This window comes from Campylobacter sp. IFREMER_LSEM_CL908 (assembly GCF_025771545.1).
GTDB lineage: Bacteria > Campylobacterota > Campylobacteria > Campylobacterales > Campylobacteraceae > Campylobacter_D > Campylobacter_D lari_D.
The window spans coordinates 1-90,969 of record NZ_JAKMQK010000006.1; the positions used below are offsets into that span (position 1 = coordinate 1).

General features: G+C 28.9%; 93 protein-coding genes and 5 tRNA genes. 50 read left to right on the top strand and 48 right to left on the bottom strand.

Annotated elements, in window-relative coordinates:
* Positions 1 to 277, top strand: a 277-nt coding sequence (locus tag L8U04_RS03225) for a hypothetical protein (RefSeq protein ID WP_263709416.1), incomplete at its 5' end; no start/stop codon positions are given.
* Here L8U04_RS03225 and lolA read toward each other — a convergent pair.
* Positions 278 to 784, bottom strand: a complete 507-nt coding sequence (gene lolA, locus L8U04_RS03230) for a LolA-like outer membrane lipoprotein chaperone (protein WP_133319336.1) — start codon at positions 782 to 784, stop codon at positions 278 to 280.
* A gap of 119 nt (positions 785 to 903) precedes the next feature.
* Between lolA and secA the strand changes: the two genes are divergently transcribed.
* The 7 genes from secA to L8U04_RS03265 all read left to right on the top strand — a co-directional run bounded on the left by secA (position 904) and on the right by L8U04_RS03265 (position 8,424).
* Positions 904 to 3,495: a preprotein translocase subunit SecA gene (secA, locus tag L8U04_RS03235; protein WP_263672780.1), complete on the top strand. Its 2,592-nt coding sequence runs from the start codon at positions 904 to 906 to the stop codon at positions 3,493 to 3,495.
* 8 nt (positions 3,496 to 3,503) lie between these two features.
* Positions 3,504 to 4,793, top strand: a complete 1,290-nt coding sequence (locus tag L8U04_RS03240) for a sigma-54-dependent transcriptional regulator (protein WP_263660563.1) — start codon at positions 3,504 to 3,506, stop codon at positions 4,791 to 4,793.
* Between the two features lie 9 nt (positions 4,794 to 4,802).
* Positions 4,803 to 5,822 (top strand): aspartate-semialdehyde dehydrogenase, encoded by a 1,020-nt coding sequence (locus L8U04_RS03245; protein WP_263660564.1) that lies wholly within the window; start codon positions 4,803 to 4,805, stop codon positions 5,820 to 5,822.
* An 11-nt stretch (positions 5,823 to 5,833) separates the two neighbouring features.
* Entirely contained in the window at positions 5,834 to 6,340 is a 507-nt protein-coding gene (locus L8U04_RS03250) for a YqhA family protein (RefSeq protein ID WP_087699510.1), read from the top strand.
* Positions 6,341 to 6,354: 14 nt separating this feature from the next.
* A complete protein-coding gene (gene hemE, locus L8U04_RS03255; RefSeq protein ID WP_263660565.1) occupies positions 6,355 to 7,377 on the top strand; it encodes a uroporphyrinogen decarboxylase in 1,023 nt (340 codons plus the stop codon).
* Complete coding sequence (locus tag L8U04_RS03260) at positions 7,374 to 8,282, top strand: radical SAM protein (protein ID WP_263709418.1); 909 nt, start codon at positions 7,374 to 7,376, stop codon at positions 8,280 to 8,282. The genes hemE and L8U04_RS03260 overlap by 4 nt, the downstream gene beginning before the upstream one ends.
* A gap of 67 nt (positions 8,283 to 8,349) precedes the next feature.
* Positions 8,350 to 8,424: transfer RNA gene (locus tag L8U04_RS03265), tRNA-Asn, on the top strand.
* Positions 8,425 to 8,526: 102 nt separating this feature from the next.
* Here the strand turns inward: L8U04_RS03265 and L8U04_RS03270 are convergent.
* The 5 genes from L8U04_RS03270 to der are packed head-to-tail and all read right to left on the bottom strand — an operon-like array spanning position 8,527 to position 15,007.
* The gene (locus tag L8U04_RS03270) at positions 8,527 to 10,929 is read right to left on the bottom strand and encodes a tetratricopeptide repeat protein (protein WP_263709419.1); all 2,403 of its coding nucleotides are present in this window, start codon (positions 10,927 to 10,929) and stop codon (positions 8,527 to 8,529) included.
* Between the two features lie 8 nt (positions 10,930 to 10,937).
* Complete coding sequence (gene serS / locus L8U04_RS03275; RefSeq protein ID WP_263709420.1) at positions 10,938 to 12,173, bottom strand: serine--tRNA ligase; 1,236 nt, start codon at positions 12,171 to 12,173, stop codon at positions 10,938 to 10,940.
* Positions 12,174 to 12,184: 11 nt separating this feature from the next.
* The gene (gene trpS / locus L8U04_RS03280; RefSeq protein ID WP_263662350.1) at positions 12,185 to 13,144 is read right to left on the bottom strand and encodes a tryptophan--tRNA ligase; all 960 of its coding nucleotides are present in this window, start codon (positions 13,142 to 13,144) and stop codon (positions 12,185 to 12,187) included.
* Positions 13,141 to 13,638: a shikimate kinase gene (locus tag L8U04_RS03285; RefSeq protein ID WP_263662351.1), complete on the bottom strand. Its 498-nt coding sequence runs from the start codon at positions 13,636 to 13,638 to the stop codon at positions 13,141 to 13,143. The genes trpS and L8U04_RS03285 overlap by 4 nt, the downstream gene beginning before the upstream one ends.
* Positions 13,622 to 15,007, bottom strand: coding sequence for a ribosome biogenesis GTPase Der (gene der / locus L8U04_RS03290; RefSeq protein ID WP_263709423.1), 1,386 nt, complete (start codon positions 15,005 to 15,007; stop codon positions 13,622 to 13,624). The genes L8U04_RS03285 and der overlap by 17 nt, the downstream gene beginning before the upstream one ends.
* Positions 15,008 to 15,106: 99 nt before the next feature.
* Between der and L8U04_RS03295 the strand changes: the two genes are divergently transcribed.
* The 6 genes from L8U04_RS03295 to pyrF are packed head-to-tail and all read left to right on the top strand — an operon-like array spanning position 15,107 to position 19,775.
* Complete coding sequence (locus tag L8U04_RS03295) at positions 15,107 to 16,039, top strand: DMT family transporter (RefSeq protein WP_263709424.1); 933 nt, start codon at positions 15,107 to 15,109, stop codon at positions 16,037 to 16,039.
* A complete protein-coding gene (locus L8U04_RS03300) occupies positions 16,029 to 17,390 on the top strand; it encodes a uracil-xanthine permease family protein (protein ID WP_220566729.1) in 1,362 nt (453 codons plus the stop codon). Before L8U04_RS03295 ends, L8U04_RS03300 begins: the two co-directional genes overlap by 11 nt.
* An 18-nt stretch (positions 17,391 to 17,408) precedes the next feature.
* Positions 17,409 to 18,212, top strand: coding sequence for a 3-deoxy-8-phosphooctulonate synthase (kdsA, locus tag L8U04_RS03305; protein WP_263659332.1), 804 nt, complete (start codon positions 17,409 to 17,411; stop codon positions 18,210 to 18,212).
* Positions 18,213 to 18,224: 12 nt separating this feature from the next.
* Positions 18,225 to 18,695 carry a 6,7-dimethyl-8-ribityllumazine synthase gene (ribE, locus tag L8U04_RS03310; protein ID WP_012661257.1) on the top strand — a complete coding sequence of 157 codons (471 nt, stop codon included), beginning with the start codon at positions 18,225 to 18,227 and terminating at the stop codon, positions 18,693 to 18,695.
* A gap of 1 nt (position 18,696) precedes the next feature.
* A complete protein-coding gene (gene nusB / locus L8U04_RS03315; protein ID WP_263659333.1) occupies positions 18,697 to 19,095 on the top strand; it encodes a transcription antitermination factor NusB in 399 nt (132 codons plus the stop codon).
* A complete protein-coding gene (gene pyrF / locus L8U04_RS03320; RefSeq protein WP_263709425.1) occupies positions 19,092 to 19,775 on the top strand; it encodes an orotidine-5'-phosphate decarboxylase in 684 nt (227 codons plus the stop codon). The genes nusB and pyrF overlap by 4 nt, the downstream gene beginning before the upstream one ends.
* 10 nt (positions 19,776 to 19,785) lie before the next feature.
* Here the strand turns inward: pyrF and L8U04_RS03325 are convergent, their stop codons facing one another.
* Genes L8U04_RS03325 through rpmH form a run of 11 tightly spaced genes read right to left on the bottom strand, consistent with a single transcriptional unit; the run spans position 19,786 to position 30,844 of the window.
* Positions 19,786 to 20,199, bottom strand: coding sequence for an META domain-containing protein (locus L8U04_RS03325; RefSeq protein ID WP_133319320.1), 414 nt, complete (start codon positions 20,197 to 20,199; stop codon positions 19,786 to 19,788).
* A 17-nt stretch (positions 20,200 to 20,216) separates the two neighbouring features.
* The gene (locus L8U04_RS03330) at positions 20,217 to 21,809 is read right to left on the bottom strand and encodes a methyl-accepting chemotaxis protein (protein WP_263709427.1); all 1,593 of its coding nucleotides are present in this window, start codon (positions 21,807 to 21,809) and stop codon (positions 20,217 to 20,219) included.
* A gap of 15 nt (positions 21,810 to 21,824) precedes the next feature.
* Positions 21,825 to 23,357, bottom strand: a complete 1,533-nt coding sequence (gene purH / locus L8U04_RS03335) for a bifunctional phosphoribosylaminoimidazolecarboxamide formyltransferase/IMP cyclohydrolase (protein ID WP_263709429.1) — start codon at positions 23,355 to 23,357, stop codon at positions 21,825 to 21,827.
* The gene (locus L8U04_RS03340; RefSeq protein WP_133319317.1) at positions 23,357 to 24,124 is read right to left on the bottom strand and encodes a DnaJ domain-containing protein; all 768 of its coding nucleotides are present in this window, start codon (positions 24,122 to 24,124) and stop codon (positions 23,357 to 23,359) included. Before L8U04_RS03340 ends, purH begins: the two co-directional genes overlap by 1 nt.
* Before the next feature lie 2 nt (positions 24,125 to 24,126).
* Entirely contained in the window at positions 24,127 to 26,304 is a 2,178-nt protein-coding gene (gene purL / locus L8U04_RS03345; RefSeq protein WP_263709430.1) for a phosphoribosylformylglycinamidine synthase subunit PurL, read from the bottom strand.
* A 13-nt stretch (positions 26,305 to 26,317) separates the two neighbouring features.
* Positions 26,318 to 27,646 carry a tRNA uridine-5-carboxymethylaminomethyl(34) synthesis GTPase MnmE gene (gene mnmE, locus L8U04_RS03350; RefSeq protein ID WP_263709431.1) on the bottom strand — a complete coding sequence of 443 codons (1,329 nt, stop codon included), beginning with the start codon at positions 27,644 to 27,646 and terminating at the stop codon, positions 26,318 to 26,320.
* Positions 27,643 to 28,488 carry a Jag N-terminal domain-containing protein gene (locus tag L8U04_RS03355; RefSeq protein WP_263709432.1) on the bottom strand — a complete coding sequence of 282 codons (846 nt, stop codon included), beginning with the start codon at positions 28,486 to 28,488 and terminating at the stop codon, positions 27,643 to 27,645. Before L8U04_RS03355 ends, mnmE begins: the two co-directional genes overlap by 4 nt.
* Complete coding sequence (yidC, locus tag L8U04_RS03360) at positions 28,472 to 30,052, bottom strand: membrane protein insertase YidC (protein WP_263709433.1); 1,581 nt, start codon at positions 30,050 to 30,052, stop codon at positions 28,472 to 28,474. The genes L8U04_RS03355 and yidC overlap by 17 nt, the downstream gene beginning before the upstream one ends.
* Positions 30,016 to 30,399, bottom strand: coding sequence for a membrane protein insertion efficiency factor YidD (yidD, locus tag L8U04_RS03365; RefSeq protein ID WP_039664776.1), 384 nt, complete (start codon positions 30,397 to 30,399; stop codon positions 30,016 to 30,018). The genes yidC and yidD overlap by 37 nt, the downstream gene beginning before the upstream one ends.
* Positions 30,387 to 30,713, bottom strand: a complete 327-nt coding sequence (gene rnpA, locus L8U04_RS03370; protein WP_082018444.1) for a ribonuclease P protein component — start codon at positions 30,711 to 30,713, stop codon at positions 30,387 to 30,389. The genes yidD and rnpA overlap by 13 nt, the downstream gene beginning before the upstream one ends.
* Positions 30,710 to 30,844: a 50S ribosomal protein L34 gene (rpmH, locus tag L8U04_RS03375; protein ID WP_012661270.1), complete on the bottom strand. Its 135-nt coding sequence runs from the start codon at positions 30,842 to 30,844 to the stop codon at positions 30,710 to 30,712. Before rpmH ends, rnpA begins: the two co-directional genes overlap by 4 nt.
* 142 nt (positions 30,845 to 30,986) lie before the next feature.
* Here rpmH and L8U04_RS03380 point away from each other — a divergent pair, with 142 nt between their 5' ends.
* Genes L8U04_RS03380 through L8U04_RS03390 form a run of 3 tightly spaced genes read left to right on the top strand, consistent with a single transcriptional unit; the run spans position 30,987 to position 33,285 of the window.
* Positions 30,987 to 31,460, top strand: a complete 474-nt coding sequence (locus tag L8U04_RS03380; RefSeq protein WP_263660624.1) for a GNAT family N-acetyltransferase — start codon at positions 30,987 to 30,989, stop codon at positions 31,458 to 31,460.
* Complete coding sequence (locus L8U04_RS03385; RefSeq protein ID WP_263709434.1) at positions 31,460 to 32,071, top strand: uracil-DNA glycosylase family protein; 612 nt, start codon at positions 31,460 to 31,462, stop codon at positions 32,069 to 32,071. The genes L8U04_RS03380 and L8U04_RS03385 overlap by 1 nt, the downstream gene beginning before the upstream one ends.
* Complete coding sequence (locus tag L8U04_RS03390) at positions 32,068 to 33,285, top strand: hypothetical protein (RefSeq protein WP_263709435.1); 1,218 nt, start codon at positions 32,068 to 32,070, stop codon at positions 33,283 to 33,285. Before L8U04_RS03385 ends, L8U04_RS03390 begins: the two co-directional genes overlap by 4 nt.
* Here the strand turns inward: L8U04_RS03390 and L8U04_RS03395 are convergent.
* Positions 33,263 to 33,643 carry a YbgC/FadM family acyl-CoA thioesterase gene (locus L8U04_RS03395; protein WP_087699453.1) on the bottom strand — a complete coding sequence of 127 codons (381 nt, stop codon included), beginning with the start codon at positions 33,641 to 33,643 and terminating at the stop codon, positions 33,263 to 33,265. The two genes, L8U04_RS03390 and L8U04_RS03395, sit on opposite strands and share 23 nt — an antisense overlap.
* Positions 33,644 to 33,812: 169 nt before the next feature.
* Between L8U04_RS03395 and L8U04_RS03400 the strand changes: the two genes are divergently transcribed.
* From L8U04_RS03400 to L8U04_RS03415, 4 genes are all read left to right on the top strand, one after another.
* The gene (locus L8U04_RS03400) at positions 33,813 to 34,463 is read left to right on the top strand and encodes a thiol:disulfide interchange protein DsbA/DsbL (protein ID WP_133319309.1); all 651 of its coding nucleotides are present in this window, start codon (positions 33,813 to 33,815) and stop codon (positions 34,461 to 34,463) included.
* A 196-nt stretch (positions 34,464 to 34,659) separates the two neighbouring features.
* Positions 34,660 to 35,322, top strand: a complete 663-nt coding sequence (locus L8U04_RS03405; protein WP_263709436.1) for a thiol:disulfide interchange protein DsbA/DsbL — start codon at positions 34,660 to 34,662, stop codon at positions 35,320 to 35,322.
* A gap of 13 nt (positions 35,323 to 35,335) precedes the next feature.
* Entirely contained in the window at positions 35,336 to 36,073 is a 738-nt protein-coding gene (dsbI, locus tag L8U04_RS03410) for a protein-disulfide oxidoreductase DsbI (protein WP_263709437.1), read from the top strand.
* Between the two features lie 21 nt (positions 36,074 to 36,094).
* On the top strand, positions 36,095 to 37,951 hold the full coding sequence (locus tag L8U04_RS03415; RefSeq protein WP_263709439.1) for an aryl-sulfate sulfotransferase: 1,857 nt from the start codon (positions 36,095 to 36,097) through the stop codon (positions 37,949 to 37,951).
* Between the two features lie 33 nt (positions 37,952 to 37,984).
* Here L8U04_RS03415 and L8U04_RS03420 read toward each other — a convergent pair whose 3' ends face one another.
* Positions 37,985 to 39,379: an anaerobic C4-dicarboxylate transporter gene (locus L8U04_RS03420; protein WP_133319306.1), complete on the bottom strand. Its 1,395-nt coding sequence runs from the start codon at positions 39,377 to 39,379 to the stop codon at positions 37,985 to 37,987.
* A gap of 134 nt (positions 39,380 to 39,513) precedes the next feature.
* Entirely contained in the window at positions 39,514 to 40,782 is a 1,269-nt protein-coding gene (locus L8U04_RS03425) for a M20/M25/M40 family metallo-hydrolase (protein WP_263709440.1), read from the bottom strand.
* Between the two features lie 53 nt (positions 40,783 to 40,835).
* On the opposite strand from L8U04_RS03425, the gene L8U04_RS03430 reads away from it, so the two are divergent.
* Both L8U04_RS03430 and L8U04_RS03435 read left to right on the top strand, forming a co-directional pair.
* Positions 40,836 to 41,360, top strand: a complete 525-nt coding sequence (locus tag L8U04_RS03430) for a thermonuclease family protein (protein WP_263659348.1) — start codon at positions 40,836 to 40,838, stop codon at positions 41,358 to 41,360.
* Between the two features lie 8 nt (positions 41,361 to 41,368).
* The gene (locus L8U04_RS03435) at positions 41,369 to 41,554 is read left to right on the top strand and encodes a hypothetical protein (protein ID WP_263659349.1); all 186 of its coding nucleotides are present in this window, start codon (positions 41,369 to 41,371) and stop codon (positions 41,552 to 41,554) included.
* On the opposite strand, the gene L8U04_RS03440 is transcribed toward L8U04_RS03435, so the two are convergent.
* From L8U04_RS03440 to abc-f, 7 genes are read right to left on the bottom strand one after another with little or no spacing between them, the layout of a single operon-like run.
* Entirely contained in the window at positions 41,534 to 42,097 is a 564-nt protein-coding gene (locus L8U04_RS03440; RefSeq protein WP_318529802.1) for a hypothetical protein, read from the bottom strand. The genes L8U04_RS03435 and L8U04_RS03440 overlap by 21 nt on opposite strands.
* A gap of 2 nt (positions 42,098 to 42,099) precedes the next feature.
* Positions 42,100 to 42,975 (bottom strand): tRNA 5-methoxyuridine(34)/uridine 5-oxyacetic acid(34) synthase CmoB, encoded by an 876-nt coding sequence (cmoB, locus tag L8U04_RS03445; protein ID WP_263664740.1) that lies wholly within the window; start codon positions 42,973 to 42,975, stop codon positions 42,100 to 42,102.
* A gap of 38 nt (positions 42,976 to 43,013) precedes the next feature.
* Positions 43,014 to 43,763 (bottom strand): flagellin, encoded by a 750-nt coding sequence (locus tag L8U04_RS03450; RefSeq protein WP_263709442.1) that lies wholly within the window; start codon positions 43,761 to 43,763, stop codon positions 43,014 to 43,016.
* Between the two features lie 33 nt (positions 43,764 to 43,796).
* The gene (locus tag L8U04_RS03455) at positions 43,797 to 44,264 is read right to left on the bottom strand and encodes a DUF4149 domain-containing protein (protein ID WP_263662163.1); all 468 of its coding nucleotides are present in this window, start codon (positions 44,262 to 44,264) and stop codon (positions 43,797 to 43,799) included.
* A gap of 30 nt (positions 44,265 to 44,294) precedes the next feature.
* Entirely contained in the window at positions 44,295 to 45,095 is an 801-nt protein-coding gene (locus L8U04_RS03460) for a HemK/PrmC family methyltransferase (RefSeq protein ID WP_263664770.1), read from the bottom strand.
* Positions 45,095 to 46,282 carry a M48 family metallopeptidase gene (locus L8U04_RS03465; protein ID WP_263709444.1) on the bottom strand — a complete coding sequence of 396 codons (1,188 nt, stop codon included), beginning with the start codon at positions 46,280 to 46,282 and terminating at the stop codon, positions 45,095 to 45,097. Before L8U04_RS03465 ends, L8U04_RS03460 begins: the two co-directional genes overlap by 1 nt.
* Positions 46,283 to 46,335: 53 nt before the next feature.
* Complete coding sequence (gene abc-f / locus L8U04_RS03470) at positions 46,336 to 48,273, bottom strand: ribosomal protection-like ABC-F family protein (protein ID WP_263709445.1); 1,938 nt, start codon at positions 48,271 to 48,273, stop codon at positions 46,336 to 46,338.
* Positions 48,274 to 48,343: 70 nt separating this feature from the next.
* On the opposite strand from abc-f, the gene L8U04_RS03475 reads away from it, so the two are divergent.
* Positions 48,344 to 49,474, top strand: coding sequence for a metallophosphoesterase (locus tag L8U04_RS03475; protein ID WP_263709446.1), 1,131 nt, complete (start codon positions 48,344 to 48,346; stop codon positions 49,472 to 49,474).
* On the top strand, positions 49,475 to 50,284 hold the full coding sequence (locus L8U04_RS03480) for a phosphatidylserine decarboxylase (protein ID WP_263709448.1): 810 nt from the start codon (positions 49,475 to 49,477) through the stop codon (positions 50,282 to 50,284).
* Here the strand turns inward: L8U04_RS03480 and L8U04_RS03485 are convergent.
* From L8U04_RS03485 to L8U04_RS03515, 7 genes are read right to left on the bottom strand one after another with little or no spacing between them, the layout of a single operon-like run.
* Positions 50,259 to 50,549: a FlhB-like flagellar biosynthesis protein gene (locus L8U04_RS03485; protein WP_133319292.1), complete on the bottom strand. Its 291-nt coding sequence runs from the start codon at positions 50,547 to 50,549 to the stop codon at positions 50,259 to 50,261. The two genes, L8U04_RS03480 and L8U04_RS03485, sit on opposite strands and share 26 nt — an antisense overlap.
* 2 nt (positions 50,550 to 50,551) lie before the next feature.
* Positions 50,552 to 52,561 carry a flagellar hook-length control protein FliK gene (locus tag L8U04_RS03490; RefSeq protein WP_263709449.1) on the bottom strand — a complete coding sequence of 670 codons (2,010 nt, stop codon included), beginning with the start codon at positions 52,559 to 52,561 and terminating at the stop codon, positions 50,552 to 50,554.
* A complete protein-coding gene (locus L8U04_RS03495) occupies positions 52,551 to 53,747 on the bottom strand; it encodes an MFS transporter (RefSeq protein WP_133319290.1) in 1,197 nt (398 codons plus the stop codon). The genes L8U04_RS03490 and L8U04_RS03495 overlap by 11 nt, the downstream gene beginning before the upstream one ends.
* Complete coding sequence (locus L8U04_RS03500; protein ID WP_263709450.1) at positions 53,741 to 54,226, bottom strand: hypothetical protein; 486 nt, start codon at positions 54,224 to 54,226, stop codon at positions 53,741 to 53,743. The genes L8U04_RS03495 and L8U04_RS03500 overlap by 7 nt, the downstream gene beginning before the upstream one ends.
* Complete coding sequence (locus L8U04_RS03505; protein ID WP_039641170.1) at positions 54,210 to 54,488, bottom strand: AtpZ/AtpI family protein; 279 nt, start codon at positions 54,486 to 54,488, stop codon at positions 54,210 to 54,212. Before L8U04_RS03505 ends, L8U04_RS03500 begins: the two co-directional genes overlap by 17 nt.
* On the bottom strand, positions 54,485 to 55,762 hold the full coding sequence (gene hemL, locus L8U04_RS03510) for a glutamate-1-semialdehyde 2,1-aminomutase (protein WP_263709451.1): 1,278 nt from the start codon (positions 55,760 to 55,762) through the stop codon (positions 54,485 to 54,487). The genes L8U04_RS03505 and hemL overlap by 4 nt, the downstream gene beginning before the upstream one ends.
* Positions 55,759 to 56,103, bottom strand: coding sequence for a c-type cytochrome (locus L8U04_RS03515; RefSeq protein ID WP_263666734.1), 345 nt, complete (start codon positions 56,101 to 56,103; stop codon positions 55,759 to 55,761). Before L8U04_RS03515 ends, hemL begins: the two co-directional genes overlap by 4 nt.
* Before the next feature lie 81 nt (positions 56,104 to 56,184).
* On the opposite strand from L8U04_RS03515, the gene folD reads away from it, so the two are divergent.
* The 5 genes from folD (at position 56,185) to L8U04_RS03540 (ending at position 61,170) form a co-directional block, all read left to right on the top strand.
* Positions 56,185 to 57,033, top strand: coding sequence for a bifunctional methylenetetrahydrofolate dehydrogenase/methenyltetrahydrofolate cyclohydrolase FolD (folD, locus tag L8U04_RS03520; protein WP_133319286.1), 849 nt, complete (start codon positions 56,185 to 56,187; stop codon positions 57,031 to 57,033).
* Positions 57,030 to 57,878 (top strand): signal peptidase I, encoded by an 849-nt coding sequence (gene lepB, locus L8U04_RS03525; protein ID WP_220566758.1) that lies wholly within the window; start codon positions 57,030 to 57,032, stop codon positions 57,876 to 57,878. The genes folD and lepB overlap by 4 nt, the downstream gene beginning before the upstream one ends.
* A 162-nt stretch (positions 57,879 to 58,040) precedes the next feature.
* Positions 58,041 to 59,207 carry a pyridoxal phosphate-dependent aminotransferase gene (locus tag L8U04_RS03530; RefSeq protein WP_263709452.1) on the top strand — a complete coding sequence of 389 codons (1,167 nt, stop codon included), beginning with the start codon at positions 58,041 to 58,043 and terminating at the stop codon, positions 59,205 to 59,207.
* An 89-nt stretch (positions 59,208 to 59,296) separates the two neighbouring features.
* On the top strand, positions 59,297 to 60,418 hold the full coding sequence (gene tgt, locus L8U04_RS03535) for a tRNA guanosine(34) transglycosylase Tgt (RefSeq protein WP_263670150.1): 1,122 nt from the start codon (positions 59,297 to 59,299) through the stop codon (positions 60,416 to 60,418).
* A complete protein-coding gene (locus L8U04_RS03540) occupies positions 60,412 to 61,170 on the top strand; it encodes a CorA family divalent cation transporter (RefSeq protein WP_263709453.1) in 759 nt (252 codons plus the stop codon). The genes tgt and L8U04_RS03540 overlap by 7 nt, the downstream gene beginning before the upstream one ends.
* Before the next feature lies 1 nt (position 61,171).
* Here the strand turns inward: L8U04_RS03540 and L8U04_RS03545 are convergent.
* A tRNA-Arg gene (locus L8U04_RS03545) sits at positions 61,172 to 61,248 on the bottom strand.
* Positions 61,249 to 61,367: 119 nt separating this feature from the next.
* On the opposite strand from L8U04_RS03545, the gene L8U04_RS03550 reads away from it, so the two are divergent.
* The 6 genes from L8U04_RS03550 (at position 61,368) to L8U04_RS03575 (ending at position 66,793) form a co-directional block, all read left to right on the top strand.
* Positions 61,368 to 62,810 carry an acetyl-CoA carboxylase subunit A gene (locus tag L8U04_RS03550; RefSeq protein WP_220566761.1) on the top strand — a complete coding sequence of 481 codons (1,443 nt, stop codon included), beginning with the start codon at positions 61,368 to 61,370 and terminating at the stop codon, positions 62,808 to 62,810.
* Positions 62,807 to 63,067, top strand: a complete 261-nt coding sequence (locus tag L8U04_RS03555; protein ID WP_263661557.1) for a hypothetical protein — start codon at positions 62,807 to 62,809, stop codon at positions 63,065 to 63,067. The genes L8U04_RS03550 and L8U04_RS03555 overlap by 4 nt, the downstream gene beginning before the upstream one ends.
* Positions 63,067 to 63,786 (top strand): arginyltransferase, encoded by a 720-nt coding sequence (locus L8U04_RS03560; RefSeq protein ID WP_133319279.1) that lies wholly within the window; start codon positions 63,067 to 63,069, stop codon positions 63,784 to 63,786. Before L8U04_RS03555 ends, L8U04_RS03560 begins: the two co-directional genes overlap by 1 nt.
* Before the next feature lie 18 nt (positions 63,787 to 63,804).
* On the top strand, positions 63,805 to 64,611 hold the full coding sequence (locus L8U04_RS03565) for an adenylosuccinate lyase (protein ID WP_133319278.1): 807 nt from the start codon (positions 63,805 to 63,807) through the stop codon (positions 64,609 to 64,611).
* A 69-nt stretch (positions 64,612 to 64,680) separates the two neighbouring features.
* On the top strand, positions 64,681 to 65,844 hold the full coding sequence (gene ftsW, locus L8U04_RS03570; protein WP_220566762.1) for a putative lipid II flippase FtsW: 1,164 nt from the start codon (positions 64,681 to 64,683) through the stop codon (positions 65,842 to 65,844).
* A gap of 190 nt (positions 65,845 to 66,034) precedes the next feature.
* Complete coding sequence (locus L8U04_RS03575; protein ID WP_220566763.1) at positions 66,035 to 66,793, top strand: basic amino acid ABC transporter substrate-binding protein; 759 nt, start codon at positions 66,035 to 66,037, stop codon at positions 66,791 to 66,793.
* On the opposite strand, the gene L8U04_RS03580 is transcribed toward L8U04_RS03575, so the two are convergent.
* The gene (locus L8U04_RS03580; protein WP_263709456.1) at positions 66,794 to 68,059 is read right to left on the bottom strand and encodes an aminotransferase class V-fold PLP-dependent enzyme; all 1,266 of its coding nucleotides are present in this window, start codon (positions 68,057 to 68,059) and stop codon (positions 66,794 to 66,796) included. It lies immediately after the preceding gene.
* Positions 68,060 to 68,117: 58 nt separating this feature from the next.
* On the opposite strand from L8U04_RS03580, the gene L8U04_RS03585 reads away from it, so the two are divergent.
* The 4 genes from L8U04_RS03585 to L8U04_RS03600 all read left to right on the top strand — a co-directional run bounded on the left by L8U04_RS03585 (position 68,118) and on the right by L8U04_RS03600 (position 70,589).
* A complete protein-coding gene (locus tag L8U04_RS03585; RefSeq protein ID WP_263660601.1) occupies positions 68,118 to 68,969 on the top strand; it encodes a DUF234 domain-containing protein in 852 nt (283 codons plus the stop codon).
* 2 nt (positions 68,970 to 68,971) lie between these two features.
* Positions 68,972 to 69,988: a sensor histidine kinase gene (locus L8U04_RS03590; protein WP_263709457.1), complete on the top strand. Its 1,017-nt coding sequence runs from the start codon at positions 68,972 to 68,974 to the stop codon at positions 69,986 to 69,988.
* A 42-nt stretch (positions 69,989 to 70,030) separates the two neighbouring features.
* A tRNA-Arg gene (locus tag L8U04_RS03595) sits at positions 70,031 to 70,107 on the top strand.
* A 14-nt stretch (positions 70,108 to 70,121) separates the two neighbouring features.
* Positions 70,122 to 70,589, top strand: coding sequence for a tRNA (cytidine(34)-2'-O)-methyltransferase (locus tag L8U04_RS03600; protein WP_257928077.1), 468 nt, complete (start codon positions 70,122 to 70,124; stop codon positions 70,587 to 70,589).
* Here the strand turns inward: L8U04_RS03600 and L8U04_RS03605 are convergent.
* Complete coding sequence (locus L8U04_RS03605) at positions 70,586 to 71,314, bottom strand: amino acid ABC transporter ATP-binding protein (protein ID WP_263661710.1); 729 nt, start codon at positions 71,312 to 71,314, stop codon at positions 70,586 to 70,588. The two genes, L8U04_RS03600 and L8U04_RS03605, sit on opposite strands and share 4 nt — an antisense overlap.
* Entirely contained in the window at positions 71,307 to 72,059 is a 753-nt protein-coding gene (locus L8U04_RS03610; protein WP_133319270.1) for an amino acid ABC transporter permease, read from the bottom strand. Before L8U04_RS03610 ends, L8U04_RS03605 begins: the two co-directional genes overlap by 8 nt.
* Before the next feature lie 223 nt (positions 72,060 to 72,282).
* Between L8U04_RS03610 and L8U04_RS03615 the strand changes: the two genes are divergently transcribed.
* Genes L8U04_RS03615 through L8U04_RS03635 form a run of 5 tightly spaced genes read left to right on the top strand, consistent with a single transcriptional unit; the run spans position 72,283 to position 77,650 of the window.
* On the top strand, positions 72,283 to 73,725 hold the full coding sequence (locus tag L8U04_RS03615) for an alanine/glycine:cation symporter family protein (RefSeq protein ID WP_220566768.1): 1,443 nt from the start codon (positions 72,283 to 72,285) through the stop codon (positions 73,723 to 73,725).
* Positions 73,725 to 73,865, top strand: a complete 141-nt coding sequence (locus L8U04_RS03620) for a hypothetical protein (protein WP_087685579.1) — start codon at positions 73,725 to 73,727, stop codon at positions 73,863 to 73,865. The genes L8U04_RS03615 and L8U04_RS03620 overlap by 1 nt, the downstream gene beginning before the upstream one ends.
* A 34-nt stretch (positions 73,866 to 73,899) precedes the next feature.
* Positions 73,900 to 75,894, top strand: a complete 1,995-nt coding sequence (gene glyS, locus L8U04_RS03625) for a glycine--tRNA ligase subunit beta (RefSeq protein WP_263709458.1) — start codon at positions 73,900 to 73,902, stop codon at positions 75,892 to 75,894.
* Complete coding sequence (locus L8U04_RS03630) at positions 75,891 to 76,697, top strand: M23 family metallopeptidase (RefSeq protein ID WP_263659975.1); 807 nt, start codon at positions 75,891 to 75,893, stop codon at positions 76,695 to 76,697. Before glyS ends, L8U04_RS03630 begins: the two co-directional genes overlap by 4 nt.
* A 2-nt stretch (positions 76,698 to 76,699) precedes the next feature.
* Positions 76,700 to 77,650 carry an SAM-dependent methyltransferase gene (locus tag L8U04_RS03635; RefSeq protein WP_318529480.1) on the top strand — a complete coding sequence of 317 codons (951 nt, stop codon included), beginning with the start codon at positions 76,700 to 76,702 and terminating at the stop codon, positions 77,648 to 77,650.
* Here the strand turns inward: L8U04_RS03635 and L8U04_RS03640 are convergent.
* The gene (locus tag L8U04_RS03640; RefSeq protein ID WP_133319265.1) at positions 77,640 to 78,662 is read right to left on the bottom strand and encodes a bifunctional 3,4-dihydroxy-2-butanone 4-phosphate synthase/GTP cyclohydrolase II; all 1,023 of its coding nucleotides are present in this window, start codon (positions 78,660 to 78,662) and stop codon (positions 77,640 to 77,642) included. The genes L8U04_RS03635 and L8U04_RS03640 overlap by 11 nt on opposite strands.
* A gap of 105 nt (positions 78,663 to 78,767) precedes the next feature.
* Between L8U04_RS03640 and L8U04_RS03645 the strand changes: the two genes are divergently transcribed.
* Positions 78,768 to 78,842, top strand: a tRNA-Gln gene (locus L8U04_RS03645).
* A gap of 13 nt (positions 78,843 to 78,855) precedes the next feature.
* Positions 78,856 to 78,931 (top strand) — tRNA-Met (locus L8U04_RS03650).
* A gap of 653 nt (positions 78,932 to 79,584) precedes the next feature.
* Here L8U04_RS03650 and L8U04_RS03655 read toward each other — a convergent pair.
* From L8U04_RS03655 to L8U04_RS03665, 3 genes are all read right to left on the bottom strand, one after another.
* Positions 79,585 to 79,725 carry a hypothetical protein gene (locus L8U04_RS03655; protein ID WP_263659977.1) on the bottom strand — a complete coding sequence of 47 codons (141 nt, stop codon included), beginning with the start codon at positions 79,723 to 79,725 and terminating at the stop codon, positions 79,585 to 79,587.
* Positions 79,726 to 81,377: 1,652 nt separating this feature from the next.
* The gene (locus L8U04_RS03660; RefSeq protein WP_263659978.1) at positions 81,378 to 81,608 is read right to left on the bottom strand and encodes a hypothetical protein; all 231 of its coding nucleotides are present in this window, start codon (positions 81,606 to 81,608) and stop codon (positions 81,378 to 81,380) included.
* 9 nt (positions 81,609 to 81,617) lie between these two features.
* Positions 81,618 to 81,833, bottom strand: coding sequence for a hypothetical protein (locus L8U04_RS03665; RefSeq protein WP_263709460.1), 216 nt, complete (start codon positions 81,831 to 81,833; stop codon positions 81,618 to 81,620).
* A gap of 224 nt (positions 81,834 to 82,057) precedes the next feature.
* Between L8U04_RS03665 and L8U04_RS03670 the strand changes: the two genes are divergently transcribed.
* The gene (locus L8U04_RS03670) at positions 82,058 to 82,240 is read left to right on the top strand and encodes a hypothetical protein (protein ID WP_263709464.1); all 183 of its coding nucleotides are present in this window, start codon (positions 82,058 to 82,060) and stop codon (positions 82,238 to 82,240) included.
* A gap of 206 nt (positions 82,241 to 82,446) precedes the next feature.
* Here L8U04_RS03670 and L8U04_RS03675 read toward each other — a convergent pair whose 3' ends face one another.
* The 4 genes from L8U04_RS03675 to L8U04_RS03690 form a co-directional block, all read right to left on the bottom strand.
* A complete protein-coding gene (locus L8U04_RS03675) occupies positions 82,447 to 82,653 on the bottom strand; it encodes a hypothetical protein (protein ID WP_263709467.1) in 207 nt (68 codons plus the stop codon).
* The gene (locus tag L8U04_RS03680; protein ID WP_263709470.1) at positions 82,653 to 82,868 is read right to left on the bottom strand and encodes a hypothetical protein; all 216 of its coding nucleotides are present in this window, start codon (positions 82,866 to 82,868) and stop codon (positions 82,653 to 82,655) included. The genes L8U04_RS03675 and L8U04_RS03680 overlap by 1 nt, the downstream gene beginning before the upstream one ends.
* A 242-nt stretch (positions 82,869 to 83,110) precedes the next feature.
* Positions 83,111 to 83,317: a hypothetical protein gene (locus L8U04_RS03685; protein ID WP_263709467.1), complete on the bottom strand. Its 207-nt coding sequence runs from the start codon at positions 83,315 to 83,317 to the stop codon at positions 83,111 to 83,113.
* On the bottom strand, positions 83,317 to 83,532 hold the full coding sequence (locus L8U04_RS03690) for a hypothetical protein (protein WP_263709470.1): 216 nt from the start codon (positions 83,530 to 83,532) through the stop codon (positions 83,317 to 83,319). Before L8U04_RS03690 ends, L8U04_RS03685 begins: the two co-directional genes overlap by 1 nt.
* Positions 83,533 to 83,855: 323 nt before the next feature.
* On the opposite strand from L8U04_RS03690, the gene L8U04_RS03695 reads away from it, so the two are divergent.
* The gene (locus L8U04_RS03695) at positions 83,856 to 85,550 is read left to right on the top strand and encodes a KAP family NTPase (protein WP_263709472.1); all 1,695 of its coding nucleotides are present in this window, start codon (positions 83,856 to 83,858) and stop codon (positions 85,548 to 85,550) included.
* A gap of 139 nt (positions 85,551 to 85,689) precedes the next feature.
* Here L8U04_RS03695 and L8U04_RS03700 read toward each other — a convergent pair whose 3' ends face one another.
* Complete coding sequence (locus L8U04_RS03700) at positions 85,690 to 85,914, bottom strand: hypothetical protein (RefSeq protein ID WP_263709473.1); 225 nt, start codon at positions 85,912 to 85,914, stop codon at positions 85,690 to 85,692.
* Between the two features lie 823 nt (positions 85,915 to 86,737).
* A complete protein-coding gene (locus tag L8U04_RS03705) occupies positions 86,738 to 86,905 on the bottom strand; it encodes a hypothetical protein (RefSeq protein WP_263665610.1) in 168 nt (55 codons plus the stop codon).
* 740 nt (positions 86,906 to 87,645) lie between these two features.
* Here L8U04_RS03705 and L8U04_RS03710 point away from each other — a divergent pair.
* On the top strand, positions 87,646 to 90,969 hold a 3,324-nt coding region (locus L8U04_RS03710; protein WP_263709474.1), incomplete at its 3' end, for an inverse autotransporter beta domain-containing protein.

The following is a 90,969-nucleotide window of genomic DNA, read 5'->3' on the forward strand; positions in this document are numbered from 1 at the left end:
AAAAGATGATAATATAATAAAAACTATCAAACAAAAGGAAATTCAAGATAATTCCAAAGTTGCAAAAAATACGGATCAAAATAATACTCAATCAAAAGATATAAATACCGATCAAATAAACAACAATGATAAAGATGATAATAAAAGTTTTAATCAAGATACTAACACAAGTAAAGAGGCTATGGATATGATTTTAAAAACCATGGAAAAAACTCAAATGCAAATGTTAGCTCCAAGTAAAGAACAGCAAGATTTGTTTAATGAAATACCATTTTGATTATTGAATAATATCAAAATGGCTTGGGATTTTTGGTATAAAAATATTTTCGTTGATATTTTGATCAAATTTCTGATTATAAAAATAAATACTAACTAAGTTTCCCAACTCATCTTTATAAGAAATATTACTAAGATTATCATTTTTTAGTTTGATATTATATGTGATATTTTCGTATTTTGCTTCATAATTTTCATGAGATATTAATTTTGCATTTTTAAAAATTTCTTGAAGATTTGGTAAATTTTGCAATTGAGTATAAATAGCTTGTTCTAACTCAGGCTCTATGATAATAACTTCTTTGTGATTGATATAAATTTGTTTTTTATTTGGTTTAGTATAATTCCAAAATGCTTTATTTTGAGTAATGATAAAATTTCCTTTATAATTTAGCGAAGAATTATTGCTTTGTACCTTTTGTTCAAAATTACTACTAAAATTTTTAAAATTTATATCAAAAGCAAAAATACTACAAACAAATAACATTAAAAATATAAAATATCTCATAATTATCCTTTAAAAATTTTGTAAATTATATAAAATTTATCCAAACAAAACTTTTTATATAGTTCTAATTAAATTCAAGGTATAATCTAGCATATATTTTTGTAATTAAAGGTAAAAAAATGTTTTCTAGTGTATTTAAAGCAATATTTGGCACAAAAAATGATCGAGAAGTAAAAAAATATTTAAAGAGGGTTGTGCAAATTAATGCTTTAGAATCAAAATACCAAAATTTAAGCGATGATGAATTAAAACAAGTATTTATAGAATTTAAAACACAAATTCAAAAAGAAGAACAAACTTTAGACCAAATACTGAATGATGTTTTTGCAATAGTTAGAGAAGTAGGAAAAAGAACTCTTAATATGCGCCATTTTGATGTGCAATTAATTGGTGGTATGGTTTTACATGATGGAAAAATTGCTGAAATGAAAACTGGGGAAGGTAAAACCTTGGTTGCAACTTTACCTGTTGTATTAAATGCTATGAGTGGTAAGGGTGTGCATGTGGTTACTGTAAATGATTATTTGGCTAAAAGAGATGCAGAGCAAATGAGTGCTATTTATAATTTTTTAGGTTTTAGTGTAGGTGTGATAGTTTCAGAACAAAATAGTGATGAGGCACATAAAAAAGCTTATGAGTGTGATATAACTTATGGTACAAATAATGAATTTGGCTTTGATTATTTACGCGATAACATGAAATTTTCAAAGCTTGAAAAAGTACAAAGAGAGCATAATTTTGTTATAGTTGATGAAGTAGATAGTATTTTAATAGATGAAGCAAGAACTCCGCTTATTATAAGTGGGCCTACAAATAGAACTTTAGACGGCTATGTTAAAGCAAATGAAGTAGCAAAACAAATGCAAAAAGGCCAAGTAGCTGTTACTCCTCAAGAATTGCCAAGTGGTGATTTTGTTGTTGATGAGAAAAATAGAACTATTATGATTACAGAGGCTGGAATTTCTAAGGCTGAAAAATTATTTGGAGTAGAAAATTTATATAGCTTAGATAATGCAATATTGGCCCATCAGCTTGATCAGGCTTTAAAAGCACATAATTTATTTGAAAAAGATGTGCATTATGTATTAAGAGATAAAGAAGTTGTAATTGTTGATGAATTCACGGGAAGATTAAGCGAGGGAAGACGCTTTAGTGATGGTTTACACCAAGCATTAGAAGCTAAAGAAGGGGTAAAAATTCAGGAAGAAAGTCAAACTTTAGCAGATATTACTTTCCAAAATTATTTTAGAATGTATAAAAAGTTAGCAGGCATGACAGGTACTGCACAAACTGAGGCAACGGAATTTTCTCAAATTTATAATTTAGATGTAGTTTCTATACCTACAAATATACCAATTGCAAGAATAGATAAGGATGATTTGATTTATAAAACTCAAGAAGAAAAATTTAAAGCAGTTATTGAAGAGATAAAAAAAGCAAATGCAAAGGGTCAGCCAGTTTTAGTGGGAACTGCAAGTATTGAAAGAAGTGAAGTATTTCATAATATGCTTGTAAAAGAACGCATTCCTCATCATGTGCTTAATGCTAAAAATCACGAGCAAGAAGCTTTGATTATCCAAGATGCAGGTAAAAAAGGTGCAGTGACTATAGCTACTAATATGGCAGGTCGTGGGGTTGATATAAAAATAGATGATGAAATAAGAGCTTTAGGCGGGCTTTATATTATAGGAACTGAGCGTCATGAAAGCAGAAGAATAGACAATCAACTTCGTGGTCGTGCAGGGCGTCAAGGTGATCCTGGTGTAAGTAGATTTTACTTAAGTTTAGAGGATAATCTTTTGAGAATTTTTGGTGGTGATCGCATAAAAAATATCATGGAAAGATTAGGTATAGAAGAGGGCGAGCATATAGAAAGTCGTATTGTTACAAGAGCTGTTGAGAATGCGCAAAAAAAAGTTGAAAGCTTGCATTTTGAGAGCAGAAAACATTTGCTTGAATATGATGATGTGGCAAATGAACAAAGAAAGACTATTTATAATTATAGAAATGAATTGTTAGATGAAGAATTTGACTTGCAAGATAAAATTTTAAAAAATATTGCCGAGTATAGTAATCACTTAGTAAGCCAAATTTATCTAAATGCAGAACTTGAAGATGATGTTAAGCATTTTGAAAGCTTAAAGCAAAAAGTAAGTTATGAGTGTAATCTTGAGCTTAGCGAAGCTGATTTTAAAGATTTAGGTGTAATTGAAGCAGAAAATAAATTAAGTGAAATTTTAGAAAAAGCTTACAAAGATAAAATGAATATTATTGAAGATAAGGAAGCTAGAAGAATTGAAAGAATTCTATATCTTCAAATTTTGGATAATCTATGGAGAGAGCATTTATACCAAATGGATATTTTGAAAACTGGTATAGGTTTAAGAAGTTATAATCAAAAAGATCCTTTAGTAGAATACAAAAAAGAAAGTTATAATCTTTTCATGGAGCTTGTTGAGCGTGTTAAATTTGATAGTTTGAAATTATTATTTAATGTAGTTTTTACTCAAAAAGAAGCACAGAATTTTGAAGAAAAAAGCCATGAACAAAACGAGCAGTTTTTAGCTAGTACCACAGAAAGTGGTGTTGATGAAAATGGTGAAGCACAAATTACTAAAGTGCCTAGAAATTCACCTTGTCCTTGCGGTAGTGGTAAAAAATATAAAGAATGTCATGGTAAAAGTGGTCCTAAAAAGGGTATTTTAGCTTAAGGTTTGAAATGAAATTAGTTATAGTTGAAGATGATATAAATATGAGAAAATCACTCGAAATTGCTTTGAGTGAGTATGAAGAATTTGCTATAAAATCTTATAAATCAGCAACTGAAGCTTTAAAAAAACTAAATGATGATGTTGATTTGATTATTACAGATATTAATATGCCGGGTATGGATGGTATTGAATTTGTGCAAGCTTGTGAGAATAAATATGATTTTATTATTATTACAGGTAATGCAACGCTAAATCGTGCCATAGAAGCAGTAAGACTTGGAGTAAAAGATTTTCTAGTAAAACCATTTGATATTAATACTTTAGTAACTGCGATAAAACGCGCAAAAATAATTCAAGAAAAGACTTCTAAAAAAACAAACAAAAAGATTATCAAAAAAGAAGAAAATCAAGATTTTTATGGTACTTCTAAAGCTTTGGAAGATTGTTTAAAATTGGCTACTAAGGCTGCTAAGACAGATGCAAGTGTGCTTTTTTTTGGAGAAAGTGGGGTAGGTAAAGAAGTTTTTGCAAATTTTGTGCATAAAAATTCAAAAAGAGCACAAAAACCTTTTGTGGCTATTAATATGGCAGCAATTCCATCAAATTTGATAGAAAGTGAGCTTTTTGGTTTTGAAAAAGGTGCATTTACCGATGCTAATACTACTAAAATAGGGTTGTTTGAGCTTGCTAATGAAGGCACTTTGTTTTTAGATGAAATAGGTGAAATGCCTTATGAAATTCAAGCAAAATTATTAAGAGCCTTGCAAGAAAAAGAAATTACAAGATTAGGAAGTACTAAAAGTATAAAGATTGATGTAAGAATTATTAGTGCAACTAATGCTCATATAGAAAAAAAGATTACAGATAATGAATTCAGACAAGATTTATATTATAGGCTTAATACTATTCCTATTAATATACCACCACTAAGAGAGCGTCAAGAAGAAATTTTGCAAATTGCACAAAAGGTATTACTTGATACATGTAAAGAATACGATTTTAATGAAAAAACTTTAAGTCAAGAAGCACAAGGTGCTTTGCTAGCTTATGATTTTCCAGGTAATATTAGAGAATTGATTTCTATTATACAAAGAGCTTGTATTTTAAGTGAAAATGATGAGATTAGCGCTCAAGATTTATTTTTAGAAAGTAGAAAAAGTAAAGATATTAAAAATCTTGAAAAAGAATTGATTTTAGAAGCTTTAAAAAATTCGCAAGATATTGCAGAAGCAGCTAAGCTTATAGGGATGAGTGAAAAAATTTTTAGTGAAAAAATGAAAAAATACAATATTACTTAAAAAGGATGGATGATGAAAAAAATAGCCATTGTAGGTGCAACAGGAGCGGTTGGCGAAGAACTTTTAAATGTTTTAGATGAGCTTGATTTCCCGGTTGAAAGTATTTTACCATTAGCAAGCGCAAAAAGTGCAGGTAGTGAAGTAGAATTTAGAGGAAAAAGTTATAAAGTAAAAGAATTAACTCCAAATGTTTTTAAAGAAAATCCTGTAGATATTGCTTTTTTTAGTGCCGGAGGAAACATAAGTGCTGAGTATGCAAAATACGCAGTAGAGTGTGGTGCTGTAGTGATTGATAATACTAGTCATTTTAGAATGGATGAAAATGTTCCTTTGGTAGTTCCTGAATGCAATAGCGAAGATATTAAAGATTGGGAAAAAACAGGAATTATTGCTAATCCAAATTGCTCTACTATACAAATGGTACATGTTTTAAAACCACTTGATGATGTATTTAATCTAAAAAGGGTAGATGTAAGTACTTATCAAGCAGCAAGTGGTGCAGGTAAAGAAGGTATGGAAGAATTAGTTCAAGGAATGCAAAGTTTTTTTGCTTTTAAATTAGATGAATTTGAGGCAAAAACTTTTCCATATACCTTAGCTTTAAATTTAATTCCTCAAATTGATGTTTTTAGTGAAAATGGCTACACTAAAGAAGAATTAAAAATGGTAAATGAAACGCAAAAAATATTGCATAAAAAACTTGAAATTTCAGCAACTTGCGTAAGAGTTCCTGTGCTTAGAAGTCATAGTGAAGCTATTACTATGCATTTTGAAAAAGATGTTGATGTTGCTAAGGTTAGAGAGATACTTTCTAAAGCACCAAGTGTTGTTGTGATTGATGATGTAGAAAATAAAAAATATCCTATGCCACTTTTTACAAGCGATACTAATGAAACTTATGTAGGAAGAATTAGACGCGATATTAATCATAAAAATATTTTACACTTATGGTGCGTGGCTGATCAAATTCGTGTAGGAGCTGCTACAAATGCAGTGCGTATTGCACAAAAATGGCTAGAATTGGTTTAAAAAGGAGAAAAATGTTAGAAAGATTTTTTGAAAATTTATTAGTTAAAAGTCGTTTAGTCACTATTTTGCCTGTAATTTTTGGCCTTATAGGAGCTTTTGTTTTATTTTTTATTGCAAGTTATGATGTGATTAAAGTTTTAAAATATGTATTTGAGTATTTTATGTTGCCTAATTCTACGGTAGATTTGCATGAGGATATTGTTGGTTTGATTATAGGGGCTGTAGATTTATATTTAATGGCTTTAGTTTTATTTATATTTTCTTTTGGAATTTATGAACTTTTTATTAGTGAAATAGAAGAATTTAAACAAACTAAACAGTCAAAAGTTTTAGAAGTGCACAGTTTAGATCAACTAAAAGATAAGCTTGCAAAAGTTATTATTATGGTTTTAGTCGTAAATTTTTTCCAAAGAATTTTGCAAATGCAACTAAATACGGTTTTGGATATGACTTATCTTGCAGGTTCTATTTTAGCTCTTTGTATAGGACTTTATTTTTTACACAAAAGTGATCATTAAAATAAGGAATAAAAATGATTTTTATTGATGCATGTTTTAAAAAGTCAACCCCTTATACTCCAGTTTGGATGATGCGCCAAGCAGGAAGATATTTACCTGAATATATGCAGGTTAGAGCAAGTGCTGGAGATTTTTTATCACTTTGTAAAGATTATAAAAAAGCGAGTGAAGTTACCTTACAACCAGTAGATATTTTGGGTGTTGATGCAGCTATTATTTTTTCAGATATTTTGGTAGTACCTTTAGAAATGGGTATGGATTTAAAATTTGAAAAAGGCGAGGGCCCTATATTTTCAAATCCTATTAAAACAAAAGAAGAATTGGAAAGATTAGATGTTGAAAAAAGCATTAAAAATCTTTCTTACGTTTATGATGCACTAGCATTTACTAGAGAAAAACTTACACAAGATAAAGCTTTGATTGGTTTTTGTGGAAGTCCTTGGACTATTGCTACTTATATGATAGAGGGTGGTAGTAGTAAAAATTATGCAAAGTGTAAAAAATTAGTCTATCAAAATCCTGAATTTTTACATCAAATTTTATCTAAACTTACTTTTGTTTTAAAGTATTATATTCAAGAGCAAATTAGAGCAGGTGCTAATGCTATACAGATATTTGATAGTTGGGCAAGTGCTTTAGAAAAAGAAATGTTTTTTGAGTTTTCTTTTAAATATATGCTTGAAATTGCTGATTTTATAAAGGAAAAATATCCGCATATTCCTGTGATTTTATTTCCTAAAGGGGTAAGTGGGTTCTTAGATGATATAAATGGAAATTTTGATGTCTTTGGAGTAGATTGGAGTACCCCTTTAGAGTTGGCTAAGGAAAAACTAGGCGCTAAATATACTTTGCAGGGTAATATGGAGCCTTGCAGACTCTATGATAAAAAAGCTATTGAACAAGGTGTGGATAAAATTTTAAATATTATGCAAGATAGTGCACATATTTTTAATCTCGGACATGGAATTTTACCTGATATTCCTGTTGATAATGCTAAATATTTTATCAAGCTAGTTCAAGAGAAATCTAAAAAGTGAGTAAAATAACTTTTGGGCCTATAAGTTCAAGAAGATTTGGACTTTCATTGGGAATTGATTTAAGTCCAAATCAAAAACAATGTAATTTTGACTGCGTTTATTGTGAATTACAAGCTGCAAAGCCTTTGGAAAAATCTTTAATTTATCCTAAAATAAAAAATATTATCGATGAAGTACAAAGTGTATTGAAAGGTAATGTGCAATTTGACTTTTTAACATTAACTGCAAATGGTGAGCCTACTTTATATCCTCATTTAAAAGAATTAGTTTATGAGTTAAATAAAATAAAACAAGATAAAAAACTCTTAATCCTAAGCAATGGTAGTGGAGTTTTAAATTCGGATATTTTTGATGCTTTAATGTATATTGATGTAGTTAAATTTAGTCTTGATAGTGCAATGGAAAAAACTTTTTATAGAGTTGATAGGGCTTTAAAGCAAATAAAACTTGAAACAATGATAGAACAAATGATCGCCTTTAGAGAGAAATTTTTGGGTGAGCTTGTTATGGAAGTTTTAATTGTCAAGGGATTGAATGATAACAAAGATGAGATGTTGGCTTTAAATGAGGCATTTGACAAGATAAGACCATCAAGAGTGGATTTTAGCACTATAGATAGACCGCCTGCGTATCCTGTTAAAGGTATATCTTTGGAAAAGTTGGAAGAATTAAGTATGTATATCACTAGTGTGCCTGTTGTGCTTGCTAAACATTATTACAAAGGTGAAAAAATTGATTTTAATATCCAAGAGCTCTTGAAGATGCTGCAGCTTAGAGCGCAAAGTGAATTTGATATAGAAAACAAATTTAGTCAGCATAGTAAAGATATATTAGAAAAATTAATTAAAGAACGAAAAGTTGTTGTAGAAAATTTAGCAGGAGTAAAATTTTACAAAAAAGCGTAATTTTTTATAAAAAATCTTGACAAAAAAGTTTTTTTCTTATATAATATCATTTCTTATTTATTGATGTTCCGGATTAGCTCAGCGGTAGAGTAGTCGGCTGTTAACCGATTGGTCGTAGGTTCGAATCCTACATCCGGAGCCACTTCATAAAGTTAACCTCATGTATATTTTATAATAATCTAATTTGTAATTTATAATTATATTTTTTGATAGTTAATTAGTATTTTCTTATTTTATGAAAATACTAATTTTTAATATCAAAAGTAAAAAATTTACTTTCAAAATTATTCCCTACTTTTTCATATTGAAACATAGCAGGTTCTAAATTTTGAACTTCATGATATAATAGTCCTAGTGCAAGTCTTGCTTCTAAGGTTTCTTCATTTTCTAATTTTGCAAGCTCTAGTAAAGCTATGGCTGAATTTGGATTATTAGAACCTATCGCTGCTACTGCGGCTAAAAATAAAGTTTGTGCATCTTTGATTTTATAATCATCTATTAAGATATTGTAAAGCGTATATGCTTCTTGATATTCTTTAGCAAAAATATCAACATAAGCTAGAGCAAAAATCAGCCCGATGGAATTTTTATTACTCATAGCAAGTCTTTTTTTTATGTCATTTCTAACATGATTTAACAAGCCTGTAATTTGCATAAGTGTCACATAGCTGTCTTTAACTATACCAGCTCCACCAAATAAAGAATTATAATCAAGCTTGGTTGTTAAAAAATACATTTGTGCTTGTTTGGCATACTCTTTAATATCAAGATTTGTGTTTTTAGAATTAAAATATAAAATATTGCTAATAATATCCTCACCGAGCAAATCTTTTAATTCTTTTATTTTTTGATTTCTTAAAATTTCAAGATTATTGCCATTAGCAGCTACTATAGCAAACATTAGTTCTAAAGGAGTATTTTTGCTATTTGAAAGGTTGTCTAAATAAGGAATCATAGCAGTAAAGTCACTTTTAACTAGATGTAGTAAATATTTATAGATATTATGATTTTGATCGATATTATTATCTGCTTGTAAATTTTCCAAAAGTTCATTAGCAAGTTTGGTATAATCTTTTTTTACTAAATCCATGCAATATATGGCAAAAATACCTGCAATATAATTTTTTGGATTTAAATGATAAGCAGTTGAAAAATGTTTATATGCATTATTATAATCTTGCAGTTGTGCATAAGTTAAAGCAAGATTGTAATGAATTACATCGTGAGCATGATAAATTTCACTTAAATTTTTAAATTCTTGATTTGCTTCTCTTAGATGAAAATTAAAAGCTAGATTGATAGCATGAGATAATTCCACATTAACGCCTGATAAAGCTTTGCTTTTAACAAGCAATTCATTTTCATACTCATACCCTTGTATGAAATTTCCCAAATCAGCTTTTGTGATGAGTTCCATGCTTTGTTTTATATCAAAAACGCGATAAGGTGAAAAATAAAAAAGTAAATCATAAATTTGTTGTTTTCCTGTGATTAAACTTTTGGCAAAATGTTGCTGCGCTATATCAATATTTGAAAAATTTCTTTTTAGTCTTGTTTTTATGTTATAGTATTTTGAGCCAATAGCTCTATCTTTTACATATAAAGTTTTTAAAATTTGTGCACCATTGTCAAATTGACCTGTTTTTAATTCTACTAAAGCTAGAGCCATTTTGCTTCTTATGGCTTGATTTTCTATTTTTGATGCTTTTTCAAGATATTCTTTAGCTTTTTTATATTCTCCCAGTTTTGCATATAATAAACCTAAGGGTAAGCTTGCTTCATAATCTTGTTGCTTTTGCAGAAGATTAATGGCGTTTTGATCAGATTTTAATAATGCGTAAATTTTTGCCCCAAGGTAATAAGACTCTCCTTGATAGCTGTTGATATTACTTGAACGCATGAACATTTGTAAAGCCTCTGGATAAAATCCTTGATAGTAATTAATTAATCCTAGATAATAATCATACAAAGAAGATTTAGAATCTTGTGGTAAATGTACTCTTGCTAAATCAAGATAATATTTAAATTTCTCTTTATCGCCCAGATTAAAATAACACACAGCTATATTAATAGCTGCTGCAACTTTGTGTTCTTCTAATTCTAAAGATTGTTTGAAATTCTCAACAGCACTAATATAATCTTTTTGTTTCATTTGAGCTACACCAAGATTATAACTTGATAAAGATTGATTGAAAATATTAATATTATTATAAAGCTCTAAAGCACTTTCTATATCACCTTTTTCATATAATAAATTTGCCTTTTGTACTACAAGATCTAAAGCAGATTGTTTCACCTTTGTGATACTTGTACTAACATTATCTTCTAAAATTGGATTATTTGTGATTACTTTTTTATCTTCTTTAAAAACAAGAAGTAAAACTAAAATAATAAGTAAAATTAGAGCAAGAGCACCAAGTGTTGAAATCAAAATAAGAAATTTTTTATCAAAAAGCTTTTTCTTTTCTTCAGGTTGTAATGTTTGAGGTTCTTCCTCTACTCTTTGAAAAGTACTTTCTTCTTCCTCTAATTCAGGAGGTATTGTGCCAGGAGGGATAGTTTGTTCTTCCACTCCTGGATTTTCATCAATCTCTGAAAAAGCTTTTTCTTGATTATCTTGTTCTTTAGGTGTTACTTCTTCGGCCATGTTTTCTCTTAAAAGTATTTTCTTAATGCATCAGGAATTCTTATATTTCCATCTTTTTCTTGATAATTTTCCATAATAGCTACTAAGGTTCTACCAACAGCTAGCGAAGAACCATTAAGTGTGTGAACTAATTCATTTTTGCCCTTATCGTTTTTAAAGCGGATCTTTGCACGTCTTGCTTGAAAATCTTTACAATTTGACACAGAGCTAATTTCACGGTATTTGTTTTGCGATGGAAGCCATACTTCTAAGTCTACTGTTTTAGCAGCAGAAAAGCCCAAATCTCCCGTGCAAAGCATTAAATGCCTATGTGCTAGACCCAAAGAGCTTAGTAAATCACTGGCGCAATTTAACATTTCTTCAAACATCAATTCACTTTGATCAGGTTTGCATATACTAACAAGCTCTACTTTTTCAAATTGATGTTGTCTTATAATACCTCTTGTGTCTCTACCCGCGCTTCCTGCTTCTTGTCTAAAACAAGCACTATAGCAGGTCATTTTTAAGGGTAGTTCTTCTTGAGTTAAAATTTCATTAGAATAAAGATTAGTTACAGGAATTTCAGAAGTTGAGATGAGATATAAATCATCATTTTCTACCTTATACATATCATCTTTAAATTTAGGAAGCTGTCCTGTGCCATACATGGTTGCGCTATTTACTAAAAATGGTACATTGACTAGCTCAAAACCTCTACTTCTATTAAAATCAATCATATAATTTACCAAGGCTCTACTTAGTAAAGCTCCTTCATTTTTAAGCACACAAAAACGACTTTGTGAGATTTTAACCCCTCTTGTAAAATCAAGCCAGTTTAATTTTTCTCCCAAATCATGATGTTCTTTGATTTCAAAATCAAAACTAGGAGGTGTTAGAACTTTTTTTAATTCTACATTTTCATCTTCATCTTCTCCAAAAGGCACGCAATCATCAGGGATATTTGGTATTGCTAGGGCAATTTGTTCTAGTTTTTCTTCTAGCGTGCTAACGATTTTTGACTGAGTATTGATTTTTTCTTTATTTTGGCTTAGTTGTACTTTTAAGCTTTCTTTATCTTGTGCTGTTGCAAGCTCTTTACTAAATTTATTTTGAAAAGCTTGAAATTCTTCCAAAAGTGCTTTTTCTTTTTTTAAATTTATAAATAAGTCGCTAAGTTCTTTGAGTAAATTTTCATCTACTTTTTTAGCTTTTAGTTTTTGTGCAATTTCATCAAAATTATTTTGCAAAAGTTTTAAATCTAACATTCTAACTCCTTTTATAGTCCTATTTTAGCATAAATTTTTTCCATTGTTTCTCGGGCTTGTTTTTTTGCTTTGCTTGCTCCAAATTCTAAAATCTCATCGATTTTAGAAGGATTAGCTAGTAATTTTTCATATTCTTCCTTAGCCGAGGCAAAATACTCACTAATGATTTCATTTAAATACATTTTAAAATGCCCATAACCTTCGCCACCTTTTTCATAACGGCTTTTTAAAGTTTCTTGTTTTGTTTTGTCTAAAAACAATTTTGCGATTTTAAATACATTACAATTTTGCCAATCTTTTGGATCTTCTAAAGCTGTACTATCTGTGATAATGGAAGAAATTTGTTTTTTAATAGCTTTTGGTGTATTAAAAATATCGATTGTGTTTTGATAAGACTTGCTCATTTTAGCTCCATCAGTACCAGGCACTACTGCAACTTCATCATTAACTTTAGCTTGAGGTAGGGTAAAAATTTCACCCCATTCATTATTTACTTTTAAGGCTATATCTCTTGCTATTTCAACATGCTGAATTTGATCTTTACCTACAGGAACTATTTGAGCATTAAAAAGTAAAATATCTGCAGCCATTAAAACAGGGTAAGAAAAAAGCCCATGGTTGGCATTTAAACCTTTGGCAATTTTATCTTTATAGCTATGTGCTCTTTCTAAAAGTCCCATTGGGGTAAATTGAGAAAGAATCCAATAAAGCTCCATCACTTCTTTTACATCACTTTGTAACCAAAATACGCTTTTTTGTGGATCAATTCCTAAACTTAAAAAAGCTGCCGCAGCTTTGAGTGAATTTTGTTTAAGTTTTTCTCCATTAAAATTTGAAGTCATAGCATGATAGTTTGCTATAAACATATACATTTGATTTTCTTCTTGCATATTTAGCATTTGTTTTATAGAGCCAAAATAATTTCCTATATGTAAATCCCCACTTGGCTGTAATCCTGTAATAATTCTCATTTTACCTCTTTTTTGATTTCTTTAATTATTTCTTGGATATTTTTGTTTTCAATGTTTATAATGATATTTGCTTTTTTTTCATATTTTTTAATTCTTTGATCAAATAGTATTTTAGCATTGTTTGTGTTTGAAAATAAGGGTCTTGTGGCCAATTCTTCTTTATTTAGTCTTTTCAAGAGATAATCAAAACTTGCTTTTAAGTAAACGATAGTACCAATATTTTTTATTTTTTTTTGTTCTATGAAGCCACCACCGCTTGCAATAGAACAATTTTGCACATAAGTTAAAAACGAAACAAGTTTTTTTTCTTCTTTGCGAAATTTTTTTTCTCCATATGTTTTAAAAAATTCACTAATTTCAAGATTAAATTTTTCTTTGATTAAAACATCTGTATCTAAAAAGAATTTATCATATTTTTTTGCATAAGCCCTTGCTATAGTTGTTTTACCACAGCCCATAAATCCTACAAAAAGGAGGTTAGTTTTCTTGCTCATCTTTGCTACCTTTTTTTCTTGAAGCTAAAATTAAAGGTACACCTTCAAAGTTAAATTGTTTTCTAATTTGATTTTGTAAATATCGTTTATAACTAAAATGTAAAGCTTTTGGTCTATTCATAATTAGAGCTATTTTTGGAGGTGCTAAGTCGTATTGAACTGCATAATAAATTTTCACTAATTTGCCATAATCATGTGGTAGTGGGTGGGCTCTTGTGGCTTCTTCTACCAAAGCATTTAATTTTGCTGTTGGAATTTTTTGGGTGAAATTTGCAAAAACTTCTAAAATTTTATCCAAAAGCACATGTATTCTTTTTCCACTTAAAGCTGATACGCTTACAACAGGTGCATAAGCTAGGAATTTAAAACGATCTAGTTTTAATTCTTTTAAAGTTTTATCAAAATCAAGTTCGCTTTTATCCCATTTATTAAGTACGATAATCACACCTAAACAATGTTTAGCAGCAAGCCCTGCGATACGCTCATCAAGTTCGTTAAAACCTTCAGCTGCGTCAAGTACTAAAAGTGCAATTTGAGCATTGGCTAGGGCATATTCAGTTCTATTAAGTGCATAACGCTCTAAACCCTGTATTTTCCCGCGTTTTCTAATACCCGCAGTATCTACAAATTCGATGATTTTATCTTTATGCATAATGCTTTCATTAACAGGATCAATTGTAGTGCCTGCTATATCGCTTACCACGCTACGTTCTTCTTTTACTAAAGCATTTAAAAGACTTGATTTTCCTACATTAACCCTGCCGATAATTCCCACTTTAATATGATTTTCATTAATAGTTTTTAGCTTAAAATCTCCGCTATTTTCATCAAAATTTTCTAAATAACTTTCAAAGTCTTCTTCTTCATCTGCATTTAAATAACTTTCATCTAAAAACTTACTAGCCCACATACAAAGCTCATCAATGCCTATATTATGTGTTACAGAGATATTAAAAACTTCTTTTACTCCAAAATTAGAAAATTCCCAAGATCTTTCCTCGTCTTTTTTGTTATCGACTTTATTGATTACTAAAGCTATGGGTTTGTTGAGTTTTTTCATTTCATAAAAAAAAGCTTTATCTTCATCATCAGGTAAAAATTTTCCATCCACCATATAAAAGATAATATCACTATTTTTAGCAGCTTTAAGCGAATTTGCTTTGACATTTTTAAAAAGCTCATTACTCTCATCAAGCCCGCCGCTATCTATCAATAAAGCTTTTTTGCCATCAATTTCTACTTCTATTTTATTAGTATCTCTTGTAGTTCCACTTATGTCACTAGTTATTGCAATGCGCTTTCTTGCAAGTCTATTAAAAAGACTTGATTTGCCAACATTTGGTTTTCCTATTAAAATAATACTTTGCATTAATACTCATTTTTTAAATTTTTATTTGTGATTATATAAAAATTGCCTTAAAATTAAGCAAAAAAGACTAAAATAACAGGAATTTTATATGGAATTTATATGTTAAGAATAGTTAAAAAGAATTTAGGTATATATTTTATGATTATTGCTTCTATAGAATTTGCATTTGTAGGTGCTTGTGCAAAAATTCTTAGTGAAGAATTATCATCGATTGAAATTATGTTTTTTAGAAATATTATAGGCACAGCTTTTATGCTTTATGCGCTTTCAAAATTAAATTTTCATAAAAGTGGCGGACATCTTGGACTGCTTATTTTTAGAGGTATTATAGGAACGATTGCTTTATATCTTTTCTTTTATAATGTTTCTAATATTTCATTAGGTGGGGCTTTTGCTTTTCAAAAAACAGCACCTATTTTTATAGCTTTGATTGCTTTTTTATTTTTTAAAGAAAGTTTAGGATTAAAAGCTTGTTTTGGGATTTTGATTGCTTTTATAGGAGTATTATTAATCTGTCAGCCTTTTGCAGATAGCACTACGCATTCAGGTTTTGATTTAAAAAATAGTATTTTAGGAATTTTAAGCGGTTTTTGTGCAGCCTTGGCGCTAACTAGCGTAAGAGAGCTTAGAAAATCATACCCAGCGCCATTTATAGCTTTATCTTTTGTTTTAATTGGTACTTTGATGCCTTTAATGTCTATGATTGTAGGTTCTTTTTATGAAATAAAAGAGCTTGATTTTTTAATTGCTCCTTTTATTATGCCTAGTCTTAAAGCTTGGATTTTTATTGTTTTGATGGGAATTTTTGGAGCAATGTATCAAATTCATGTTACTAAAGCTTATGGGGTAGCAAAAAAGGCAGGAGTTGTTGCGGGAGTTAGCTATATAGATGTAGTTTTTACTTTATTTTTGGGCATATTATTAGGAGATAAATTTCCTAGCTTAATGGTTTTTATAGGAATTTTTAGCATTATTTTAGGAGGAATTATTTTGGTTAGTAAGCAAACAAAAGGAAAGAAAAATGGAAAATAAAACAGATTTAATTTATGGTTTAGAAGATAGACCACCTTTTGCTAAGGCATTTTTTGCTGCATTAGTGCATTTAATGGCTATGTTTGTTGCTGTGATTACACCTGCTTTGTTAATTTGCAAAGGTCTTGGGATAGATGATACTAATACGGCTAGAATTATTTGTATGTCGCTTTTTGCTTCAGGTGTTGCTTCGCTTTTGCAGATTAAAACTTGGGGTCCTATAGGGAGTGGACTTTTATCTATTCAGGGGACTAGTTTTAATTTTGTTGCACCTATTATTTTAGGTGGGCTTGTTTTAAAAAATAATGGTTTATCGCAAGAAGCAATGCTTGGAGCCATTTTTGGCACTTTAATGCTTTGTTCTACTACTGAAATGATTATTTCACAAATTTTACCTTTTATTAGAAGAGTGATTTCGCCTTTGGTTTCAGGTATAGTTGTGATGATTATAGGTCTTAGTTTGATTAATGTTGGCCTTGTGAGTGCAGGAGGTGGATTTGCGGCTAAGGCAAGTGGTGAGTTTGGTTCTTTGCAAAATTTATTATTAGCCGGAGTTGTGATTTTAAGTATTATTGTTTTAAATCGTTTTAATAATGCCTATATAAGAATTTCTTCTTTATTTATAGCTATGATAATAGGGCTTTTAGTAGCTATGACTTTTGAAAATTTTAGTTTTAATTTTAATGAAAATTTACCTTTAGTGTTTTTACCCGATCCTTTACATTATGGTTTGAGTATTGATTATAATCTTATTTTACCTTTGATTTTAGTTTTTATGGTAACTTCTTTAGAAACTATCGGCGATATTAGTGCTACTAGTGAAGTTTCAAATCAGCCAGTTAAAGGCGAACTTTATGCAAAAAGATTAAAAGGTGGGGTTTTGGCTAATGGTTTTAATTCCTTTGTTTCAGCCTTTTTTAATACTTTTCCAAATTCATGTTTTGGGCAAAATAATGGCGTTATAGCTTTAACAGGTGTTGCAAGTCGATATGTTGGATTTATTGTAGCTTTTATGTTGATGATTTTGGGTTTATTTCCTATTGTGGCTGATATTACTTTACAAATTCCAGAGCCTATTTTAGGTGGAGCAACTTTAGTAATGTTTGGTACTATAGCTGCAACGGGAGTTAGGATTATTTCTAAGGAAAATCTAAATCGTCGTTCTATTATCATCATAGCTATGAGTTTGGGTATAGGGCTTGGAGTTTCTAATAATCCTGATATTTTAGAATTTATGCCAATGTGGTTTAAAACTTTATTTTCTTCAGGGATTGCAGCAGGTGGGATTACGGCTATTATTTTAAATTGCGTTTTTCCGCTTGAAGAAAATGAAAAAAATAAAGTAAAATAATAAAAATAAGGAAAAATAATGAAAAAAATGATACTAATAGCAGGTCCTTGTGTAATAGAAAATGAAGAACTTGTTTTTAAAGTTGCACAAGAGCTTGAATGTTTTTTAAAAGATGATAGAATTGATTTTTATTTTAAATCAAGTTTTGATAAAGCAAATAGAACTAGTATTAATAGTTTTAGAGGGCCAGGTCTTGAAAAAGGCTTGGAAATTTTGCAAAAAGTGAAAGATAAATTTGGCATGCAAATTCTTACTGATATTCATGAGAGTTCTCAAGCGAGTGTTGCGGCTGAGGTTGTAGATGTTTTACAAATTCCTGCCTTTTTATGCAGGCAAACTGATTTATTAGTGGCTGCTGCTAAAACAAAAGCCAAGGTAAATGTAAAAAAAGGGCAATTTTTAAATCCTGAGGATATTAAATACAGTGTAGCTAAAATTTTACAAACTAGAGGCATTAATGAAGAAGGTTTTGAAATAGCCAAAGAAAATGGAGTTTTTGTAGCTGAGAGAGGTTCGAGTTTTGGCTATGGAAATTTGGTCGTAGATATGAGAAGTTTGGTTGTCATGAGAAAATATGCTCCAGTTATTTTTGATGCTACTCATAGTGTGCAAATGCCAGGAGCAAATGGTGGAAGTAGTGGAGGCAAAAGTGAATTTGTAGAGCCATTAGCAAGAGCTGCTGCTAGTGTAGGCGTAGATGGATTTTTCTTTGAAACGCACATTGATCCTTGCAAAGCTTTATGCGATGGACCAAATATGCTTGATCTTTCAAGACTTAAAAACTGCGTAAATACGCTTTTAAAAATTCAAGAAATCATTTAAAAAAGGAAAATTATGAAGATAATAGAGGGAAATTTAAGTTTAAAAGGTGATGAGAAAATTGCGATTATCAATGCAAGATTTAATCATATCATCACAGATCGTTTAGTTGAAGGTGCTAAAGATGCTTTTTTAAGACATGGAGGCAAGGAAGAAAACTTAAGTCTTATTTTAGTGCCAGGTGCTTTTGAAATTCCTTTTGCATTAAAACAAGCTTGTGAGAGTAAAAAATTTGATGGAATTTGTTGTGTTGGAGCAGTAATTCGTGGAAGTACACCACATTTTGATTATGTAGCAGCTGAAACTACCAAAGGTATAGCAAGTGTGGGGCTTGGAGCTAATGTGCCTGTGAGTTTTGGAGTTTTAACAACTGATACCTTAGAGCAAGCCATAGAAAGAGCAGGTAGTAAAGCAGGTAATAAGGGTTTTGAAGCTATGCTTACTGTAGTTGAAATGCTTAATTTAATCCAAAAAATTAAGGCTTAAAATGGCTACTAGACACCAAGTAAGACAAAGTATAGTTTCTTTGCTTTATGCAGCACAGTTAAATCAAGAAAATAAAGATTTTATCAATGAATTTTTGGATGAGAAAAAAATTCGCAATGACCAAAGAAAATTCACTCTAGATTTATATAATGGTATTAATGAGCAACTTACTTTGCTTGATGAGAAAATTAATGAGTGCTTGAAAGAGCACAAATTAGATGGAGTAGCTAGTATAGAAAAGGCCATTTTGCGTTTAGGTGCTTATGAGATTTTATTTACTTCTACACAAAAAGCGATTATCATTAACGAGGCTATAGAGCTTGCAAAAGAAATGGCAGGAGATAATGCTCCTAAATTTATCAACGGGGTGTTGGATAAAATCAACAAGGAAAAGCAATGAAACTTTGTGTGGCTTTTGATGTGTCAAGTTATGATGAGTGTATTAGTTTGGCTAAAGAATTAAAAGGTTTAGATCTTTGGGTTAAAATAGGACTTAGATCATATTTAAGAGATGGAGTAAAGCTTTTAGAGGCGATTAAAAAAGTGGATGATTTTAAAATCTTTTTAGATTTAAAGCTTTATGATATACCAAATACCATGGCAGATGCTTGCGAAGAGCTTGCTAAACTTGATGTGGATATGTTTAATATCCACGCAAGTGCAGGTAAAAGTGCTATGTGTATGATTATGGAGCGTTTAAGTGCTTTAAGCAAAAGACCTTTGGTGCTTGCTGTATCTGCTTTAACTAGTTTTGATGAGCAAGAATTTTTTAGTATATACAAACAAGATATCAAACAAGCTGTTAAGGAATTTTCTAAAATTAGCTATGAAAGCGGTCTTGATGGCATGGTTTGTTCGGTATATGAGAGCTTATTGATTAAAGAAAATACAAATACAAATTTTATTACACTAACTCCTGGAATTCGTCCTTTTAAAGAAAATTTAGATGATCAAAAAAGAGTAGCTGATATACAGTGTGCTAAGGATAATCTGTCAGATTTTATCGTGGTTGGAAGACCTATTTATAAGGCAAAAGAACCTAGAATGGTTTGTGAGAATATATTAGAGCATTTAAAATAAGCCTAGAGGCTTATTTTAAATAAATTTTCATTTTCTTATTTTCTAAAATAATTCCATCATCATCACTAATAATTTGAAATTCTCCGTTAAAATATCTTAAGAAGTCGTTTTCAAATTTCATAGATTCTTGATCGCAAAGCATTTTTGTCGAAGCAAGATTATCTTCTATTTTGATACTACTTCCTTGATCTTTATAGTTTCCAAAAAATCTATTACATCCTGATACACCAAAAACTCTTTTATCTTTATTATCAAAACTAATGCTCGCTTTAGTATTTTGAGGAAGTTCATGATTTTTTCCATTAGCTTCATAAGAACTTATAGTAAATTCTTTGTTTTGTAAATCATCAACACTTAAATTTGCCACAGAACACCCACTAAAAATAGCTAAGCTCGCTATACTTAATGTGATTATTTTTTTCATTTTTATACTCCTTTGATTTATACATGAAAATGTTTTAATTCATCCTCTAAATTTTGACAAACTATATTTAACTCATGAGCAACATCTAATAAAATTTTTGAAATTTCTTCATTTTTATCACTTAATTTTACCGTTTCTTGCATTTTATCAAGCAAAGATTGCAAAGTTTCTTGTGTGCTTGAAATTTTTTGCATGCAAGCATTTGCTAAATCTCTTGCATTTTCATTGCAAACTTTTACTTCATTGGTTCCTTCTACAAGTTCTTTTGCATCTTGATTTAAAGAGTTAATTTCGTTAGCATTGTGTTTTAACTCTTTAGAAACTTCATTGATACTATCTACTAATTGTTTGGTTACGATGGCAATATTTTTTAAAAATTCTTCTGAATTTTGAGCAAGATTTCTTACATCTTCAGCAATAACTGAAAAGCCGCGACCAAATTCTCCAGCACGCGCAGCTTCAATACCTGCATTTAAAGATAATAGATTGGTTTTATCAGCAATTTCTCCCATCATGTCAGAAGCTTTTTTAATCTCTTCTGCTTGTTTTTCCATAACTTCTACTTTTTGAGATAATATATCTTCATTTTCAGCTACAACTTTTACCTTATCTACTACTTGATTTAATGAGTCAAGCATGGTGTTTAAAACTTCAAAAGATTTTGTATTGGCTTTATTTGCGTTATTTGAAAGTTCAGCAAGATCTTGTAATTCTGTATGAATTTGCTCACTTAAATGATAAGATTCATCAGTTTTTGTATGACCTTCTTTAGTTCTATTTGCTAGATCAAGTGCATTAGCATTTAAAAGTTTAGATTGTTTATCTACCATTTGAGAGTTTTTATTGGTAGAAACCACTGTATTTTGAATTTTTTCAATAAATTGGTTGATGTAGGTGCAAGCTTTACCTATTTCATCGGTGCTTTTTATATTAATTCTTGCGCGTAAATCTCCATCGCCGCTAGCTAGTTCTTTAGCGTGTTTTAAAAGATCTAAAACAGGATTACCTACAACTATTTTTAAAATATAAAGTACAGCAAAAACGGTAAAAAGCAAAGCAACGCTAAAGATTATAATATAAGTTCTAGCTGAACTTGCCAAATCATCATCTACATGTTTTAAATCATTGTACATATCCATAACACCCAAAACATCACCTTCTTTAGCATTAGCATGACAAGCAAGACAACCTTTATTGGCGATAAGTGGGCGTATAAGTCTTAGATAATGTCCTTGTTCGTTATTGATTTCAACAGCTTTAATTTCTGGCTTGTTAAATTGCTCGTTGATAATACTCTCATCACTTTTTGTAAAATGTTGTATTTCAAAGAGCTCAACTGTGCTTTTTGAAGGATAAATTTTAATATCTTTTATACCTTCTATTTCACCAGCATCTTTTATAGCTTGTTCTATAATAGCAGGATCGCCTAAATTCATTGCCATTCTTAATGTTTGAAAAACAGAAGTGCTTAAAGTATCTAAATGTGCACGGCTGATTCTATCTGTAGTTTGTTGAGAATCTTTTTGTAAGATAATCTGCATGATAATAAAACTAATTAGCAATGTAGAAATCATTGCTAAAGATATTTTTGCACCTATGCTTTTAAACATTTAAAACTCCTTTTATTAGTGTAAAAAGTGTCTTATGCCGCTAAAGTATAATGCGATACCATACTCATTAGCAGCTTGGATGATATCCTCATCTCTTATGCTTCCACCCGGCTCAACGATGGCTTTTACTCCTATTTTGCTAGCCTCATCTATACTATCTCTAAATGGAAAGAAAGCTTCGCTTGCTAAAACACAACCATTTAGATCAAGCCCCATTTCCTTGGCTTTATTAATAGCTGCTTTAGCTGCATCGATACGACTTGTCATACCCATACCAATGGCTATCATAGCTCCATTCTTTACATAAACTACATTGTTTGACTTGGTAAATGCAGCAATTTTCATAGCTATTTCAAGATCTTTTAATTCTTGTTCATTAGCTTTTCTTTCGCTTTTTAAAACCGCATTTTTTAATTCATCTTCTTTAACTTCATCACTATCTTGATATACAAAACCACCATCTATGTGCTTAAAATCATATTTATCATAAGCTCTAGTTAAAAATGGCGCTTTTTGTGTAAAGATTTTAATACGCTTTTTATCTTTAAAAACTTCCAAAGCATCATCATCTACATTTGCTGCAATGATTACTTCTATATAAATTTCATTGATTTTTTGCGCTAATTCTTTATCTAAAGTTCCATTGATAGCAACAACCCCACCATAAGCACTTAAGGTATCGCATTTAAGAGCATGGATATAGCTTTGGAGTAAGTTTTCTTTTATGGCAAATCCGCAAGCATTTGCATGTTTTACAATGGCTACTGCCGGAGCTTTATCAAAAGCACTTGCTAAATTTAAAGCCGCGTTAATATCGGTTAGATTGTTAAAACTTGCTTCACCTTTTAAGGTTGTAAAATTGTGTGTGAAAAAGTCATCAAATTCATATAAAGCACCTTTTTGATGAGGGTTTTCTCCATATCTTGTGTCAAACACTTTTTGACCTACGATAAATTTACTTGCACCAAAGCCACCATTAAAACGCTCATTCATATAGTTTGCTATGTAAGCATCATAATTTGCTGTATGCTCATAAGCTTTGATCATCAATGCTCTTCTAAAATCAAGATCTAAGGTATTATCTTTTAAAGCTTGTATGATTTTATCATAGTCTAAAATATCACAAACGACAATGACATTTTTAAAGTTTTTTGCACCACTGCGTATCATAGCAGGACCACCAATGTCGATATTTTCTACAATCTCATCAAAATCTTGGGTCAAAATTGTAGTTTTTTTGAAAGGATATAAATTCACACAAAGTAAGTCTATGCTTTCGATGTTGTAATCTTTGGCTTGTTTTTGATGATCTTCATTTTCTCTTTTGTATAAAATTCCACCATGAATTTTTGGGTGCAATGTTTTAACACGCCCTTCAAACATTTCAGGGCTTTGAGTAAATTCACTAACTTCTTGTACTTGTAAATTATTTTCTTTTAAAAGCTTATAAGTACCTCCGGTGGATAAAAGCTCATAACCTAATTTAGTAAGTTCGCTAGCAAATTCTACAACACCTTCTTTATCGCTCACACTAATTAGTGCTTTCATTAATTTTTCCTTTCTATATATTGTTTTAAAAATTCATATGATTCATTAATTTCTTGAAATTTTTTAACACCTTCTTTGATTTTTTCTTCATCGCTATTGTTTGCGTTTAAAATATCAGGGTGGTATTTTTTGGCAAGTTCTCTATAGCGTTTTTTAAGCTCTTGCAAGTTTGCATTTTCATTTAAGCCTAAAATTTCACAAGCCTTTTGTAAATTCATACCTGTATTTTGTGTTTGCATAGAGTTTAAAAGTTTTTCAAGTATATTTACATCAAGTTCAAAAGCTCTAATGATAGCTCTTAAGACATCTTTTTTGGTATTGTTAAGTTCTCCATCAATCAAAGCCATTGCTACTAAGACATTTAAAATATTAATTCTTTCTTGTTGTGGTAAAGGCACTTCTTTGATAAACTCTTTGGCTATATCAAAAGTATCATTTAAAGTGTTTTTATGTTCATTAAAACATTGTTTTAAAAAATCTCTTTCTTTTTTATCTTTAGCATTATAATCAAGAATTTGTGAGATCATGTTTGCTTCATTCTCGCTAACTCTACCATCACTTTTTGCTATTTTTGCTAAAAGCGCTATAACATAATAGTTTAATCTCCTTTTAAAGCCATCAATCCTTTCTTCATGATAGCCTTGTTTAAAGCCTTGAGAGAAGCTTTTAGCTCCTTTTTTGAAAGAGCCTAAAAGATCATCTTTACCCCAAGTTTTATAATACCAATAAAATGCAAGAATTGCTAATACTAATAAAACAAAAAGCATTTCTATCCTAAATATTCTTTAAATTTATCAAAATAAATTTTTTGTAGTTTTACTAAAGATATCTTAATATCATCTAAAACGAAATCTTTTTCATTTAAAATTCCAAGTTTTGCAAAATTAATTTTCATTTTGTTTGCAAATTCAATAAAATTTTCTTCATTTTTAACACCAATTACAACTCTAGTTGGACTTTCTTCAAAAATAAAACTTCTGTTTTTAAAATTTGTTTTTACATTTACACCCAAATTCGCCTTTGCGCTCATTTTGGCTAAAGTCATAGCAAGACCACCTATGCCTATGCTATTAGCACAATCAAGTAACTTTGCTTCGTTTGCTTTTAGTAAGAAATCCCATAGTTTTAATTCTGCTTTAAAATCTATATCTTCAAGCTCTCCTGCGACTTTTTGATCTAGTACTTTAGCAATCAAAGATCCACCAAAACTACCTTTGCTTTTTCCTATTAAATAAATAGCTTGCGTTTCTTTACTAAAGTATGATTTTAAAACATTTTCTGCTTTTTCGTGAATACCAACGCAAGCTATGGTTGGACTTGGAAAAATACTTACTCCATCGGTTTCATTATATAAAGAAACATTTCCGCTTACCACAGGGGTATTGAGTTCTTTACAAGCTAGTTTAATACCTTCGCAGCCTTGAGCAAATTGCCACATTACTTCAGGGTTTTGTGGGTTGCCATAGTTTAAACAATCACTAATTGCCAAAGGTCTAGCTCCCGAGCATGCTATTTTTCTTCCTGCACTTACAACGGCTGCTGCTGCACCGATTTTTGGATTTACATAGTTTAATCTTGAGTTGCACTCAATGGCCATAGAAAGCAAGCAATTATTTTCTTTAATTCTAATACTATTTGCACCTAAAGCCCCATCGCTTTTTAAAGTGTTAGTTTGTACGCTTGAGTCAAACTGCTCATAAATATAAGCTTTATTGCTGATATTTTCATTTGCAAGAAGTTTTTCAAAGGCTTCTTGAGTGGGAATGCTAAGTTTAAATTGATAGTTTTTTATTTCATCTAAGTATTTTGGCTTAGCCACAGGTCTATCAAGTATAGGTGCTTTTTCGCTTAGTGGTTCAATAGGGATTAGACCAACTAATTCATCATGCCAAAATAATTCCATTTTGCCAGTATCTGTAACTTCGCCTATAATGGCTGCATCAAGCCCCCACTTATTAAAAATCTCAATAACTTTTTCTTCATAGCCTTTTTTAGCACAAATTAGCATTCTTTCTTGAGATTCACTTAGCATTAACTCATAAGGAGTCATACCTTCTTCTCTCATAGGAGTTTTATCAAGGTAAAGTTTCATCCCGCTACCACTGCGTCCTGCCATTTCAAAAGAGCTTGAAGTAAGTCCTGCTGCACCCATATCTTGAATTCCAACTATATAATCAGTTTTGAAAAGTTCCAAACAAGCTTCCATTAATAATTTTTCAGCAAATGGATCACCAATTTGAACAGTTGGTCTTAAGCTTTTGCTAGATTCATTAAAACTATCGCTTGCCATTACAGCTCCACCAAGTCCATCACGACCAGTTTTTGAGCCTACATAAATTACAGGATTTCCTATACCTTCAGCCTTTGCATAAAAAATATCTTCGATTTTGCAAGTTCCAAGTGCAAAAGCATTAACTAAGATATTTCCATTAAAGCACTCATCAAAAGCACATTCTCCACCTATAGTAGGAACACCCATACAATTACCATAGTGTGAAATTCCACTTACTACACCCTTAACTAAATATTTTTGATGTTTGCCTATTTTTTCATCATGGATATTACCAAATTTTAAAGAATTCATACCTGCAACAACTCTAGCACCCATGGTAAAAACATCGCGTAAAATTCCACCCACACCAGTAGCTGCACCTGCAAATGGCTCTATAAAACTTGGGTGATTATGACTTTCTACTTTAAATACAGCAGCCATTCCTTTGCCTATATCTATTACTCCAGCATTTTCACCAGGACCTTGGATTACCCAAGGAGCTTTAGTTGGAAAGCCATTAAGGTATTTTTTACTTGATTTATATGAGCAATGTTCACTCCACATTGCAGAAATCACTCCAAGTTCTAATAAATTAGGTTCTCTACCTAGTATATTTAAAATTTCTTGATATTCCTCATCGCTAATTTTGTGTTGTTTTATAACTTCTTTATCCATAATTATCTCCTTTTTATTTTCCTAAACAAAAATTACTAAACATTGCATCTAAAATTTCATCTCTTTCAAAATTTTTGGTAAATTGAGCTATTTCTCCTATGGCTAAATTTAATTCAAAAGCAAAAAGTTCTAAAGAACTTTCCTTTAATAAATCCCTTGCACGCAAAATAGCTTCACTAGCATTTTTACAAGCATTGAGTATTAAAGTATTGCTAATTAGCATTCCATCGCCATCTAAAGTATTTAAGTATTCATTTAAACTTTCTTTAATGGCTTGGGCGTTTTCTTGGGCGCAAATGCGTATACAAGAAGTGCTAATTTCATGTTTAAATTTGGTAGCCAAATCGCTTTTATTTAAAACATAAATGATTTTTTTATCACAATCTTTTAAAGCTTGTAAAATATGTTTATCTTCTTCTTCAAATTCTTTAGATCCGTCAAAAACAGCTATAATAATATCTGCTTCTTTAATGCTTTCATAACTTAAGTTGACTCCGATTTTTTCTATCTCATCATCTGCGTTTCTTATGCCTGCTGTGTCGATGATTTTAATTAAATGTGAGCCTATTTTTAAACTTTCCTCGATACGATCTCTTGTGGTGCCTGCAATATTAGATACAATAGCTCTATCAAATGCTAAAAGCGAATTTAACAATGAACTTTTTCCGGCATTTGGCTTGCCGATAATAGCAACTTTAAAGCCATTTATAAGACCTTTTTTACTTAAGGAAATATCTACTATATCGCTTAAAAGTTTTGAATTTTTTTCACACATAGCAATGATTTGATCAAGTAGATCTTGCGGTAAATCATCATCTGCATAGTCAATGCTAGTTTCTACAAAAGCAAGAGTTTGAACAAGGTCTATTCGAATGGTGTTTAAAAATTTACTTAAATCACCTTTAATATTTTTTGCTATGATATTTGCAGCACTTGTTGATTTTGACATGATAGCATCTTGTATGCTTAAAGCTTTTAAAAGATCCATTTTGCCATTTAAGCAAGCTCTTTTGCTAAATTCTCCAGGATTGGCAAGGCGCGCGCCTGCTAAAACAAGCTCATCGAGTAAAATTTCACTCAAAGAAAAACCGCCATGAAGTTGAAATTCCACAATATCTTCTCCTGTAAAAGAGTAGGGTGTTTTAAAATAAATTACTAAGGCCTCGTCTAAAAAGTCACTATTGTTTTTATAAAGTTTGCATAAGTGCGCATAGCGTGGTGTGAGTTCTTTTTTGTGGGTAATTTTTAATGCAAGTTCTAAAGCTTTTTTTCCACTTACTCTAATAATACTTATAGAGCCCACTCCGTGAGCTGTAGCAATAGCAGCTATCGTGTCATTCATTCATTTTTCTTCAAAAAATCATTCACAACGATATATCTTTGATCGTCATTTTGTTTGATAGCTACATACTTATCAGGAAAGCGTTCTCTTAATTTTTCTAAAGCAAGTTTTAGCCAAATTCCATCTAGTGGTTTTGTTTGAACTCTTCCAGTGTTCTCTACTTTTTCTATGAGAATTTTTAAATAACTATCAATAGCTTGGGTTTGGTTTTCCAAAAATTGCGCTATTTCTAGTCTTGGTTGAATTTTATATTTAGCATTAAGCCAATTATAAAGTAAATATGAAAAAGCTTTATATCTGTGAGCTTCTTTGCCTATAAGTAAGGCTGCATCTTCTCCATCAAGTTTAATTAAAACACAGGTTTCATCCCAAACACTAACTTGCACAACTTTAATATCAAAATCAAAAGTTGCTAGTAAATTTTCTAGTGAAATTTTTATCTCATCTATATAAGAAACAATGTTTTTTTCTTCTGAAGACTCCTTATGGAAAGAATCAAAAATAGCATCATTTTTTACTTTGTAATGTTCTTTAGGTTGAGCAATATCTTCAATTGGTTTTTGAAAATTTTCTTTATATTCTTTTTTATATTCATTTTTTTCAAAATTTTTTTGAGAATATTTGTTAAATTTCTCATTTTGATTTTTTTTAGATTTTTCATTATGGACTTTTTGAGTTTTTTTATGTCCTTTAATACAGATTATCGCATTTTTTTTAAAAAGGCCAAAAAATCCTGCTTTAGCATGTTGAATAACTTCGTATTCTAAGTCAATCACAGAGCACTCAAGTTGTTTTGAAGCTTCTATGAGTGCAGTTTGTAAGTCTTTAGCTTCTATGTTCATGTTTAGCTATTTCCTCTTTTTTGTGGTTTTTGAAAAGCTTATTAACAATTACTTGTTGGATAAGTGAGCATATATTATTTACACACCAATACAAAGTTAAACCTGCTGGGAATGTTAAGAAAAAGAAAGTGAAAATTAATGGTAAGAATTTCATAATCTTTTCTTGCATAGGATCTTGTATAGCCATTGGTGTAATAAGTTGCTGGATAAACATAGTTAGACCCATAAATATAGGTAAAATAAACCATGGATCCATCACAGATAAATCTGTAATCCAAAAAGCCCAAGGTGCAGCTTTAAGTTCTATGGCATTTAGTAAAACTCTATAAATTGCAAAGAAAATTGGAATTTGAATGAGTATAGGTAAACATCCGCTCATTGGGTTTGCACCATGTTTTTTATAAAGTTCCATCATATGTAAATTCATTTTTTGCGGATCACCTTTATAACGCTCTCTGATTTCTTTCATTTTAGGTGCTAAATCTTTGAGCTTATTCATAGAAATCATTGATTTATAAGTAAGTGGGAAAAGAATAATACGCACGATTAAAGTCATCACTACAATAGCCCAACCCCAGTTGCCCATGTAGCCATGTAAGAAATTTAAAAATTCAAACATAGGCTTAGCTATAAAAGTAAACCAACCATATTCCACAACATCATCTAAATCCGCATGAATGCTTCTTAAAATTTCATGCTCTTTTGAGCCAACATAACCGCTTGCTTTAAAAGTATTTGTCGCACTTGCAAAAACGATAGAGTTTTCGTGATTATCTTTAGTAACTACAGCATTAAGTGGTTTTTCAAAATTATAAAAGAAAGCACTATAATAGCGATCTGAAGCTGCCATAAGGGTTACATTAGAAAAACTTTCATCATTTTCTACATCGCCATCTTCTAACATTGTGATTTTATCATCTTTATCTAAGATTAAAACTCCATGCACTGTATAGCTATCAACTGCTATATTTGGACGATAACCTGGGGTGATAAAATAAGCTGCGTCTTTGCTTAGGTTAACCTCTAAATCATAGTTTCCATATTTATGGAAAGTGATTTTTTTAGTTACTACTAAACCGTTTAGATTTTGAGTAAGGATTAAGGTTGTGTTTTCATCGCTTACATTGATAGTTTTTTGACTTGTGGTATATGAAGTATTAAAAGCTTCTTGATTGATTTTTGCATCGCTAAATCTTACTTCTAGTGGTAAAGGCGATAAAGAAGTATCTACTAGATTAATACTTTTACCATTTTCATCTTTGTATTTTTCATCACTTAGATAAAATTTAGCTATTCTACCTAAAGAGTCAATATGTGCTTCAAAATGCTCACTTTTAACAACTGCTATTTCTTCTTTTTGATTAACACTAAGTTCTGTTTTTGGAGCCTGGGTGTTTGTGTTTGTAGTGCTTTGTGGGGCTGAATTGTTTTGTTCTATATGAGTGATATTTTGCTCATTTTGTGATGCTTTTGGGATAAAAAAATAATCATAAACTACAAAAAATAAAAATGATAATACAACGGCAATTAATATGCGTTTTTGCTGGGATAAATTTTCTGACACGGATTGTCCTTTGGAAATATAATCTTAATTAAAAAAAATTGATTATCATTGCAAGGGATATAAAAATAATTGAGTTGTTTTAAAGCATTAAAACTAGGTTTAAAACATACACCTGAGTTTAGAGTATTCTTGCGTATTTTAGGATAATCAATACCACCTTTAAAAAACGGATTGCATTTTAAAATTCTTAAAAAAACTGCACCAAATGCTTTAAAAATATTATTTTTTTTAAATTGCCATAAGGCATATTCAGAACAACTTGGATAATACCTGCAGCATTGTGGCTTAAAAGGGCTGATAAAGAGCTGGTAAAATCTAATAAGTTTTAAACAAGCTATTTTATACATCCTATTTTTTTCAAACCCCATTTCAAGTTTTTTTCTAATTTTAAAAAAGGAATTTCAGTAATACTTGTCTTAGCTACAAGTATGTATTTCCCGTTTTCGACTTGATTTTTAACCTGAAAAAAAGCTGATCTTAAGAGCCTTTTGGCTCTATTTCTAACGACAGCTTTTCCAACTTTTTTACTAGCAACAACAGCAAATTTTTTTTCTTTACTTAAAGTATAAAAGATGATTACACCTTCACAGTGCCACTTTTTACCTTCTTTATAAATTGTTGCGAACTCTCCTAAGTCGTTAATACTTAGAAAATCTTTTATACCGCTAATCTTTTTCTACCTTTAGCGCGTCTAGCATTGATCACCTTACGACCATTTTTGCTTTTCATACGCACGCGGAAGCCATGAGTTCTTTTTTTAGGAGTTTTGTGTGGTTGATATGTTCTTTTCATATTCTTTCCTTAACTTAAAATAAAAAACAAAATAATAAGCGTGTATTTTATCAAAATCTTACTTAAATCTGCTTTTAATTAAGAGTTATTTTAAAAGTTTTTGCTAAATTTTTGTTTTATTTTTATGTATTTTAAAGGAAAAATCATGAGTTTTGAAATTTGTGAGAGTAAAAAAGAAGATTTAGAAAAAATTTTAGAATTAATTAAAGAGCTTGCTATCCATGAAAATATGCTTGAAGATGTAAAATGCACAACTAAAGAACTTGAAGAATCTTTTTTTGAAAATAAATATGCTAAGGCTTTAAGTCTAAAAGTTGATGGTAAAATCATAGGTTATGCAATGTATTATTTTACTTTTTCGTCTTTTTGGGGTTTAGGTGGGTTATATCTAGAAGATATTTATATACAAGCAAAACATAGAAAAAAAGGCTATGCAAAAGCTGTTTTTAAATATTTAGCACAAATTTGTAAAGAAAAAAATCTTAAAAGATTAGAATGGGTATGTTTGAACGATAATGATTTAGGGATCGAGTTTTATACTAAATTAAATGCAAAGCATATGAATGAGTGGAGAACTTATCGTTTAGAGGGTGAAAATTTAGAAGCATTGATGTAATGAATAAGCGTAATTTGTATTATTTAAAAGCTTTTGGTTATGAATATTTTAACGAGCAAAAACAAATTAGGCATTTTAATTTAAGTTTTAAAGAATTAAACGAAAGGATAAAAACCTGCAATCTTTGTCATTTTTCTAGACTAAGAAAGCATAGTTTAATGGAAAAAGAAGCCAAAAATGCTAAAATTTTGATTTATCAGGCCTTTATTGACAAGGAAGAGAATGAAAGTGGAAAGTTTTTTGCTTCTAAAAATAAACAAGAACTTTTGAAATTATGCAAGGAGCTTTTAAATTTAAAAGATGATGAGATATATTTTTCTTATATGTTTAAATGTTTTAGTAATTTTAAAATAGACGATCAAGCATTAAAATTATGCTTGCCGTATTTTTATAATGAGCTTGATTTTATAAAAGCAAAGATTATTTTATGTCTTGGCCAAGAAGCTTTTGCAAGTTTGGGTTTTGAGAATTTTCAAAAATATAAAGGACAATGTATGTATTATAATAATGCCTTATTTTTGCCAAGCTATGATTTGAATTTTTTGAGTAAAAATCCTAGCTTTTATGCTGAATTTATAGAAGATATTAAAAAAATAAAAGGTTATTTATGAGAAAAAGTTTAGTTTGTTTGATGATGAGTTTTGTTTTAACTTTAAATGTCTTTGCGAAAGAGCAAAAACCATCGCCCATAGAACCTAGTGAGTCTTTTTATCCTAATTTAGAATTTCAAAATTGTGATAATGATTGCTTATTTACTTTGTTAGAAACAGGACTTTATTTTAATTTTTTATCAAGATTTAATAATGATAATGCAAATGAGCTTTTAGTTAATATCTATACCAAACTTTTAAATTCTATTATAGATTTTGAAAAAAGAATTCAAAAAAATGCTAGCATAAAACTAGCTATTATTATACCTGAGCAAACGATTAAAAGTTATTCTAATACTATTATAAATTCAAGCATAGCGTATTTATTAAGGCAAAGAGCGCAAATAAAAGTAAAGGTGTTTTTAATAGGCACAGAAGATGAGAGCAAGATAACTAAAGCTTTTAAACAAGCTCAAGATGAGAAATTTAATTATATTATCGCAGGTTTTACAGATAAAGGTGTGAAAAATTTATTAAAAGAAAGCCTTGATTCTAATGTAAAAGTTTTTATTCCTACTGCACATAAAAGAAATTTTGATACGCAAAATGAAAATGTGTATTTTGGAAGTATAGACTATCAAAAACAAATCCAAAAACTTTTGGAATACTCCAATGGTAAAAATATTATTTTTTCAGATGGAACACCTTTGGCAAATCGCTTAGATGAAAACGTTTTAAACATAGGGAATGGTAGTGAGAAAATTTATACTATTAATAGTTCTAAATTTGATTTTAGAAGTATTTTAAATCAAAATAGAAGTTTTCAAGATTCTAGTATTATTTTAAATACTTCTTTGATTAAAACAGCACTCATAAGCTCACAAATAAGAACTTATGATATAGAGCCTTTTGTGTTATTATCAACTCAGATTAATTATAATCCTATTTTGCTAAGTTTAACGCAAATTAATGATAGAAAAAAACTTTTGCTAGCAAATTCCATTTCTAATGAGGATCAAACTCTAAGCTATCTTAATGAGCTTTTTTCGCAAAATATTAATTACAACTGGATAGCTTATGCAACTAGCGTGGGCCTTGATTATTTTTATACGCAGTTTTTAGATAAAGATTCTCAAAGAATTTTTGATGAGGGTTTAAATGATAATCAATTTGACTATAAGGTTAAAATCATTCGCTCGCAAGGCTTAGGTTTTACTCCTTTGCAAGATCAGTAAAAACCTTAGTTATAGTCTCATCTATAGGGGCTACTTTTTCATTTTTTAAAAAGGCTAGGGTAAATTCAGCCTCAAAAAGCTTGGTATTTTCTTTATAAATCTCTTGTTTTATACAAACTGAGGCTTTTTTAAGCTTTGTGATAAATGTTTTTACTTCTATAAGATCTCCAAGTTTAGCGGGTTTTAAAAAGTTACAATTTGCTTTAGTAAGTAGGAAATGTCCTGTATTTTTATCAAAAATTTTTGCATTTTTTTGAAAAAATATCTCACTTCTTGCTCTTTCGCAAAATTTTAAGTAGTTGCTATGGTATACCACTCCACCTGCATCGGTATCTTCGTAATAAATTCGTATTTGCATTTTAGACCTTTTATTTTATATTGATCGGAAAATATCGCTTACAATCAACTTTTTTTATTGATAAATTTGTTGAAATTCTACTTAAAATGTCATAAGAAAAGCATAAAACATTCTTGATTTTATATCTTATGTTAAAATTGTATTTTATATCATTGAAAAAAGGAAAATCATGCAAGTTTTGCAAAAAATGTTTAAATTGCTAGCTATTATGGCTTTTGTTTTTAGTGTGAGTGCAAATGCACTTAGTGAGGGTAAAGAGTATATTACTTTAAAAACACCTATCCCAAATGCACAAAATTCTCTAATAGAGGTATTTTCTTATCGTTGTATTCATTGCTATAATCATCATCAATTTCACACTCTAGCAAAAGTTAAACAAGCTTTACCAAATTTAAAATATGATCTTTTCTCGGTAAGTTCTATGCTCGAGTACGGTGGTGCTTTAAATGAGATGTTTGCTTTAGCTTCTTTTAAAGAAAAAGCTTTAGGTTTAGATGTTACTAGTGAAAAAAGTCTTACTTATAAGCTTGCTGATGTGTATTTTGTAAGTCATTTTGAAAAAAAATTAAATTTAAATAATCTTGATTTGTTTTATAAAATAGGTTTAAATGCCATTGGTGCTAGTAAAGAAGAATTGCAAAAATTTTTACAAACTAAAGAAGCCAAAGAGCTTTTAGTTGCTTATGATGTAGCTAATGAAATTTCAAGAAATTATGGCACGCCTGCTTTTGTAGTAAATGGCAAATATCAAATCAATCCTGAGTATATCACTTCTTTAGAAGAACTAATCCGTATAGTTAAAGAACTTTCTACCAAGTAATGCTTTTTTAAGCATTGCTTTTTGTAATTTTTGTGATAAAGTATTATTATTTTTTATTTTTTTAATAATTATATTTTCATTTTGAAATTTTTTCTTATTGTTTAATTAATATTTAAGTTATATTAATATAACTTTAGCATGTTTATAATAAATTGCAAATATTTATTATATATAAAATACAAATAGGAGAAATAAAATGAAATTCAACTTAAATAATTTGTCAAAAGCAATGGCGGCAGCTGCTTTTGTTCTTGGTGTGAGTGCAAATGCACTTAGTGAGGGTAAAGAGTATGTGGTTTTAAAAACACCTATCCTAAATGCTCAAAATTCTTTAATAGAAGTATTTTCTTATCGTTGCACACATTGTTATGATCATCATAAGTTTAATACCATGTCAAAAGTCAAAGAAAAATTACCACAATTAACTTATAAATTTTATCCTGTTAGCTCTATGGGTGATTATGGTAAGCAAGCTAATGAAATTTTTGCTTTTGCTGCTTTTAAAGATGAGCAAAATAAAGTAAGTCAAAGCGATAAAAATAGTTTAACTCATAAAGCTTCTGAAGCATATTTTAATGCTTATTTTAAGAAAAAACAAAGATGGGGAAATGGAGCCAATCCTGAAGCGTTTTATGAAGTAGGATTAAAAGCAATTTCAGCAAGCAAAGAAGATTTAGATAACTTTTTAAAAACTCCTGAAGCTAGTGAAATTTTAAAATCTTATGAATATGCTAATGATATCTCTAAAAACTATGGTACGCCTGCATTTGTAGTAAATGGTAAATACCAAATCATACCACAAGCTATCACATCTCCACAAGCTTTGATGGAAATAACAGAAGAATTAAGCAAGATGTGATTTGAGGTATTTTATGAGTTCTTGTCCTATTAGTAAAATCACTACTTGGCAAAATACAAGAGTTCCTTGGTTGATAATGGTTATAGCTATGATAGGCTTAACTTTTATAGCGCACTTTTTGTTTCAAGAATACCTTTATATGGAGCCTTGTGAGCAGTGTGTTTATATAAGATTTGCTATGTTAACTATGGCTTTTGGTGGTATTTTAGCCTTGATAGATCCTAAAAATGATTATTTGAAAATTTTTGCATATACTTTTGTATTTTGGGGTATATGGCTTGGTATAGAGTATTGTGTTACTCTTAATCATATCCATGAGGTAGTGCATTCAGAAAATCCTTTTGCTGGTGTTGATGGGTGTAGAGAAATTCCTATATATCCTTTTAATTTACCATTGCATGAATGGGCACCAGGATGGTTTTTACCAACAGGTGAGTGTGGTATGGATACACCTATAGTGCCTGAAGATGTTTATGGTAGTTTAAATGCTTTTCAGAAATTTTTTGTTGGAAATCCTCCAAATTTTGAAGATGGGTTGTATAGTAATGGTTGGTATTTGATTCCTAGTATGGAATTTATGAATATGGCGATTTGTTGTTTGTTGGCTTTTGTTGTTTGTTTGGTGATTTTAGGAAGCATGTTTGTTTCTTATACATTTTCACATTCTAAGGCTAAATTTTATGCTTTGATTGTTTTAATATTAGTAGTTTTGCTAAAAATTTTAGGTGAGCCAAGTGTGCAAATAGCTTAATAATATAAAAAAGGAGAAAAAATGAAGATTAGTAAAATTGTAAGTAGTATTTTGCTTGCTGGTAGTGTTGTTATGGTAGCACCTAGTGTTTCTTTGGCTATGGGTGGACCTAGTGGTGCTAAAATTGATTGGGAAATTCAAGGCAAAATTGGCGCAGTAAAGATGAATCCTTATGGTTTATCTCCGCTTAGTGCTGTAATTATGGATGGTGGATATAAACTAAGTGATGTAAGCGTAACTATAGTTCCAAAACCAAATGGGCAAACTATATCTTATAAGGTTAGCCCTAGTAAAATTAAAACTTATGGAGGAATTCCTGTTTTTGGACTTTATCCATCATATTTTAATACAGTAAAAGTAAGTTATACCAAAACTGCTTTTGGAAAGAGTGAAAAAGTAGTAGATGAGGTATATAAAATAGCAACTGGTGGAGTTAATATAGAGCCAAGTGGAAGTATTATGCAAAGAGGTGTGCCTTTTGAAAAAGTAGAAGTGATTAAAGTAGATAAAGGTTTTGAAGATAGGTTGTATTTGGTTAATAATGCTCCAGGGAAACAAAGTGGAAAAGGCTCTCAATCTGTTTGGAATAACCCAGCAGGTGGTGCAATGGAATGGGATGAGAATTCAAATGCATTTATCATTGATACAAAAGGTGAAATTCGTTGGTATTTTGACAATGATAAATTAATGGATTGGAATAATATTTACAACCGTGGTATTATGATGGGATTTAGGCAAAATACTGATGGGGCTTTAACTTGGGGTTTTGGACAAAGATATGTTAAATATGATTTAATGGGTAGAGAAATTTTCAATCGTCTTTTACCTTCTTCTTATATAGATTTTTCTCATTCTATGGATAATATGCAAAATGGAAATTATCTTTTAAGGGTGGCTTCTGCCAATGTTAAGCGTCCTGATGGTAAAAATGTGCGTTCAGTGCGCGATGTGATAGTAGAAGTTGATAAAAATGGTAATGTAGTAGATGAGTGGAGATTGTTTGAAATTTTAGATCCATATAGAGCAAATGTAATCAAAGCATTAGATCAAGGTGCTGTTTGTTTAAATATTGATGCGAGTAAAGCAGGGGTTACTTTAAGTGATGAGGATTTAGCTAAAATGGATGCAAGTGATTCTTTTGGTGATATAGCAGGTACTGGAGTAGGGCGTAACTGGGCTCATGTAAATAGCGTAGATTATGATCCAAGTGATGATAGTATTATTATTTCAAGTCGTCATCAAAGTGCTATTATAAAAATAGGACGCGATAAAAAAGTAAAATGGATACTAGGAGCACACAAAGGCTGGGGAGAAAAATACAAAAAAACACTTTTACAACCTGTTGATAAAAATGGCAAAAAGATAGTTTGTGAAGATGAGTATAGTAAATGTCCAGGATATGAAAACGAAGAAGGTGGTTTTGATTTTACATGGACACAGCATACTGCTTTTAGAATAGATGAAAAATCTGACAAAAGATATATTTATATCACAGCTTTTGATAATGGCGATGCAAGAGGTATAGAGCAACCTGCTTTTGCTTCAATGAAATACTCAAGAGCAGTTGTGTATAAAATAGATCAAAAAAATAAAACCGTAGAACAAATTTGGGAGTATGGAAAGCAAAGAGGCAATGAATGGTTTTCACCTGTCACTTCTTTAGCAGAATACCATAAAGATAAAAATTCCATCATGGTTTATAGTGCTACTGCTGGAATGTCATTTGACTTAAGCAAGGGTGCTGCTGTAGGTGAGCCAAAACCTGAAATAGATGAATTTAAATGGGGAGCTAAAGAACCTTCAGTACAAATTCGCTTTAGCGGAGCAAGTACTGGTTATCAAGCTATGCCTATTGATTTAGAAAAAGCATTTAAATAAGAAAAAAGGGCTTTTTTAAAGCCCTTTTAATTTTTATAAATATCCTGCACCTAAAGCTAAAAAATAACCTACTATACAAGAAACAATCACACCAATTAATCCTGGTAAGATAAAGCTATGATTGATAACAAATTTACCTATTTTTGTAGTACCTGATCTATCAAATTGTATAGTTGCAAGATCGCTTGGATAAGTTGGTAAAATGTAGTATCCATAGCAAGCTGCTGCAAAAGCAATGATAATACCTGGTTCAACACCAATTCCTAGTGCAAGTGGCACAAAAGCTGCAATTGCTGCTGCTTGAGAATTAACAAATTTAGAAATAAGTAAAAGCATAATAGCATAAGTCCAAGGATGTTCTATAACGATATTACCTAAAGATTCTTTCATCATAGGAGTATGCACTGCAAACATTGTATCTGCCATCCAAGAAATTCCAAAAACAGCTACTAAGGCTATCATACCAGATTTAAAAATTTCATTTTTTGCAATTTTGCTTGCATCAAGTTTGGTAAAAATGATTAGCGCTGCACCTGCTAAAAGCATAAACATTTGAATAGTTGCTACCATATTCATAGGCTTGGTAACGCCTTTTGAGGTAAATTGCGGTCTAAGCTCTGGAAAAGCTCCAAGTATAGCTACTATAGCAATAGCACCTAGGAAAATCCACATAGCTACCCATTGGATAGTTGGAAGTTTTTGTCCAAGAAGAGTTTTACTATCGCCATAGATATATTCTCTTTGTTCTGGATTTTTAATCTTAGCTTGAAAATCCTCATCTTTATCAAGATCTTTTCCCCTAAACCAAGAAAAAATTCCTATAGCCAAAACACCTACTAAGGTAGAAGGTATAGTAATAGCAAGTAAATCTACATAGCCATCAAATCCTGCTAAAGGATGTTTATTAATTTCTGGATTTAAAAGTAGAGCTGTTAAGCTTACAACTGCAACTGAAACAGGACTTGCGATAATACCAAGTTGTGAAGAAATACTAGAAGCAGCCATTGGTCTTTCTGGGCGAATACCATTTTTAATAGCAATATCATAAATAATAGGCATCATAGTATAGACAACATGCCCAGTTCCACAAAGCATGGTAAGAATGCAAGTTACAAATGGCGCTAAAATAGTTAAGAATTTAGGATTTTTTCTTAGAACTTTTTCTGCAATTTGCAACATTACATCCAAACCACCACTAGCTTGCAAAGTTGCACTAGCAACAACAACAGCTAAAATGGTAAGCATAACATCAATAGAAGGTTTTCCAGGTGCTACAGCAAAACCAAAACTTAAAACTAATAAACCTATACCGCCTAATAAGCCTAGAGCGATACCGCCTTTTTTTGCCCCATAAAAAAGACAAATAAGAACAACAATTAGTTGAATACTAAATTGAACACCTTCGCTAAGGCTAGTTAGTATTTCCATACTCTCTCCTTATTTTTTGAAATATGTGAGAGTATAATCCAAGTTTTATTAATAGTAAATAAAATTTTTTATTATTTAAATAAATATTTACCAATATTTTGAATTTATTTATCGAAATATTGGTTATTTTATATTTATTGATAATATTTTAAGATTGCATAAAGAATTTTACTGATTTTTTCAATAGAAGCTATTTCACATTTTTCATCTGTTGAGTGAGGGCTATGGATATTTGGTCCTATTGAGCAACATTCTAAAGGTTGTTTTTCACTTATAATACCACATTCTAAACCAGCATGTATAGTGTAAAGCTTGGCATTTGGGTTTTCTTTTTTAAAATAACTTAGAATTTCTTCTCCAAATTTAGTATCTTTATTAGCCCACGGTGGATAAAAATTTGCACTTGAAACTTCGCAGTTTTGCATCTTAAAATAAGTTAAGGTTTCAAATTCTATGTTTTTAAGTTCTTGTAAATCATTAGATCTTGCAAAAAGCTCAAAATGAAATTTGTTATCTTTTTCATAAGCTAGTGAAAGATTGATACTTGTTTGAACTAATTTTAATTGATGATTAAAAGTTCTAACTCCTTGTGCAAAAGCATTAATGAGATTTAAAATAACTTGAGAATTTTTATAATATATTCTTTTGATTTTACCTATATAATTTACTTTAAAATGATCATTTTCTTTTGGAGGATTTTTAAAAAATGCTATAACTTTAGCATGTTTTGGTATAGAATTTATTCTTTCACCTGCTTTAAATTCGCAAAGTTCTCCTTGATTTTGAGTGATAAAATAGCTCACTTCTTTAATAGAAGATTTAATATTTTTAACAATATCGATTCCCGAGTGCCCACCTTTAAAACCAATTGCTTCTATCTCATAACAATCTTCTTCTTTTTCATCTATTTCTAAGTTTAAACTAGCAAAAATATCTACCCCGCCAGTACAACCTATAACAACTTCATCATCGCTTTCGTGGTCTAAATTTAAAAGCTTGTTTGAGATCAAAGTATGGGTGAGATTGTTTGCTCCACAAAGTCCAACTTCTTCATCATTAGTAAAAAGACATTCTATATTTTCAAAATCTTTTAAAGCTTGCATCATTAGTGATACTCCTATGCCATTATCTGCACCTAAGCTTGAATTTTTAGCCTTTAAATATCCGTTTTCTTCATATATTTGTATATTTGGAGCTTCTCCCATGCAAACCATATCATAATGACTTTGTAAACAAATTTTAGGATTTCCTTTGTGTGCGTGGATATTACCTGCTTCATCAACGCTTACTTGGCAATTTTGACTTTTAGCAAAATCAATGAGAAAATTTTTCAATTCTTCGGTTTTGAAACTACAATGAGGTATTTGAGCAATTTGTTTAAAATTTTGTATAATTTCTTGCATAAATTCTCCTTTTTATTGTAATTATGGCATATTTTTATATAGATGAGGTTTAAATGAAATTTTCTAGGAAACAAATTAAATTATTTATAAACTTATTAAAAGATCCGAAGAAATTTTTAATCGCATTTTTTTTAGTTGCTTTTGCTTATGTTTTAAACTATGATAGTGGTTCATATATCAATGCTAAAGTAAGTCGTGTAGTAGATGGAGATACTATTGAGGCTAAATTCGAAAATGAAAAACTTAAAATCAGACTTTTTGGTATAGATGCACCTGAGAGTGATCAAGCTTATGGAAAGATGGCTACGCAATTTCTAAAAGCTATTGTATTAAACAAAGAAGTAGTTTTGAATGTAAAAGATGAGGATAAATATGGTAGAATTTTAGCCATTGTATATTTAAATGATAAAGATATTAATCAAGTTATGGTTAAAAATGGTTTTGCTTGGGCATATGAGCATTATAGTGATTTGTATATAAATGAGCAAAATTATGCCAAGATAAATAAAAAAGGATTATGGGAAAGTGAAAATCCTATAGAGCCTTATAAATGGCGTAAACAAATAAGATTAAAATAGGATATAAGATGTTTAAAAAAATATTATTGTTTGGATTTTTAGCATTATTTTTTAGCGGTTGTTTTGTAAATGAAAGAGGGGTTTCAAATCGCTTTTATGATGATTGTAAAGAATATTATGATGCAAGCGGGACTTATCATAAAGAATGTCCAAAGAATTGGGTGGATTTACCTTTAACCCCCGATTCCTTTTAAGACTGCATTAAGTTCTTCTTGCATTGATTCTTGTTTAGTTGTTTCTTGCTGATTTTGATTATTATTTGCAGCGGCTTGATTTTGTTTAAGTTTAAATATATGATCATCTGTAGTAATAACTTGAAAAGATGCGTCAAAAATTTTAATCTCATTTACAAAACCAGCTACTTTAACCTCTCTTTTTCTTGAGTCATCGCTAAATAAAGCACTCGCTTCAAGATTTAAAATATCTCCCACTTTTAAAGGAGCATAAAAAAAGCTTCTTGAGCCTATTAAGACGCTAAATTCTTTATTAATTGCAGCTTGTGCTATGTAATTTGCTGCATTAAATACAAAGCCACTATGCACTAATCCTAGTTCATCTACTGCCATATCATGGGTTGTGATTAAAATACCTTTGGCGAAATTTTTTTCTATATGAGAAATACTTCCTGCTAAAGTATTGTTTATCCCTGGACAAGTGATAAGTTCTGATTTGATACGATTTAACTCTTCTGGGTCTATTAATTCTTCTATAGTAACAGCACTTACTGTTCTTGCCATTTTTACACCTTTAATTTAACATAAACTCTTTTTGGTGCTTCATAACCTTCGCAAGTTAAATTTGAATCATTTTTATCTAAAAATTGATCTAAAGAATAAGAATCAATCCATTGTGTTTTTCTTTGTTCTTCAAAATCAGTTTGTTTAGTTGTTATAACTTCAAATTCACTAAATCCAGCTCTATAACACCAATTTCTTAAACCTAATATCGACGGAATGAAAAAAATATTTGGTATTTTTGAGTAAGTTTTTTGAGGAATAAGTGCTATTTCTCTTTCATCTTCTATATACATAGTGTCTAAAAAGACTATGCCGTCTTTATTTAAAGATTGTTTGAGTTGTTTTAGCATGGCTATGGGATCACTACGATGATAAATCACTCCAAGACAAAAAATCACATCAAATTTTATGCCATAATTTGGTACATCAGCTACGCCTAAAAGCTCATATTGTATAGGAGTTTTTGCAATGGAGTTTAAAAGTAAAAATTGCAAATAATACTTAATAGAAGGATCAAAACCAATGAGCTTTGAAGGATTAAATTCAAGCATTTTAAACATATAATAACCATTGTTGCAACCAATATCTGCTACTATTTTGCCTTTTATTTCTTGCATATAAGGCTTTAAAATATTAAATTTGATAAAACTTTGCCATTCTGTATCTATAAATAAATCATTAATTTTAAAAGGTCCTTTACGCCAAGGTTTTAATTCTAAAGTGATATTCTTGATCTCATCATCTAAACTTTTATCACAAAAAATATCAAAACTTTCATTTATAAGGTAATTTGAATTTTGAATTTTTCCACTAAGTTTTTGAATTTTTTCATATAAAGGATGTTTTAAAACTTGCTTAAATAAAGCATTATTTTGCATATTTTTCCTTGAAAAACTCCCTTATTTGGGAGTTTTTATTATTGAAGTAGGCTTGCTAGTTTAGTTTGTAGCATTACATTTGAATGTGCATTTGCAAATAAAAATGCATTTTCTTTTAGGTAATTTGCATTAAAATCATTGATATTTTGAGCTAAGTCATTATTTTGTAATTTGCTTTCAGCTTCTTTAGTATTAATACTAGTTTGCAAAGATGAGTTGATATTAGAATGGATAGCGTTAATTCCAGCACCAATATCTGCGCGTAAAGAACCTACTTGATCTTGAAAATCACGAATTCCGTCTTGATTTTCAAGGCTTAAATTTGCTGTGCTTGGTTGATTTAAATTAATACTTTCAACCCCAGTACCAACAACAAAATCCATACTCTGAAATACATTTTTTCCATTAAAAGTCGCATTAGAAAAAGCATCATTGATTGAAGTTACAAGTTTGCTTGCTTCAGAATTTAGCATACTTTTTTGTCTGTCATTTAAAGCAGCATTGTTTGAGCGCACTGAAAGTTCATTGAGTTTGTCTGCAGTAGCTGAAATGTTATTTAAAGTTGAATCAGCAATTTGTAAAACTCCTATGGAATCATAGGCATTTAAAATACCTTGATCTATAGTGCTATATTGACTTCTTAAAGAATCAGCTATGGCTAAATTTGCTCCATCGCTCCCATCCATAGCACGGATTGTGGCTATGTTTTCTAAAGCTTTTTCTTGGCTTTTTTGAACTTGATTTAAGTAGTGATTTTGTTGAGTTGTTCCTATATCGCCTATTTTCATCTTTGACTCCTTTTAAAGACTTATTTTATTATATCATTTTTTTGTTTTAAAATTTAAGAAAAACAAAATTACTTGTGATAACATGATAATTTTCATCACAACTTCACTTGCACCATGAATTTTTATAAATTCTTGAGTTTTAGTTGCTTCTTCTCCTAAACTTTGTGCTTCTAAAACATAAGCAGTGAAGTAAAATACAAAAAGCAAACTTAGTGCCAAAATGATCAAAGAAAGCATAAATTTTGAAAAATTTATTTTAAAAGTTAAATTTTTGTCTTTAAATGAAAAAATTTCTATTAAAATAGAAAAAACACTCACACCTAACAAAACATAGCCAAATTGCACAAAAATGTGTGTCATTAAAAGCCCACTTTGAAAATGAGTTAAAACCCCTTCACCTATGAATTTAGCAGGATAAAATATAGTCGGAGCTAAAAACACACCTATGCTAATTTCAATCCCAATTAAGCTTGCTAGTAAAAATAAATATATTGATTTCATATTTTCTCCTATAATAAAGATAATTATAGTCTAATTTTTTAAATTCCATGCAACAAAGGCTCTATCAAATCCATTATAATCTTGATAAAAAGTAGCCTTGAAATCATTTTCTTTTAAAATTTTATTTAAAATTGTTTTTTGATCATAGCCAAACTCACATGCTAAGACTTTTGTGTTGTGATTTTTGGCAAAAAGAATAATTTCATGTAAAATTTCCCAACCTTTATCTCCACCAAATAAAGCATTGTGTGGTTCGTTTTGAACCCATTTATCTAAAGGATAGTCATTTTTTATGTAAGGAGGATTAGAAAAAATAAAGTCAAAATTTCCTTGTATATTTTTAAAATCACAAAGTTGAAAATTGATTAAATTTGAAACATTATGAAAATCTGCATTTTTTTTAGCAAGCTCTAATGCTTTTGGATTGATATCACAAGCTTGTATAAAAATTTGTTTTAACTTTGCTAAGCAAATACTTAAAATTCCACTTCCAAAGCCAATTTCAAGTATATTTTTAAAAGAGTTATGATCTAAAATTTCTAAACATCTTTCAAGTAATATTTCACTATCAAAACGCGGTATCAAAACCCCTTTTTTAGTAAAAAAATCAAAACCATAAAATTGTGTTTTTTGAAATAAATACTCAAAAGGCTCACCATTTAAAAATCTATCTACATATTCTAAAAAAACTTTTTCATCAATTTGAAATTCAGGATTTAAAAAAATCCAAGCTTTATCTTTTTGTAAAAGTTCACAAAGAATAAAAAGTATATATTCTTTGTGAGTAGGATCTTTTGCGTAAGCTTGCTTTAAAGCTTGTTTGATTGAAATCATTGCAAAGCTTTGATTCTATCGTAAATACAAGGATGACTTAGATGAAAGAAAGTATAAATTTTACTTGTTTTAACAAAGGCTTTGTTTTCTTTTGCTAAAGCTATGAGAGCATTTTTCATATCTTCTCTAGAGCTTAGTTTTGCTCCGTGTAAGTCAGCATTAAATTCATTTTTTTGACTCATTTTATTAAGCAGTGGAGAAATAATAAAAGTAAAAATATTTCCAAAAATCAATAAAAGTGCAAAAACTCCAGCATTCACTCCATCTAAATGACTTTCAATATAAAAAAAGTTTGGTAAATGTGCAAAGATGAAAAATAAAGCAAAAAGCATCAAAGCACTAGCAAATAACATTTTTAGCAAATCTTTATGCACAAAATGTCCTAACTCATGACCCAAAACAGCAATGAGTTCTTTTTCTTTTAAAGCATTTAAAAGTGTATCAAAAAGTACTACTCTTTTGCTTTTAAATAAGCCACCAAAATAAGCATTTAATCTTTTATCTCTTTTGCTTGCATCGATAACATAAACACCATTTGCACTAAAGCCACATTTTTGCATTAAATTAGTGATTTTTTCTAATAAATTTTCATCTTCAAGTTTTTTCATTTTGTTAAACATAGGTGCAATAAGTGTAGGGTAGATGAGATTTATAATAAGTATAATTATAAAGCTTAGAGCAAAAGCCACTACCCACCAGTATGTGTTAAAAAATTCAAAGCAAAATACTAAGGCATAGATGATTAAAAAGCCAAAAACAAGCATTAGAGCTAAAGATTTAATGCTGTCTTTAACAAAAAGTGCTAAAGTCATATTTGAAAAGCCGTGTTTTTTATCTTTTATAAAGCTTTCATAATAGCTAAGTGGTAAATTTAAAATACTAATAATAAATAAAAATGCAAGCAAAAATAAAGTATTTTCTAAGGTAGAATTTTCTTTTATAAAAATTTCTTTTAAATACAAAAAGCCAAAGCTAATCCAAGAAATGTTAATCATCAGATTATAAAGATTAGAAAAGATTTTGTATTTTTCATTTTCTATGGCGATATTTGCAGCATTTTTATAATCTTGTTCATTTAAAATAATTGCTTGTTTTTCTCTTTCTTTTTTTAAAAAAGAAATTTGCACATAAGATATAAAAACCAAAAAAGCTGTGTAAATACATAAAATAGTTATCAAAGTCATAGTTTTTCCTTAAATAAATTTGAGTAATTTTATCTTATTTAAAATATATAAAGTTAATCAGTATTTTCACTTTTTTCCAAAACCTCAAAATAAGCTTCTTCTAAAATACTAAGTTCATTTTCTAAGGAATTTAGCTCTTCATAAAGGGTATTTATACCTAGTTTTTGATAGATTGTAGGATTACTTAGAGCATTTTTGATTTCTTTTATTTCTTCTTCTAATTTATGAATTTTATCAGGATATGAGTTTAAAATTTCATTTTCTTTATAGCTTAGTTTTTTACTCGATTTTTCTTTTGTTTTTACACTTGCGGTGGTGTTTGTTTCTAAGCTTTTAGAAAATTCTTCAAAGTCTTTGTATTCTTTTTCATTTTCTAAATATTCACTATAAGAAAGAACTTCTATATTAATATTTGCATTATCTTCAAAAGCATAAAGTTTAGTTGCTATTTTATCGACAAAATATCTATCATGTGAGACAAGCAAAATCGCGCCTTCAAAAGAAAGTAAGTATTCTTCTAAGATATTAATCGTAGCTATGTCTAAATCATTTGTTGGTTCATCTAAGATTAATACATCATATTCTTTGGTAAAAAGCAAGGCTAGAGCAACTCTGTTTTTCTCACCCCCACTTAGCACACTCACGCTTTGCTCTAAAAATTCTTTTGGAAATAAAAATTGTTTTAAATACCCATAAACATGCATATTTTTACCACGCACTTGAATGTGATCGCCACCATTTGGGCAAAAAATTTCTAAAAGTTTTTTATCAGTGTTTAATAAACTTCTGCTTTGATCAAAATAGCCTATTTTAACTTCACCTCTTTTAATCTCTCCGCTATCAAGCGGAATTTGATCAAGTAAAATCTTTAAGAAAGTAGATTTCCCACAGCCATTTTTACCTACTATGGCTATGCGTTCACCTTGTAAAATTCGCGCATTAAAGTCTTTAAAAAGTGTCTTGTTGGCAATAGACTTTGAGATATTTTTAAGTTCAAAAAGCATTTTTTTGCGGTTTTGGCTTTGAGTTTGGTTAAAATTTTTACTTGCTCTTTTGATTTCAAGTTGTAAGCGTTTGATAGCTCCTGGGTTTTTCTTAGTTTCTTCACGCATTTTAAAAATGCGTTCTTTGCGTCCTTCGTTGCGTTTAAGCCTAGCTTTGACTCCTCTTCTTAGCCATTCTTCCTCACTTTTTAATTGCTTAAGCAAGGTTTCATGGCTTTTAGCTAAGGAAGCTAAAATAGCTGCTTTTTTTTCTAGATATTGCGTATATCCACCCTCAAAAATGCTTAATTTTCCCGCTTCTATTTCTACGCATTTTTGCGCTATAGCATCGATAAAATACCTATCATGAGAGATGAAAATAACACACATTTTAGAAGCTTTCAGTCTTTCTTCTAAAAAGTTACTCATATATACATCTAGATGATTAGTTGGTTCATCAAGCAATAATATATCAGGATTTTTTAGCAAAAGTGTGCAAAGCCCTACGCGTCTTATTTCGCCCCCACTTAAAGAGCAAAGTGTTCTGTCTTTGTATTCTAATAGTTTAAATTCTTCTAATATTCTTTGTATTTTTTGGTCTAAATTCCATGCGTCTTTTGAATCTATAAATAAACTTAATTCATCTACTTTTTTTAAATATTCTTTATTTTCAGGATCAAAAGCTAGTTTTTCATTATAGCTTTCAAATTCTTTCAAGGCTTGGTAAATTTCTTCAAGTTCTTTTTTGATGGCTTCGCTTACGCTTAAGGTGCTTTCAAAGCTTACTTGTTGGCTTAGCATATCTATACTAGTGTTATTTTGTTTAATTACTCTACCGCTATCTAATTTTAAAGTCCCCATAAGGGTTTTTAAAAAGCTTGATTTTCCTTCGCCATTTTTGCCTATAATAGCGATTTTTTCTCCTAAATTTGCACTAAAATTTGCATTTTCTAAAACTATTTTTGTATTAAATTTCTTATTTGCGTCGATTAAATCTATTAAAGCCAAATTTCTTTCCCAAATGTTTTTTACGATTTTACTTTAAAAAGTATTAATTTTGCTTAAATAAAATTACGCCATGAGAGCATTTGTTTTTTTTACTTTATTAGTTTTATTTTTTGCTTTGGCAAATTGGTATATTTATAAAAGATTTTTAAGTAGGGTTGGTTTTTTAAAACCTTATAAGAAGTTTGTATTAGCTTTTGTTTTAATAGTTTTTGCATGTGAATTAATCTTTTTTATAAATATGCGCGGGGACTTTTTGCATGAAAAGCTTTATTATATTTTAGCTATTTTTCCTACTGCTACTTGCTTTTTCTTGCTTTTTGGAGTGATTTTTGAAATTGGCTCTTGGATTTTTTTTAATGAAAATAAAAAAGAGCAAATTTTCAGTGTCCAAAGAAGAAAGTTTTTAAAATTAATTTTTGATTCTTGGCTTATTATACTTAGCGTTAGTATGGTATTTAAAGGTTTTGTAAATGCTATTAGCACACCTAAGGTTAATGAGGTAGATATTAAAGTTAAAAATTTAAAAGAAGATTTAAATATAGTTTTACTTTCTGATGTGCATTTGGGAAAAAATTTAGGAGAAGATTTTTTAAAAACCTTAATCGATGAAGTTAATATTTTAAATGCTGATATAGTCATTATAGCTGGGGATTTAATCGATGCAGATATTGCTAGTATGCCTTATATTAATTTATTAGAAAATTTTAAATCAAAATATGGTACTTATTTTGTTTATGGAAATCATGAGTATTATAATGATATAAATGCAATAAGCAAAAAGCTTAAAACTCTTAAAAATTTCAAAGTTTTGGAAGATGAAAGTATTGATTTTGGAGATTTTACTTTAAGTGGGACTTTGGATTTGGCTGCCAAGCGTTTGGGTTTTAAAGAAAGCAATATAGAAAAAATCAAAACTCAAATCAATCAAGAAAAAGTTAATATTTTAATCACACATCAGCCAAAATATGTAAAAACTTATGATATAAGTGGGTTTGATTTGATTTTATCAGGGCATACACACGCAGGACAAATTTTCCCTTTTTCTTTGCTAGTATATTTAGAACAAGGCTTTGTGTATGGGCTTTATAAATTAAGCAAGGATAGTTTGCTTTATGTAAGCAGTGGAGCTGGATTTTGGGGACCTGCTGTGAGATTTTTAGCCCCTAGTGAGATAGCTTTGATTAGATTAAAAGGAGAATGAGTGGGATTTAGCAATAGTGCTTCAAAAATGTTTGGAATCATAGCAAAATATAAATTTCCAAAAATTATACAAAAAAATATTAATAAAGCTTATGTAAATGCTTTTAATATCAATATGAGTGAATTTAAACCTTTAGAAGAATATGAGAGTTTAAATGCTTTATTTACAAGAACTTTATTAAATGAGCGAGAATCAGAAGATGGCTTTATAAGTCCAAGTGATGGTAAAATTTTAGAACTTGGAAGTAGCTTTCAAAATGATTTAAAAGAAAATTTAGCCTTTAGCATTAAAGGTTCAAGTTATAGTATAGAAGAGCTTTTAAAAAACTCAGCTAGTAAAGAAGAATTGGAAAATGGCATAGATTATGCAAATATTTATTTATCTCCAAAAGATTATCATCATTATCATGCACCTTGTAATATGCAAATTTTAAGTGCTACTTATATGAGCGGGGCTTTATTTAGTGTGAGTGAGGCAAAGTTAGCTAAAATTATAAACCTTTATACTAAAAATGAAAGAGTAGTTTTAAAGTGCTTAGTGGAAGGAAAATTTATACTTTGGATGGTATTTGTGGGTGCGCTAAATGTCGGTAAAATGCACTTTAGCTTTGATACTAGCATACAAACTAATGCAGCAAATTTTGATTTTACTCATACCTATGAAGATCTTTTTGTAAAAAAAGGCCAAAGACTTGGAAATTTTGAGCTAGGTTCAACTATAGTTTTAATCGCTCAAAAAGGGTTTTTAAAATTTAGTAAAAATGCTTATGAGCAAGTTGAATTTTCTAAGAAGATTGCGGACTTTGCTTAGTCTCATCTTCATTAGCAACTTTATATAAAAAGGCAAAAATTTCAGCCACTGCTTTATACATATTAGGTGGGATTTCATCGCCTAGATCAAGTTTACTAAGCACTTCTACTAAGTCTTTGTCTTCTTTTATGGGTATGCCATTTTCTTTGGCTAAAGAGATGATTTTAGCAGCGTTTTCACCTTTGGCATTAGCTAGGATTTTTGGTGCATTTTGTTCTTCTTTGTTATAGCCTAGTGCAACGGCTTTTTTTGTTTTTTTAGCCATTTTTAAGCCCTTGTGTCAAAACCCATATTAAAGTCATTATATTCTTCTTGATTGTGAAATTTACTTTTAATTATATCGCTGATGAAAAAATTAGAGCTTAGAAGTCCTACTTTAACTAAGGCTTTTTTTAGTTCATGTGCTCTTTCATAAAGTTTTTTTCTAAAATTAGCATTTTCTATCATCATATTTATATCGATGTATTTATCATTACTTAGAGATAAAAATACATTGATTTTTCCTAATTTTTCAAATTCAAGATTAATTTGTGCATAAAATTTATCTTTTTTACCGCGTTTAAAAACTACATTAGATTTTTCTAAATCATCCCAAAAAAAAGGTAAAAAAGTATGAATGCTATTATTGGCTAAAGATAAAAGTTGATTAAACTCAAGCTGAGCTATAAGACGATTTGTTTGATTTAGTATGCTTTCATTGTCTAAATTTTTGGCTAGATTAGAAACTTGTAAAAGAGTGGATTTAATATCTTTTTGTAATTCTGAAGAAATTTCTGTGCTATCTTTTTGGGTGATTTTTCCAAGATCTTTTATAGAAAGTTCTAATTTTTTTTCTATATTTTTTATATCATCTAAAGAATTTTTTGCCTCATAATTTTTAGGATCTAAAGCTTTTAAAACTTCATTGAGTTTTCTTCCTATTAAGCCTAGTTCTTTGTTTAGATTGTTTAAAAGCTCTTCTTGTAAATTTTGGCTAAAATTAAGATTTTTGCTTACATTTTGTTTGAAAATATCTTCTAGTAAAATTTTGCCTGAAGTGCTTTTAAATATATCCTCTAACTTAGTATTATTTGTTTGTAAATTTTGACTTTTATTATCATTTTTACTTAAATCTTCAGTATTTTTTTGTAGTGTTTTTGGCTCTTCTTTGGGGTTTTCTTTGATATCTTTACTTTGTGGTATTTTTTCTTCTTTTGTGTTTTGAATTTCTTTATCTTTTGCTATGCTTTCTTGCTTTTGTTGAGTTTCTTTTTTATCCTCTGTGCTTTTTTGTGGAGTTTTTATTTCTTCTTTTAACTCTTCTTTGATGTCTTTAGTGTGTGGAGTTTTATTTAAATTTTCTTGTGTTGTTTCGGTTTTGTTTTTGTGATTTTTTATATCTTTTAAAAGTATTATAAAATCTTTTATATTTTGGCTAAGCTCTTTTAGTATATGAGTGTTTTGAATTTTTATGTTTTCTGGTTTAGCTAGTTCTTTGTTGATAAGTGCTAAATTTTTATTAAGATTTTTGATAAAATTATCCGCAATATTTTGGAGTTTTTCTTGACTAATAGAACTTGGGTTTTTATTGATATAATTTTTAAAATTTTCTATTTTATCAAATAGTTTAAAAAGTGTTTTGTAGTTTGTATTTTCCAAAGAAATTTTATTATCTTTTTTGTGATTTTGTAAGATGTGAATAAGCTCTTTTAAGGTGCTTGTAGTATCAAGATTTTTAAGATCTAAATTACTTATATCGTGTTTTAAATTTTCACTTGTAGCGCCTTTTATAGTACTTAAAAGATTAAAAAAACTCTGTGGTAAATTTTGTTCTTTTAAAGAATGATTGAGCTTTGCTTCTAAAAATATGCCTGAATTTTTCACTAAAGATGAAAGATTTTTATTATTAATATCTTTAGCAGGCTTGACTAAATCTTCTAAAATTTTAAGCAGTTTTTCAAATTCAGGATTTTTTGAAAGCTCTGCTTGGAGTTTTTTTACTTCATTGGCAAAATTAGGTGCAAAATTTAAATCTTTATGATTTTTTAATACTGCCAAATCAGGATCTTTATTGGTTTTGATTTGATCTAAAAGTTTATTAAGTAATTCTTGTAGTTTTTGATCAATTTTGCTAACATAATCTTTGGGTAATTTAACTTCAGAATCACTTTTGGAAAATAAAGGATTTTTTAACGCTTCATTGAGTGAGATTTTTTTGTCTGATTTTTCACTTTTATTTTCTTTATTTGTTTCATTTTTTGCAAACTGATTTTGATTATTAGAGATATTAGTTATCATCTAGCATTACCATATTACCAGGTTTTCTTTTAAATTTGGTAAGTTTTTTAAATTTTGGTTTATCGATGGCAAATAGTATCAAAATACTTAATAAAACTATATAAAAATACATAAAGCCATAAGCTTGAAAATAATACATCAAAGTTCCCAAAACTGCAGGCGCGAATAAAGCACCAAAAGAATAGGTAAAAAGAACTGCTCTGCCAAGTTCAACTCTTTTGCTAGGATTATCAAGCATATCATTTGCTCTTGCTAAAGAAAGAGCGTATAAACAACACATACCCATGCCTAGCAAAAATCCAAAAAAGTATTTTAGATAAATATTATATTCTAAAAGTAGTATGCAAAGCATAGCGCTTAAAGCAATAAAAGCACACAATATAATGGCAAATTTTCTGCTAATTTTATCAGAAAGAGTTCCGATATAAAGTTGCGAAATAAAGCCACCTACCATAGTAGAGAAAATAAAAATAGAAGCTTCTTTTGCGCCAAATCCTTGTATAAGCACAAATAAAGAAGCCATGGAAAAAAAGCCATTTAAAAGCATGCCCGCTATAAAACTTGTTACTAAGGCTAAAGGCACTATATCAAAAACCTTAGGAATGGAAATTTTTGTTTTTTGTGGCAAAATAGGCTCTTTAATGCGGATTAAAAATAAAGGAATGGAAGCAAACATAATAAAACTAGCACTTAAAATAAATACTGTATTACTTGGAAAGTCAAAAGACATAAGTAAAATTCCAAAACCTGACGATGAGTAAAATACAACCTCATAAAAGGCTATCACTCTTGAGCGAATAGTGTTTTTTGCTTTTTCATTAAGCCATGATTCTATTACCATTAAAAGCGCATAATAGCAAAAACCTAGCAAAAATCTTAAAAACATCCAAAAATAAAGATTAGAATTTAAACTATGAAGCATGGTGGCTATACCAAAAATAATAGCAAAAATTCCAAATGATCTTATATGTCCTACTTTAGAAACTATTCTATGGGCACTAATTGTACTTACCATAGCACCAAGAAAATAACAACTTCCTATTACGCCTATATAAAAATTACTAACATTATTATGCTTTAAAATAATAGCTATGGAATTTACTGTTAAAGCACTTCCTATGAAAACAAAAATCATACCAAGAAATAATGCTGTTAGTGATCTAATCGTTCTTTTTGAGCTTAACATTTTCTTATTAAAAAATTATATATTAATACCGCTATGGGTGTGACAAACATTGCACAAAACAAGGCAAAAATACTCATTAAACCTTGAAACTCTAAAAATAAAAATCCTGCTATTAAAAACACATAAGCAAAAATTTTAAATAAAGAAAAAAAAGCTAACGCGTTTTTAAAAATACTTTTAAATTTTGGTTTTAAATCGTCATCTATATGGATAAATTTTATAATTTTTGGCAAAGAATATTGTTTTTTAGCAAAAATTTGTAAAGGTCTTTGCGTAAAATCATAATTTTTAGCTGCTTTAAAAATAAAATTTTTATAATTTAAAAAAGATATTAAAATGATTAAATTTTGAGCTAAAAAGCCAAATTCAAAGCTTATAAAGGTTTTAAAGCTTAATTCTTTGTAAAAAAAAACTCCTACTAAGAAAAGTAAATTTAATCCTAGCAAGAGTTTTAATAAAATTTTAGGCTTTAGGATCATTTTTTAAATCTTTATAGCGATTTTCTTCTTTAAATTCTTCGTAACTTTTTACTTGTGCTTTATAGGCTTTGTAAACATTTAAAATCGCCGCAGCTACTCCTATAAACACTCCTACCCAAAAAAGCCAAACAATACCGGTTAGGTTTTTTAAAAAATAGCCTATACCAACTCCGATTAAAACAGCCACAACCATGGATATACCAAGGCTTAATCCATCTGCAGCTTCTATACCTTTGCGAATGATTTTTTGTCTTTTATTCATAATGCTTTAAAACTTTCTTGTGCTGCTTGTATAGTTTTATCAATGATTTTTTTATCCATATATTCACATATAAAACCTGTTTCAAATTGAGATGGTGCTAAATATACACCTTTGCTTAGCATCTGTGCATGAAATTTGGCAAATAATTTAGTATCTGATTTTAAAGCATCTTGATAATTATTAACAGGGTTTTCGCAAAAGAAAAATCCAAACATAGAACCAACGCAATTAACTTGCAAAGGAATTTTGCAATCATTTGCAGCTTCTTTAAAGCCTTGAGTAAGTCTTTTGCCTAGTTTTTCTAATTTTTCATACAAGCCTTCATAGTTTCTTGCTTTTTTTAAGCTCGCATAACCTGCAGCCATAGCAAGAGGATTACCACTTAGTGTTCCTGCTTGATATACCCCACCTAAAGGACTTAATAAATCCATGATTTCAGCTCTTGCAGCAAAAGCAGCCGCAGGCATACCTCCGCCTATAACCTTACCAAAAGTTACTATGTCAGCTTTTATATTATTAATCCCAAAAGAGCCAAGATATGAAGCTCTAAAGCCACTCATAACTTCATCAAAAATTAAAAGAATTTGATGCTCATCACATAGTTTTCTTAACTCTTGTAAAAATTCTATTTTAGCAGGCACTAAACCCATATTTCCTGCAATTGGTTCTATGATGATACAAGCTATATTATCATCATTATTGATTAAGTTTTTAACACTATCAATATCATTATAAACAGCTACTAGAGTATTTTTAGCTACATCAGTTAAAACTCCTAGCGAGCTTGGGGTGTTAAAAGTAGCTGCACCGCTTCCAGCGCTTACCAATAAAGAATCAGAATGCCCATGATAACATCCTTCAAATTTGATGATTTTATCTTTTTTACTAAATCCTCTTGCAAGACGAATAGCACTCATAGTAGCTTCAGTGCCACTACTTACAAAACGGATTTTATCCAAATGTGGCCAATCTTTTAAGATAAATTTGGCCAATTTAGTTTCAGCTAAAGTTGGCGCACCAAAGCTCGATCCATGCTCTAATGCTTTTTTACAAGCTTTTTCAATATCCTCATCACAATGTCCAAAAAGTAAAGGTCCCCAACTTTGCACATAATCTATATAAGTATTTTCTTCTATATCGCTAATATAAGCACCTTTGCCTTGTTTGATAAATAAAGGATTGCTACCTACACTTGCAAAAGCACGCACTGGGGAATCTACCCCACCTGCTATATACTCACAAGCTTCCTCAAAGGCTTTTTTATTGTTTTTCATTTTTTACTCCTTTTATTGCTAGTAATATAATCATAAAGTGATTTTATTTCATCTTCTGTTAGCGAGTAAGTTGGCATAATGCTTTTTGCCTCTTGAGGTTGATTTAGAATTTTTCTAAAACGCGTATAAGGAGTGTTTTTAATACTTGGCACAATAAAAGGAATTTTTTCTCCATTTTTAGCGTAATAACCTAGTATTTGTTGACCTCCATCGCCATGACATTTAGCACAACTTATGCCTCTTGGATTTTTGTAAAGGGACTCTTGGTATTCTTTAGGAGAGATAAAATCTTCAGCCCAAGCACCATAAATTATAAAAAATAAAAATAATACAATTTTCATTCATTGCCTTTAACAAAAAAAGAAGTTTTGTTATGATACAATTTTTTAAGTTAAAGAAAGCTATAAAATTTAAGGAAAGAAATGACACTTTTAGATGGTAAAAAGCTAAGTGATAAGTTAAAAGAAAATTTAAAACAAGAAGTATTAGAACTTAAAGCTCAAAGTATAGAACCTTGTTTGGCTGTAATTTTAGTAGGCGAGGATCCTGCTAGTGCTACTTATGTGGGTTCTAAAGCAAAAGCTTGCGAGCAATGTGAAATTAAGTCTTTAGTTTATAAACTTGATGTAAATACAACTCAAAATGAGCTTTTGGCTTTGATTAATACTTTAAATCATGATGATAGTATAGATGGAATTTTAGTTCAACTTCCATTGCCATCGCATATTAATAAAGATATAATCTTAGAAAGTATTAACTTTAATAAAGATGTAGACGGCTTTCACCCCTTTAATGTCGGAAATTTAAATCTTAATTTAAAAGGTGGTTTTTTACCATGTACACCTTTAGGAGTTATGAAAATTTTAGAACATTATGATATAAAATTACAAGGAGCTAGTGTAGTTGTAATAGGAGCTTCAAATATAGTAGGCCGTCCTATGGCTACTCTTTTGTTAAATGCTAATGCTAGTGTGAGTATTTGTCATATTTATACAAAAGATTTAAAAGCTTATACAAAAAATGCTGATATTGTTATCGTAGCAGCAGGTTGTCCAAATCTTTTAAAAGAAGATATGGTTAAAGAAGGTGTGGTGGTAATTGATGTTGGGATTAATAGAGTTGATGGAAAAATAGTAGGCGATGTCGATTTTGAAAATGTTAGTAAAAAAGCTAGTTATATCACTCCTGTACCAGGTGGAGTAGGGCCTATGACTATTGCTATGCTTTTAGAAAATACTATAAAATCAGCTAAAAATAGGATAAAAAAATGAAATTTTTGAAGAAAATTTATAAATTTACACAATCTTGGACGGGAACTTTAGTAGTTGTTTTATTGATTATATTTTTCTTTATACAAGCTTTTACTATACCAAGCGGTTCTATGAAAAATACTTTATTAGTAGGGGATTTTTTATTTGTAAAAAAATTTTCTTATGGTATTCCAACCCCGCATATTCCTTGGGTGGAAATTCCTGTTTTACCTGATTTTAATAAAAATGGACATTTAGTAAGTGGTGAAGGTCCTAAAAGAGGGGATATTGTGGTATTTAGATATCCGCATGAGCCAAAAATCCACTATGTAAAAAGATGTGTGGCCAAAGGCGGAGATGAAGTAGTTTTTGCAAATAAAACCTTATATGTGCGTATGGTTGAGGGTGATGAATATATGAAAGATTATTATCCTAATAAAACAAAAATCATAGGCGGAAGACTTTTTGTAAAAGAGCCTTTTGTAGAAAAAGGGATACATTATGATTCTAGAGTGGATATAGACAGTGTATTTTTTCGCTATTTAAATTTGGGACAATTTGCTATGAAGCCTGCTTCTTTTGATGAATTAGGTGCTAATAATATTTATGGTTTTAATGCTTATTATTATAAAGTACCTGAAAATGAATATTTTATGATGGGCGATAACCGTGATCATTCTAGCGATAGTCGATTTTGGGGAAGTGTAGATTATAAATATATAGTTGGGCAACCTTGGTTTATTTATTTTTCATGGGATGAAAATAAAAAAGTTAGATGGGAAAGAGTAGGGCGTTTAGTTGAAACTATAGAAAAAGATGAACGCTTTATTCATCATAATGAAAGCGACATAGAAGCTTTAGAATAATTACCCAAAGAAACAAATAAAAATAGTTTGTGTAGAAAATGTATAGTTTCTACACAAAATTTTTTAAAAATATACAATCTTGATTTTACTCGTAGAATTTTTTAAGCTCCAAGTTGTAACAATTACAAAAATTAAAATTAGTATAAGATAAAAGGATAGAAAATGCTAAGCCAAAGATCTCAAAATTTAGGAGAATCCTTAACTTTAGTAATGACTGATATAGCCAAAACTTTAAAAGCAAATGGTGAGAAAGTTATTAGTTTTTCGGCAGGTGAGCCTGATTTTGATACTCCAGAAATCATTAAAAAAGCAGCAATTGAAGCTATTGAAAAAGGTTGTGGAGCTTATACGCCAGTTGTGGGTATAAAAGAAGTTATAGAGGCTATACAATATAAATTTAAAAATGATAATAGTTTAGATTATAAAACAAGTGAAATCATTACCAATGTTGGTGCTAAACATTCTTTGTTTATGGCGATTGAGTGTTTAGTTGAAGAAGGTGATGAGGTTATCATTCCAAGTCCTTATTGGGTGAGTTATCCTGAAATGGTAAAATTTGCAGGCGCAACTCCTGTGTTTATAAAAGGTGAAGCAAAAAATGGATTTAAAATCACCCCAGAACAATTAAAACAAGCTATTACTTCAAAAACTAAGGTTTTGATGTTTAATTCTCCATCAAATCCTACAGGAGCTATATATTCTAAAGAAGAAATAAGTGCTTTAGCTAAGGTTTTAGAAGGAACTAAAATAGTAGTTTTAAGTGATGAAATTTACGAAAAATTAGTTTATGATGGAGAATTTTGTGCCTTTGCACAAGTTAGTGAAGATGCTTTAAATAGAACTGTAAGTATTAATGGTCTTAGCAAATGTGGTGCTATGCCAGGGTGGCGTTTTGGATACATGGCAAGTAAAATGAGCGAGTTTAATAATGCTGTTAAAAAACTACAAGGACAAAGTACATCAAATATTTGTTCAATCATCCAATACGCAGCTTTACCAGCCTTACTTGGAAAAGCAGATAATGATATTGAAATGATGAGACAAGCCTTTTTAAAGCGTAGAGAATTAGCTTGTGAAATTTTAGCCAAAAGCGATAAGTTAAAATTAGAACAAATTCCACAAGGAGCTTTTTATTTATTTATATCTTGTAAAGAAGTTGATAATGATTCTATGAGATTTTGTAAAAGACTGCTAGAAGAGCAAAAAGTAGCTTTGGTGCCAGGTATTGGTTTTGGCATGGAAGGGTATTTTAGGCTCTCTTATGCAACTAATGAAAAAGATATTATTGAAGGTTGTGAAAAAATCGTTGAATTTGTAAAAAACTACTAATTTCTTAAGCCTGTTAAAAACAGGCTTTCTTTCAAAAAAACTTATAAGCAAGTCTTTGGTATGATTATGCAAAAAATATAGGAAAAATAATGGAATTTGAAGTTCAATATAAAAGTGCAAATGCTAGAGCTTGTCGTATAAAAACTACACATAGTGAAATTTTAACTCCTATTTTTATGCCCGTTGGAACTTTGGCTGCGATTAAAAGTTTAGATGCTGTTGATATGAGTGAGATTTTAAATGCAAAAATTATTTTAGCAAATACTTATCATTTGTATCTAAGGCCTGGTTCTAAAGTGATTAAGCAAATGGGTGGCCTGCACGGTTTTAGTAAATTTGAAGGCTCTTTTTTAACAGATAGTGGAGGTTTTCAAGCTTTTTCTTTAAGTAAAAATTCAAAACCTGATGAAAAAGGTATTCAATTTAAAAGTCATATCGATGGAAGTTTGCACTATTTTACCCCGCAAAGTGTTTTAGATGCACAATATGATTTTAATTCAGATATTATGATGATTTTAGATGATTTAGTGGCCTTACCTGCAAGTAAAGAAAGGATAGAACTTTCTCTAAAACGCACTATAAAATGGGCAAAAGAAGCTATTGATTATCATAAGTTAAAACAAAGTCAAGGTGTGGGAATAGGGCAAAATATCTTTGGTATTATCCAAGGTGGGACTGATTTTGAAGCTAGAAAAATTTGCTCTCAAGCACTTTGCGAGATGGATTTTGATGGACTTGCTATAGGTGGATTAAGCGTGGGAGAAGAAAATGAGGCTATGTATGATACGGTTGAAGCTATGATGCCTTATGTGGATAACAATCGCCCTAGATATTTAATGGGAGTTGGCACGCCTGAAGATTTAGTAGAAAATGTAGCAAGAGGTGTGGATATGTTTGATTGTGTGATGCCAACAAGAAATGCAAGAAATGGTACTTTATTTACTAGCTTTGGAAAATTTAATATCAAAAAAGCAGAACTTATCACTGATCATGCCCCTATAGACGGCAAATGTTCTTGCTATACATGTAAGAATTTTTCAAGGGCCTATTTAAATCATTTATTTAAAGCCAAAGAATTAACCTTTTTTAGACTTGCAAGTATTCATAATTTACACTATTATTTAAATTTGGTCAAGCAAATGCGTGAAGCTATTATTAAAGATGAATTTGAAAATTTTAGAAAAGAATTTTATAGGCAAAGAATGTGTTAAATGATACTTTAAAACAAATTATTAGCAATATTAATATATCAAATGCTTATTATGAATTTGATGATTTTGATATTTTCACTCTAGATATAACTAAAAATTCTAAAAGTGTATTTGTTTTTAAAGAAAATCAAATTTTTGAGTATAAAGATGAAAATTTTATTTTATTTTCTAATACGGAATTTATAGCTATATTAAAAGAAATTTTGCAAAATGAAAAAGAAAAAAATAATACCATTAACCTTTCTATAGAAAAAAGAGAGGAGTTGATTTTAGAAAATAAAAAAGTAAAGAATTTCTTGACAAAATATTTTATATTAAAAGTCAAGCTTAGTAAAAGTTATAACATGGTTTCTTCTGTTTTAGAGGCTTGTAAAATTTGTCATAGTAAGCATCATTTTATAAAGAAAAGTTTAAAAACAATTATTTTAAATTTAGCTGTTTTGGAAAAAAATATTAAAGAAAATATATCAAGATTGGAAGGGATTTACACTTATATTAATACCGCAAGAAATGAAAAAATAAATAAAAATATTTACTTTTTAAGTATTATGTCTGCAATTTTTTTACCTTTAAATTTAATTGTTGGATTTTTTGGTATGAATACCAAAAATTTATTTTTATCTGAAAATGAATACGGAACTTACTATATTTTAGCTGTGATTTTAACGATATTTTTTATTTTATTTTTATGGTATCAATTTAAAGATAAAAAAGAATTGGATTTGGATGAATTTTCTGTAAAAAAGAAGTAAGTGGTACGCCCAAGAGGATTCGAACCTCTGACCTTTTGAACCGCAATCAAATGCTCTATCCAGCTGAGCTATGGGCGCAAAAATAAAGAGTAATTTTATCAAAAAATTCTTAAAATTAGCAAAAATAAATATTTTTATAGAATTTTTATATTTTTATGCTAATCTTCTTTTTAATATTTTAGCTTAAGGCAAAGTCCATGATACATAAGATTTTAATAGCCAATAGAGGTGAGATTGCAGTAAGGGTGATCCGTGCTTGTAGAGATTTGCATATACAAAGTGTTGCTGTTTATACTGAACCTGATTATGAGTGTTTGCATGTAAAAGTTGCTGATGAAGCATATAGAATAGGAACTGATGCCATAAGAGGGTATTTAGATGGTAAAAGAATAGTTGAGATTGCTAAAGCTTGTGGAGCTGATGCTATACATCCTGGATATGGTTTTTTAAGTGAAAATTATGAATTTGCAAAAGAATGCGAAGAAGCAGGGATTATCTTTATAGGTCCAAAATCAGATGTTATCCGTAAAATGGGTAATAAAAACATAGCAAGATATTTAATGAAAAAAAATGGAATCCCTGTAGTTCCAGGTACTGAAAAATTAAATCATTGCACATTAGAAGAAATCAAACTTCAAGCTTTAAAAATAGGCTATCCTGTAATTTTAAAAGCTAGTGGTGGTGGTGGCGGTAGAGGCATACGCGTAGTACATAAAGAAGAGGATTTGGAAAAATCTTTTGAAGCATGCAAAAGAGAAGCACTAAGTTTTTTTAAAAATGATGAAGTTTTTATGGAAAAATATGTTATTAATCCAAGGCATATTGAATTTCAAATTTTAGCAGATAATTATGGTAATATCATTCATCTTTGTGAAAGAGATTGCTCAATACAAAGAAGACATCAAAAAATCATTGAAATAGCACCTTGCCCAAGTATTTCAGAAAAACTAAGAAAAACCATAGGAGTTACTGCAGTAGCTGCTGCAAAAGCTGTGGGCTATACGAATGTTGGGACGGTTGAGTTTTTACTTGATGATTATAATAGATTTTATTTTATGGAAATGAATACAAGAATTCAAGTAGAACACCCAATTACTGAAGAAATCACGGGGATTGACCTTATCACAAGACAAATTCGTATAGCAAATGGGGAAATTTTAGATCTTGAGCAAAGCGATATAAAACCAAGAGGTTTTGCGATAGAAGCTAGGATTACAGCAGAAAATGTATGGAAAAATTTCATTCCAAGTCCAGGCAAAATTACAGAGTATTTTCCAGCTTTAGGGCCATCTGTGAGAGTGGATAGTCATTTATATAAAGACTATACTGTGCCACCTTATTATGATTCTTTACTTGCAAAATTAATTGTTAAGGGCTCAAGTTATGATAGTGCAGTTAATAGACTTGAGAGAGCTTTGAAAGAATTTGTGATTGATGATATTAGAACAACTGTTCCATTTTTGATTGCAATTACCAAAATAAGAGAATTTAGAAGAGGGTATTTTGATACTTCTTTCATAGAAACACATATGGAAGAGCTTTTGGAAAAGACAGAAGATAGACACCAAGAAAATAAAGAAGAAGTAATTGCTGCTATAGCTGCAGCCTTACAAAAGATAAAAGAAAGTAGGCAATCATGAGTTTTTTAGATGAATTAAAAGATATAAAAAAAGCACTCCAAAAAGAACAAGGTCAAATAAAAAAAGAAAAGGTTAAAGCGAGTAAAAGCGGAGTTAGTATGAAAAATACTGACTTAGATGCTATACAAAAAGACTTAGCTAAGCAAAATGAAGATAAAAAGCAAGAACAAGAATTTGAAGATATGTTTTTAAAAGAAGAGCGTTTAGCTAATGAATTTATGGAATTTGTAAAAAATAGTGATATTAAAAAGATCTAATGAATAATATTATTGGTTTTTGTACTTTAGAAGAAGAATGTCCTTATCTTGAAAATAGATATTGTAGAAATGAGTATAATTATATATCTTTTATTAACAAAGCGCAAAATCAAGAATTAGTTTCAAGAGGTTGGCGTCGCTTTGGCTCATATTTTTCAAGACCAATATGTAATGATTGTAATGAATGTCAAAATTTGCGTATTTTGGTAGAAAATTTCCATTTTAGTAAAAGCTATCGTAGGGTTTTAAAAAAAAATATAGCTACTAAAATAATCTTACAAAAACCTTCTTTAAGTGATGAGCATTTATTGCTTTATGAAAAATACCACCATTATCAAAAAGATAAAAGAAATTGGAAAATTTATGATTTAAATTTTAGAAAATATTACAATCTTTATGTAGATAATGCAGGTACTTTTGGATATGAACTTGATTTTTATATAGATAATAAGTTAGTTTGTGTTGATTTGATTGATATTTTAGAAGATGGAATTTCTAGTATATATTGTTTTTATGATCCTGATTTTTCACATCTAAGTCTTGGAAAATACTCGCTTTTAACAGAAATCAAGCTTGCACAATTAAAAAAATTAAAATATATTTATTTAGGATATTTTGTAAAAGGGTGTCAATCTTTATCGTATAAAGCCGATTATAGTCCAAATGAAATTTTAAAACACACTAGTGCTTTAGATGAACAGGCATTTTTGTGGAGTTAGGTTTATAGAGAGGATTTTATGCAAGTAGTGCAAACTTTAGAATCTGTTAGTGTTAATACTGATGATTTTTTAATGTTTAAATATTTTCAAGATCTTATCCGTAAAAATTTTTCTAAAGTTATAGGTAATAAAAATAAAACCCTATCTTTTTTTGTGGAAAATGAAATTCCTCAAAGAAGATATTTTTTAAAACTTGTTAATCACAAGTATAAAAAAAATACTGGAAACCAAATCGATAATCTTGCTTTTGCGCATTATAAGACCTTTAAATTAAATCTTGCTCAAGCAAATACTTTAAAGCCTGTAATCTTTGCTAAAATAGGTTTTGCACAAAAAAATATCTTAATAACTTTAAGTTCTAATGAAAAAATGTTTGCTGTATATTTAGAGCAATATTTTAAAGATCATAAAAGCATGTATGATGAGAAAAATTGTATTTTTTCAGTAGAATACAAAGATGATAATACTTTAAATCTTTTAGAAATTTTAGCAAGCGTAAATGAGCATTTAAAATATTGTGTGGATTTTACAATCAATGAAACTCAGCTTTTAGAATTTAGAAATAAAATGAAAAATAAAGCCAATACTAATTGGAAATTTAATGCTTTGGCTAAACTTTTTGAGAATTATTTCCAAACTTTAGGATGTAATTCTAGTGATGATTTTGCTACTATTAGACAAAATTATCTTAATTTAGTTAAAATTTATCATCCTGATCGCCATCAAGGTAAAAGCAAAATCGAACAAGCTTATTGTCGTGAGGAATTTGAAAAAATTCAGCTTGCTTATGAGAGTTTAAAATCTTTATATAAAAACAATACATAATCTCCAAATAACATCATTTTAAGTTGCAATTTATTAAAATTAATTTTTATAAAATTCTAGGAAGAAATTTTGGTTGCTGATAGAAAATTATTTTTTTTAAGTTGCATTCTAATAACTATAGGGATACTTTTTTCATATTCTTTAAGTGCTTTTACTGTGCTTTATTTAGAATATAATGAATTTCATTTTTTTATCAGACAGCTTTTTTTTGGACTTAGTGGTATAGCTATTATTTATTTTGTTTCAAGATTAAATCCTGATAGTAAAATGGCGCATTATTTAATGATAAGTGTTTTGTTAATCTCTTTTTTATTTATACTTATTTTGCCTTTTTTACCTACCTTTCTTGCTACTGCAGCAGGTGGTGCTAAAAGGTGGATTAGGCTTGGCCCTTTATCTATTTCTCCTGTTGAATTTTTTAAGATAGGTTTGATTTATTTCCTTGCTTGGTCTTATACAAGAAGAATTGATGATAGCAAAAAAGCAATCAAACACGAAGTTTTAATTTTAATTCCTTATTTTATTTTAGCTGCTTTTGTTATTGGCTATATTTATATGACACAAAATGATTTAGGCCAAAGTGTTATTTCTTTTTTCTTGGTTTTTGCTTTAGCATTTTTTGCAGGAGCTAGTAAAAGACTTTTTGCTTTTGGCGTGGTTATTGTTGGAATGATTGGGGTTTTGGTGATTTTAAGTAATCAAAGAAGAATTCAGCGTATTTCTGCTTGGTGGGGAAATATCCAAGATGCGTTTTTACCTTTTTTTCCTGATTGGCTAGCAAGTGCTTTAAGAGTAAGCCATAACTCAGAACCTTATCAAATTTCACATAGTTTAAATGCTATAGCTCATGGTGGATTTTTTGGAGAAGGGTTGGGTCTTGGAACTTTCAAATTGGGATTTTTAAGTGAGGTGCATACGGATTTTGTTTTATCAGGGATTACTGAGGAAATAGGATTGTTGGGATTGAGCATTATATGTTTGATTTATTTGATGGTCATACTTAGAATTTTTAGAATTGCTGGGCGCTGTGAAAATAAGGTCCATTTTTTATTTTGTTCAGGTGTAGCTTTACTTTTATTGTTTTCATTTTTTATGAATGCTTTTGGAATTATTTCTTTAACTCCATTAAAAGGAGTTGCTGTGCCACTTTTAAGTTATGGTGGCAGTTCTATGTGGTCTATTTGTCTTGGAATAGGTTATGTTTTAATGATTAGTAAGAAGGTAAAAATTTAAACTCATTAATTAAAATATATAAAAATTAACTTAAATAAAAAATATTCTATAACAACTCTTTACAAAAAACTTTTTTCTGCTATAATTATGCTCACATTTATTATAAAGGAGGCGGATATGAAGAAATACAGGCGTTTAAACACATTATAATCATTTATCAATTTTATTTTAATTTTAACAAAGGAAAAAAATGAAAAAAATATTATATGTTGTTTTAGCGTTATTTGGTATATTAGCTTTAGGTGCTTGTTCAAGCGATAAAAATCAAGCTAGTGCTTCTGGTGAAAAAGTTTATAAAGTAGGTATAGCTGCAAATTATCCTCCTTTTGATTTTATTAAAGATGCAAAAATTACCGGCTTTGATGTTGATTTATTGGAAGAAATTGCTAAAAGAGAAAATTTAAAACTTGAATGGGTAAATATGAGTTTTGATGGTTTAATTCCTGCCTTAAAAGCTGGAAAGATTGATATGATAGCTTCTGCTATGAGTTCAACTCCTCAAAGATTAGCAAGCATGGATTTTAGTGATACTTATTTCAATACTAAAAATTTATATTTAAAATTAAAAACAGATTCTAGTATTAGTGATAAACAAAGTTTGGAAGGTAAAAAAATAGGTGTTCAACTTGGAACTATTCAAGAAAGTGCTGCTAAGACTATTCCAAATGCTCAAGTAGTTGCAAGTGAAGAAATGTTAGCAGCAATTTTAGCTTTAAAAGCTGGCAAAGTAGATGCAGTTTTAACGGATAAAGATATTGGTAAAGGTTATTTAAAAACTAATGAAGAGCTAGAAGCATTTTTAGAAGAAAATGATGGAAGTTCAGGGTTTTGTATAGCTTTTGATAAAGGAAAACAAAGCGAGCTTGTTCAAAAAATTAATGCAGGCTTAGAAAAAGTTAAAACTGATGGTACTTACCAAAAAATCGTAGAAAAATACGATTTACAATAATTAACTTAAAGCCTTGATACTTATATTCAAGGCTTTAAAAAAATATTCTATATCTTCTTTTGTATGTGTATAATGAAAACCCACTCTTAGCCAACCTGGTTTAGATTTTAATTCTTGATTGTCTTTTAGATTGAGTAAATCATGCCCATAAGGTCCTGCACAAGCACAACCTGCTCTTGTTTCTATCTTATAAGTTTTACTTAGTTTATAAGCTAAATCAAAAGGAGAAATTCCTTCTATATTAAAAGCAAAAATAGGTAATCTATTAGTGATATTTTTTGCATATAAGATCATTTTTGGAAAATTTGTACATTGTTTGAAAAAATATTCACAAAGTTCTTTTTCTTTTTTTTCTATATTTTTTAAACCTATTTCATTGCGTATTTTAAAAGCCAAACTTGCTCTAATAAGCTGAATAATTCCAGGTGTGCCACCTTCTTCTAAATTTTCAACTTCGCATAAATATTGTTGAGATGTTCTTGAAACATAGCCCACAGTTCCACCTGCTGCAAAGCTAGGGGTATTGCCACATAGATTTTTTTTGATAACAAGTAAGCCACAAGATCCTACACCTCCAAGTAGTTTATGAGAGCTAATAAACACTGCATCGTAAAATTTAGGATCTAAATTAGCATAAGGAGCTAAAGTGGAAATATCAAAAGCAACTATACCGTTGTGTTGTTTGATTAAAGTGTAAATTTTTTTATAATCACTTAAAATTCCTGTAACATTAGAAGCTGCATTAAAGCTTGCTATGATTTGTCTGTTTTTGGATTTTTGTAATAATTTTTCTAAAAAATTAAAATCTAATTCTCCATTTTTATCTAAGGGCACTCGAACGCATTCACACAAAGCTTCTCTAAATGAAAGTTCATTAGAATGGTGTTCATAGGGTCCAACTATAACCAAAGGTAAGGTATTTTTGTCTGTATTTTTAAAATATTTTTCTTTAATAAGTGGTGGTATATATAGACCTAAAAGTTCTTGAAATTTTTTTATAGCTGCTGAAGATCCATTCCCACAAGCTATAAGAGCAAAACTATCATCTAATTCAAGGTATTTTTTTAAATTTATTCTTGCGTTTTCATAATGCTGTTGTGTGATAAAAGAATTTAAAGAGCTATCTGAATGTGTATTTGCATAGGTGGTAAGAATTTTTTTAATTTCTTTTTCTATGCTTTTTAGTGCTAAAGCGCTAGCTGTAAAATCAAAATAATATATTCCTTTTTTTAAAATAATATCTTGTTTTAGTTTTTCAATATCCAAAAAAAATCCTCTAATTTTTTGTTAAAATTATAACATACAAAATATTTATTTTAAGGATGTGATTATAAAATTTGGTGATTTTTCAAAACGCTGTGAAACTTTGGAGCTTGAAAGTATTTTTGATTTTTATAGTATTTTTGATGAGTTTGAATTTGATTTGAAATTAAGTTTATATGAAAATATCTTAAATGTTTTTATTTTGAAAGCCTTTGATATTTTAGCTTCTTTAAATTTAGATGAGAATGCTTTAAAAGCTTTGAGTGTTTTAAGTAAAAACGATAGAAAACGCTATTCTATTAATAAATCTATTCCGCATTTTCAGGCTCTAGGACTTATTAATAAACTTTTAGAGAAAAATATTTTGATCTTAGAAAAAAGTCAAGAAAAGCCAATCATAAAAAACAAAAGACAGAAAGTTAAAAAAGAGTTACGCTCTTATAATATACAAGATAAGGTTGTTTTTAAAAATCAAGGATTAAGATTTTTCTTTTATTTTATATATCCTAAACTTAATTTAATCGCGATGAAAAAATATAATGAATTAATGGAACTTATCCAAGAAAATTTGGAAAAATACCAAAGTTTTACTTTTGAACTTTTATGTAAAGAATTTTTAGCAAAAAAACTTAAAGTGGATCAAGTGTATAGTTTTTGGAATTATTATCATGAAATAGACTTGTATTATCATGAAAACAATTTTTGTGTTTTAGGTGAAGTTAAATTTAAAGAAAGAAAAATATGTAAAAATGTTTTAAATATTTTAAAAAGTAAAGCAAAACAGTTGCAAATTCAACCTAATTTATATGTGCTTTTTTCAAAGAGTGGCTTTAGTAAAGAGCTTATTTTAAATAAGGAGCGTAATTTGCTTTTATATACTTTAGAAGATTTTCAATTTTTAATTAAGGATTAAGTGTGGATGAGAATATTTTAAAAAGTTTAGATTCTAGTGAAAAAGAAAACTTACAACAAGGATTAAAAGCCTTAATAGAGCAAACCTATGTTATAGAAAATGAATATAAGCAACTTAATGAAAACTACACTGCATTAAGACAAATGGTAAGTGAGATTATAGAGGTTTTGCCTATGGCTTTGTGGATTTTAGACGCAAATAAAAATATTATTTTGCAAAACAACCTAGCTACACAAAAGCCAAAGCTTTTAGAATGCATTGATCTTGATAAAACACATTATGAGCTTGAGTTTGATCATAAATTTTATCTAATCAAAATCACCTCTCATACTGATAAACTTATAGTAAATGCAACAGATATTAGTGATGAAAAAAGAAATGAAAGGTTAGCTAGCATGGGAACAGTTGCAGCACACCTAGCACATGAAATACGCAATCCTATAGGTTCTATTTCTTTATTAAGCTCTACTTTGTTTGAAAGAAGTGAGTTAAAAAATAAGCATATAGTTTTAGAAATCCAAAAAGCAATTTCAAGAGTAGAGCGTATTGTAAATTCTACTTTACTTTTTACAAAAGGAGTACATGTTAATTTAAATGAGTTTAATTTACAGGAGTTACAAGATGAGTGTGAGCAAGCTATTGGAGCTTATAATTATCTAGCTAGCATCGATTTTAAATTTGAATTTTTAGATTTAAAAATCAATGCAGATAAATCTTTACTTGCTTTAGTTTTGCAAAATTTACTTTATAATGCCATAGATGCTATTGAAGAAAGCGAAAATGATGATGGTTATATAAAGGTTAAATGCGAACAAAAAGAAGATAGGGTTTTTATTAAAGTTTATGATAATGGTATAAGTATCAAAGATAAAAAAATGGTTTTTGAGGCTTTTAAAACAACTAAGTTAAAAGGTAATGGTTTAGGTCTTTCTTTATCAAAACAAATTATTGATGCGCATAATGGAGTTTTAGGTTTTGATGAAAATCCAAAATGTTTTTTTATAGAGCTTAAAATTTAAGCTCTATAAAATAAATTTTTTCTTAAAATAATAAAAATATTTGTCCTCATAGCTCAGCTGGATAGAGCGCAGAATTCCTAATTCTGAGGCCGCAAGTTCAAACCTTGCTGGGGACACCATTTCAAGGAAAAAGATGTTTCATATAGTCTTAGTTGAACCTCGCATACCACAAAATACAGGAAGTATAGGTAGAATGTGTTTTAATGCAGGTTTTGCTTTACATATTATCAATCCGCTTTTTAGTATTGATGAAAAGGCAGTTAAAAGAGCAGGGCTTGATTATTGGAAAAAATTAAATCCTTTTTTATGGGATAATTTAGAAGATTTTTTAAAAGAGTATGAAAAATTTCAAGATAGATTTTTCTTTGCAACAACTAAAACTACTCAAGCTTATTTTGATGTAAATTATCAAAAAGGTGATTTTTTATTTTTTGGAAGTGAAAGTTTTGGTTTGCCTATGGATTTAATGCAAAAAAAATGGGAAAATGCCATTACTATACCGATGAAAGATTGTGGTAGAAGTTTAAATTTAGCTACAAGTGTAGGCATAGTGAGTTATGAAGCTTTGAGGCAAAATTTTGCCTCTTTTGAAAAATTTTAATGATTTAAAACTTGATTTAAAAATTCTTTCAATCTTTCATTTTTTGGGTTTTCAAAAGCTATTTTAGGACATTCATCTACTGCTATAATGCCTTTATCCATAAAGAAAATTCGATTAGCTACATTTCTTGCAAATCCCATTTCATGTGTAACTACAAGCATGGTTAGACCTTCTTTAGCTACTTCTTTCATGATATTTAAAACCTCACCTATCATTTCAGGATCTAAAGCTGAAGTTGGCTCATCAAATAAAATCACATCAGGATTCATCATTAATGATCTTGCTATAGCAATACGCTGTTTTTGTCCGCCTGAAAGCTTATGAGGAAAATAATTTTCTTTATCACTTAAGCCAACTTTTTTGAGTAATTCTCGTGCTTTTTTTACTGCTTCATCTTTACCCATGATTTTTGTTTGTACTGGCGCTAGGCATAAATTTTCCAAAACATTTTTATTATTAAAAAGATTAAAATGTTGAAATACCATGCTTACTTTTTGTCGAATTTTATTGATATCTGTTTTTTTATCAAGTATATTGATATTATTGATATAAATATTACCACTATCTGGTGTTTCAAGTTTATTTAAACAGCGTAAAAAAGTACTTTTTCCACCTCCACTAGGCCCTATAATAGCAATAATATCACCTTTATGTACTTCAATACTAATATCTTTTAAAACTTCTAAATCTCCATATTTTTTAATCAAATTTTCTATTTTAATCATGTTTGTTTAATCTCATTTCTATAAATCTTGCAATCAGTGTTAAAATTTTAACGCTTACATAATATACAAGTCCTGTAAAAATAATAGGTTTAGGGTTGTAATAAATTGCTTGTAAGCTTTTACTTTGCATGGTAATATCCATAACGCTAATATAGCCCACTATTGAAGTTTCTTTAAATAAAGAAATAAATTCATTCATTAAAGAAGGTAAAATATTTTTAATTGCTTGCGGAAAGATGATTAGTCTCATAGAAGCAGAATAATTAAGCCCCATTGCTCTTGATGCTTCCATTTGTCCTTTGTCTACACTTTGAATTCCACTTCTTACGATTTCAGCTACATAAGCAGAACTATTAAGTCCAAGTGCAATAATAGCTACATAAAAATTATCACTCCAAGTAGCAAAAATCACTACTGAAAAAATCAAAAGCTGTAAAAGCAGAGGGGTTCCGCGTATAATGTCTATGTATTCATCTATGATGAAATTTAAACTTTGGATTTCTAAAAATCTTAAAAATGCTAGGAAAAAACCAAGTGCTATTCCTATTAAAATTCCACCTACTGTTAAACCAAGTGTTGTGAAGTAACTATGAACATAAGCTTTGGCTTCTATAGTATAAGCATATTCTCCTGTAGCTAAGCCATTTTGATCTTTAACTTGTAAAATTTCAATAGGAAATGAAAAATAAGCCCAAAAAACAATAATGGCAAAAAATACAAAAATTTTCATCGTATTTTGTTTCAATTTAAACACCTTATAAAATTTTAAAAAAACTAAGTGTATAAAAATTAAGTTTTCTTTTTACTTAAAAGCATTTTTATGTGTTTTTTTGGTAAATATCGTGAGTTAAATTTTCACATAGCTGTAAAAAATAAAATAAAATTAATATAAAATTATATTTTTTTGTAGCAAATTCATTTTTTTATGATAAATTTACACTCGATTAAATTATAAAAAGGAGATAAATATGGATTTAATATCCCAATTTGTTGGCTTTGTAAATAATCAGTATTATTCCATTTTGGTTATTTTGCTTATTATTGTAGGGTTTTATTATAGTTATTTGACAGGTTTTGTGCAATTTCGAATGCTTCCTTATGTGTTTGACATTTTGACAGAAAAGCAAGAAAAACATGAAAAACACCATATTACTCCTTTTCAAGCTTTGATGATTTCAACAGCTTCAAGAGTTGGTATAGGAAATATTGCAGGTATTGCAGTAGCAGTTGTTTTGGGCGGACCTGGCGCTTTGTTTTGGATGTGGGCTATGGCATTTTTTGGTGGCGCTTCAGCTTTTGCAGAAAGCACTTTAGCACAAGTTTATAAAAGTCGTGATGGAAAAAGTTTTAAAGGTGGCCCTGCTTATTATATTAGTAAAGCTTTAAATTTAAAATGGCTTGGAGCTGTTTTTGCGGTGATTTTAATCATTACTTATGCTTATGGATTTAATGGACTTCAAAGTCAAACTATGACTTCAGCATTTGAGTTTTATTATAAAGGTATGGTTGATGCTAGTGAAGTAAGTTTTTCGCAAAGTTGGTGGCCTATTGTAATAGGGGCTATTTTGGCTATTTTTGCTGCTTATATGTTTTTTGGTGATCATACTAAAATAGGTAAAGTAAGTTCGGTTATCGTTCCTATTATGGCGATGATTTATGTTGGTTTATCTATTATAGCGATGTTTATGAATTTTGATAAAATTCCTGAAGTGTTTTCTATGATTTTTAAAAGTGCTTTTGATTTTGAAGCTATTTTTGGTGGATTTGCAGGTTCTGCTTTAGTTATAGGTATAAAAAGAGGATTATTTTCTAATGAAGCAGGTATGGGTTCAGCACCAAATGCAGCAGCTTCAGCTCTTACAACTCACCCTGCAAAACAAGGGGTTATTCAAGCATTTTCTGTGTTAATTGATGTGATTATTTGTACAAGTTCAGGATTTTTGGTATTATTTTCACTTGCTTATGCTAATAATATTGGTGTAGACGGTAAGCCTATTTTAACAGCACTACCTTTAGTGCAAGAATCCATGAAAGAATATTATGGAAATCTAGGTGTACATTTTACTACTGTTAGTATAGTTTTATTTGCTATTACTTCTTTGATAGGAAATTATTATTATGCTCAAGCAAATATTAAATACCTTACTCAAAATCCTATTATTATTAATCTTTTTAAAGCAAGTGCCGTGCTTATGATTTTTATTGGTGCAAATATGGATTTAAAATTTGCGTGGGATTTAGCTGATACTACTATGGCGTTTATGGCTACGATTAATATCATTTCTATTTTATTGCTTGGTGGTATAGTGAAAAAGGTATTAAAAGATTTTAGCGAGCAAAAAAGACAAGGTAGAGATCCAGTGTTTAGTGCTTCAAAGCTTGGTATTAAAAACGCAGAGTGTTGGGACTAATGATAGATTATATTATTATTGCTTTGTTTGTAGCTTTTATGGTTTTTCTTGTGTTTGGCTTTAACCGCCAAATGCAAGAAAAAGCCAAACAAAGAGAAGAAAAATTAAAAACAAAGAAAGATTTTAAAAAAAATAGGTAAAATACACTAAAAAATTTTTAAAAAAGAGTGTAAAATGAAATTGTTAATAGAAATAGGTACAGAAGAACTTCCTGCTATTCCTTTATTAAAAGAACTTCCAAATATTACTAAAAAATGGGAAAAGATTTTACAAGAGTATCATTTAGAATCTGAATTTAAATTTTTCTATACTCCTAGAAGATTAGTTTTTATTCATGAAAATTTTAAAGAAAAACAAGATGATTCTTTTGTGGAATTTATAGGTGCACCTAGGGCGATAGCTTATAAAGATGGAAAGCTTACTCAAGCAGGGCTTAGTTTTTTAGAAAAAAGTGGTTTAAAAGAAGAAGAGCTTGAATTTAAAGAAATTAAGGGTAAAGAAGTATTGTATTGTCAAAAACAAGTACAAGGCTTGCAAAGCAAGGTGGTTTTAGCTCAAATGATCGAGGCTTTTTTAAAAAGCTTGAGTTTTGGTAAAACTATGAGATGGGGTGATGGTAGCTTTGAATTTATCAGAGCTATTCGCTCGCTTTGTTGTATTTTAAATGATGAATTGATTGAATTTGAAAGCTATGGCGTTAAAAGCGCAAAAAGCACTTTTGTTCATAGAAGTGTTAGTTATGATTTAATACCTTTTTCAAATATTGATGAGTATCTTAAAACTCTAGAGCAAAATTATATTATTTTAGATCAAGAACAAAGAAAAAAGCTTATTATTGAGCAGTTAAAGACACTTGAAAAAGAAAATGATATTACTATTGCAGAAGATGATGAGCTTTTAGCTGAAGTTGTAGCTATCACAGAGTATCCAAAGGCATTATTAGGGCATTTTGAAAAAGAGTATTTAGAAATCCCAAGCGAAGTGATAATTACTTCTATGAGAGAAAATCAACGCTATTTTGCAGTATTTAAAAACAATACTTTAAGCAATCATTTTATCGTAGTTTCTAATGCGGTTTGTAAAGATTATTCTAAAATCATTAATGGAAATGAAAGGGTTTTAAGAGCAAGATTGAGCGATGCGATGTTTTTTTGGAAAAATGACTTAGCACAGGGCTTAAATAATGATAAAATAAGTCAAATGGTATATCTTGAAGGACTTGGAAGCTTAAAAGATAAAATCATTAGAGAGCAAAAAATCGCTACTAAGCTTTGTGAAGTTTTTGCTAATACTCAAAAAGATGAAATCTTAAAAGCCATAGAATACTCAAAAGCTGATCTAAGCACTCAAATGGTGTATGAATTTACTGATCTTCAAGGTATTATGGGATCTTATTATGCTAAAGCTATGGGTATGAGCGATGAGCTTGCTTTGGCGATTAAAGAACAATATCTTCCAAATGGCGATAATTCAGCTATGCCAAGTAATGAATTTAGTTCTACTGTAGCTTTAGCTTATAAATTTGATACACTCATGGGGCTTTTTTCAATGGGGAAAATCCCAAGTGGTACAAAAGATCCTTATGCTTTAAGAAGAGCAGCAAATGGTGTTTTAAAAATTATTCTAGCTTTAAATAAAAATTTTGATCTTAAGATATTTTTAGAAGTAATAGCTAGTGAATATAAAAGCTTTGATTTGAAAATTTTATTAGACTTTATCTTAGAGCGCTTATATACTTTTTATGAGGTTAATGCTTCTTTTGTTAAAGCTGTGCTTAGCTCTAAAACTTATGATGTTATTTATATTGATTCTTGTATTAAAGCTTTAATACAAAGTGCAAATAAGGCAGATTTTAGTCAAAATTTTGCTACTTTTAAGCGCTTGGCAAATATTGCAATATTAAGTGAAGTTCAAATTAATGAAAATTTGTTTAACATTCAAGAGGAAAAAGATTTATACCAAGCTTTTATGCAGTGTAAAACAAAAGAAAATAATACCCAAGAGCTTTTAGAAAGCCTTTTTGCACTAAAACCACAAATTGATGCTTTTTTTGATAAAGTAATGATTAATGACAAAGATGAAAATATTAAAAACAATCGTCAAGCTTTAGTATGTGCAATTTATCGTGAGTTTTTAAAAATAGCTGATATTAAAGAGCTTAGTGTATGAGAAAAATTCTTTTTTTACTTTGTTTTTTGGTATTTGCATTAGAAGCTAGAGAGATTGAGCTTGTAAAAGGGCAAGTAATTTTTTTAGAATTTGATAAAAATAATTTTTTACAAATTAGCTCAAATTCTAAAAAACTTCCTTTTTTTGAGTATAAAAATAAAGTCATTGTTAGTATAGCCATACCTTATAAAAATCCTAAAGATAGAAAATTAATAGCTGAATTTAAAGATAATTCCAAAGAAGAAATTAACATAAAATTTAGCGAAGGAAACTATAAAAAAGAATTTTTAAAAGTTAGTGCTTCTAAGGTTAATCCACCTAAAGAAACACTTGATCGCATTAGCAAAGAATATCAAGAAGCTATTAAGGTTTATAATACTTATACCAATATGGCTTTATTTGAAGGCAATTTTACATACCCTTTAGAAAGTAAAATTACAAGTGCTTTTGGAAAAGCAAGATTGTTTAATGATACTCTTAAAAGTTATCATAGCGGAACTGATTTTAGAGCAGCAAGTGGGACAAAAATTTATGCTAGCAATGATGGTATTGTAAGGATTGCTTCAAATCGTTATTATGCAGGAAATTCAGTGGTAATTGATCATGGATATGGGATTTATTCTCAGTATTATCATCTATCAAAACTTAATGTAAAAGTAGGACAAAAGGTAAAAAAGGGTGAGCTTATAGGTTTGAGTGGAGCTAGCGGCAGGGTTACAGGGCCACATTTGCATTTTGGAATTTTAGTTAATGGTGTGCAAGTTGATCCACTTGATTTTATAGTCAAATTTAATGCTTTATAATGATAGCTTTTAGTGAGTTTTTTCAAAATTGGATTGATAAATATTACTCCCAAGCTGTGAGTGTTGGTAAAAATGGAGATTTTTATACCGCAGTTAGCGTGGGAAATCTGTTTGGAACACTCTTAGCTAATCATTTTTTAAAACTTATAGATGATAAAAAGCTAATTTTACCGGTTGAAGTTGTAGAAATAGGGGCAAATGAAGGGCATTTAATGCTTGATTTTATACAAGCTCTATACACTCTTAGGGCTGATATTTTAGAGCAGATTGAGTGTTTTATCGTAGAGCCACATGAAAAATTAAAATGTGTTCAAAAAAAACTTTTTGATGAGTATGATTTGGATGTAAAAATTTATAATTCTTTAGAAGAATGTCATTTTAAAAACGCCTTTTTTTACGCTAATGAATTATTTGATTGTTTTGCGTGTGAGCTTATAAAAGATAGAACAATGGCATATGTTGATGATGATTTAAACATTGTTTTTAAAGCTATGAATGAAGATCTTTTAAAAGAATGTGAAAAATATTCTATCACTAATAGCGAGCTTTGTATTTCTTATAAACCCTTTTTATCCAAATTAAAACAAACCTGTGAAAAACTAACTTTTGCATGTTTTGATTATGCAAAAAAAGAAGAAAAAATTAGTATTAGAATGTATAAAAATCACCAAGTGTATAATCTTTTTGAAGAAAACTTAAAAGATTTTTTTGCTAAAAGTGATATTACATATAATGTAAATTTTGATCATTTTTTACAAGTTTTAAAAGAAGAGGGCTTTGAGGTGTTAGAATATAAAAATCAAAATCAAGCTTTAATTGATTTTGGCTTAGAAGAAATTATCGAGCAAGTTAAAAATATTAACCTCCAAATTTATAAAAACTTTATCAACCAAAGTAAAAATTTGATGTTTAACTTTGGCGATAAGTTTAAGTTTTTAGAATTTAAGCTTTAAAATCACTGCTTGTAATATCAAGCCCAAAGCCTTTTAAGCCTATAAATTCTTTATCGGTATTTTGACTTAGAAGTTTGATTTTTGAAATTTTTAAATACCTTAAAATTTGCGCTCCTATGCCATAATTTTTAAATTGTATGTTTTCTTGTTTTTCATTTTTCATGAAAATGATTACACCACCTTTTTGACTTAAAAATTCAATCTGTTTTAATAATTCATTAAATTTATTAGAAGTTAGAAGCTCAAAGTCGCTTCCACTAAGATAAAATTTAACATTTTCACATTCTTTCAAAGTGCCAAAGCTAAAAGCTATGTGTTCATTTTCATTGTGATCTTTAAAAGTCATTTTTTTAGCTTTAAAACCTGCTAAAATACTTTCTTCTTCTTTAATTAAAGAAATCAAACTTTCATTTTTTAAACGATACTCGATTAAATCTGAAATAGTAATCATATTAATATCATGTTTTTTGCAAAACTCAAGCAAATCGCTTCTTCTAGCCATATCTCCATTATCTTTAACAATTTCACATATTACGCATGCTTCTTTTAATCCTGCCAAACGACATAAATCCACTGTTCCTTCTGTATGGCCCGTTCTTTCTAAAACTCCACCTTTTTTTGCTATCAAAGGATTAATATGTCCAGGACGCACAAAATCACTCGCCTTTGCATTATCATCAGCAAAAATTTGTATAGTCATATCTCTTTCGTAAGCACTTACTCCTGTTGTTGCATTTTTTGCATCGACAGTGATGGTAAAAGCTGTTTCGTGATTTGATGTGTTTTTAGGTACCATTAAAGGTAGTTCAAATTTTTTAGCTAAGTTCTCACTTAATGCTACACATACCACACCTCTTGCGTGAGTGATGGTAAAATTTACTTTTTCTTGTGAGCTAAATTGTGCAGGGAAAATCAAATCCCCTTCATTTTCCCTATCTTCTGCATCCACCATTACCAACATCTTACCATCTTGAAGTTCTTTTATAGCTTGTTCTATACTTATATATCCCATAAAATCATTCCTTGAAAATATTTTAAAAATATTATAGCATTTTTCTTGACATTGTATAAAAAATAATATATAATATCACTTTTAATTTAAATAAAAAATTTCTATTGGGGTATCGCCAAGCGGTAAGGCAACAGGTTTTGGTCCTGTCATTCAGGGGTTCGAATCCCTTTACCCCATCCACTTCATATGATGCCGCGAAGTAGAGCAGTGGTTAGCTCGTCGGGCTCATAACCCGAAGGTCGGGAGTTCAAATCTCCCCTTCGCAACCATTATATAAAAATAACTTATAATCTATTTCAACAGATGTTTTTTAGCAATATTGAAATCAAATTAATTTAAAATTTCTAAAATTATTGAAATTTTAAAAATGCAATACAAAGAATAAAATAGATAAAATATATTTAACAAGAATAAATGGCGAGTTTAATAGGCGTATGATTTATAATTAATGTTGCACATGCTTTGTATTTTATTGTAAAAATGTAAAAAAATGATATTTTTTGCTAAATAGGTAATGTATTAAAATTTTTAGACTGCAAGAAAAAAACAATATTGATTTAAAGTCTAACAAAGAAAAATATTTCTTAATTGATGAAGTGCAAATGAGGAAACTTTATATTTTAAAGCTGGATATAACAAGATAGTATTATAAGCTGCTAACTACTTAATCATTTCTTGATTAAATTCTTTAAGATCTATAAATAATAAATCTTTATAATGATTAACAAATGCTTCTTTTAAGGTTTTATTAAATATTTCATTATGAATATTCATTCTAAGATTCTTTAGATAAGTACAATAATGAGTAGTGTTAAGTTCTTTAAATAAAACATTCATAGTTTTTTAAATTCACAGCCATTATCTGTGAGTATACTAAATTCTTTTATGAGGATTATTAGTTTTTAAGATAATAACAAAACTTTTAAGATATGCTAGTATATCTTGTCTTTTTAGGAGATAAAGCTACAGTATAATCAATTCTTGTAACTAAATCTATCATAGTAAGTATATATTTTATTTTATTATTGACATATTTTATAGTATCTATTGCCCAAGTATTCATAGGAGTTGTTTTAAGATTTTTTTAGTTATCTATTTTTAACTTTCTCTTGTAGCTTTTATTTTGGCCTAGATAATTAATTCTTGTAAGTGTTATTCTCATTTTATCTTTAGAGATGATTCTTCCTATGGTGGAAACACTAGGAGGTAGGCTTTAAAAAATAATACAATCTTTCTTTATCTAAATTTATATAAATATGCCTAAGTCTTTTAATATTTAAAGTAATTTCCAAATCAAAAGAACTTCTTATATTTTTTACTTTAGTGTATTTTGTATTTAGGGTATTTAAATTATCATTATTTTTGTGATAAATTTCTTGTTTTCTAAAAAGTATCTTTTTATCTATATTAAAAGCTTCTAAAGTAGCTTTTAAACCATGATGCTTATGAAAGATATAATTTTTATTCTTTGTTCTATTATTTTATGTTTTATTTCAAAAATATAACTATATTCTCTTAATTTAGCAAATCCTTTTATACATCTAAATAGATAATCTGTTTGGATAAATATTCCTTAGTTAGTTTTATTAATCAAATATTTCTTGATTGGTAAATAAAAGATAGTAGTTTTATTAACTAAGAAAGTGCCAAATGTGTTCGAACTTGTGTGATAATATTTTATCTTGATGTTTTTAATCTTCACATTGAAGCAATACAAAATAAGTATAAGAAATTAATTTTAAAATATTTTGTATAATTATTCTAAGGTATATTGTAGCAATTATTATGTTATTGTAATAATAATCAAGATTTATTAATGATTACTCTCTCTTTTTTTATGAGTCATTAAATGATATAAGAATAAATTATACTCTTGTTTTCTAAGTTGATAACATGAAATAAAATTTATTTTATACTCTTCTTGAATATTAAAGATAATAAACATCTAACCACTGCAATAATCTTTAAAAAATATTGATTAAGTTTGATGTTGAAATAATGTAAGCCGTACTGCCTTCTATATAGTATGAACTACAAGTAAAATTCTTTCTTTTTTAAAAAATATAATCTTCTTCATCACTTGATTGATATAACTAAGCCATATTTATATGTAAATCACTGATTTGGTCTTGTTAAAACCAACTACAATGAAGCTTAAAATAAATATAGCAGTTTTGATTTTTAAACATTTGAAGAAATGGAATAAAAATCCTGAAAAAATTATCAATTATTTTAAAATAATTATAGATAAACATGACAATGAGATAAATATATAGTATTAATTTTAAAATCCAATTTTATACAAATCCAACATAATAAAGATTTTCATCACTTAGTTATTTTAAACAAACAATTGCGTTAAAAAATGAAATCATAAATAATGCTATGAAAAATATATCAAACTTATAGGATAAAATTTTTAAGTAAAAAAACTATAAATGGAGTGCGGTTGTAAATATCAAAGAAACTACACAAATGAATGATTTAGAAAATCTTTTTTAAACACTTTTAAAAATACAGCTTTTAATGCCATTAAATAGCAATCACCGTGATGAAGAAGAGAAGAAGCAAGATAAGGTTTTCAAAAGAAGCACCTTTTCTTCTCTAAATAAAATACACCTTATAGGTGCCATATGTTTTGTGCTAAAATGGGTGCGGGGGCTGTCTGAGTGCGTAGCACGGAGCACGGACAAAGTCTGCCGCTTAATATTAAGATTAAACAGATATATCTAAAAGCTGATCTTTTTTATTGTCTGCTTTATCTGTATTTGTAGAATTGCTTTGTTCTTCTTTTTTAGCTTCAGCTTCTACTTTTTTTGTATTATCATTCTCAACTTTTTTTTCTTGTTCAAATTTAGCTTCTTCAAGTTTTAATAGTGGTTTTGCTGTATAACGCAAGCTTGTATCAATAACTTGATTACAACATTGAGAATATACTAATCCCATCATTATCCTTTAGTGATTTATACAAATACCTAATTTAGCACAAGCTTGATGCTGATAAATAGGCTGATGTATTGTCTGGCAATTATGAAAATTTTCACAAGTTAAAATTCCATCTTGTTGTTGTGAATTATTAAAATTTTTCTTGCTATGATAACTATGATTTAAAGCTAAAGCAACGCTAGATAATGAAGCAATAACTGCTAAACCTAAGATAATTTTTTTCATTATTTTTGAGCCTTTTTATGATTATTTTTGATATATGAATAATTATAAAAGTCAAAAAATTAATTTAATATTAAATAAGAGAAAAAACAAAATTTGCTTAAATATTGAAAAAAATTACTCAACTTTTTTTGTTTTTTCTCGCGCGTATGCGTTTTTATATATTAAAAAAAGCAGGGGATGGATTTTCACAAAAGTCTATGTGATAGGAGATAGTGAAATATTAAGTGGATAAAGTCAAAGATGATAGAGATACTTTAAGAGCTTTGTTTGAAACACACAAGACAAATAATGAAAGATTAGAAACTCGACTAAAAGAAATAGGCAGATGGTGCGAAAAAAAATTTAAGCGTGGAGCAGTTAAAAGAAATATTTCCATTAAAAGCCGAAAGAATAGAAAAAGAGCTTAAATATCAAAGAGCTTTTGAAAATTCTTTTGAACAAGCAAAAACTAAAAGAAACGATAGAGGGTTTGGGTTTAATAGATAGTTTTCCTTTTTGGTGCTTTAGCAAATCGCACCTGTTAAGGTGCTATGATTTGCGATAATTGGGGTGCGGGGGCTGTCTGAGTGCGTAGCACGGAAGATGGACAAAACCCACTACCCTAATATTAAGATTAAGCAGATATATCTAAAAGCCGATCTTTTTTGCTAGTATTTGCTTGATTATCAGCATTTGTAGAATTACTTTGTTCTTCTTTTTTAGCTTCAGCTTCTACTTTTTTTGTATCTTCTTGCTGTTTAGCAATCGCCTCTTCTAATGCAGGTTTATCTCGATATTCTACTTTGGTATCTACCAAGCCGTGACAAGTATTAACAAACATTAACAATATCCTTTCCATTTGCAAAAAGCATCTTGATAAATAGGTTGATGTATTGTCTGGCAATTATGAAAAGTTGCACAAGTTATACTTCTACCTTCTATATATTCTTGTTGTGAATTATTAAAATTTTTCTTGCTATGATAACTATGATTTAAAGCTGAAGCAACGCTAGATAATGAAGCAATAACTGCTAAACCTAAGATAATTTTTTTCATTTTTGAGTCTTTCTATGATTATTTTTGATATATGAATAATTATAAAAGTCAAAAAATTAATTTAATATTAAATAACAGAAAAAACAAAAATTTGTTTAAACATTGAAAAAAAATTACTCAACTTTTTTTGTTTTTTCTCTCGCGTATGCGTATGTATTTTTTTATATATTTTTAAAAAAAAGAAAGGCTGTCTGAGTGCGTAGCACGGAAGATGGACAAAACCCACTACCCTAATATTAAGATTAAGCAGATATATCTAAAAGCCGATCTTTTTTGCTAGTATTTGCTTGATTATCAGCATTTGTAGAATTACTTTGTTCTTCTTTTTTAGCTTCAGCTTCTACTTTTTTTGTATCTTCTTGCTGTTTAGCAATCGCCTCTTCTAATGCAGGTTTATCTCGATATTCTACTTTGGTATCTACCAAGCCGTGACAAGTATTAACAAACATTAACAATATCCTTTCCATTTGCAAAAAGCATCTTGATAAATAGGTTGATGTATTGTCTGGCAATTATGAAAAGTTGCACAAGTTATACTTCTACCTTCTATATATTCTTGTTGTGAATTATTAAAATTTTTCTTGCTATGATAACTATGATTTAAAGCTGAAGCAACGCTAGATAATGAAGCAATAACTGCTAAACCTAAGATAATTTTTTTCATTTTTGAGTCTTTCTATGATTATTTTTGATATATGAATAATTATAAAAGTCAAAAAATTAATTTAATATTAAATAACAGAAAAAACAAAAATTTGTTTAAACATTGAAAAAAAATTACTCAACTTTTTTTGTTTTTTCTCTCGCGTATGCGTATGTATTTTTTTATATATTTTTTAAAAAAAGAAAGGCTGTCTGAGTGCGTAGCTGTAAGGGGTATTTTAAAAAGAATATGTAACTATCTATAGCTTTAAGGTTTGGAGGATAGTTACATAGAAAACTTAAATAATTTTATATAATTACATAAATATTTTATAGGAGTGTATAATGAATAAGATTGACACTATCGCAAATTTTTTAAATAAAAAATCTAAAAAATGTTTAGCTATAAATGGATCTTGGGGTATAGGTAAAACTTATTTATGGAAACAAGTTGAAAAGAAACTTTCTAAAGATAAAAAAGTTGTCTATATAGATCTTTTTGGCAAAGAAAGTTATAAGCAAATATTAGAAGAAATAGTTGTAAGCCTACATGGAGATTATAATAAAATTACCAAAACAACTTTTAAAGGTTTAGAAGGTTTGGTTAAAAGTATAAGTGGCGGCTTAATAGATATAGATAGTGATGCTATTTTTTCCTTTTTAAAAAAGGAAGACTTTTATAATATTATTGTGTGTTTCGATAATATAGAAAGAAGATCTGATAATCTTTCTTTGAAAGAAATTTTAGGACTTGTAAATTTACTTAAAGAAGAAAAAGAATGTAATGTTGTTGTGATTTTTCATGAGGAAGAATTAAAAGAACAAGATGGCATTTTGATTGAAAATAATAAAGAAGAACAAGCCAAACAATATAATAGTAAAAACTGGTATCAAATATACAAAGAGAAGGTTATTGATTGTGAAATAACGATAAAAGACAATGATGAAGTAGCAAAAGCAATCATAAAAGATAGAATAAATAAATATACTAAAATTACAGATGAGATAAGAAATATTATTGAAAATATTATTTTCGAAAGATATAAAGAACAATGCAATGGAAATCTAAGATTATTATATCATGTGTTAGAACATATAGATTATTTTAATACGCAATGTTTTTTATTGTTTTGCAAGTATGAAAATAAAAAAACATTTTCAGATGCTCTAAAATTAAGCTATATCTCATTAATATTTCAAACTAAAAAATATCTTTCTATTAAAATAGAAGAAAACGACTTATCTTCAGATTATCATCTTTATGAACAATACCTAAAAAATATGTTTTATTTAAATAAAGAAGAAAAATACCAACTAAGACGCGATTTTTATCAAACTTTAAAAATTGATCTTTATTATAAACTTCAAAACTGCGAGATAGAATATTTGGTAGGTAATTTAAGTGATAAACAATTTGTAAAAGATATTGAAAATTCACTCCTAAAAATAGACTTTTATTTAAAAAATGGAATGACACACTTTCCTTATGGTTTTTATCAAATTTTACTTTCAACCTACACACAAATTACAAAGAAAAAATTAAGCGACATAGAAGAAAAAATCAATCAGCACTATATAGAAGCTCTTGTTATGGAAGAATTTAAGTTTGATCTTAATCATGATTATAGATCTGACATAGCACTTTTAAAATTATTAGAAAATGAAAAATGGAAAGATTATTATGAAGATACCAAAGAAAAATACAAAACAAGCAAATATGAAAATATTAATGCTCTTATTAATAGCTATGAAAATATAGAAAATAGTTTTTATCTCGAAGCAATCAAGCAATATAATTTTTTTAAAAAAGAAGAGTTAGTACAGCTATTTAAAAATAATAACGATTTTTGTAAGAAATTTTTTAATCATTTTTCTATGAATATGGTTGTAAGTCATAAATTTGATGATGATTTAAATAATAATTTATTTCAAGCTTATTTAGATTTCTTAGATTTAGATGAAAATAAAATAAAAAAAAGTGTTGTTTTAAAATATATAAATTCACAAAATAGTGTATTAAGAAAGCTACTAATAGAATAATTGCGTTAAAGATATTCAATAAAATACTATTAAATTTACAAAAATTAAAAAGTTCTTATGTGTTTATAATTTACAAACATTATAAAATTAAACCACTTATCTCTTTTTAATTTATCAATAAAATCACTCCACCATCGCATTAACTCTCTTCTCTATCATCAAGTCTTAAGCTTCTATTATATACTGCTTTTACTTTATTTCTTTCTCTATGATCTAAACATAGTTCTATAACTTCACTATCTTGTTTATGAATATTTTTATACTCATAAAGAAAAGTTGAAGCAGTAGCTCTAAAACCATGATATAGTATTTTATCACCAAAACTTAATCTTTTAATGGCTTGATTTAATGTGTTTTCACTCATTATTTTATATTTACTTATATCATTTGAAAAAAACATATTTTGAATCTGAGTAAGAAAAATTTTTAACATATAAAAGCAAGCCTAAAACACTCTGACTTAGCGGAATAATAAAATCCTCTCTTGCTTTAACTTTATTAATTTTTTTCTCAAAATCTACTTCTTTTTATTCTAAATTTCTAATATTAGCACTTCTTAAAAAATAAATATGGACTAATTTGCAAAGAAATTTTTGTAAAAATACTTATTAATCGTAAGTAATAATTCTTTAAATCTTGCTTCATCTGTGAAGTTTTATAACTTTGAACTTTATTAGTACCATAAAGTGCTTTTTTATATTTTGATTTTTAGTATTTTCTTTTTGAATATGTTCTTTTGGATTAATGCCTTATGATAGCATGTCGTTATAATCATTTGCAATCTCTCTCGCTCGTGTTAATATGGTTATAGGATATTTTCCTATTTTAAAAGAACACCCTTTTTATTAAGTTTATATCTAAAATAAAAATTCTTATCAATATTTCCATGAAAAATCCTAGCTTCAATATATAAATTTTTAGTACAAGCACTTTGATATAAGTTTTTTATCAACAGTTAAATTTTTTTAAGCTCTTAATCACTGATTTTCCTTTAAAGTGTGTACAAAAAATATTTTTTTTAATTTGTCAAAAGATTTTAATTGTGGTAATAATTCGTGATAGAGAAGTAATGGTGGATTTAGAAAGCGTATGGTTTATTAATCAAACACCTAAGTATCCATACTTTAGAAATTAAATATCTAAATAACATATACTTTTGAAAATTCAATAATTTGTATAGTTAAATCTCATTTTAAAGATTTAATCCCTGATACAACTTTAGCTATTTCTTCAATGGAAAATAATACATAGCAAGATACTTCCATAGATTGTATTTTACCTTTTCTTCTTAGATTATCAATAATTCCTGAAGAAACGCCTAATACTTTAGCAAATTCTTTTTTACTTAAAGACATTTTTTTATATTTCTCAAAAAATTTTTGTTTCTAAATAATTCTTGGTTGTGCTAATCTTGCTTAATTGTGAAATATGTTTGTTTTAATTTATAAAAATAACATATAAAACTATAAATATCTTTATATATCTAACTTTATTTAATCACTTTTTATTTTCTGTTAAATATTATATATATTCTTTTACCTATTATCCAAATTATAAAAACATACAAATTATAATTAAATATATTTTTTTAATAAGTAATTTTAAGATTATAACAACTATTATCAAATTTATACAAAAACTCTATATTGTAGTTATCTAAAGAGTATAATAAGGTATTTATACTCTTTATTTATTACTATATATAAGCTTAGTATTTATACTTTATATACCAAATATGATAAATACACCTTACACTGTTATCTAAAAATACTAAATACTAATACTTTTAAAAATGTTAAATAGTATAATAAAATATAAATATAAAAATTCAAAAAGCTTATTTTTCATTATTTTTAAAAAGTAAATGATAAGTTTTTTTCATATATATTTAAATAATAATAAATCTATTTGCATTTTTTTAATAAAAAATAAGAGTAATTTTGATTATAATTTATAAATAATTATTATATTTATTAATTTTTTGGCTATTTTTCAATATTTTTATAACTTTTTTATCACTTTTGTATTTTTTGTGTTATCATATTCTCATCACAAATAAAAAATTTTATGCAAAGGATTCGGGGGGGGGGGGGATATGAAAAAAACGCTTTTATTTGTTTTACTCATTCACACTTTTCTTTTTTCTCAAATAATGATTTTAAAAAATCAAGATAAAATCATTATAGATAACAATCAAACTCTTGCACTTAATCATGTAAACCATGATCAAAAGCAAATACTTAAAGAATATAATAGCATTGACCCAAGAGTCAAAAAGCTATTAGAAGAAAAACCAAAGAAAGATTCTAATCTTAGTAAAGAAGATGAAGAATTATCTAATAAGGTTGTTAATGTTATTCAAACTATAGGTAATGTATATAATGCCAAAGATAGTAAAGAAAGAGATGAGTTTATAAGAGATTTAGCAAGCAATTATTTAAGCTTACAAGCTAATACTTTAATCCAAGAATATTTACATACTCTTAATCACTCCATTAATAGTGAGTTTAATTTAAACTATAATGATAGAGGTGGTTTAAGTGGTAATGCTAAAGTTCTTTTACCTATTATGAGTGAAGATAATCCAAAAATATCTTATTTTTTACAAAGCGGTATAGGTGGATATGATAATAATAGAATCATAGGTCATTTTGGTGGTGGTATAAGATATTATCCTAATGCATTAGCATTAGATAATTCAGGAAATATCATGCTAGGATTAAATTTAGTTTATGATCATGATTTTAGCAGAGAGCATAAAAGAATATCTTTGGGCTTTGAAAGTATGTTAGATACACTAGCTTTCCATGCTAATATTTATCAAAGATTAAGTGATTGGGTTAGTAGTTATGATTTTAAAAATGCAAATAATGATCTAACTTTCTTAGAACGCCCTGCTAATGGCTGGGATATGGGTATTAAATATGCTTTTCCTTCTATGAGTAATGTAGCTATTTTTGCTAATATGAGTAAATGGTATGGAGAAAAAGTAGCTCCATTTGGCAATGTAAACTGCTATGAAGATTTAGAAAAAAATCCTTTGGTGTATGAAGGAGGTATTACTTACTCACCTTGTCCTGCATTAACTTTTTCGCTAAGCCATAAAAGAAGTAATGAAAGTGATAAACAAGGCACAAATATAGCTATGAATTTTAACATACCTTTAGATAAAGATGCCTTCAAACACGCTTTTGATACAAAATTAGCAGGTATAAATAATACCATTGAAGGCTCTAGAACTCATTTTATAGATAGAGATTATTCTATGGTGCTTGAATATAAAGCTATTAACAATACTTATCATATTTCTTATTGCGGAAATTTGGGAGGTAATACTCATTGTATTATGCTTAAAGATGGCTTTAATCAAGCAGTTAAAAATGTTGCTATGAGTGTAACTCCTGAACAAAAAAGTGTAATCTTAAAAGATGGAAATCATTATATTACTGATAGTAATGGAAAAGTTTTTGTAAAAATAATCCATTCTTATGGAGTCCATCAAACCAATTTAATTGCTAAAGCAGGGAATGCTCAAGAAAGTTTCCCTATTACTATCATAGCTCCAAAAGAAGACTTTAGGATATTTGCTAAACCTTCTAATATACAAAGATATGAAAAATCTCTAATCACATTTACAGGAAATGATTTAGCAGGTGATTTGGCAATTCATTGGAAATTAAATGGTAAAGGAAGTTTAGAAAAAACGCCAAATTCAGATAAAACTGATAAAGATGGAAATTCAAATATCATCTATAAACCTGATGTAAACATGAAAGATAAAGAAAAAGCTGAAATCATTGTTAATGTATTGGGAGTTACTTTAAAAACATTTGTTCAAATAGCAATTTATGGAGATAATGATATTATCTTAGATAAAGCTATTATAGGTAATAAAGAAAAAACTCATGCAAGTTATAAAAACTTAAAAGCTAATTCTACAAAAGTTAAATGGAGTATACAAGGAGATAATGCTTTATTTGTTGATAAAGATAAAACTACTAAGGAGCTTAATTTAATAGCTGATGATAAAGGTGAGAGTAATGTAGAAATCATAGGACTTAGTGGAAATGAAAAAGTAAAAATCATTGCTAAGAATATGAGTGATGAATTAGTAAAAGAAAGAAGTAAAGATTTAGAGATTAAAAATTATACAGCCACTATGGAGCTTCCTGCTGGAAAAGATCCTGTGACTTATCAAGACTTTGAAAAAGGAATGATTGATTATAAAAGCGACTTTGAAGTAAAACTTAAAGGTTTAATGCCAAAAACAAAAGTTTTATGGAAAGCTAAAGATATACAAAGCAATAAAACTTTAAGAATTAGTAACGATAAAGAAAGTACAGCTGATGATAAAGGTGAGAGTAAGGTAGTATTTGAAGGAGTAAAAGATTTCAATATTAAAAGATTACAAATCATTGCTACTTATAATCAAAGCGCAGCTAGCACTCAAGAAGTAAGTGGAGAAATCAAACTCCACCAATATACCCCAAGCATTAGTTTTAGTAAAGACAAAATTCATGCTTATGAAAGTGATAATAACAAAGCTTTAAAAGATCCAAAACTTGATCATGTTGAAGTAACTTTAAAAGGTGGTAAACCTAATGAAAAAATAGAATGGAGTTTAAGTGGAGACGCTACTTTAAGCAATCAAGAAGCAACATTTAATGCTAGTGGTGAAGCTAAGGCAGTTATCACTTCTAAAGCTCCATTTAAAGTTAATCCAAATTTAGAAGTTAAAACTATGACTAAAGATCTTAAAAAAGAATTGCCTTATGAGATTAAAGAATATACTCCTAAAGTAGAATATCCAAGCTTTAAAACCCAAGAAAAAACTATAGATTATATAGATGATTTTAATATTAAAATAAGCGGTTTATTACCAAATTCCACTATTGATAAAATCAGTGGAAGTAAAGGAGTAAAAGCTAAAAAAGAAAGCTTTAATGTTAATAATAAAGGTGAAGCTACTTTAGAATTTAGTGGTATTAGTGATTATAGTGTTAAAGATATTGCTATTAAGTTTAATTATATCGAACAAGGTAGTGTTAAAAAGGAGCTTAATTTAGATAAAATCAAACTTTATCAATACGCTATTTCCTTTAATGCTGATCCAAGTACTATCATTGCAGAACCTAATAAAAATGCCGAAGTAACTTTAAAAGGTGGTAAACCTAATGAAAAAATAGAATGGAGTTTAAGTGGGGGTGCTACTTTAACTAAGACTGATAAAGTATTTAATGCTAGTGGTGAAGCTAAGGCAGTTATTACTTCTAAAGCTCCATTTAAAACTAACCCTGTAATTAGTGTAAATACCTTAGGCCAAAACCTCACTAAAACATTAACTTATATAGATGGAACTATATATACTCCAAAAATAGAATATCCTTCTTATAAAGTCAGTTTTTGGAAAACATTAGAT

Coding starts and splice junctions, on each gene's coding strand:
- L8U04_RS03695 (WP_263709472.1), top strand. CDS start 83,856: ATGAATAAGATTGACACTATCGCAAATTTTTTAAATAAAAAATCTAAA.
- L8U04_RS03245 (WP_263660564.1), top strand. CDS start 4,803: ATGATGAAAAAAATAGCCATTGTAGGTGCAACAGGAGCGGTTGGCGAA.
- purL (WP_263709430.1), bottom strand. CDS start 26,304: ATGGATAAAGAAGTTATAAAACAACACAAAATTAGCGATGAGGAATAT.
- L8U04_RS03395 (WP_087699453.1), bottom strand. CDS start 33,643: ATGCAAATACGAATTTATTACGAAGATACCGATGCAGGTGGAGTGGTA.
- L8U04_RS03270 (WP_263709419.1), bottom strand. CDS start 10,929: ATGGCCGAAGAAGTAACACCTAAAGAACAAGATAATCAAGAAAAAGCT.
- L8U04_RS03615 (WP_220566768.1), top strand. CDS start 72,283: ATGGATTTAATATCCCAATTTGTTGGCTTTGTAAATAATCAGTATTAT.
- yidD (WP_039664776.1), bottom strand. CDS start 30,399: ATGTATAAAATAGCTTGTTTAAAACTTATTAGATTTTACCAGCTCTTT.
- trpS (WP_263662350.1), bottom strand. CDS start 13,144: ATGAGAATTATTACAGGATTACAGCCAAGTGGGGATTTACATATAGGA.
- pyrF (WP_263709425.1), top strand. CDS start 19,092: ATGAAACTTTGTGTGGCTTTTGATGTGTCAAGTTATGATGAGTGTATT.
- nusB (WP_263659333.1), top strand. CDS start 18,697: ATGGCTACTAGACACCAAGTAAGACAAAGTATAGTTTCTTTGCTTTAT.
- L8U04_RS03505 (WP_039641170.1), bottom strand. CDS start 54,488: ATGAATAAAAGACAAAAAATCATTCGCAAAGGTATAGAAGCTGCAGAT.
- L8U04_RS03390 (WP_263709435.1), top strand. CDS start 32,068: ATGAGAAAAAGTTTAGTTTGTTTGATGATGAGTTTTGTTTTAACTTTA.
- L8U04_RS03250 (WP_087699510.1), top strand. CDS start 5,834: ATGTTAGAAAGATTTTTTGAAAATTTATTAGTTAAAAGTCGTTTAGTC.
- L8U04_RS03490 (WP_263709449.1), bottom strand. CDS start 52,561: ATGATAACTAATATCTCTAATAATCAAAATCAGTTTGCAAAAAATGAA.
- lepB (WP_220566758.1), top strand. CDS start 57,030: ATGAAATTTTTGAAGAAAATTTATAAATTTACACAATCTTGGACGGGA.
- L8U04_RS03340 (WP_133319317.1), bottom strand. CDS start 24,124: ATGCTTTTTGTTTTATTAGTATTAGCAATTCTTGCATTTTATTGGTAT.
- tgt (WP_263670150.1), top strand. CDS start 59,297: ATGGAATTTGAAGTTCAATATAAAAGTGCAAATGCTAGAGCTTGTCGT.
- L8U04_RS03450 (WP_263709442.1), bottom strand. CDS start 43,763: ATGAAAATAGGCGATATAGGAACAACTCAACAAAATCACTACTTAAAT.
- secA (WP_263672780.1), top strand. CDS start 904: ATGTTTTCTAGTGTATTTAAAGCAATATTTGGCACAAAAAATGATCGA.
- L8U04_RS03560 (WP_133319279.1), top strand. CDS start 63,067: ATGAATAATATTATTGGTTTTTGTACTTTAGAAGAAGAATGTCCTTAT.
- L8U04_RS03330 (WP_263709427.1), bottom strand. CDS start 21,809: ATGTTTAAAAGCATAGGTGCAAAAATATCTTTAGCAATGATTTCTACA.
- L8U04_RS03515 (WP_263666734.1), bottom strand. CDS start 56,103: ATGAAAATTGTATTATTTTTATTTTTTATAATTTATGGTGCTTGGGCT.
- L8U04_RS03620 (WP_087685579.1), top strand. CDS start 73,725: ATGATAGATTATATTATTATTGCTTTGTTTGTAGCTTTTATGGTTTTT.
- L8U04_RS03600 (WP_257928077.1), top strand. CDS start 70,122: ATGTTTCATATAGTCTTAGTTGAACCTCGCATACCACAAAATACAGGA.
- dsbI (WP_263709437.1), top strand. CDS start 35,336: ATGAGTTCTTGTCCTATTAGTAAAATCACTACTTGGCAAAATACAAGA.
- kdsA (WP_263659332.1), top strand. CDS start 17,409: ATGAAAAAAATGATACTAATAGCAGGTCCTTGTGTAATAGAAAATGAA.
- L8U04_RS03285 (WP_263662351.1), bottom strand. CDS start 13,638: ATGAGCAAGAAAACTAACCTCCTTTTTGTAGGATTTATGGGCTGTGGT.
- L8U04_RS03660 (WP_263659978.1), bottom strand. CDS start 81,608: ATGGGATTAGTATATTCTCAATGTTGTAATCAAGTTATTGATACAAGC.
- der (WP_263709423.1), bottom strand. CDS start 15,007: ATGCAAAGTATTATTTTAATAGGAAAACCAAATGTTGGCAAATCAAGT.
- rpmH (WP_012661270.1), bottom strand. CDS start 30,844: ATGAAAAGAACATATCAACCACACAAAACTCCTAAAAAAAGAACTCAT.
- L8U04_RS03605 (WP_263661710.1), bottom strand. CDS start 71,314: ATGATTAAAATAGAAAATTTGATTAAAAAATATGGAGATTTAGAAGTT.
- L8U04_RS03415 (WP_263709439.1), top strand. CDS start 36,095: ATGAAGATTAGTAAAATTGTAAGTAGTATTTTGCTTGCTGGTAGTGTT.
- L8U04_RS03295 (WP_263709424.1), top strand. CDS start 15,107: ATGTTAAGAATAGTTAAAAAGAATTTAGGTATATATTTTATGATTATT.
- L8U04_RS03495 (WP_133319290.1), bottom strand. CDS start 53,747: ATGTTAAGCTCAAAAAGAACGATTAGATCACTAACAGCATTATTTCTT.
- L8U04_RS03465 (WP_263709444.1), bottom strand. CDS start 46,282: ATGACTTTGATAACTATTTTATGTATTTACACAGCTTTTTTGGTTTTT.
- glyS (WP_263709458.1), top strand. CDS start 73,900: ATGAAATTGTTAATAGAAATAGGTACAGAAGAACTTCCTGCTATTCCT.
- L8U04_RS03455 (WP_263662163.1), bottom strand. CDS start 44,264: ATGAAATCAATATATTTATTTTTACTAGCAAGCTTAATTGGGATTGAA.
- mnmE (WP_263709431.1), bottom strand. CDS start 27,646: ATGAATGACACGATAGCTGCTATTGCTACAGCTCACGGAGTGGGCTCT.
- L8U04_RS03355 (WP_263709432.1), bottom strand. CDS start 28,488: ATGAACATAGAAGCTAAAGACTTACAAACTGCACTCATAGAAGCTTCA.
- L8U04_RS03640 (WP_133319265.1), bottom strand. CDS start 78,662: ATGGGATATATAAGTATAGAACAAGCTATAAAAGAACTTCAAGATGGT.
- L8U04_RS03435 (WP_263659349.1), top strand. CDS start 41,369: ATGTTTAAAAAAATATTATTGTTTGGATTTTTAGCATTATTTTTTAGC.
- L8U04_RS03685 (WP_263709467.1), bottom strand. CDS start 83,317: ATGTTTGTTAATACTTGTCACGGCTTGGTAGATACCAAAGTAGAATAT.
- L8U04_RS03405 (WP_263709436.1), top strand. CDS start 34,660: ATGAAATTCAACTTAAATAATTTGTCAAAAGCAATGGCGGCAGCTGCT.
- folD (WP_133319286.1), top strand. CDS start 56,185: ATGACACTTTTAGATGGTAAAAAGCTAAGTGATAAGTTAAAAGAAAAT.
- L8U04_RS03430 (WP_263659348.1), top strand. CDS start 40,836: ATGAAATTTTCTAGGAAACAAATTAAATTATTTATAAACTTATTAAAA.
- L8U04_RS03475 (WP_263709446.1), top strand. CDS start 48,344: ATGAGAGCATTTGTTTTTTTTACTTTATTAGTTTTATTTTTTGCTTTG.
- hemL (WP_263709451.1), bottom strand. CDS start 55,762: ATGAAAAACAATAAAAAAGCCTTTGAGGAAGCTTGTGAGTATATAGCA.
- purH (WP_263709429.1), bottom strand. CDS start 23,357: ATGAAAGCACTAATTAGTGTGAGCGATAAAGAAGGTGTTGTAGAATTT.
- L8U04_RS03655 (WP_263659977.1), bottom strand. CDS start 79,725: ATGAATACTTGGGCAATAGATACTATAAAATATGTCAATAATAAAATA.
- L8U04_RS03530 (WP_263709452.1), top strand. CDS start 58,041: ATGCTAAGCCAAAGATCTCAAAATTTAGGAGAATCCTTAACTTTAGTA.
- lolA (WP_133319336.1), bottom strand. CDS start 784: ATGAGATATTTTATATTTTTAATGTTATTTGTTTGTAGTATTTTTGCT.
- L8U04_RS03575 (WP_220566763.1), top strand. CDS start 66,035: ATGAAAAAAATATTATATGTTGTTTTAGCGTTATTTGGTATATTAGCT.
- L8U04_RS03675 (WP_263709467.1), bottom strand. CDS start 82,653: ATGTTTGTTAATACTTGTCACGGCTTGGTAGATACCAAAGTAGAATAT.
- L8U04_RS03300 (WP_220566729.1), top strand. CDS start 16,029: ATGGAAAATAAAACAGATTTAATTTATGGTTTAGAAGATAGACCACCT.
- L8U04_RS03680 (WP_263709470.1), bottom strand. CDS start 82,868: ATGAAAAAAATTATCTTAGGTTTAGCAGTTATTGCTTCATTATCTAGC.
- cmoB (WP_263664740.1), bottom strand. CDS start 42,975: ATGCAAAATAATGCTTTATTTAAGCAAGTTTTAAAACATCCTTTATAT.
- L8U04_RS03440 (WP_318529802.1), bottom strand. CDS start 42,097: ATGGCAAGAACAGTAAGTGCTGTTACTATAGAAGAATTAATAGACCCA.
- L8U04_RS03385 (WP_263709434.1), top strand. CDS start 31,460: ATGAATAAGCGTAATTTGTATTATTTAAAAGCTTTTGGTTATGAATAT.
- L8U04_RS03325 (WP_133319320.1), bottom strand. CDS start 20,199: ATGAAAAAAATAATCACATTAAGTATAGCGAGCTTAGCTATTTTTAGT.
- L8U04_RS03565 (WP_133319278.1), top strand. CDS start 63,805: ATGCAAGTAGTGCAAACTTTAGAATCTGTTAGTGTTAATACTGATGAT.
- L8U04_RS03500 (WP_263709450.1), bottom strand. CDS start 54,226: ATGATCCTAAAGCCTAAAATTTTATTAAAACTCTTGCTAGGATTAAAT.
- L8U04_RS03700 (WP_263709473.1), bottom strand. CDS start 85,914: ATGAGTGAAAACACATTAAATCAAGCCATTAAAAGATTAAGTTTTGGT.
- L8U04_RS03665 (WP_263709460.1), bottom strand. CDS start 81,833: ATGAAAAAAATTATCTTAGGTTTAGCAGTTATTGCTTCATTATCTAGC.
- L8U04_RS03555 (WP_263661557.1), top strand. CDS start 62,807: ATGAGTTTTTTAGATGAATTAAAAGATATAAAAAAAGCACTCCAAAAA.
- L8U04_RS03485 (WP_133319292.1), bottom strand. CDS start 50,549: ATGGCTAAAAAAACAAAAAAAGCCGTTGCACTAGGCTATAACAAAGAA.
- L8U04_RS03240 (WP_263660563.1), top strand. CDS start 3,504: ATGAAATTAGTTATAGTTGAAGATGATATAAATATGAGAAAATCACTC.
- L8U04_RS03425 (WP_263709440.1), bottom strand. CDS start 40,782: ATGCAAGAAATTATACAAAATTTTAAACAAATTGCTCAAATACCTCAT.
- ribE (WP_012661257.1), top strand. CDS start 18,225: ATGAAGATAATAGAGGGAAATTTAAGTTTAAAAGGTGATGAGAAAATT.
- L8U04_RS03690 (WP_263709470.1), bottom strand. CDS start 83,532: ATGAAAAAAATTATCTTAGGTTTAGCAGTTATTGCTTCATTATCTAGC.
- serS (WP_263709420.1), bottom strand. CDS start 12,173: ATGTTAGATTTAAAACTTTTGCAAAATAATTTTGATGAAATTGCACAA.
- L8U04_RS03400 (WP_133319309.1), top strand. CDS start 33,813: ATGCAAGTTTTGCAAAAAATGTTTAAATTGCTAGCTATTATGGCTTTT.
- L8U04_RS03550 (WP_220566761.1), top strand. CDS start 61,368: ATGATACATAAGATTTTAATAGCCAATAGAGGTGAGATTGCAGTAAGG.
- L8U04_RS03705 (WP_263665610.1), bottom strand. CDS start 86,905: ATGTCTTTAAGTAAAAAAGAATTTGCTAAAGTATTAGGCGTTTCTTCA.
- L8U04_RS03420 (WP_133319306.1), bottom strand. CDS start 39,379: ATGGAAATACTAACTAGCCTTAGCGAAGGTGTTCAATTTAGTATTCAA.
- L8U04_RS03630 (WP_263659975.1), top strand. CDS start 75,891: ATGAGAAAAATTCTTTTTTTACTTTGTTTTTTGGTATTTGCATTAGAA.
- hemE (WP_263660565.1), top strand. CDS start 6,355: ATGATTTTTATTGATGCATGTTTTAAAAAGTCAACCCCTTATACTCCA.